115 protein-coding genes, 1 tRNA gene, 1 pseudogene and 1 riboswitch (2 of these 118 only partly in view) are annotated in these 112682 nt (G+C 53.4%); of the genes and pseudogenes, 63 read left to right on the top strand and 54 right to left on the bottom strand.

What is annotated here, in order from left to right; all coding sequences use genetic code 11:
* Window positions 1-232, top strand: the 3' portion of a protein-coding gene (locus tag AC2IBB_RS08355; RefSeq protein ID WP_486332422.1) for a hypothetical protein. 53 nt of this gene lie to the left of the window's left edge; only the last 232 of its 285 coding nucleotides appear in the window; the start codon falls outside the window, past its left edge; the stop codon is at window positions 230-232.
* Between the two features lie 218 nt (window positions 233-450).
* On the opposite strand, the gene AC2IBB_RS08350 is transcribed toward AC2IBB_RS08355, so the two are convergent.
* The 3 genes from AC2IBB_RS08350 to AC2IBB_RS08340 are packed head-to-tail and all read right to left on the bottom strand — an operon-like array spanning window position 451 to window position 2872.
* A complete protein-coding gene (locus tag AC2IBB_RS08350) occupies window positions 451-855 on the bottom strand; it encodes a GFA family protein (protein ID WP_486332421.1) in 405 nt (134 codons plus the stop codon).
* Between the two features lie 43 nt (window positions 856-898).
* On the bottom strand, window positions 899-1744 hold the full coding sequence (gene fghA, locus AC2IBB_RS08345) for an S-formylglutathione hydrolase (protein ID WP_486332420.1): 846 nt from the start codon (window positions 1742-1744) through the stop codon (window positions 899-901).
* An 18-nt stretch (window positions 1745-1762) separates the two neighbouring features.
* Window positions 1763-2872, bottom strand: coding sequence for an S-(hydroxymethyl)glutathione dehydrogenase/class III alcohol dehydrogenase (locus tag AC2IBB_RS08340; RefSeq protein WP_486332419.1), 1110 nt, complete (start codon window positions 2870-2872; stop codon window positions 1763-1765).
* A gap of 81 nt (window positions 2873-2953) precedes the next feature.
* Here AC2IBB_RS08340 and AC2IBB_RS08335 point away from each other — a divergent pair, with 81 nt between their 5' ends.
* On the top strand, window positions 2954-5824 hold the full coding sequence (locus tag AC2IBB_RS08335; RefSeq protein ID WP_486332418.1) for a LuxR C-terminal-related transcriptional regulator: 2871 nt from the start codon (window positions 2954-2956) through the stop codon (window positions 5822-5824).
* Between the two features lie 288 nt (window positions 5825-6112).
* Window positions 6113-6382, top strand: a complete 270-nt coding sequence (locus AC2IBB_RS08330; RefSeq protein WP_486332417.1) for a PEP-CTERM sorting domain-containing protein — start codon at window positions 6113-6115, stop codon at window positions 6380-6382.
* A gap of 9 nt (window positions 6383-6391) precedes the next feature.
* On the opposite strand, the gene AC2IBB_RS08325 is transcribed toward AC2IBB_RS08330, so the two are convergent.
* A complete protein-coding gene (locus AC2IBB_RS08325; protein ID WP_486332416.1) occupies window positions 6392-6973 on the bottom strand; it encodes an NADPH-dependent FMN reductase in 582 nt (193 codons plus the stop codon).
* Between the two features lie 79 nt (window positions 6974-7052).
* On the opposite strand from AC2IBB_RS08325, the gene soxR reads away from it, so the two are divergent.
* Window positions 7053-7514 (top strand): redox-sensitive transcriptional activator SoxR, encoded by a 462-nt coding sequence (gene soxR, locus AC2IBB_RS08320; RefSeq protein WP_486332415.1) that lies wholly within the window; start codon window positions 7053-7055, stop codon window positions 7512-7514.
* A gap of 45 nt (window positions 7515-7559) precedes the next feature.
* Here soxR and AC2IBB_RS08315 read toward each other — a convergent pair whose 3' ends face one another.
* Window positions 7560-8501 (bottom strand): DUF4253 domain-containing protein, encoded by a 942-nt coding sequence (locus AC2IBB_RS08315; RefSeq protein ID WP_486332414.1) that lies wholly within the window; start codon window positions 8499-8501, stop codon window positions 7560-7562.
* Between the two features lie 242 nt (window positions 8502-8743).
* Between AC2IBB_RS08315 and AC2IBB_RS08310 the strand changes: the two genes are divergently transcribed.
* Entirely contained in the window at window positions 8744-9883 is a 1140-nt protein-coding gene (locus tag AC2IBB_RS08310; RefSeq protein WP_486332413.1) for an acyltransferase family protein, read from the top strand.
* Between the two features lie 58 nt (window positions 9884-9941).
* Here the strand turns inward: AC2IBB_RS08310 and AC2IBB_RS08305 are convergent, their stop codons facing one another.
* Window positions 9942-10391 carry a Spy/CpxP family protein refolding chaperone gene (locus AC2IBB_RS08305; RefSeq protein WP_486332412.1) on the bottom strand — a complete coding sequence of 150 codons (450 nt, stop codon included), beginning with the start codon at window positions 10389-10391 and terminating at the stop codon, window positions 9942-9944.
* 235 nt (window positions 10392-10626) lie between these two features.
* Here AC2IBB_RS08305 and AC2IBB_RS08300 point away from each other — a divergent pair, with 235 nt between their 5' ends.
* Window positions 10627-11307, top strand: coding sequence for a response regulator transcription factor (locus tag AC2IBB_RS08300; protein WP_486332411.1), 681 nt, complete (start codon window positions 10627-10629; stop codon window positions 11305-11307).
* Window positions 11304-12605: a sensor histidine kinase gene (locus tag AC2IBB_RS08295; protein ID WP_486332410.1), complete on the top strand. Its 1302-nt coding sequence runs from the start codon at window positions 11304-11306 to the stop codon at window positions 12603-12605. The genes AC2IBB_RS08300 and AC2IBB_RS08295 overlap by 4 nt, the downstream gene beginning before the upstream one ends.
* Before the next feature lie 105 nt (window positions 12606-12710).
* On the opposite strand, the gene AC2IBB_RS08290 is transcribed toward AC2IBB_RS08295, so the two are convergent.
* From AC2IBB_RS08290 to AC2IBB_RS08270, 5 genes are all read right to left on the bottom strand, one after another.
* On the bottom strand, window positions 12711-13670 hold the full coding sequence (locus AC2IBB_RS08290; protein ID WP_486332409.1) for a PA2778 family cysteine peptidase: 960 nt from the start codon (window positions 13668-13670) through the stop codon (window positions 12711-12713).
* Window positions 13671-13726: 56 nt separating this feature from the next.
* On the bottom strand, window positions 13727-14137 hold the full coding sequence (locus tag AC2IBB_RS08285; RefSeq protein WP_486332408.1) for a PA2779 family protein: 411 nt from the start codon (window positions 14135-14137) through the stop codon (window positions 13727-13729).
* A gap of 224 nt (window positions 14138-14361) precedes the next feature.
* Window positions 14362-14871 (bottom strand): OmpA family protein, encoded by a 510-nt coding sequence (locus AC2IBB_RS08280; RefSeq protein WP_486332407.1) that lies wholly within the window; start codon window positions 14869-14871, stop codon window positions 14362-14364.
* Between the two features lie 18 nt (window positions 14872-14889).
* Window positions 14890-15378 carry a BON domain-containing protein gene (locus AC2IBB_RS08275; protein ID WP_486332406.1) on the bottom strand — a complete coding sequence of 163 codons (489 nt, stop codon included), beginning with the start codon at window positions 15376-15378 and terminating at the stop codon, window positions 14890-14892.
* A gap of 63 nt (window positions 15379-15441) precedes the next feature.
* Complete coding sequence (locus tag AC2IBB_RS08270) at window positions 15442-15741, bottom strand: EF-hand domain-containing protein (protein ID WP_486332405.1); 300 nt, start codon at window positions 15739-15741, stop codon at window positions 15442-15444.
* 331 nt (window positions 15742-16072) lie between these two features.
* Here AC2IBB_RS08270 and AC2IBB_RS08265 point away from each other — a divergent pair, with 331 nt between their 5' ends.
* From AC2IBB_RS08265 to AC2IBB_RS08230, 8 genes are all read left to right on the top strand, one after another.
* Complete coding sequence (locus AC2IBB_RS08265; RefSeq protein ID WP_486332404.1) at window positions 16073-17605, top strand: sensor histidine kinase; 1533 nt, start codon at window positions 16073-16075, stop codon at window positions 17603-17605.
* Window positions 17602-18120, top strand: coding sequence for a hypothetical protein (locus tag AC2IBB_RS08260; protein WP_486332403.1), 519 nt, complete (start codon window positions 17602-17604; stop codon window positions 18118-18120). Before AC2IBB_RS08265 ends, AC2IBB_RS08260 begins: the two co-directional genes overlap by 4 nt.
* Window positions 18117-19478, top strand: coding sequence for a sigma 54-interacting transcriptional regulator (locus tag AC2IBB_RS08255; protein WP_486332402.1), 1362 nt, complete (start codon window positions 18117-18119; stop codon window positions 19476-19478). Before AC2IBB_RS08260 ends, AC2IBB_RS08255 begins: the two co-directional genes overlap by 4 nt.
* A gap of 219 nt (window positions 19479-19697) precedes the next feature.
* Window positions 19698-20459, top strand: coding sequence for a methylamine utilization protein (locus AC2IBB_RS08250; protein ID WP_486332401.1), 762 nt, complete (start codon window positions 19698-19700; stop codon window positions 20457-20459).
* Complete coding sequence (locus AC2IBB_RS08245) at window positions 20452-22803, top strand: putative bifunctional diguanylate cyclase/phosphodiesterase (RefSeq protein ID WP_486332400.1); 2352 nt, start codon at window positions 20452-20454, stop codon at window positions 22801-22803. The genes AC2IBB_RS08250 and AC2IBB_RS08245 overlap by 8 nt, the downstream gene beginning before the upstream one ends.
* 77 nt (window positions 22804-22880) lie before the next feature.
* On the top strand, window positions 22881-23684 hold the full coding sequence (locus AC2IBB_RS08240; protein WP_486332399.1) for a DUF3034 family protein: 804 nt from the start codon (window positions 22881-22883) through the stop codon (window positions 23682-23684).
* Window positions 23685-23719: 35 nt separating this feature from the next.
* Window positions 23720-24190 carry a group I truncated hemoglobin gene (locus tag AC2IBB_RS08235; protein WP_486332398.1) on the top strand — a complete coding sequence of 157 codons (471 nt, stop codon included), beginning with the start codon at window positions 23720-23722 and terminating at the stop codon, window positions 24188-24190.
* Between the two features lie 76 nt (window positions 24191-24266).
* Entirely contained in the window at window positions 24267-24749 is a 483-nt protein-coding gene (locus AC2IBB_RS08230) for an FKBP-type peptidyl-prolyl cis-trans isomerase (RefSeq protein WP_486332397.1), read from the top strand.
* Between the two features lie 87 nt (window positions 24750-24836).
* On the opposite strand, the gene AC2IBB_RS08225 is transcribed toward AC2IBB_RS08230, so the two are convergent.
* From AC2IBB_RS08225 to AC2IBB_RS08215, 3 genes are all read right to left on the bottom strand, one after another.
* Entirely contained in the window at window positions 24837-25790 is a 954-nt protein-coding gene (locus tag AC2IBB_RS08225) for a hypothetical protein (protein WP_486332396.1), read from the bottom strand.
* Window positions 25791-25889: 99 nt separating this feature from the next.
* Window positions 25890-26231: a MaoP family protein gene (locus AC2IBB_RS08220; protein ID WP_486332395.1), complete on the bottom strand. Its 342-nt coding sequence runs from the start codon at window positions 26229-26231 to the stop codon at window positions 25890-25892.
* 322 nt (window positions 26232-26553) lie between these two features.
* Window positions 26554-27033 (bottom strand): SUF system Fe-S cluster assembly regulator, encoded by a 480-nt coding sequence (locus tag AC2IBB_RS08215; RefSeq protein WP_486332394.1) that lies wholly within the window; start codon window positions 27031-27033, stop codon window positions 26554-26556.
* Window positions 27034-27332: 299 nt separating this feature from the next.
* On the opposite strand from AC2IBB_RS08215, the gene sufB reads away from it, so the two are divergent.
* The 9 genes from sufB to AC2IBB_RS08170 all read left to right on the top strand — a co-directional run bounded on the left by sufB (window position 27333) and on the right by AC2IBB_RS08170 (window position 34856).
* On the top strand, window positions 27333-28781 hold the full coding sequence (gene sufB, locus AC2IBB_RS08210; protein ID WP_486332393.1) for a Fe-S cluster assembly protein SufB: 1449 nt from the start codon (window positions 27333-27335) through the stop codon (window positions 28779-28781).
* Between the two features lie 149 nt (window positions 28782-28930).
* Entirely contained in the window at window positions 28931-29689 is a 759-nt protein-coding gene (sufC, locus tag AC2IBB_RS08205) for a Fe-S cluster assembly ATPase SufC (protein WP_486332392.1), read from the top strand.
* A gap of 11 nt (window positions 29690-29700) precedes the next feature.
* Window positions 29701-31020 (top strand): Fe-S cluster assembly protein SufD, encoded by a 1320-nt coding sequence (gene sufD / locus AC2IBB_RS08200; protein ID WP_486332391.1) that lies wholly within the window; start codon window positions 29701-29703, stop codon window positions 31018-31020.
* Window positions 31017-32255, top strand: a complete 1239-nt coding sequence (locus AC2IBB_RS08195; RefSeq protein ID WP_486332390.1) for an aminotransferase class V-fold PLP-dependent enzyme — start codon at window positions 31017-31019, stop codon at window positions 32253-32255. The genes sufD and AC2IBB_RS08195 overlap by 4 nt, the downstream gene beginning before the upstream one ends.
* 13 nt (window positions 32256-32268) lie before the next feature.
* Window positions 32269-32634, top strand: a complete 366-nt coding sequence (locus AC2IBB_RS08190; RefSeq protein ID WP_127973050.1) for a HesB/IscA family protein — start codon at window positions 32269-32271, stop codon at window positions 32632-32634.
* A gap of 5 nt (window positions 32635-32639) precedes the next feature.
* The gene (sufT, locus tag AC2IBB_RS08185; protein ID WP_486332389.1) at window positions 32640-33176 is read left to right on the top strand and encodes a putative Fe-S cluster assembly protein SufT; all 537 of its coding nucleotides are present in this window, start codon (window positions 32640-32642) and stop codon (window positions 33174-33176) included.
* A 65-nt stretch (window positions 33177-33241) separates the two neighbouring features.
* Complete coding sequence (locus AC2IBB_RS08180; RefSeq protein WP_486332388.1) at window positions 33242-33703, top strand: SufE family protein; 462 nt, start codon at window positions 33242-33244, stop codon at window positions 33701-33703.
* A gap of 27 nt (window positions 33704-33730) precedes the next feature.
* Window positions 33731-34147, top strand: a complete 417-nt coding sequence (locus AC2IBB_RS08175) for a hypothetical protein (protein WP_486332387.1) — start codon at window positions 33731-33733, stop codon at window positions 34145-34147.
* Window positions 34148-34307: 160 nt separating this feature from the next.
* Window positions 34308-34856 carry a DinB family protein gene (locus tag AC2IBB_RS08170; RefSeq protein WP_486332386.1) on the top strand — a complete coding sequence of 183 codons (549 nt, stop codon included), beginning with the start codon at window positions 34308-34310 and terminating at the stop codon, window positions 34854-34856.
* A 3-nt stretch (window positions 34857-34859) separates the two neighbouring features.
* Here the strand turns inward: AC2IBB_RS08170 and AC2IBB_RS08165 are convergent, their stop codons facing one another.
* From AC2IBB_RS08165 to AC2IBB_RS08155, 3 genes are all read right to left on the bottom strand, one after another.
* Window positions 34860-35408, bottom strand: coding sequence for an NADPH-dependent FMN reductase (locus AC2IBB_RS08165; RefSeq protein ID WP_486332385.1), 549 nt, complete (start codon window positions 35406-35408; stop codon window positions 34860-34862).
* A 103-nt stretch (window positions 35409-35511) separates the two neighbouring features.
* Entirely contained in the window at window positions 35512-36054 is a 543-nt protein-coding gene (locus tag AC2IBB_RS08160) for a macro domain-containing protein (protein ID WP_486332384.1), read from the bottom strand.
* Between the two features lie 106 nt (window positions 36055-36160).
* A complete protein-coding gene (locus AC2IBB_RS08155) occupies window positions 36161-37216 on the bottom strand; it encodes a beta-galactosidase (RefSeq protein ID WP_486332383.1) in 1056 nt (351 codons plus the stop codon).
* Between the two features lie 165 nt (window positions 37217-37381).
* Here AC2IBB_RS08155 and AC2IBB_RS08150 point away from each other — a divergent pair, with 165 nt between their 5' ends.
* From AC2IBB_RS08150 to AC2IBB_RS08135, 4 genes are all read left to right on the top strand, one after another.
* Window positions 37382-38041, top strand: coding sequence for a hypothetical protein (locus AC2IBB_RS08150; protein WP_486332382.1), 660 nt, complete (start codon window positions 37382-37384; stop codon window positions 38039-38041).
* Between the two features lie 6 nt (window positions 38042-38047).
* Window positions 38048-38557 (top strand): thiol-disulfide oxidoreductase DCC family protein, encoded by a 510-nt coding sequence (locus AC2IBB_RS08145; RefSeq protein ID WP_486332381.1) that lies wholly within the window; start codon window positions 38048-38050, stop codon window positions 38555-38557.
* Window positions 38554-38946 (top strand): DoxX-like family protein, encoded by a 393-nt coding sequence (locus AC2IBB_RS08140; RefSeq protein ID WP_486332380.1) that lies wholly within the window; start codon window positions 38554-38556, stop codon window positions 38944-38946. Before AC2IBB_RS08145 ends, AC2IBB_RS08140 begins: the two co-directional genes overlap by 4 nt.
* A gap of 201 nt (window positions 38947-39147) precedes the next feature.
* Window positions 39148-40953 carry a thiamine pyrophosphate-binding protein gene (locus tag AC2IBB_RS08135; protein WP_486332379.1) on the top strand — a complete coding sequence of 602 codons (1806 nt, stop codon included), beginning with the start codon at window positions 39148-39150 and terminating at the stop codon, window positions 40951-40953.
* A 19-nt stretch (window positions 40954-40972) separates the two neighbouring features.
* Here the strand turns inward: AC2IBB_RS08135 and upp are convergent, their stop codons facing one another.
* The 4 genes from upp to AC2IBB_RS08115 form a co-directional block, all read right to left on the bottom strand.
* Window positions 40973-41629: a uracil phosphoribosyltransferase gene (gene upp, locus AC2IBB_RS08130; protein ID WP_486332378.1), complete on the bottom strand. Its 657-nt coding sequence runs from the start codon at window positions 41627-41629 to the stop codon at window positions 40973-40975.
* A gap of 48 nt (window positions 41630-41677) precedes the next feature.
* A complete protein-coding gene (locus tag AC2IBB_RS08125) occupies window positions 41678-42943 on the bottom strand; it encodes a DUF1688 family protein (protein WP_486332377.1) in 1266 nt (421 codons plus the stop codon).
* Complete coding sequence (locus AC2IBB_RS08120) at window positions 42943-44262, bottom strand: GTP cyclohydrolase II (RefSeq protein WP_486332376.1); 1320 nt, start codon at window positions 44260-44262, stop codon at window positions 42943-42945. Before AC2IBB_RS08120 ends, AC2IBB_RS08125 begins: the two co-directional genes overlap by 1 nt.
* A gap of 163 nt (window positions 44263-44425) precedes the next feature.
* A complete protein-coding gene (locus AC2IBB_RS08115; RefSeq protein WP_486332375.1) occupies window positions 44426-46678 on the bottom strand; it encodes a TonB-dependent siderophore receptor in 2253 nt (750 codons plus the stop codon).
* Between the two features lie 229 nt (window positions 46679-46907).
* Here AC2IBB_RS08115 and AC2IBB_RS08110 point away from each other — a divergent pair, with 229 nt between their 5' ends.
* The 6 genes from AC2IBB_RS08110 (at window position 46908) to AC2IBB_RS08085 (ending at window position 53553) form a co-directional block, all read left to right on the top strand.
* A complete protein-coding gene (locus AC2IBB_RS08110) occupies window positions 46908-47699 on the top strand; it encodes a siderophore ferric iron reductase (protein WP_486332374.1) in 792 nt (263 codons plus the stop codon).
* Window positions 47692-48459 carry an ABC transporter ATP-binding protein gene (locus tag AC2IBB_RS08105; protein ID WP_486332373.1) on the top strand — a complete coding sequence of 256 codons (768 nt, stop codon included), beginning with the start codon at window positions 47692-47694 and terminating at the stop codon, window positions 48457-48459. Before AC2IBB_RS08110 ends, AC2IBB_RS08105 begins: the two co-directional genes overlap by 8 nt.
* Window positions 48460-48513: 54 nt before the next feature.
* On the top strand, window positions 48514-49470 hold the full coding sequence (locus AC2IBB_RS08100) for an ABC transporter substrate-binding protein (protein ID WP_486332372.1): 957 nt from the start codon (window positions 48514-48516) through the stop codon (window positions 49468-49470).
* Window positions 49471-49508: 38 nt separating this feature from the next.
* Entirely contained in the window at window positions 49509-51476 is a 1968-nt protein-coding gene (fhuB, locus tag AC2IBB_RS08095) for a Fe(3+)-hydroxamate ABC transporter permease FhuB (protein WP_486332371.1), read from the top strand.
* A 74-nt stretch (window positions 51477-51550) separates the two neighbouring features.
* A complete protein-coding gene (locus AC2IBB_RS08090; protein WP_486332370.1) occupies window positions 51551-52645 on the top strand; it encodes a PfkB family carbohydrate kinase in 1095 nt (364 codons plus the stop codon).
* On the top strand, window positions 52642-53553 hold the full coding sequence (locus tag AC2IBB_RS08085) for a pseudouridine-5'-phosphate glycosidase (RefSeq protein WP_486332369.1): 912 nt from the start codon (window positions 52642-52644) through the stop codon (window positions 53551-53553). Before AC2IBB_RS08090 ends, AC2IBB_RS08085 begins: the two co-directional genes overlap by 4 nt.
* Before the next feature lie 278 nt (window positions 53554-53831).
* Here the strand turns inward: AC2IBB_RS08085 and AC2IBB_RS08080 are convergent, their stop codons facing one another.
* Together AC2IBB_RS08080 and AC2IBB_RS08075 are read right to left on the bottom strand one after the other, a co-directional pair.
* The gene (locus AC2IBB_RS08080; RefSeq protein WP_486332368.1) at window positions 53832-54371 is read right to left on the bottom strand and encodes a response regulator transcription factor; all 540 of its coding nucleotides are present in this window, start codon (window positions 54369-54371) and stop codon (window positions 53832-53834) included.
* The gene (locus AC2IBB_RS08075) at window positions 54368-55681 is read right to left on the bottom strand and encodes a sensor histidine kinase (RefSeq protein ID WP_486332367.1); all 1314 of its coding nucleotides are present in this window, start codon (window positions 55679-55681) and stop codon (window positions 54368-54370) included. The genes AC2IBB_RS08080 and AC2IBB_RS08075 overlap by 4 nt, the downstream gene beginning before the upstream one ends.
* A gap of 244 nt (window positions 55682-55925) precedes the next feature.
* Between AC2IBB_RS08075 and AC2IBB_RS08070 the strand changes: the two genes are divergently transcribed.
* Both AC2IBB_RS08070 and ribB read left to right on the top strand, forming a co-directional pair.
* Window positions 55926-56201 (top strand): DUF6127 family protein, encoded by a 276-nt coding sequence (locus AC2IBB_RS08070; protein ID WP_486332366.1) that lies wholly within the window; start codon window positions 55926-55928, stop codon window positions 56199-56201.
* A gap of 149 nt (window positions 56202-56350) precedes the next feature.
* Window positions 56351-56497: riboswitch (FMN riboswitch) on the top strand.
* A gap of 119 nt (window positions 56498-56616) precedes the next feature.
* Window positions 56617-57279 (top strand): 3,4-dihydroxy-2-butanone-4-phosphate synthase, encoded by a 663-nt coding sequence (ribB, locus tag AC2IBB_RS08065; protein WP_486332365.1) that lies wholly within the window; start codon window positions 56617-56619, stop codon window positions 57277-57279.
* A gap of 45 nt (window positions 57280-57324) precedes the next feature.
* Here the strand turns inward: ribB and AC2IBB_RS08060 are convergent, their stop codons facing one another.
* Both AC2IBB_RS08060 and AC2IBB_RS08055 read right to left on the bottom strand, forming a co-directional pair.
* Window positions 57325-57825 carry a YbaK/EbsC family protein gene (locus tag AC2IBB_RS08060; protein WP_486332364.1) on the bottom strand — a complete coding sequence of 167 codons (501 nt, stop codon included), beginning with the start codon at window positions 57823-57825 and terminating at the stop codon, window positions 57325-57327.
* Window positions 57812-58252 (bottom strand): GNAT family N-acetyltransferase, encoded by a 441-nt coding sequence (locus AC2IBB_RS08055; protein ID WP_486332363.1) that lies wholly within the window; start codon window positions 58250-58252, stop codon window positions 57812-57814. Before AC2IBB_RS08055 ends, AC2IBB_RS08060 begins: the two co-directional genes overlap by 14 nt.
* Before the next feature lie 433 nt (window positions 58253-58685).
* Here AC2IBB_RS08055 and AC2IBB_RS08050 point away from each other — a divergent pair, with 433 nt between their 5' ends.
* The 7 genes and pseudogenes from AC2IBB_RS08050 to AC2IBB_RS08020 all read left to right on the top strand — a co-directional run bounded on the left by AC2IBB_RS08050 (window position 58686) and on the right by AC2IBB_RS08020 (window position 66446).
* Window positions 58686-60173 (top strand): DUF6531 domain-containing protein, encoded by a 1488-nt coding sequence (locus AC2IBB_RS08050; protein ID WP_486332362.1) that lies wholly within the window; start codon window positions 58686-58688, stop codon window positions 60171-60173.
* Window positions 60170-60649, top strand: a pseudogene (locus AC2IBB_RS08045) (DUF6531 domain-containing protein); the annotation flags it as partial. The gene AC2IBB_RS08050 and the pseudogene AC2IBB_RS08045, both read left to right, overlap by 4 nt.
* 111 nt (window positions 60650-60760) lie before the next feature.
* A complete protein-coding gene (locus AC2IBB_RS08040) occupies window positions 60761-61627 on the top strand; it encodes a hypothetical protein (RefSeq protein WP_486334019.1) in 867 nt (288 codons plus the stop codon).
* 43 nt (window positions 61628-61670) lie between these two features.
* Window positions 61671-64505: a golvesin C-terminal-like domain-containing protein gene (locus tag AC2IBB_RS08035; protein WP_486332361.1), complete on the top strand. Its 2835-nt coding sequence runs from the start codon at window positions 61671-61673 to the stop codon at window positions 64503-64505.
* A gap of 12 nt (window positions 64506-64517) precedes the next feature.
* The gene (locus tag AC2IBB_RS08030) at window positions 64518-65402 is read left to right on the top strand and encodes an RHS repeat domain-containing protein (RefSeq protein ID WP_486332360.1); all 885 of its coding nucleotides are present in this window, start codon (window positions 64518-64520) and stop codon (window positions 65400-65402) included.
* A gap of 3 nt (window positions 65403-65405) precedes the next feature.
* The gene (locus AC2IBB_RS08025) at window positions 65406-65894 is read left to right on the top strand and encodes a hypothetical protein (protein ID WP_486332359.1); all 489 of its coding nucleotides are present in this window, start codon (window positions 65406-65408) and stop codon (window positions 65892-65894) included.
* A gap of 285 nt (window positions 65895-66179) precedes the next feature.
* A complete protein-coding gene (locus AC2IBB_RS08020) occupies window positions 66180-66446 on the top strand; it encodes a hypothetical protein (protein ID WP_486332358.1) in 267 nt (88 codons plus the stop codon).
* 10 nt (window positions 66447-66456) lie between these two features.
* Here AC2IBB_RS08020 and AC2IBB_RS08015 read toward each other — a convergent pair whose 3' ends face one another.
* Both AC2IBB_RS08015 and AC2IBB_RS08010 read right to left on the bottom strand, forming a co-directional pair.
* Window positions 66457-67044, bottom strand: coding sequence for an IS630 family transposase (locus tag AC2IBB_RS08015; RefSeq protein ID WP_486333933.1), 588 nt, complete (start codon window positions 67042-67044; stop codon window positions 66457-66459).
* Window positions 67045-67066: 22 nt separating this feature from the next.
* On the bottom strand, window positions 67067-67465 hold the full coding sequence (locus AC2IBB_RS08010; RefSeq protein WP_486328546.1) for a helix-turn-helix domain-containing protein: 399 nt from the start codon (window positions 67463-67465) through the stop codon (window positions 67067-67069).
* 192 nt (window positions 67466-67657) lie between these two features.
* On the opposite strand from AC2IBB_RS08010, the gene AC2IBB_RS08005 reads away from it, so the two are divergent.
* Together AC2IBB_RS08005 and AC2IBB_RS08000 are read left to right on the top strand one after the other, a co-directional pair.
* Window positions 67658-68041 (top strand): hypothetical protein, encoded by a 384-nt coding sequence (locus AC2IBB_RS08005; RefSeq protein ID WP_486332357.1) that lies wholly within the window; start codon window positions 67658-67660, stop codon window positions 68039-68041.
* A gap of 879 nt (window positions 68042-68920) precedes the next feature.
* Window positions 68921-69208, top strand: coding sequence for a hypothetical protein (locus AC2IBB_RS08000; protein ID WP_486332356.1), 288 nt, complete (start codon window positions 68921-68923; stop codon window positions 69206-69208).
* Between the two features lie 187 nt (window positions 69209-69395).
* Here the strand turns inward: AC2IBB_RS08000 and AC2IBB_RS07995 are convergent, their stop codons facing one another.
* The 4 genes from AC2IBB_RS07995 to norR all read right to left on the bottom strand — a co-directional run bounded on the left by AC2IBB_RS07995 (window position 69396) and on the right by norR (window position 73104).
* A complete protein-coding gene (locus AC2IBB_RS07995) occupies window positions 69396-69674 on the bottom strand; it encodes a hypothetical protein (protein ID WP_127973091.1) in 279 nt (92 codons plus the stop codon).
* Between the two features lie 350 nt (window positions 69675-70024).
* Complete coding sequence (locus AC2IBB_RS07990; protein WP_486332355.1) at window positions 70025-70786, bottom strand: substrate-binding periplasmic protein; 762 nt, start codon at window positions 70784-70786, stop codon at window positions 70025-70027.
* A gap of 85 nt (window positions 70787-70871) precedes the next feature.
* A complete protein-coding gene (locus AC2IBB_RS07985) occupies window positions 70872-71402 on the bottom strand; it encodes a hypothetical protein (protein ID WP_486332354.1) in 531 nt (176 codons plus the stop codon).
* Between the two features lie 106 nt (window positions 71403-71508).
* Window positions 71509-73104, bottom strand: coding sequence for a nitric oxide reductase transcriptional regulator NorR (gene norR / locus AC2IBB_RS07980; RefSeq protein WP_486332353.1), 1596 nt, complete (start codon window positions 73102-73104; stop codon window positions 71509-71511).
* Between the two features lie 173 nt (window positions 73105-73277).
* Here norR and AC2IBB_RS07975 point away from each other — a divergent pair, with 173 nt between their 5' ends.
* The 3 genes from AC2IBB_RS07975 to hmpA all read left to right on the top strand — a co-directional run bounded on the left by AC2IBB_RS07975 (window position 73278) and on the right by hmpA (window position 76104).
* Complete coding sequence (locus tag AC2IBB_RS07975) at window positions 73278-73532, top strand: hypothetical protein (protein WP_486332352.1); 255 nt, start codon at window positions 73278-73280, stop codon at window positions 73530-73532.
* A 10-nt stretch (window positions 73533-73542) separates the two neighbouring features.
* Window positions 73543-74730: an NnrS family protein gene (locus AC2IBB_RS07970; RefSeq protein WP_486332351.1), complete on the top strand. Its 1188-nt coding sequence runs from the start codon at window positions 73543-73545 to the stop codon at window positions 74728-74730.
* A gap of 168 nt (window positions 74731-74898) precedes the next feature.
* Window positions 74899-76104 (top strand): NO-inducible flavohemoprotein, encoded by a 1206-nt coding sequence (gene hmpA / locus AC2IBB_RS07965; RefSeq protein ID WP_486332350.1) that lies wholly within the window; start codon window positions 74899-74901, stop codon window positions 76102-76104.
* A gap of 31 nt (window positions 76105-76135) precedes the next feature.
* Here hmpA and AC2IBB_RS07960 read toward each other — a convergent pair whose 3' ends face one another.
* A complete protein-coding gene (locus AC2IBB_RS07960; protein ID WP_486332349.1) occupies window positions 76136-77365 on the bottom strand; it encodes a flagellar assembly protein FlgT in 1230 nt (409 codons plus the stop codon).
* 16 nt (window positions 77366-77381) lie between these two features.
* Window positions 77382-77963, bottom strand: a complete 582-nt coding sequence (locus AC2IBB_RS07955; RefSeq protein WP_486332348.1) for an LPP20 family lipoprotein — start codon at window positions 77961-77963, stop codon at window positions 77382-77384.
* A gap of 291 nt (window positions 77964-78254) precedes the next feature.
* Here AC2IBB_RS07955 and AC2IBB_RS07950 point away from each other — a divergent pair, with 291 nt between their 5' ends.
* On the top strand, window positions 78255-79523 hold the full coding sequence (locus AC2IBB_RS07950) for a multifunctional CCA addition/repair protein (protein ID WP_486332347.1): 1269 nt from the start codon (window positions 78255-78257) through the stop codon (window positions 79521-79523).
* A 156-nt stretch (window positions 79524-79679) separates the two neighbouring features.
* A complete protein-coding gene (locus tag AC2IBB_RS07945; RefSeq protein WP_486332346.1) occupies window positions 79680-80858 on the top strand; it encodes an acetyl-CoA C-acetyltransferase in 1179 nt (392 codons plus the stop codon).
* 249 nt (window positions 80859-81107) lie between these two features.
* On the opposite strand, the gene proX is transcribed toward AC2IBB_RS07945, so the two are convergent.
* From proX to proV, 3 genes are all read right to left on the bottom strand, one after another.
* Window positions 81108-82112, bottom strand: a complete 1005-nt coding sequence (gene proX, locus AC2IBB_RS07940; RefSeq protein ID WP_486332345.1) for a glycine betaine/L-proline ABC transporter substrate-binding protein ProX — start codon at window positions 82110-82112, stop codon at window positions 81108-81110.
* A gap of 103 nt (window positions 82113-82215) precedes the next feature.
* Window positions 82216-83325 carry a glycine betaine/L-proline ABC transporter permease ProW gene (proW, locus tag AC2IBB_RS07935; protein WP_486332344.1) on the bottom strand — a complete coding sequence of 370 codons (1110 nt, stop codon included), beginning with the start codon at window positions 83323-83325 and terminating at the stop codon, window positions 82216-82218.
* Between the two features lie 27 nt (window positions 83326-83352).
* Window positions 83353-84564, bottom strand: coding sequence for a glycine betaine/L-proline ABC transporter ATP-binding protein ProV (gene proV / locus AC2IBB_RS07930; RefSeq protein ID WP_486332343.1), 1212 nt, complete (start codon window positions 84562-84564; stop codon window positions 83353-83355).
* A 543-nt stretch (window positions 84565-85107) separates the two neighbouring features.
* Between proV and trmL the strand changes: the two genes are divergently transcribed.
* Window positions 85108-85572: a tRNA (uridine(34)/cytosine(34)/5-carboxymethylaminomethyluridine(34)-2'-O)-methyltransferase TrmL gene (gene trmL / locus AC2IBB_RS07925; protein ID WP_486332342.1), complete on the top strand. Its 465-nt coding sequence runs from the start codon at window positions 85108-85110 to the stop codon at window positions 85570-85572.
* A gap of 80 nt (window positions 85573-85652) precedes the next feature.
* Here trmL and AC2IBB_RS07920 read toward each other — a convergent pair whose 3' ends face one another.
* From AC2IBB_RS07920 to AC2IBB_RS07905, 4 genes are all read right to left on the bottom strand, one after another.
* On the bottom strand, window positions 85653-86072 hold the full coding sequence (locus AC2IBB_RS07920) for an organic hydroperoxide resistance protein (protein WP_486332341.1): 420 nt from the start codon (window positions 86070-86072) through the stop codon (window positions 85653-85655).
* A gap of 245 nt (window positions 86073-86317) precedes the next feature.
* Entirely contained in the window at window positions 86318-86797 is a 480-nt protein-coding gene (gene secB / locus AC2IBB_RS07915) for a protein-export chaperone SecB (RefSeq protein WP_216738604.1), read from the bottom strand.
* 130 nt (window positions 86798-86927) lie between these two features.
* On the bottom strand, window positions 86928-87221 hold the full coding sequence (gene grxC / locus AC2IBB_RS07910) for a glutaredoxin 3 (protein WP_486332340.1): 294 nt from the start codon (window positions 87219-87221) through the stop codon (window positions 86928-86930).
* Between the two features lie 43 nt (window positions 87222-87264).
* Window positions 87265-87681 carry a rhodanese-like domain-containing protein gene (locus tag AC2IBB_RS07905; protein WP_486332339.1) on the bottom strand — a complete coding sequence of 139 codons (417 nt, stop codon included), beginning with the start codon at window positions 87679-87681 and terminating at the stop codon, window positions 87265-87267.
* A 441-nt stretch (window positions 87682-88122) separates the two neighbouring features.
* Here AC2IBB_RS07905 and gpmI point away from each other — a divergent pair, with 441 nt between their 5' ends.
* The 4 genes from gpmI to AC2IBB_RS07885 all read left to right on the top strand — a co-directional run bounded on the left by gpmI (window position 88123) and on the right by AC2IBB_RS07885 (window position 93323).
* A complete protein-coding gene (gene gpmI / locus AC2IBB_RS07900; protein WP_486332338.1) occupies window positions 88123-89667 on the top strand; it encodes a 2,3-bisphosphoglycerate-independent phosphoglycerate mutase in 1545 nt (514 codons plus the stop codon).
* A gap of 239 nt (window positions 89668-89906) precedes the next feature.
* A complete protein-coding gene (locus AC2IBB_RS07895; protein ID WP_486332337.1) occupies window positions 89907-91025 on the top strand; it encodes a murein hydrolase activator EnvC family protein in 1119 nt (372 codons plus the stop codon).
* Between the two features lie 22 nt (window positions 91026-91047).
* Window positions 91048-92400 carry a S41 family peptidase gene (locus AC2IBB_RS07890; protein WP_486332336.1) on the top strand — a complete coding sequence of 451 codons (1353 nt, stop codon included), beginning with the start codon at window positions 91048-91050 and terminating at the stop codon, window positions 92398-92400.
* A gap of 14 nt (window positions 92401-92414) precedes the next feature.
* The gene (locus AC2IBB_RS07885; RefSeq protein ID WP_486332335.1) at window positions 92415-93323 is read left to right on the top strand and encodes a divergent polysaccharide deacetylase family protein; all 909 of its coding nucleotides are present in this window, start codon (window positions 92415-92417) and stop codon (window positions 93321-93323) included.
* A gap of 48 nt (window positions 93324-93371) precedes the next feature.
* On the opposite strand, the gene AC2IBB_RS07880 is transcribed toward AC2IBB_RS07885, so the two are convergent.
* The 6 genes from AC2IBB_RS07880 to AC2IBB_RS07855 form a co-directional block, all read right to left on the bottom strand.
* Window positions 93372-93863 (bottom strand): DUF2244 domain-containing protein, encoded by a 492-nt coding sequence (locus AC2IBB_RS07880; RefSeq protein ID WP_486332334.1) that lies wholly within the window; start codon window positions 93861-93863, stop codon window positions 93372-93374.
* 155 nt (window positions 93864-94018) lie between these two features.
* Window positions 94019-94792 carry an imidazole glycerol phosphate synthase subunit HisF gene (gene hisF, locus AC2IBB_RS07875; protein ID WP_486332333.1) on the bottom strand — a complete coding sequence of 258 codons (774 nt, stop codon included), beginning with the start codon at window positions 94790-94792 and terminating at the stop codon, window positions 94019-94021.
* Between the two features lie 62 nt (window positions 94793-94854).
* Window positions 94855-95589 carry a 1-(5-phosphoribosyl)-5-[(5-phosphoribosylamino)methylideneamino]imidazole-4-carboxamide isomerase gene (gene hisA / locus AC2IBB_RS07870; protein ID WP_431686611.1) on the bottom strand — a complete coding sequence of 245 codons (735 nt, stop codon included), beginning with the start codon at window positions 95587-95589 and terminating at the stop codon, window positions 94855-94857.
* A 55-nt stretch (window positions 95590-95644) separates the two neighbouring features.
* The gene (hisH, locus tag AC2IBB_RS07865) at window positions 95645-96289 is read right to left on the bottom strand and encodes an imidazole glycerol phosphate synthase subunit HisH (RefSeq protein ID WP_486332332.1); all 645 of its coding nucleotides are present in this window, start codon (window positions 96287-96289) and stop codon (window positions 95645-95647) included.
* Window positions 96290-96365: 76 nt separating this feature from the next.
* A complete protein-coding gene (gene hisB / locus AC2IBB_RS07860; protein ID WP_011395282.1) occupies window positions 96366-96959 on the bottom strand; it encodes an imidazoleglycerol-phosphate dehydratase HisB in 594 nt (197 codons plus the stop codon).
* A gap of 115 nt (window positions 96960-97074) precedes the next feature.
* Entirely contained in the window at window positions 97075-97539 is a 465-nt protein-coding gene (locus AC2IBB_RS07855; protein WP_127973115.1) for an SRPBCC family protein, read from the bottom strand.
* 271 nt (window positions 97540-97810) lie between these two features.
* On the opposite strand from AC2IBB_RS07855, the gene mutY reads away from it, so the two are divergent.
* The 3 genes from mutY (at window position 97811) to AC2IBB_RS07840 (ending at window position 99457) form a co-directional block, all read left to right on the top strand.
* Entirely contained in the window at window positions 97811-98980 is a 1170-nt protein-coding gene (mutY, locus tag AC2IBB_RS07850; RefSeq protein WP_486332331.1) for an A/G-specific adenine glycosylase, read from the top strand.
* A gap of 74 nt (window positions 98981-99054) precedes the next feature.
* Window positions 99055-99324 carry an oxidative damage protection protein gene (locus tag AC2IBB_RS07845; protein ID WP_011395279.1) on the top strand — a complete coding sequence of 90 codons (270 nt, stop codon included), beginning with the start codon at window positions 99055-99057 and terminating at the stop codon, window positions 99322-99324.
* Window positions 99325-99381: 57 nt separating this feature from the next.
* Window positions 99382-99457, top strand: a tRNA-Phe gene (locus tag AC2IBB_RS07840).
* Window positions 99458-100996: 1539 nt separating this feature from the next.
* On the opposite strand, the gene AC2IBB_RS07835 is transcribed toward AC2IBB_RS07840, so the two are convergent.
* Window positions 100997-102064, bottom strand: a complete 1068-nt coding sequence (locus AC2IBB_RS07835) for a hypothetical protein (RefSeq protein ID WP_486332330.1) — start codon at window positions 102062-102064, stop codon at window positions 100997-100999.
* Between the two features lie 1182 nt (window positions 102065-103246).
* Between AC2IBB_RS07835 and AC2IBB_RS07830 the strand changes: the two genes are divergently transcribed.
* A complete protein-coding gene (locus tag AC2IBB_RS07830) occupies window positions 103247-104221 on the top strand; it encodes a YiiX/YebB-like N1pC/P60 family cysteine hydrolase (RefSeq protein WP_486332329.1) in 975 nt (324 codons plus the stop codon).
* A 94-nt stretch (window positions 104222-104315) separates the two neighbouring features.
* Here AC2IBB_RS07830 and AC2IBB_RS07825 read toward each other — a convergent pair whose 3' ends face one another.
* Window positions 104316-104903 (bottom strand): IS630 family transposase, encoded by a 588-nt coding sequence (locus AC2IBB_RS07825; RefSeq protein WP_486333932.1) that lies wholly within the window; start codon window positions 104901-104903, stop codon window positions 104316-104318.
* A gap of 22 nt (window positions 104904-104925) precedes the next feature.
* Window positions 104926-105324 (bottom strand): helix-turn-helix domain-containing protein, encoded by a 399-nt coding sequence (locus AC2IBB_RS07820; protein ID WP_486328239.1) that lies wholly within the window; start codon window positions 105322-105324, stop codon window positions 104926-104928.
* Window positions 105325-105443: 119 nt separating this feature from the next.
* Between AC2IBB_RS07820 and AC2IBB_RS07815 the strand changes: the two genes are divergently transcribed.
* Window positions 105444-106070, top strand: coding sequence for a DUF4145 domain-containing protein (locus AC2IBB_RS07815; protein ID WP_486332328.1), 627 nt, complete (start codon window positions 105444-105446; stop codon window positions 106068-106070).
* A gap of 65 nt (window positions 106071-106135) precedes the next feature.
* Here AC2IBB_RS07815 and AC2IBB_RS07810 read toward each other — a convergent pair whose 3' ends face one another.
* The 4 genes from AC2IBB_RS07810 to AC2IBB_RS07795 form a co-directional block, all read right to left on the bottom strand.
* The gene (locus AC2IBB_RS07810; RefSeq protein WP_486332327.1) at window positions 106136-106507 is read right to left on the bottom strand and encodes a hypothetical protein; all 372 of its coding nucleotides are present in this window, start codon (window positions 106505-106507) and stop codon (window positions 106136-106138) included.
* Window positions 106508-106784: 277 nt separating this feature from the next.
* Complete coding sequence (locus tag AC2IBB_RS07805; protein WP_486332326.1) at window positions 106785-107804, bottom strand: hypothetical protein; 1020 nt, start codon at window positions 107802-107804, stop codon at window positions 106785-106787.
* Between the two features lie 60 nt (window positions 107805-107864).
* Window positions 107865-108446, bottom strand: coding sequence for an imm11 family protein (locus AC2IBB_RS07800; RefSeq protein WP_486332325.1), 582 nt, complete (start codon window positions 108444-108446; stop codon window positions 107865-107867).
* A gap of 17 nt (window positions 108447-108463) precedes the next feature.
* A complete protein-coding gene (locus AC2IBB_RS07795) occupies window positions 108464-108823 on the bottom strand; it encodes an AHH domain-containing protein (protein ID WP_486333931.1) in 360 nt (119 codons plus the stop codon).
* Window positions 108824-109520: 697 nt separating this feature from the next.
* Between AC2IBB_RS07795 and AC2IBB_RS07790 the strand changes: the two genes are divergently transcribed.
* Window positions 109521-110582, top strand: coding sequence for a TolB family protein (locus AC2IBB_RS07790; protein ID WP_486332324.1), 1062 nt, complete (start codon window positions 109521-109523; stop codon window positions 110580-110582).
* A gap of 74 nt (window positions 110583-110656) precedes the next feature.
* Here the strand turns inward: AC2IBB_RS07790 and tmpT are convergent, their stop codons facing one another.
* On the bottom strand, window positions 110657-111295 hold the full coding sequence (gene tmpT, locus AC2IBB_RS07785; RefSeq protein ID WP_486332323.1) for a thiopurine S-methyltransferase: 639 nt from the start codon (window positions 111293-111295) through the stop codon (window positions 110657-110659).
* Window positions 111296-111415: 120 nt separating this feature from the next.
* On the opposite strand from tmpT, the gene AC2IBB_RS07780 reads away from it, so the two are divergent.
* Complete coding sequence (locus tag AC2IBB_RS07780) at window positions 111416-111718, top strand: MerR family transcriptional regulator (RefSeq protein ID WP_486332322.1); 303 nt, start codon at window positions 111416-111418, stop codon at window positions 111716-111718.
* Between the two features lie 227 nt (window positions 111719-111945).
* Window positions 111946-112682 carry the 5' portion of a hypothetical protein gene (locus AC2IBB_RS07775; protein WP_486332321.1) on the top strand. It continues 127 nt past the right edge of the window, so 737 of the gene's 864 nt are visible here — the first part of the coding sequence; its start codon is at window positions 111946-111948; its stop codon lies off the right edge, out of view.

Below are 112682 nucleotides of genomic sequence, written 5' to 3'. Positions count from 1 at the left end.
TAAAGTAAAGAGCGAGCTGTTGGAAAACCGCCTGGAGCTGGCTGACATCTCCGCACTAATTCGCTACGAGGAAGATCAGTGGGACATACATAGTGATAGTGAAAATGATGTGAACGCATTCGCCACGCTAGCGCGGCTCTCAGAATCTATTATATTCAGCGGTTTTCGCTCGGAAGAAATAGAAGAGCTAACCTCATACCGTTACTCAATTTCAGACGTGGATTGCGACTAAATAAACAATCAGTCCAACTAACCATTTCCACTTAGCTATATTAAAAACAGTGTACGACGAAAATATATAGAATATAAAAGCGCCAACTTTATTTGATATATCGTCATTATTCTCCATATCGCTCACTTTTATAGCGAGATGCAGAATTGCCCTAGACTTTCATGCAATAGAAAGTCTAGGGCGGAATAGCAAGCCTTGCTTTTATCTGCCGGGTTGAATCAACCGGAAGCCACCCGCGCCCCTGGATACTGAGGCAAGCCATCGCCAATCACGCACCATTTCGCCTTGGACGCGGTGTAGATGTGATCTTTCGGTAGTTGGTCCGGTTCTTCGTCCAGGGTTCCCAGAGCGATGTCGATATAATCAGGATTGCTGAGAAACCGGAAAAATAAACTGGAGCCGCACTGGGGGCAGAAGCCCCGCTCCGCCTGATCCGACGACCGATATACCGCGATGCGGTCACCTCCCGCCGTCCAAGCGAAGTTTGTTTTGTTCACCACACCGTAGGTTCCCATCGCTGCGCCGTGAAACTTACGGCACTTGGAGCAGTGACAGTGGGATACGTTTTCTTCGAAGGTTTTCACTTCATATTGAATGGTCCCGCACAGACAACTTCCTTTCATATCCCACTTATCTCCGCATTGACTTAAAGTTTACGCTGCATTCTCAATCATTAGCGTCATTGAGCATCTTATGATGATGTTTCACATGGTCGCGAATGAATGACTTAATGAAAAAGTAGCTGTGATCATATCCAGCGCGATAGTTCAGAGTCAGAGGAATGCCTTTCTCCGCGCAGGCGGCCTTCAACAGCTCAGGGTTTAACTGTTCCGCCAGGAATTCGTCTTTGTCCCCCTGGTCCACCAGGACGGCGCTCACTTTCGCCCCGGATTCAATCAACGCGACGGAATCGTATGCTTTCCAGCCTTCCTGACTGGTTCCCAAATACCCCGCCAAGGCTTTCTGGCCCCAAGGGCAGGACATAGGCGCGCAAATCGGCGCCAATGCAGAGACTGAGCGAAACTTTTCCGGTTGCTTGAGGGCGATCGTCAGCGCGCCGTGCCCGCCCATGGAGTGCCCGAACACCCCCGTGCGCTTGGGGTCCATGGGCAGGTTATCCGCCACCAGCGAGTACAGTTCTTCCGTCACGTAGGAGTACATACGGTAGTTGGAACGCCAGGGCGTTTCTGTCGCGTCCACATAAAACCCTGCGCCGGAGCCGAAATCATAGCTGAGATCTTCGCCATCCAGTCCGACATTACGCGGGCTGGTGTCTGGCGCCACCACGATAAAACCGTATTCCGCGGCGGCGGACTCTACATCCGCCTTTTGTACGAAGTTCTGGTCTGTACAGGTCAACCCTGACAGCCAGAACAAGGTAGCGCACTTTCCTTCCTCCGCAGCGGCCGGCACGAAAACGGAAAAGGTCATCAAACACCCGCAGGCTTCAGAGTCGTGCTGATAGCGACGCCAGTATCCCCCGTGGCATTTATTTTCTTGAATCAAGTGCATAGGGTTCCTCCCGGTGCGTTAAAAAAGAATCACAGAGCGAATGCTTTTGCCTTCGTGCATGTAATCAAAGGCTTTATTGATGTCATCCAGGGTCAGGCTGTAAGTGACCATCGGGTCCACTTTGATCTCGCCGCTGAGATATTTATCCACGTACCCCGGCAACTGACTGCGCCCTTTCACGCCGCCAAACGCAGTGCCTTTCCAGGTACGGCCAGTAACCAGCTGGAAAGGCCGCGTGGAAATTTCCTGACCGGCGCCCGCCACCCCGATAATCACCGAGGTTCCCCACCCTTTATGACAGGACTCCAGCGCCGCGCGCATCAATTGCACGTTGCCGACGCATTCAAAGGAATAGTCCACGCCGCCGTCAGTCATTTCCACCAAGGCTTCCTGAATCGGCGCCGACAGCTCTTTCGGATTCACACAGTCCGTAGCGCCCAGGGCTTTCGCCATCTCAAACTTATCAGGGTTAACGTCAACGGCGATGATCCGCCCCGCATTGGCCATCGCAGCGCCTTGAATCACGCTCAACCCAATGCCGCCCAGACCAAATACCGCCACCGTCGAGCCAGGCTCTACTTTCGCCGTGTTCAACACCGCGCCTATGCCGGTAGTGACGCCACAGCCCAGCAAACAGACTTTCTCCAAAGGCGCGTTGGGATTGATTTTGGCCAGCGCGATTTCCGGCAGTACGGTGTACTCGGAAAAGGTGGAGGTGCCCATGTAGTGATAAAGCGGCTTGCCCTTATAAGAGAAGCGCGATGTGCCGTCCGGCATCAGACCTTTGCCCTGGGTGACGCGGATAGCCTGACAGAGATTGGTCTTGCCGGATGCGCAGAACTTACACTGACCGCACTCCGGAATATAAAGAGGAATAACGTGATCGCCCGGCTTAACGGAAGTCACGCCTTCGCCGACCTCCATCACCACACCGCCGCCTTCATGTCCAAGAATAGCGGGGAAAAGTCCTTCGGGATCATCTCCTGAGAGCGTATAAGCATCGGTGTGACAGACGCCGGTGGCGACAATCTTGACCAGCACTTCTCCGGCTTTTGGCCCCTGCACGTCCACTTCGACGATTTCGAGCGGCTGGCCTGCGGCGAATGCGACGGCTGCGCGTGATTTCATATATAAGCTCCCTGGTTTTAAAGGTTATGCGTTGTAATAGATTCCAGTGAGACACTATAGGCGCCGCCAGAAAGCATCGCAATGCCCGCGGTCGGCTTCGAAGCCCTCCACCAAAAGGCGTACTTATATGATTCAAAACGGGAATTGCTCGACACTTTTGACGACAGTCTATCGCTTCTCACTTGCGAGGCGCTGAGAGCCAAGACGATACTGGGCGCGACTCAGGACGTCGCGACAACCATTATGATCCTTACAAGCAAACTGCAACCGCCTCAACTGCCCGCGCGATTACTGCCTCGGGACGCCTTGCAACAACGACTTGGCGGCATATTGAAAAAACCAGTCACTCTGGTGTCGGCGCCGCCGGGCTTTGGCAAAACCACGGCGCTGGCGCAGTTTCTTCATCGCGAACAACTCCCCTACCTGTGGTACGCCCTGGACGAACAGGACAACGTCCCCGGCATGTTCTGGCGTTATGTGTGCGCAGGCTTCGAATCCGTCTTCCCTAAAATCGGGCCACGCAGCGCACGAATTCTGTCCGTGGACGAAGACGCCTTGAACGCCGTGCGCAGTTTGCTGGATGAGTTGACGCAACTGGGACGCACCTGGCGACGCCCGGAAAGCATGTTAATGGCGATTGACGACGTGCATTACCTCAACGATCCGGCCTTATTACAGCAACTGGATTACTTTCTCGACCACCTGCCGCCTTTTCTTCATGTCGCTCTAATCAGTAGGACAATACCTGCGCTGCATATCCCTCGTCGTCAGGTCCGTGACAGCGTTCTGCTGCTGAATGCGGAACATCTGCGGCTCTCTGAAACCGAAGCGCCGCAATTTCTGCAAACCCGCCTGGGGATAAGTCTCGATGCAGCAGAGATGAAAAAGCTGCATCGCCTTACGGAAGGCTGGATCGGCGCATTGCAACTGTACGGCCTGAACCTGCAATCGCAGCCCGCCAACCGGCTGTTGTCGCTAAGCGCGCCTCCAGAGAACGTGGCCGCTTATCTGGCGGAAGAATGTTTTCAGCAACAGGACGACTGGGTGCAGACAGGCTTGCTCAATCTGGCCCTGGTTCCCCGTTTTAACTTGCAGCTCGCTAACCAGCTTTGTCCCGGCCTTGACGCCGCCCTGTTGCTGGAAAATTTGCTGAAGCGACAACTGTTTTTGTCCGAAATCAGCGCTGACGGCGCTTGGTATCGTTTCCATGATTTACTCAGGGATTGGCTGCAATTACGCAATCAGGATCGCCTGTCCAGCGAACTGCAAACGCTGCATGGTCAGGCCGCACAATGGTATGCGGAGCAGGGATATTTTTTGGAGGCCATGGAGCAGTGGACTCTGGCGGGCGATTGGGAACAGACAGCACTATGCGCAGGTCGCGCATTGCCGGAAATCCTCCGTATGGGACATTATCCGCTGGTGGCGCGCCTGCTGGCGAAAATCCCACCTGAGCAACTGCATCGCTATCCTAAGCTGTTGGCGCAAAGAGCTTTTTTACAGTTAACCCGGATGCGCTTCGACGAGGTCGAGGCCGACCTGGATCTGGCGGAGCGCTACGTGGACGATATGCTGGAGCAATCCGAGAATCCACACTCACTGGCGCAGCTGAAACGCCAATATGGATTGCAAGAATCCGAGTCCGTCAGAGAACTGAAATGCATGATCATTCTCGGACGCAGCCACATTGCCCGAATGACGGACAAACCAGAACTCGCCACCGAACAGCTTGAACAAACCCGCGACTTTCTGCCGGAACAGGACTCACCCTTCACCGCCTGGTTATTTCAGGGCCTGGGCGCGGACGAGTACATCCGTGGTTCGCTGCATGCAGCGCAATACCTGCTGATGCGCGCACTGCGCAGCAGTCGTAGATATGAGGAAGGCTTCTGTCTGCTCGCCACCTTATCCTGGTTGATTCCAGTACTTCTGCAGCAAGGCAAGCTGCAATTCGCCAAAGAGCTGCTTGATGAACAGCAGTCCTGGCTGGAAAGCCGCCACATGCACTGTCTGCCAAACTGGGGCGCCCTGCACTATCTACGTCTGCTGATTCTGCTTGAGTTGGAACAGCCCGAGGCGGCCAATCAAGAGTTGGAGCGTCTGTGGGACGCTACCGATGACCGAGTTATGGCGGTTGATCGGGTCTATCATAAATGGGGCGAGTTCGCCCTGCGTCTGGCTCAGCAAAATTACCAGCAGGCGGAAAAGGCGCTGACTCAGTTGGACGCCTATTTCCAGCAACATTTCACTCAATGGAATTTTGTCGTCCCCAGCCCCGCCACGCTCAAAGTCCTTCTCGACGCCTTGTCAGGCAACCCCTTTCCCTTGGCGCAGTGGGCCGCGACCTATGATACCCAGGCGCCCATCGTCAATTTACAACGACAGACCATTGAGCTGATGATGTACGCTCGCATCAAAATTTATCAGCAGGCGGACGAACTGGACCTGCTACTGGCGCGTCTCACTCTTATCCAGAAAGCCGGCAATCTGTATTTTTCCATTAACCTGCTGGTGCTGTGCAGTCTCAACGAGCTGGCCCAGGCCCGGCCCGGCAGCGCCAGAGAGTTTCTCAGTCAGGCCGTAAACGCCGCCGCGCCGCTGGGCGTAAGACGCCCCTTCCGGGAGGAGATTACTTTTCTGCAACCGCTCTTGCTGGATATGGCGCGTCGTGGGCAGGCGACAACATTTATCTCGGAACTGTCCGTTTATTCTTCCCCTCAAACCCGCCCGCCACGCAGCCACCGCAACTCCCCGTTAATGGAGGAGCTCAGCCAGCGTGAAACCACCATTCTGAATCACCTGTCCGCAGGGCGCAGTAATGAGGAAATCGCAGTCGCGCTGAACATCGCCGCCTCCACAGTAAAGACGCACTTGCGCAACATCTACGCCAAACTGGGGGTGCGTCGCCGAACTCAGGCGCTGGCGATTGCAAGGGAGAAAGGGCTAGTGTGATAAGAGGGTTTATATACTGAAAAACGCTGAGACAAGGGCGGTTTCAGCAGCCTCTTATCAACTTCATCAATCATCAATCATCAATCATCAAGCCATACCAGGAGTGTTGCTGCACGCCAACGGAAGCAAGCTATCCACCCACGACTTCCTGAATATCCTGCGCTTTGAGTCTCATCCACCCCGCCCCCATACGACATGAATTGTCGCAGCAAAAGGTAATATTTCAGCTCTCTTTGAGAGAACTCCCGTCACCTAATATTCGTCCAACTCACTGAAGATAAAAGGCTTATGCAGTTCAAAGCAATTCTATTCATTGCAGCCTCAATATTTGGCTCAATGGCGGCGGCGTCGACACTGACAGCGCATGGCCATGTCGCCAATTCGGCTCCTGTCCCAGTTGAAGCCGAGGCCCAGTTGCGGAATACGGACCTGCCCGTGTATCACGCCAACGCACAGTCAACGCCGCAACATGAACTGGCCGCCCCAGAACCGGCTTATCTCGCGCTTCTGGGGCTGGGAGCGATGGCGCTTTTTTTGCGCCGTCGCTCATCCCTCTAACAAACGCCATCAGGCCACCTGCTTGCCATCGTATGGAGTCGCCTGACGCGCCCCTTGTAACGCCTGCGCCCACCAGACCAGTCGATCCAACAAAATGTCCATGGACTTCTCCGCACGCGCAGGGGCCAACAGTTCGCCATTCTCATCAAACTGCTCCCAGGCGCTGGCGAAACTGACGGTATCCCTTACAGTCACGGCGTGCAGCTCTGCAAACACCAGACGTAGTTGCTCCACCGCCCGCAGACCGCCGGAAATACCGCCGTAGGATACAAACGCCACCGGCTTGGCGCGCCACTCACTGCCCACGGAGTCAATGACGAACTTCAAAGGCGCGGGATAACCGTGGTTATACTCCGGCGTCACGATGATAAATGCGTCCGCCAACCCAACACGCCGACACAGCGCTTCGACCGCTGGAGGACGCTCGCGTTGATGGTAGGGAGGCAGCGCCAGTTCCGCCGGATCAATCATATCCAGATTCAATCCCTGACGGTTGAGGACACGTCCGCCAGCCCAACGCGCCACCTTATCGCAGAAGCGCCCTTCCCGAGTGCTGCCATAAATCAACGCCACGTTAATATCACTGCCCATAAATCATTACTCCAAAGAGGTTGTTATCAAGTCTGCGGCAGTGTAAAACCTCAACTTAACTTTAGGTCAAGAGGTTTTTATGGCGAAACTTAACGCCTGTAACGCTTACAAAGAACTGAGCGTCGGAGAGGTGGCGAAACGCAGCGGCGTCGCCGTGTCCACCCTGCATTTCTATGAAGCCAAAGGATTGCTGCAGAGTAGTCGCAACGCAGGCAATCAACGTCGTTACCCAAGAGGCGTCCTGCGGAGAGTGGCGATAATCAAAGTGGCGCAGCGTACTGGCGTGCCCCTATCCGCTATCAAAGACGCTTTGTCCACCCTGCCCGAAGGACGCGCCCCCAGCGCCGCGGATTGGCGGCGTCTGTCAGAGCAATGGAAACAAGTGCTGAATGACCGAATACGTAAGCTGACCCAGTTAAGAGACCAGCTTGATGAGTGTATTGGCTGCGGCTGTCTGTCGATGGAGGATTGCCCCCTGCGCAACCCCTGGGACGAGCTGGCGGCGCAGGGCCCTGGGCCGCGATTATTAGAGCAAGATTGACCCCGGCGGACGCCGGGGCGGTAAGATTATTGATACGCCTGAAGATCAGGGACGTTCGTGTAAAAACCAGCGACGGGTTTTCATGAGTGAACGGGCGTGATCACGCAGCAGAACCCCCGCCAACGCGGTGGTGCAAGGCGCCAGCGCTTCCTGTTCACAGGCCAGCTCAAAAGACTCAAAAATATCCTTCGGCCCTGACTTTGCGTTGAACTGCAACATGGTTCCATAGTGGGCCACCAGCTCTGCGCCATACTTTTCATGCCAATGCCGCAGCATGGCGATGCAAGCTTCAGAACCTACGTTTTCGGCGCCGTACCAATGCATGTACGCCAATGCTTCCCAAGGCCTGATAGTTGGCAGCAGCATCAACGCCTGCGCCTGCCCTTGCGGCTCATACCAATCGATATGGTCACAGTACTCCGGCTCCAGCACGTCTCCGGCGCCGGAATGCTGAATTTCCCATTCCAGCATCCAGCGTTCGAAGTCGAAGTATCCTTTGATCCGCTTACCGGCAATCAGCTTGTTGATTTCATCCAAGCCAGGGACCTTGCCAAAGCGCTCTTTGGTGTGACCGAGGCTGTATTCGAAATTTTCCTCCAGGTCTTCGGAGTACAGGTGATCATGACTCGCCAGAACCGCCTGTATATCAGCCGTCGCCGCACCGGCGCATATCGCTTCAGGCGACAGATCCCGGTCCGCCCCCGACGGCTCCCAGCCATAAGGACGACGCATAAACGCATCTTCATTGAGCACAGCTTCACGCCAACTGCCTGCATCATTCAACCAGCAGGCATGCAACACCGGCCACATGCCAGTCTGCTCGGAAATAGAACGAAACTCCGCCCATAAATCCATCGCCTCTCCGGCGGTAATCTCAACAGCGAAAGCCTTACGGGCGACGCCCTGCACGTCCATCATCACAACTTCGTGCTCGTCATAACCGATCCCCTGGAGAATCTCACATAACTGGTTTTCGGTTTCTAACATTGCGCAACCTTCCTTCACATCTAACAGTTTCAGTACGGGGCAGATTTATTTCTCTTACCTTGAGTTTAGTATCAGGAAAACTTTAAACCAAACCTCAGAGGATAAACCTATGTAAACGATTGTGTAATCGACACAACACCATCGTCAGGATTCAGCAAAGAGATATACTGTATTGAAAGCCATTCGCTGCATAGGAACATGTGGCGCCAGCCTGCTCAAAGCAGGCCAGACAGGAGACTCGAATGAAGGTGGCGGAAGGGGCCCGGTTCCAAGCGCTGGATGCGTTGCGCGGTATCGCCGCGCTGGCGGTCGTATTTTTTCACTTATACATTAATCTGTGGCGCGAACTTCACTGGTTGCCCGAGCCCATCCGCCTGGCGCTTAATTATGGCTATCTCGGCGTAGCGACATTTTTCGTATTGAGCGGCTTTGTTATCGCCCACACTGTGCGTTGCGAGGGCGCGGACTTTCGTTACATGGGGAAGTTTGCGCTACGCCGGGCTGTTCGCCTTGATCCGCCTTATTGGGCCTCCATCGCTATTACAATTGTCCTGGCGCTGCTGGTGCAAAGGGTATTTCAGGTGGCGCAGATATATCCTTCGGTGGAAAACGTCATCGCCCATATTTTCTACCTGCAATACTTTTTAGGGTATCCCCCGGTGATATCAGAGGTGTACTGGACACTTTGCATTGAAGTCCAGCTGTACCTGTTTTTGGTTCTGGTGTATGTATTGGCCAATAAGTTAAAGGCATGGCGCAATATCGATACAGTGCGATACAGCTTGCTGTTTATGTTCGCCGTTGGCGTGATATCCGTTCTACAGACCCATAAGACGTTACCCGGTCTATTGCAGGGCTTGTTTCTCCCCTACTGGCATTATTTCTTCCTCGGGGTATCGGCTTATTATGCGTTAAACGGCGTAGCTTGGATGAAGTACCTGTTTTTTGTATTCGTAGGCGTCGAGGTCATACTCCAAAGCATCTCCAGTGTGAACGGATATGTCATCGTCGGCCTCGCCAGCGTCGCGCTAATCTACCTGTTTGGCCTGGCGGGCTGGCTCACCACAGGGCTGGCGCAATGGCCTCTGCAATACTTGGGAAAAATATCTTACAGCCTCTACCTGATACACTCCGACATCGGCTGGAAAGCCGTCTCTTTCGGAAAGCGCCTATTGGAAGAGCAGGACATAACGCCGCTTTTATCCCTGCTTCTGTTTCTGTTTGGACTGGTCGTCAGCATCGTCGCGGCTCAGTGTCTTTACTGGATGGTTGAGCGCCCTTCCATACGGCTGGCGAAAAAGTTAAAACGCCTTTCCACCGAAAATACATCCCCCGAACCTGAGGCTACAGGAGGCGTTCCAGAGAAAGGCGCTCATTATTAAACCCCGCCATTTCAGACCATAAGAAGGACGTTGTTTGTCCGTCTGATTAATAGCATGCTTACCAACCCCTTCCTCCGTGAAATCCACGTTTGCCGTGTTTTTCTATAAACGCCACCAACGTGGCTTTCTGCTCAGGCGTCAGCGTGCTGTGCAATCTTGCAAGGGTCGGCAATATGCTGACGACAGCTTCGTTCATCTGTTGCTGGTGGGTCTCAAAAGCCGTGAGAATTTTCGCCTCATCCAACTGTTCGCTGTTGATTTGCGTGATTAACAACTCCCGCGAGCCCTCCCGCTCCACCTTCATTTTTTGCTTCGCCGTCTGGATCTGCACAAGCAATTCATCCAGGATCACTTGCTGATTGGGGTTAAGTTCTAATTCGTCGCTGACCCACTCCTTAGCGTATTCCCAACGCTTATCAGGATCGTGGCGACAGGCGATAGTCCCCAAAGACATTGCTGCGACCAAGATCCACAACAATGGCTTTCTGACATATTTATCCACTTTCATAGCGCGTTTCCTCGTGATGTTTAACATGATGATCAACGTGCTCAGTTTAAGTTTACGCTCAAGGGTATTCTTTTCACCGCCGTATCGACCTGTTTCACTTTGTAACGCACTATCCAATTGATAAAAAAGCATTTTTCCCAAAAGTATAAGAGAGATACGATACTTTGCCGCTACAGCGCCGCCGACAGTCGCACTATGATGTAACTCCGACTCCCAGTTTCTGTCGCGAACCTTTATGAACTTGCTGCTGATTGATGACGATAATGACTTGGCGCGACTGTTAAACCGCTACTTCCAGCGCTTCGGGTGGGAACTTCGACATGCCTCCGCGCCGTCAATCGCCTACGCGCAATTACAACAAAGCCAGCCAGACGCCATTATTCTCGATGTCATGTTGCCAGAGGAGGATGGATTTTCCGTGTGCCGCAGGCTTCGACATGACTACACAACGCCAATCATTATGTTGACAGCGCGCGGCGAGGTGACGGATCGCATTGTTGGGTTGGAACTGGGCGCAGACGACTACCTGCCGAAGCCCTTTGAGCCGAGAGAACTGGCTGCGCGCATTCAAAGCATCACCCGCCGTCACGCCTCTGTGGAAAAGCCATCGCCTCGGATGCAATTCCGTGATCTGGAGATAAACCCGACAACACAGGAAGTGCTCGTAGCCGGACGCCCGCTGACGCTGACCACTTCCGAGTTCCGTTTATTGCTTCTGTTCGCGTCCATCCCGGGCAAAGTATTTTCCCGGGATGAAATCATGAACAGCCTGAAAGGAACGGAAGTGGAGCTCTTCTCCCGCGCGATCGATATTACTGTGAGCCGCCTGCGACAAAAAATGAAAACCAAAAGCAAAAGGGAATTCATAAAAACGGTGTGGGGCGCAGGTTACCGTTTTGTCGGAGAAGCGCTGTGAGGTTGAAGCAATGGCGTCGCAGAACGCACTCATTGTCGGTCAGGCTGATGCTGATATTCCTGGCGACCGCTCTCGCCGTCTTCCTGCTTATCGTAGCGGCGTTCAAGAATATCTCTCAGGAGCGCGCCCACGTTTTCTGGAAAGATATTTTTGCAGATTACTTTTACTCTCTCGGCACCAATATTCAACCTCCCTACGACCCCACCAAAATTGCTGCGATAGAGAGCCTCACCCATACACGGATAGGCATCCGAAACTCTCTAGGCGCCTGGGAGTCCGCTCCCCCTCCGTTCGCAGACAGCCGCCTGGAGTTTCGCCAAACCGGCGATACCCGCATCCAGTTCACCCGCTGGCAGGGCTATTTCATTCTAAGAATGACGCGTCAGGACGCCATCATCTATTTTTACGCTCGCCCGTTTGAAGGTGAAGGCGACCTTACCGTTATCGCAGTGGCCTTACTGCTTTCCATATTACTGGTGATCTTCCTTTGCTTTCTGAGCATCAAACGTCTGCTCAGACCGATTGGCTGGCTGAACCAAGCTGCGCAAAAAGTGGCGGTCGGCGACTTCCAGCAGCATATCCCCACCATAAGGCAGGACGAACTGGGTCAATTGAGCGAGACCTTCACCGCCATGTCCGCCCAAATAGAGTCCATGCTAAACGCCAAACGGCAACTCTTGCTGGCTATCAGTCATGAACTTAAATCTCCCCTCACCCGTATGCGCGTCGCCGGCGAGATGATAGAGGATGAGGAACAGCGCAGTGATTTGGTGCGGGAGATACATCTTATGGACCGCCTGATTACAGAACTGCTGGAATGTGAAAAGCTTGAATCCGGCCACAGCGCGCTCCAACGGCATGATGTGGATGCGCAAAGGCTGTTGGGTGAGTTGATAAACGACCGCTTCCCGATGCAGCGTTCTCTGATCAAAATCGAACCCCACTCTGGGGGTTTGGCGTCACTGGACCCTGTTCGCTTCAAACTACTGGCGGCCAATCTGATTGATAACGCCATAAAGCATGGCGGGGGTGAAGGCATTGTCGCAAGTTGGCGACAGTATGCCGATTACGGCGTGCTGGTGGTTGAAGACAGCGGTCCCGGGGTTGATCCTGGGCAGCTAACAGCGCTGACGGAGCCCTTTTATCGAGGCGATCAATCCCGCGCGCATACCGGTGGGCTTGGGCTGGGGCTGTACCTGTGCCGGCAAATTGCTAAGGCTCACGGCGGCGAACTTCACATTGACAGCAAGAAGGGCAAGGGAACCCGGGTTTCTATCAGGTTCCCGCTAAGCAATTAATCAGGCAGACACTTCTATTTGCTTTGTCTCCCGCGACTGGCCGTCGCGCAGACGCATCCATGCGCCCGGGTATTAACCTGCCAATTTCATTGCCAAGTTAATAGATCACAGGCTGGGACAGCTCGGTATCTCACAGGCGACAACAGACTTGCGCCCCAGAATATCCGCGACCTCCTGCGGCGTAGTGGAAATAGTCGCGTCATCGGGGGCCAGCGTATTCGCACATTTCGCCGCATCCATCGCTACATCGCACCCTTGCTGGGCGAGAGCATAGGACAGATTATTCCAGCCTTCCGCCTTCTGCGGTTGTAGCGCTACTAATTGTCGAAAGGCTGTTTCCGCAACAGTGTAATCGCTGGCCGCATAAGCAAGATTCCCCAACCCCAGTTGCAAAATAGCGGAGTCTGGCCAACGCTTCACCGCCGCCGCATATGTGGCGCGGGCTTGCTGCGGGTGTCCGGTGTTCGCTAAATCCTGCGCCGCCTTGGCTACAGGAAAAGGCTCTCCGGTAGCGGGCAACTCTCCGGGTGGCAGGATAACGCGCGCCCAATAGCCGCCATTTTTCCAGGTGCGCTCAAAGGTACGCAGCAGTAGCGTCTCACGTTCGGTGACGCCCGAACGCAGAATGATTTCCGCGCTGGCGAAGTCATACCCAATCACCACAGCAAAATGCCAGACCGGGCTCCAGCTCAACCCAAGGTTCTGAAACACCAGGACAGGGTGTCCCGCAGCCACTTCGCGCAGGATATTCTCCATTTCAGGCTGCAATGGATACGCAAGCCGACCATAACTGCGGGCGGCGGCGATCATCTCTACCTGGAAGCTACCCTGCCGGTCCGGCACATAGACTAACCCAACCAGATCGTCGGGAAGGACCGGTTGTTCCGGCGTTGTCAGCACTGTCGCCAATGCCGCCGGGCCGCACTGATATTCAGATTGGGGGAAAAACGGAGTCGCGGTAAGTTCCGCCTGAGAAGGAATATCGCTGGGCGGCGTCGACATCAGCGCCGCCGACTGCGGCAGGGAACCGCAGCCAGAGAGCGCCGCGACAATGACCAGCGTCATTGCCGCGGTATAAGCTTGAACTTGCTTAAACAAAGCTTTGACGATAATGCGTCTGCTTAGCGCTTACCAATGGGTTTAATCACAGGGAAAATATTAGTTGTGCCCAACAGGTCCAGCACAATCAAAATAACGAAAATTACCAGGATTATGCCTATTGCTGAGCCGGCGCCGGCTGGCATTTCGTTGATCTGTTTGTTGAATTCCGCAATCTCGTCCGCAGTCATGTTCGCGACGCGCGCTTCAACGTCTTCCTGGCTTACGCCCAGACTTAGCAAAACTTCTTTCGCTTCATCCGAACCAGTAATGCTTAAAATCTGCTCACGATCATAGTTTTGCTGCTCAACCTGAATCTGAGTATCAGTTGAAACCATCGCCGCACGCACTGCAGCGCTTTGCAAGCTCAATACGAACATGCTCAGGCTCAGCAATACAGCGGTTACTTGCTTAATCAGGCGTTTGGTTTGCATAGTCGTTCCTCATTTCTTTTGGTAAGAGAGTCGTTAGAATTATTACTGCGACATCAGCGTCGCGTCGACGAAAGAAACAGAATTCTAAGCGCCGCAACGCAAAAGCGAAAGCGCAAACGCCCCGCTGCGAGGTATTTATTCACAACAGGGCGCTTACTTTTTCCGGCGCCGGACCTGCGGCGCCGGAGCTCACTTTTCGCAATCCTTCGCGATCCCAGAGCGGGTTACAGGCTCGCGCCCTGTGGCACGATTTCCACACGGCGGTTCATCTGACGGCCTTGCTCATCTGAGTTCTCAGCCAGCGGCTGTTCTTCGCCGTGAGGAACCACTACGAAATCAACCTGCCCGGAGACCAGATTGCGCAATGCCTGCACAGTGCTGTTGGCGCGATCGGCGGACAGCTTGCGGTTGTAGTCGGAAGAACCTGTGTCATCCGCATGGCCGTGCACTTCAACACGGTTGTAGGAGCCGTCCTGTATATAACTCGCCCACTGTTGCAGATCGCCCTGTTCACCGGGAGCAATTTTGGCGGAGTCGAATGCAAATTCAATATTAGCGCTGGGCATTGGCGCAGCTTCCACAACGGGCTCTGGAGCTGGCTCAACCACAGGCTCTGGCTGGGCCGGTTCGATAACAACCGGCTCTTCAACCACAGGCTCTGGCTGGCTGGACGCACACGCGGACAGACCAATCACAGCAGCCGCCAATAAACTGAATTTAGACAGGTTTTTCATGTTGTTTCCTCATTTCTACTATCTAATTACGGGGCAACCATTCCTTAGGCGGCTCCCTATCTTTGGGCGCCCGGTTAAATCACCAAGCGGTTTCTGTAATTCTCGTTGGCCGTTCTCTCCTCTCATTCCCAGATCAGTGGAGAGTTTCTCTTCGACTCCAGGCGAATCTAATGAGGGGGCGGCCTCCTGGCGTTCTTCACAAGTCAGCAAACGGTTATCCACGCGGGCTACTCCATCAACAGAGAGCGCCACTTGCTCCGCCAACACTTTCTCGATTTCAGTGTCGACATCTCCTTTCAGTACTGCCTTGTCGCGAATCACCGTCACCTGGATCGCGAACGCTCGCAATGCAGGGTTCAATAAATAGCGGGTCTGGATAACCCCTTCCTTCCAGCCTTCTGCGAAAGGACTGCGTTCGCGGTCATTAGCTCCGGCGGACATCGCCGCGACGGATAAAACCGCCATGACGAAAATCTGCAACCATCGCATAACCACTTTCGAACACATCTCGCTTCTCCCTTACAGCCAGCACGACCGCCCATCCCGGGCTCGTTACACTAGTCTTCAATGCTACGAACTGATCTCCGCCGCGTCCGCCTTGACGGACGCCGACTTGTTGTGAGCCGAAGACATGAAGTCCTCATATTCAACCAGGGAAATATCTCCGCTACGGTCCATATCGAACATTTCAAAAGCGTTGATCAGATCCTGCCGGTTACGCGCCTCAAACCTGCTGATAAGGGCGTCCGCATCCTTATCCATTTCCACGAAACCAGGGATAGTGATCTCGAACTGGTTATCGGCTGTGGCCGCCTGCGCTCCGCTAACTGCAGCGCATAGCGCCAGAAAAATGGTCAGCAGAGTTTTCATAGTGCGGCTCCTTTATCATTCAGGATCAAATGTCAGTGAGTTGAAGTCCGGCCTTAACACCGCCAGTCCGATTAACAATACAAGAACACTAACAATTTTCGCTCCATAAAAAACATACTTGTTAAAATTCAATAAGTTAAAAACATTTTCATTTATTAACCATTTTCCCGCTGGCGCTTAAACTGTTGCCTAACGGACACAGCCTGATTTACTAGGACCACAATAAATCCATAAATTTCAATTAGTTAATGTGTTGCCATTTTGCAACTATAGGAATAACGCAGAAAACTCGGTATCGTTGCGAAAACTTTCCGGATTGCAAAAACGACCAATGGGTTTTCCTTTTTACTCTATCTCTCTTACCCGGCAGTGGGCCCTGGGGATGCTGCTGGCGGTAGCGCCGCTGATCGTAGCGGTCGGCTACGCGATCTGGTCGATGGATAAGCACAACCGTCGCCAGAATGAATTAGTGGAATCCACTGCTGCGATTAACCGGCAAATGTCAGCTTTACAAGAACTGGTGAAAGAACTGGAACGTTCTGCTCGCCAGTTTGTTGTTTTACAGGACGCGCGTTTCGAGAAAATCTACGGAGAGAAGTACGCCAAGCTGCAGGAACAGGCGACGGCGCTTGAACGCAATATCGGCTCCGCCAAAATGAGCGATATGGTGAGTCAACTGCTGCGGGTGACTCACCGCAGCGCGCTTTCCATCACAGCGCCGGCCAAGCGGGAAACCGCCCCAGAGCAATTGGCGACAGCTAAAGGCGTAGAAGCAGAAGAAACCCTCAACGAAGTGGTCGGGCCAGAGTTCGAGGCCAACAGCCTGGGCCGACTGACCGCTATCTTCAACAGCGCGGCGGAGATTACATCCAATATCACCGCCCAGGCCAATGAGGCGCTAAACGCTTCCCTGGCGGAGCAGAAGGAAGGGTTTCGCACCACCCAATGGTGGCTCGCCATCTTGGGCTTATTGGCCTTGCCGGCCTCATTCGCAATCATGGTGATCTGGTCTTACGTCATCACACGCCCGCTTAATAATCTCTCACAGACCATTCGTCGCATCGGAGAAGGCGAACTGGAAGGCAACGCCAAAGTGGAAGGGCCGGAAGAGTTCCAGGTGCTGGGCAAACGACTGGAATGGCTGCGCGAAAACCTGGAGTTGATAGAGCAACAAAAAAGCGCCTTTCTACGTCATGTCACTCACGAACTGAAAACTCCTCTGGCGGCGATTTTCGAAGCCAGCGCACTATTGACGGAAGAAATTCCCGGCCCCCTGACCGGCGAACAAAGAAAGGTGGTGGAAATTCTGTTCGACAACGCCACCCGCCTGCAGGAAATGATTCAGCAACTACTGAACTTCAACAGTGTGCGCCTTGCCGCAGGCGGCCCTCGCCAGACATTGGCGTTGCCGGAGTTTCTGCACAAATCCATCGAACGTTATCGCTCCCTGGCCAACGCGAATCAGGTTTACGTAGAGGTTCCCAAGTCCCCTATCAACGTGGAAAGTGACCCGGTTTTATTGGAAATGATCTTCAATAACCTGCTCAGCAACGCCATCCACTTCTCGCCTCCGGGCAGCCGCATCGCCCTGGGCTGGGGAAAAACGGAATCGGAGGGAGAAAAACCAGCGGGTTGGTGGCTGGAAGTTCGCGATCAGGGACCTGGCATCTCCGATCATGACAAAGAAAAAATATTCACGCCGTTCTTCCAAGGCGACAATAAGCGCCAGGGAGCGACAAAGGGAAGCGGACTCGGACTGGCCATCGTCGCGGAATGCCTGCGTCATCTCGGCGGCGACGTACAAGTCATGGATGAGGAGCCAAACGGGGCCCGCTTTTATATCAGTTTCACGGATTACACATGACAGCTTTTAACTCTAGAAAAGTAATTTTTTCCCTCGGCGTCGTATTGGGCCTGCTAGTCCAGTCCGGTTGCAAAAACCTGGCGCTGGTGACCAATGCAGTAGGAGGAGATCCCAACTCTCCGCTGCTGCTGGAACGTATTCCCGAGCCGGATCTCGCCGACATACTCGAGCAGCGAGATAAATACTGCCAAAGAAGCAAGGAAGCGCGTACTCGGCGCCTGGAGCGAATGTCGTTAAAACATCGCGCGGAGGCGTTCGAAACCATCATGATCGCCAGCTGTGAGCCAGACTTCTATCCCGGCGTCATGCAAACCGCTCTGCAGTCCTTGCGCAAGCACCAGGACTGGGGGTCGGGAACACAGCGCTTCATTAACCTCATGCAGGACGTTTCCGACTCCCAGCAACGCATGCTGGCCTATAACCAGAAGCTGAAGCAAAAGCTCGAACAAACTATAGAAGCCATTGGCGCCATCGAAGAAGGCATTAACCAACGTACGGAAGAGTCTCCCAAATGAACGAACCCATCGCCAGCCACAACGATATTCTCGTCGTCGACGACGACTCTGGTTTATTGCAGCTGATGTCCATGCGCCTGAAAGCGCTGGGGTACGCCTCCAGACTGGTGGAAAGCGGCGAGGATGCATTACGGGAAATTCGCCGCAAGCAACCGATCCTGGTGATCTCCGATCTAAAAATGGACGGCATGGATGGCATACAGCTACTGGAGCATATTCAACGGGACTGGCCCGGCACCCCGGTGATAATGCTGACGGCGCATGGCTCTATTTCAGAGGCGGTGGTGGCCACCCAGAAAGGCGCCTTCGCTTTCCTCACCAAACCAGTGGACCGCGAAGAGCTTCGCACCACCATTGAAAAAGCCCTGGCCGGCCATTCCGCCAACGAAAGCGCCGCCAGCGTATTTCAGTCCATCGTTACGCGCAGCGCCAAGCTCTATCAGTTATTGGAACAGGCGAAAATGGTGGCGCAAAGCGACGTCAACGTCTTGATTCAAGGCGAAAGCGGCACCGGTAAAGAGGTATTGGCGCAGGCGATCCATGACGCCAGCCCGCGTCGAGATAAGCCTTTCATCCCCATTAACTGCGGCGCCATACCAGACGAACTAATGGAGTCTGAGCTGTTCGGCCATAAAAAAGGCTCTTTTACCGGGGCCGTTCGCGATCATGTGGGCCTGTTTGAAACGGCCGACGGCGGCACCGTCTTCCTTGACGAAATCGGCGATATGCCCATGCACCTGCAAGTCAAACTGTTACGGGTGCTGCAGGAACGCAAAATCAAACCTATCGGCTCCACCACCTATATCGATGTGGACATTCGCATCATTTCCGCCACGCATAAAGACCTGCTCAGCATGATCGACGAGCAGACTTTCCGCGAAGACCTCTACTATCGACTCAATGTGGTTAACCTGGTGCTGCCGCCTCTGCGCGAGCGGCGCGAAGACATCCCTCTGCTGCTGAATCATTTTCTGGAGCGCGTAGCGCAACGCTACGGCCAAAGCTGCAAACGCATCGCGCCAGACGCTCTGGACGCGCTGATTTCCTATTCCTGGCCAGGCAACATTCGGGAACTGATCAACCTGAGCGAAAAATGTCACGCCCTAAACGCCGGCGCCGTCATCTCCCGCCAATTGATCGAACAGGCCCTGCCGCGCTTCCAGCGAGAGCAGAACCAGGAAGTGACGCTGTCCGAAGCTAAGCGGATTTTTGAAAAAGAATACGTAGAAAAGTTATTGAGCATGACCAACGGCAATATCCCGGAAGCCGCCCGTATGGCGGATCGTAATCGCTCAGATTTTTATAAAATCGTGAAAAAGCACGGCATTGACCCCGAACTGTATAAGGTCAGTCAATAACTCTCGCCGCTCACAACAGCCTTCCTCTACTCCGTCAGCCAGGGGCGTCCATGGACGCTCCGCCATTCGTAAAACATTGAAACAGTTCGTAGCTGCGGGCTTCTTCGCCAAAACCCTTTGCTATACTGAAATTCATCAAGAGATTTAGGGTCTGTTGACGTTTCGGCGTCGTCACTGCTGCGCCTTGGGAACCGTCAATAAAGGCGAGAGGAACGAAGTTTGGTTATTCCAAATGAGCGACGTGTATACAGGGGCCAAGTCGACTCAGCCCAGGCAGCCACATTCTGCGGTCGCTCACGCCGAGCGTTGGCGCTGGCGTTCGCCCTTGCGTGCCCGGCGCTACAGGCGCAGTCGCTTCATTTCCTGGCCTTAAACCATAATGACGCCCCCGTGGCGGATGCGGTCATTAGCCTGCCTGCGGATCAGGCGCCCTCTTCGGCGACAGCTCGCGAGAGCTCCGCCGCGATCATGGATCAAGTAAACAAACAGTTTCGCCCGAGAATATTGGCGGTGGCGGCGGGAACGCCTGTTGCGTTTCCCAACAGTGATAACGTACGTCATCACGTCTATTCATTTTCTCCCGCCAAGGTCTTCGAGCTGAAGCTATACAGCGGCCAGCCGGAAGCGCCTTTGCTTTTTCAACACCCCGGCGTCGTGGTCCTGGGCTGCAACATCCATGACAGTATGCTTGGCTATATCTACATTACAGAGTCGCCCTACTTCGCCCAGACCGACGCCTCCGGCAAAGCGACGCTGAGCTTTCCGGACGCCGCACCTGAACCGCAAGACATTCTGGTCTGGAGCCCGGAGCTTTCCATCGATTCTCAAACTATATTACGACTGTCTTTGTCAGAGCTAACCACCAGCGCCCCAGAAGGCGACGCTTACGTCATCCGACTGAACATGCAGGGAAAAGGCGCGGAACGCGCCACGGGCAAGTCCGGTTTCGGTAGCAAACTCCGCAAGCAACAGCATGAATAGTCTGCGTAATCAGATACTTCTGCTCTCCGTCAGTCTGGTTTGCGTCGCGTCACTCACGATTCTCGGCGCCTACTGGATATCCATAGGGCATTACACCAGCGATCGCATCAATCAGGATTTCAGCAGCGCCGCCAAAGTCTTTGGGCAGCTTCTCGAATCCCGGGAGGTGCAGTTGACCACTACCGCTGAAGTGCTCACATCGGATTTTGGCTTCAAACAGGCGGTAGCCACACGGGACACCCAGACCATCCAAAGCGTACTCAACAACCACAGTGAACGCATTAGCGCCGACCTGATGTTGCTATTGGATCTGAGTGGCGCGTTGCAGGCCTCCACTCAGGATTCGCCATCCCCCATCGCCCAGTTCGCCCATCCAGATTTATTGCGGCAAGCGCTGACTCACAGTGGCGCGGCGGCTTTCGTCGCCTACCAGGGAGAGCTTTATCAGATGATCATCCTTCCGGTGTACGCGCCAGCGCCGATTGGGTTCGCCGCCATTGGCTTTCGTTTGGACAGCGAACTCGCGGAAGAGCTGCGGCAGATCACCAGCGTGCATATCTCTTTCGTCTGGCGCGATCAGGGCGCAGCCAAAGTTGTCTCCACCCTGTCCCGCGATAACCTCAATGAGGCGCTGCGCGCTCCGGAAACCATTCCTGACACGCTGCTGTCCCTGATCCAGCAAAAGCAAACCTTCAGCAGTAAACGCCGTCCGCTGTCGGGAATGGGCGACAACGCCATCGAAGCCGTATTGAGCGTGCCCCTGCACAACGCCTTCGCAGAGTTTGCAATACTGCGTGACCGCATCCTGTTGATATCCGTGTTGACGTTCCTGCTGTCCATCGCCGGCAGCATGGTGCTGTCACACAACCTGACCAAGCCGCTTGGCCGCATGGTGAAAATCGCCAGCGACCTGTCTCGCGGCCAATATCGCAATCTCACCCCCATTTCTATCGCCACCAGTGAAATCAAAACCCTGTTCCAGACCTTCATCAAGATGGGATCGGATATCGAAGAACGGGAATACAAAATTACCTATCAGGCCACTCACGACGGCCTCACCGGTTTGTTCAACCGCAACAAAGTGATCGCGGAAGTCGAAGACGCCCTCAGGCGGCACAACGCCCCTTTCCTGATTATCAGCCTGAACATCAATGGCTTTAAAAACATCAATGACACCTTTGGTCCCAAAGTCGGCGACGATTGTCTGCGGGCGGTGGGGCAAAGACTGGTCGAGTTCATTCCGAAGAACCCTGTCTGCGCGCGCCTGGGCGCGGATGAATTTTTATGCTTGGTGGATGTCTTTGGCAACGAAAGCGCACGCGCCATCTGCGACAAGTTGCTGGCCCATCTGGCTCGTCCGTTTAAGGTGGACGATTTACGTCTGACTCTGTCATTCAGCATCGGCGTGGCCCAATATCCCGAACATGCGGCGGCGGCCGAGGAACTGCTGCGTCGCGCCACCATCGCCCTGGACAAGGCCCGCAGCGAACGTTGCGCCTTGCGCTTCTATGAGTCTGGCGAAGATGAAGCCCATTTGCGCAGACTGCAGTTACTGCAGGATTTGAAGCTCGCCATCACGGAAAACGACGGCCAACTCTGCATGTACTACCAACCCAAGATGCACTTGGCTTCCGGCCGGGTGGATAAGTGCGAAGCCCTGATCCGCTGGAACCATCCGGAACAGGGTTTCATTCCTCCAGATATGTTTGTCGAGCTCGCGGAGCAAGCCGGACTCATCGCTTCGCTCACAGACTGGGTCACGCGCTCCGTCATCAATCAAGTGGCGGAGTGGCGCGACCAAAACATCGACTTGCAGGCGGCGATCAACCTTTCCGCCCAGGACCTGGAGCGGGACGAGTTATTGGATAACGTACTGAATCAACTGGAGGCATTAAAGCTGCCCACCCGCGCCATTTCCTTCGAGCTGACCGAAAGAGACATGATGAACGACGCCGACCACGCCATCGCTCTTATGCAGCGTTTTCGTCAGCGCGGATTCACCCTGTCCGTAGACGACTATGGCATTGGCTATTCTTCCCTTTCCAAACTGAAGCAAATGCCGGTGTCGGAGATCAAAATTGATAAAAGCTTCGTAATCCCCTTGGAACAATCCGCCAGCGATAAGATTATTGTTCGCTCCACCATCGAACTGGGGCACAGCTTTAACCTCAAAGTCGTTGCTGAAGGCGTGGAGACACAACGCAGCATGGACCTGTTGGCGGAAATGGGATGCGACTATATTCAAGGTTACTTTCTCTCCAAACCCATGCCTGCAAAGGAACTGGCTCCATGGTTACGACAACGCGCACAACAACTTCCCACTCAAGCCTTCGGCAAAGTCTAAGTTGTATTTTTCATCAATGGCTTTTCTCTCCTGACGCACGCGTTCAGATCTGCACGTTAATCATCACCGCAATTGCAATGCTTCCCATCGCCCACGCCGGAGAAGGTAAAATTCTGGCGGCCCCGGGCGTCACGCAGATCGAAGGCAGTGCAGGCGGCGGCCTGACGCCCTGGGCGGTGTTAGCGGGCTACGCCTCGCGGGATGAGATCGCAGGCAGCGTCTTCAGTTCCCGCGTCGGCGTTGATGACTACCGTCTGGATGTATGGGGCGGCGCGCTGAACTTCTATGATCGCGTCGAGGTCAGCGTGGCTCACCAAAAGTTCGACCTGAAACAGGCTGGCGCTGAGATACGCCAGGACATTTATGGCGCCAAAGTGCGCCTTTACGGCGACCTCATATACAGTGAATGGCCCCAGGTCAGCACAGGCGTTCAGTACAAGCGTCTGCAGGACACCGCAATCGCCAAAGCGGTTGGCGCTGCTGACGAGGAACAGGGAACGGACTTTTATCTAACCGCCAGCAAACTCCATCTTGGCGCTGTCGGTGGATACAACCTGCTATGGAGCCTCGGTGTGAGGGCCACCAAAGCCAATCAACTGGGCCTGCTAGGGTTTGGCGGCGACAAGCGCGACAGCTACAGCGCCCAAGTGGAAGCCGCCATCGCCGTCCTGCTCAACGCCCATCTCGCAGTCGGGGCGGAGTACCGCCAAAAGCCCGATAACCTGGGATTCGCTGAAGAGGAAGACTGGAGCGATGTTTTTATCGCGTATTTTCCCAACAAACACGTGAACATCACTCTGGCCTGGGTGGATTTAGGCGACATCGCCGGCCAGGAGAACCAGCGGGGCGCTTATTTGTCCCTGACCGGCTATCTATGGTGAGCCTCCCATTGACTCTCAGCGTGCGGAGAACACAGATGACGCAAGCCAACTCTCAAGCAAGTTCATTATTCCGCGATGCGACAAAAACCATCGCCATCGCACTCACTGCGGCGACGTTACACCTGACCGGCTGCGCAAGCGTCACTCAGGATGCCTCTTTATATCGCGCACTGGGCGGCGAACAAGGAATCGCTCGTCTGGTTGACCGTTTCATTGAGGAAGTCAGCTACTCAGAAGACATCGCACCGTTCTTCGCCGACACCGATCCTGATCGCTTCCGGGAAAAGCTGTCTGAACAACTCTGCAATATCAGCGGAGGCCCCTGTGAATACACTGGCGACAGCATGCGCAACAGCCATGCCGGCATGGCCATATCAGAGGCGGACTTCAATAAAACCGTAGACTTACTGATCAACGCTATGAACAAGGAGGGCGTTCCCTATGCCACGCAAAACCGTCTGCTCAAACGTCTTGCGCCAATGAGGGAGGACATTATTTATCTGTGACTGAGGCGTCGGCAAAATTGCTGTAACCGGCGCGTAATTGCGCTAAAATCCGGCCAGTTTTTTACGGAGACCGATTATGGCGATAAGCAAAGATAAAGTGGTCCAGTTCCACTACGTTCTGAAAGATCAAGAAGGCAAAGAGCTGGAAAACACCTACGAAGACGAAATGATCACCTACCTGCACGGCTATGACAACGTGCTGCAAGGCTTAGAGGAAGCGCTGGAAGGCAAAGACGCCGGCGACAAGTTCGAAATCACCCTGCCCCCGGAAAAAGCCTTCGGTCTGCGTCAGGAAGACAGCATCAAACGCATTTCCAAAAAATACCTGAAGCATGCCGGACGCTACCAGGTTGGCGACGCCATCCCGGTCAAGTCCGAGCAGGGCGTACAAGTGGTCACCGTCATGAAAATCGGCCACTCTATGGTCGACGTCGACATCAACCATCCTTACGCAGGCCAAACGCTGACTTTCGCTCTGGAAGTCGTCAGTCTGCGGGATGCGGAAAAAGAAGAAATCGATCATGGCCACGTACACGGCCCCGGCGGACACCACCACTAAACCGCCGTATCAGGCTTCCAGCGTCCCCGGCTCAACGTTTACACAGGAGCGACCTTAAAAGGGACGCTGGAAAATATCGTCGCGGTCTCAGCCGACGCTAAACGCCATGATCAGCCAAACAACCGTCAGCGGCGCCAGCAACAGCAATGGAGCCACTTTCGACGCATATCGCAGTTGCTCATCGAAAGACTGCCTCACGACTTCAATAATGCCCGGGTCCCATAAACGCGCCGGCTTGCCTTTGCTCTCATCTGGATGCGCAGTGATGCGAGTCTCGCTCAATACGCCGCTTTCCAGAAACGCCCTCGAAAGATTTTTTCCCTTACCCACAGACGCCGCCACAATATGGTATCTCTGGCGCAACCAGTCCACGGGCTCAGATTTCGCGCATACGCCAAGCGTACGCGGCAGATCCATTCCCGCTTGCACGCACAACCCTAAATTCAGCAGATACTGATATACGCTACGCGCCACTACCAGTGACCGAATTTGTGGAAAACGTGACGCTGCATTCCAGAAACGCGAGTCCGGCTCAACCCAATTACGCAGGAAAACCGACGCCAACCGCACGCCGACACCCAGTCCCGCCACCGCCGCCGAGGCGCAAACGCCAAGGCTAGTCAGCGTTGTCTGTGCGCCAAATGCGAAAAAATACAGCAGGTAGGCCAGCGTAAAACAGCACAACAGCCAGGAACCAGCCAGCCAAGCGGATAACTGGCGAGATGAGCGACCGATCAACACATAGTAATCACATAGACGGGCGAAAACTTCCGCGATACGCAGAGTAGCGAGGCCAAACTGAATAAACCGCACTTCCCACGGCAAGAACACCCCACTCTCGCGAATGAGTTCCAGCAAGGGTTTGTCCGCCTCCTGCCTGACGCTCTCCGCCAATTGACTCAATTTAGCCGCATAACAGCGCGGAGAAATATCAGCGGCGGAGTCGAAAACTCCGGGAAACTTCTCGCCGTTCAGCAAAGCCTGTCCCAGGTTTGCAAACAGCACAGCCCGGTTGGCGGGCAATAATTCTGAATATGACATTGAATGAATATAGAAAAGGAATCTGCATGGCAATGCAGTTGAGTATAGAGTCGGGAAAGAAAAAAGGCACTGTATAGCGCCTTTTTTCAAGAGTGAGCGTCAATCGGTTTCGACGTCGGTAAAGTCGCCGCCCTCTGACATGGTGAAAGCCATACCTGTGGTGTAAGAGACGCGTTTGGTGCTGATATGCTTGAGATACTTGATCCACACCTTCTCAATTTCAGTCCCAGGCGCCCTTTCACCTCTCAACACTGCCAGAAGTTGTTCTTCCGCCGGCGTTGCAGGCTTGCGATTGCCGTTTGTGAGCTCTTGCAATGCATACCCAGAGCGCTCAAGCATGTCCGCTTCCTTTTTTGAAAAGAAGCCAGACCTGTTGAATCCTCTGGGAAAGCGTTTCGTATCATAAAACACTTTACTGCTTGCAAAATCTTTTTGGTTCATAAATCAACCCCTTCCGCAAGAAGCATAAAACCAAAACCCGGATACGAAGCTAATCCACTTGTTTCCCGGCGATTACTGATAAGGATAGTCCATATTGTTGGGCGCGATTATCTGCAAACAATGCGCTGAGTACAACCAAAAATTGCGCTTATAGGAAAAAAGTCTTGATTTTTTATTTTCTTTCTGCAGCGAAACGCCGAAAAGCGCCTAAATATCTGGGCTGAGGGGAATTTTCAGAAATGGTTAATATTCAGAAACAAACTGCCAATAGAGCCAAATGCGCTAGTAATAAAACCAATGAATATATGAAAGGACTACAATCTTACGAAGCAAGTTCGCTCATCATGACAAGATCGACGCTCTCGTCTGTACGCACCTTGCTGACAACGTCAGCCTTGCTTAAGCGCCGGGACATATCTCGCAATGTCAGTCGCTCGAAGATCTCATTGACCGTCTGATTGATCACCGACCAGTTAGTATGAACTGTGCACGCATGCATAACGTCGCACACGCGCTCTTCGGCGCAACAATCGGTTAACGCCACGCCGCCCTCCACCGCTCGGAGAATGCGCGCAATACTGATATTATAGGCTGCGTCGGAAAGGCAGTAGCCGCCCTTCACACCGCGTTCGGAATGAACGACGCCGCCATCCACCAGCAACTTCATGATTTTACGGACGGTGGGAATGGGCAATTTGGTCTGATCGGCGACTTGATCCAATTTGACCAGCGCTTTACCGGGCTCTTCCAGAGAGGAGGCGATCAACAGCCCATAATCGGCAAGTCTAGCTAAGCGCAACATAATTGAAGTCCTGTATCAGCTTCATAAACGCATGGCTCTGGATTCGCCAAACGAACCCGCCGCGCAAGGAATACACGCCATTTCGATTCTAACCGCATTCCCGATTGATTACCAATTTAGTATTGATTTGAAATGGGCTTTTCAGTACCCTAGCAATCAAGTCAAGAATAAGAAAACTCTGATTTGTCAGCGCTCTTAGCCAAGGGGAAAAGGCTAAAAAATTCCAGGCGCGGATGACTCGGAGCTTTCTTTTATATGCGCGCTGTTAAAATACTCTTTTCGATCATCGAGGCCCTCTCATGAGCACGCCAGAAAACTCAGTTGACCAATATATCAAACGGGAATACCAGGCCGGCTTTATCACCGACATTGAAAGCGAAGCCCTGGAGCCGGGATTAAACGAAGACGTCATCCGCTTTATCTCCGCTAAAAAGAACGAGCCCGAGTTCATGCTCAACTGGCGTCTCAAGGCCTATCGCGAATGGTTGAACATGGTTGAGCCGCAATGGGCTCACGTGCACTACCCCAAAATCGATTTCAACGACATCATCTATTACTCCGCGCCCAAGTCACAGAAAGACGGCCCCAAGAGCCTGGATGAAGTTGACCCCGAGCTGTTGAGAACCTACGAAAAGCTGGGCATTCCCCTGCATGAGCGCGCCGCATTGGCTGGCGTTGCTGTAGATGCGGTGTTCGACAGCGTTTCCGTCGCCACGACCTTCAAAGAGAAACTGTCTGAAGCCGGCGTTATCTTCTGCTCCATTTCTGAAGCAGTCAGAAATCACCCCGAGCTGGTGGAGAAGTACCTCGGCAGCGTGGTCCCTGTCCGCGACAACTATTTCGCCGCCCTCAACTCCGCAGTCTTCAGCGACGGCTCATTTGTCTACATTCCCAAGGGCGTGCGCTGCCCAATGGAGCTGTCCACCTACTTCCGTATCAACGCGGCGAAAACAGGTCAGTTCGAACGCACGCTGATCATCGCCGACGAAGGCAGCTACGTCAGCTACCTGGAAGGCTGCACTGCTCCCATGCGTGACGAAAATCAGTTACACGCCGCGGTGGTTGAACTGGTGGCGCTGGAAGGCGCGGAAATCAAATACTCGACCGTACAGAACTGGTATCCCGGCGACGAAGAAGGCAAAGGCGGCATCTACAACTTCGTCACCAAACGCGGCCTGTGCGCCGGCGCGCACTCCAAGATTTCCTGGACCCAGGTGGAAACCGGCTCCGCCATCACCTGGAAGTATCCCAGCGTGGTTTTAAAAGGCGATCACAGCGTCGGCGAATTCTATTCCGTGGCGCTGACCAACAACCTGCAGCAGGCGGACACCGGCACCAAGATGATCCACATGGGTAAAAACACCCGCAGCACCATCATCTCCAAAGGCATTTCCGCCGGTCGCAGCGACAGCAGTTATCGCGGACTGGTAAGAATCGGCCCCAACGCCGACAATGCGCGCAACTATACTCAATGCGATTCGCTGCTCATTGGCGCCAAATGCGGCGCGCACACTTTCCCCTACATCGAAAGCAAGAACAACAGCGCCGTGGTTGAGCATGAAGCCACCACCTCCAAAGTGAGCGATGAGCAGTTATTCCTGTGCCGCCAGCGAGGCATCGACGCCGAACGCGCCGTATCCATGATCGTTAACGGCTTTTGCAAGGAAGTATTCAAAGAGCTGCCCATGGAGTTTGCGGTGGAAGCGGGCAAGCTGCTGGAAGTCAGTCTGGAAGGCTCCGTCGGCTGATACGGAGCATAAACGCCTGCGGCGGTTGCAGTGAGTACACAAGCAGTCGTTACGCAGGCAGCGAATATTTGATGAGTTAAATTCCGCGACCTAATAGACCAATTAAAGCGGCGGTCGCAGAGTTGTCTTTCTGATACATGGGATCAAACATGCTAAGTATTAAAGACCTTTACGCTCGGGTAGAAGACAAAGAGATTCTCAAGGGCCTGACGCTGGACGTGAAACCCGGCGAAGTCCACGCCATCATGGGCCCCAACGGCTCAGGCAAAAGCACCCTGACCCACGTACTGTCCGGGCGCGAAGGTTATGACGTCACTTCCGGCGAAATCAGCTATCACGGCCAGGATCTGCTGGAAATGGAGCCGGAGGAGCGCGCCCGCGAAGGTATTTTCCTGGCGTTCCAATATCCGGTGGAAATTCCCGGCGTCAGCAATATTCAATTCCTGCGCACAGCAATGAACAGCATTCGCAAACACCGTGGCGAAGAAGAGCTGGATGCAGCGACGTTTCTGAAACTGGCCCGCCAGAAAATCGGCATGGTCAATCTGGACCCTGAGTTTCTGAAGCGCGGCGTCAATGAAGGCTTTTCCGGCGGCGAGAAAAAGCGCAACGAAATTCTGCAAATGCTGATGCTGGAACCCAAACTGGCGCTGCTGGACGAAACAGACTCCGGCCTGGATATCGACGCCCTGCAAGTCGTAGCCAACGGCGTCAATGCGCTGCGCAGCCCTGATCGCGCCGTAGTTCTGGTGACCCACTATCAGCGTCTGCTGAACTACATCGTACCGGATTACGTCCATGTTCTGGCCAATGGCCGCATCGTCAAATCCGGCGGTCGTGAACTGGCTCTGGAACTGGAAGAGAAAGGGTACGGCTGGTTGAACCTGGACGACGACAAAGTAGCGTAGGCGAGGTATTCATGGCGACCCAAAGCAACCCCTACGCAGACTTCCACCGCCAATGCGTGGAAGCCTCGCAATCCTGGAGCGAACAACTGGGCGACAGCCTGCGCTGGCTTGACGACGTCCGCAGTGAAGGCCGCAGCCTTTTCGCCGGACTGGAGCTTCCAACCCGCAAAACGGAAGCCTGGCGCTACACGCCTATCGCTCCTATTGTTCAGGGCGATATTCTGCGTTTGCGAACGTCGGCGTCTGTTGACGCTCCGCAAGGCATTACTGGCGATTTCTATACTCTGACATTCCATAACGGTCAGCTGGCCTCATCCGATATCGACGATTCCGCTCTGGAAGTGATCCCCTTCTCATCAGCGGATGCAGCCGGTCAGGCGCTGATCAAAGAATATCTGGGCAAAACATTCGACGCCGCCAGGCATCCCTTTGCCGCACTGAATGCAGGCACTCTGCAGGACGGCGCGCTTATCCGCGTCAAGAAAGACAGCAAAGCGCTTAAGCCCCTGCAAATTGTTCACACAGCAGACGTTTCCGGCGACGCCGCATCCAGCTATAACCGCGTGATCGTGGTGGTGGAGTCCGGCTCCAAACTGGAAATGCTGGAAACTTACGTCGACACTCATGAACGCAAAGTTTTCCAAAACACTGTGACGGAAGTGTTTCTCGCCGCCAACAGCACGATGACGCACTACGCGCTGAACTGCGAAGGCGCTAACCAGATTCATACCGGATGCGTGTTCGTCGAACAGCAAGGCGGCAGCCTCTACGAGCAGCATGCCTTCGCCACCGGCGGCGCACTGAAACGTCGCGACATCAATGTGAAATTGCTGGGACAACTGGCCTCCTGCAAGCTGAATGGCGTTTATCTGGCGGGCGGTCGTGAGCATGTGGACTTCCACACGACAATCGAGCACGTGGCCCCGCATTGCGTCAGCGAAGAAACCTACAAAGGCATTATCAACGGCAAAGGCAAAGCGGTGTTCAACGGCCGCGTGCATATCCACCGTGACGCCCAGCAGTCTTCTGCGGCGATGAACAACAATAATCTGTTGTTGACCAATACCGCTGAGGTGAACACCAAGCCCGAGCTGGAAATTTACGCCGACGACGTCAAATGCGCGCACGGAGCCACCGTGGGCCAGTTGGACGACATGGCGCTGTTCTACTTTCAATCCCGCGGCATTCCCCGTAACGAAGCGCACCGCATGCTGAGTCGCGCCTTCGTAGAGTCCGTCATGGCGGAAATGGAGATCGAAACAGCTCACGCCTACGTACTTGATTTGGCGGAGCGTTTCTACAATGAAGGAACGCAGGAGGCGACAGTATGACCCAGGCGATTAAACGTCCCTTTGATGTTCTATCCGTCCGCGAGGACTTCCCTATCCTGCAACAGCAGGTGAACGGCAAACCTCTGGTATATATGGATAACGCAGCCACAGCGCAAAAGCCGCTGGCGGTTATCGAGGCGATGAACACATATTATCGGGAGTTTAACGCCAACGTGCATCGCGGGGCCCATAGCCTGAGCGATCGCGCGACAGGCGAGTTCGAAGCCGCCCGCGACAAAGTGCGCGCCTTCGTCAACGCGCCGTCTCGTGAAGATATCATCTGGGTGCGCGGCGTCACTGAAGCCATCAATCTGGTGGCGCAATCTTACGCCCGCAGCACCCTGCAGCCCGGCGACGAGATTATCGTCAGCCAGCTTGAACATCACGCCAATATCGTGCCCTGGCAGATCGTGGCGCAACAGACTGGCGCCCAGGTAAGAGTCATTCCGATTACGCCTGACGCCGAGCTGGACATGGCCGCCTATCAGGCCCTGCTGAACGAAAAAACCTGCATCGTTGCGGTGAATCATGCGTCCAACTCCATGGGCACGGTGAATCCCGTCAAAGAAATGATTCGTTTGGCGAAGAACGTCGGCGCGGTAACGTTGATAGACGGCGCACAAGGCGCGCCGCACCTTGAAATCGACGTGCAGGACCTGGACTGCGACTTCTATGCGATTTCCGCCCATAAAGCATTCGGCCCTACCGGCATCGGCGCGCTATACGGCCGCAAAGCTTTGCTGGAAGCCATGCCCCCATATCAAAGCGGCGGCGAAATGATCGAACGCGTGTCCTTCTCCGGCACCACGTTCAACGTACCTCCGTTTAAGTTTGAAGCCGGTACGCCAGCCATTGCTGAAGCCATCGGTTTCGCAGCGGCGCTGGATTATTTAAGCCAGTTCGATAAAGCGCAATTGAAAGCTCATGAAGACAGCCTGCTGCAACTTGCGGTGGAGCTGGCGCCGACCGTCCCCGGCTTACGCCCGGTGGGTGCGGCGAAAGACAAAGTTTCCGTTTTTTCCTTTTTGGTGGACGGCCTGCATCCCAGCGACCTGGGCACCTTGCTGGATCAACAAGGCATCGCCGTTCGCACCGGGCACCATTGCGCACAGCCGTTGATGGAATGCCTGGGCGTTCCGGGTACGACACGCGCCTCTTTTGCGTTCTACAACACCCGCGAAGAGGTTGAAAAACTGTTCGCCGCCCTACAGAAGATAACCAGACTGTTTATTTAGGAGATAGATAACTATGTCCGCGCAAACCTTTACGCCAGAAGTGGGATTGCGTATCACCGACGCTGCGGCGCAGCACATCCGCAAGCAGCTGAGGCAACATCCCGACGCTCAGGGCTTTCGCCTGGGCCTCAAAGCCAGCGGCTGCTCCGGTTTTAAATACATCGTGGATCTGGTTAAGGCCCCTTCCGACGATGATCGCAAGTTCGTGCTCGCTGACGACATTCCTGTTTATGTTGACGCCAAGAGCCTGCCTTATATCAATGGGGCGGAGATCGACTTCGTCAAAGAAGGCCTGAATTACGCCTTCAAGTTCAACAACCCCAACGTAGACTCATCCTGCGGCTGTGGGGAAAGCTTTTCCATAAAAGAGGACGCCTGATCGATATGGAAAGAGAGGTTGTACTCACCAAGCGGGACTGCGTCGCCCGCCTTGTTCCCGCCGGTACGGAAATCACCATTCCCGCGGACACCTTCGTCACGATTACCCAGGCGCTGGGCGGAGCCTTCACCGTTGTCGTCAACGGCAATCTGGCCCGTGTTGAGGGCAGAGACGCCGATGCGCTGGGCAAAAATGTCGCCGATTTCAATTTCGACGACGTCACTGAAGGCGAGGTTAATGAGCGGCATGTATGGGAAGCCCTGCGTGCGGTTTATGACCCGGAGATTCCCGTCAACATCGTTGACCTGGGCCTGGTCTATAATGTCGCCATCAGCAAACAGGACGGCAAGAATTGCGTCAATGTGGAAATGACCCTGACGGCGCCCGGCTGCGGTATGGGGCCTGTCATCGCCGATGACGTAAAACACAAGCTCACGCTGGTGCCCAATGTGGATGAAGCTCAAGTAGATCTGGTGTTCGATCCTCCCTGGAGCAACGACATGCTCAGCGAAGAGGCCAAACTAGAACTGGGCATGCTTTAAGCTAACCGCAGGCGCTGACTTTATCGCCTGCTGACGATGAATTAACGCAGACAGAACTGAAAACCATGACCGCTGTTGACCAAGCCGATATTTTCACCGCCAACCCACTGGGCAAAGACACCACCATCGCCGACATCAAAGACAGCTTTGAGTTTCTGGACGATTGGGAGGAGCGCTACGGCTACGTCATCGACCTGGGTAAGCAGGTTCCCTCGATGCCGGCGGAACACAAAGTAGAAGAGAACTTTGTACACGGCTGCCAGAGTCAGGTCTGGTTTATCCACCATCTTGATGCCGCAACCAACAGAATGTACGTCCTGGTCGCCAGCGACGCCATGATCGTACAAGGCCTCGCCGCCGTTGTAATGTGCGCTTTCAACGGCAAATCACCGCAAGAAATCGTCGGCTTTGATATGGATGCGCTGTTTACGGAACTTGACCTGATGCGTCATCTCAGCCCCACCCGCGGCAATGGCCTGCGCGCCATGGTGAAAAAGATTCAGAACGCCGCGCACAGCGTATTGTAGTCAGTTTCCCGCTAAGGCCAGTCACCTATGGAGCGAAGTCCAAACCACGCGATGAATCTGGTTAAATGGATTTTTGACAACGAGATAGAGGTCGCCCTGGCCAGCGATGTTGATAAGACGCGTTTGACGCAACAGGGCCTCAAACTCAACAAAACCTCCAAGCACAGCCGCGCTACGCCAAACGTTTACTATATCCCCTATCCTGCTTACGACGCCTTCAGCCCCACCACTTATGAGTTCACTCTCAATGAACGCCTCAGTGAAATCTGTTTGCGTTTGCATGAACTCGGCTTCGTATTCTGGGGGACTTTTAAAACGGAAAAGTCCCCCATTGATTATATGCGGGAACTGCAATGCCGCGGCGTGCTGACAACGCCCTTTCGCGCACTCAATGCAGGAGAACAAGAGACCGTAGTGATCGATGAGACGCAACGGAGCAAGTAACTCCGCACAGCTCACCAGCGCCCTCTCTACTTTATCCGCCACACTTTATCCGCCACTCCCTTATCCCAGCAAAGAGGCAAGGCTTCACTCAAGGCGCTTGCCTACGTCCCCATTCTGCTTAGACTACAAAAAACGACGATAAAAATGGGAGCAGCACTCCATGGGATTCAAACAACACTATCAACTTATGGCCGGATACAACCAACGCATGAACCATCAGGTTTATGCGGCGGCGGCAAAGCTGGACGAGAGCATCCTGACAAAAGATTCCGGTGCGTTTTTCGGCTCCATACTCGGCACCCTGAACCACATTATGGTGGCGGACCTGGTCTGGCTGGGGCGATATTCCTCGCTGTCGAACCGTTACCAGTCCTTGCAGGCGCTGTCGCAGTACGCCAAACCCACCGCGCTGAATGAAATTTTATATGCGGATTTCGCCTCGCTATCGGAGAAACGACGTCAACTGGACGCCCTGATCATTCGCTGGCTTACCGACGAAGCAGCGGAAGAAGATTACGCTCTCAATCTCCACTACAGCAGCATGACCGGCGGGAAAAGCGTGCGTAACTTTGGCGAATTGCTGGCGCACTTCTTCAATCACCAGACGCACCACCGAGGTCAGACCAGCACACTACTGTCACAGGCGGGACAGGATATCGGCGTCACTGATTTTGCGATTGATATCCCGAATCTCGCGCCTTCAGACTGAGGCTCAGTCCTCGGCTTCAGCCTGCGCCTCAATTCCGACGACAAACTGCTGCAGCCCCTTTTGTAAGGGGCCGGCAATCTCAGGGGATTGCATAATCCCCTCCACGTCCAGGTTTGAACTGAGCAGAGGCACGGAAACGCAGGCGCTGTCTACAATGCGGCCAGACATGGTGGCGACTACTTCGCGCAGAGCCGCCTGGGCGTGACTGGCCCGGGGCGAGGTATTGATGAGCATGACAGGCATATATACAAACTCCTCGCCACTCACCAGCCAATCAAGGGCGTTCTTCATAACGCCGCTGATTCCATGGGCGTATTCCGGACTGGCGATAATCAATCCTTGCGCTTGCGCCAATGCGGATTTCAACTCTCTTACAGCGGCAGGCAGTTCATTTTCCAGGTCGGGATTAAAGAGCGGCAGGTCTCCCAGCCCTTTATAGACTTTCACTGCGACGCTACCAGACGTCAGTCTGCTTAGCGCCTCTATCGCCGAGGTGTTGTAGGAGACCTTTCTGAGGCTGCCGGAGATGGCCAGAATGTTAAGAGGTTTCACAGTTCAATCGCGCCCGTACGCCAGTTCCAATCAAGCCGCAACGCATATTACGTCACGCCGATGAAGGACCCATTCTAACGACTCAACCGAGCATAACCAGCCCTCAGCCGGTTTTGTAGGACTGTTCCATTCTCCTGACGAAAAAATCCTCGTAGGTGCGCCGCCAGGTATCCAATCCGGCTTCCCAATGCAGGCAGATGATCAAACGTTCAAAGCTGTCCGCGTATTTCACTAAGACTTCCAGCCCTTCATGGGCGGCCATGGATTGCGGCGTTTTATTGGTTCCCGCACCGAGGGCGGGGAAAGCAATGGTTTTGACGCTATGTTCCAGCGCCAGTCGAACCACGCTCTCATAACAATTGGCCAACAAATGCAGATCAGAACCGCCCCACTGGTCGCCGCCCGTCCACTGCGGCGTCACCGTATGAATAATATGTTTGGCGGGCAGCTTAAACCCCGGTGTCATACAGGCGCCGCCCACCTTACATTCCCCGGCTTGGGAACAGGCCGCATCCAACGCCTCTTCTCCCGCCTGCTCAAATATCTGCGCGGACAAGCCCCGGCCTTTACTGAGGTATTTATGGGCGGGACAAACAATGGCGTCCACCTCCAACTCGGTGATGTCGCCGCATAGAAACTCAATCATTCCACTCACCCCGTACAATATTGTCTACATGCAACCCTGAAAACCCTTCTATAAACAAGTATTGCACAGATCGGGGGAATGTCTTTTCGTCGGGGCAAACCGATGATCAGGCTCCCGGCTCTCCCTGCACCGCCTCACTGCGGCTAAACCCCTCAATGGATTGGGTGACTTCCGGGTTACGGTTGCGGGTGATTTCGTAGTTCCAGACTTCGATGTAGCGGATGCCGAGTTTTTTGGCTTGTTCGAACATGCCGCCGTAGCCGCCGGCGCCGAAGCGGCGGCCCTGGTCGGAGCGGCCGATGGCTTGTGCGTATTTATATCCGCGGAAATCGCGGACTTCCTGCAGGAGGGCGTGCTGATAGTTTTCCCGTCCTGACAGCCACCAGACGGCGATGCCAACCCGGTCGCGGTAGTTCTTTTCGATCAGACGCATGATGCGTTCCGGGGTTTCCACCGTACCGATTTCATGGACCTCAAAAGCAATATGCTTCTGCGGGAACGCCCGGTAAAAAGAGTCTATGGCTTCCGCCGCTGCGCGCACCCACTTGTCCGGTGTGAACCCCTGACGCTGCAGGTCTTCGTAGCGGTTGCCGTTGAAGTGGCCTTCAATGCCGTTGGAGGTGGCTTGGGGCACATACACCAGCTGCAGCGTTTCATCGTTTCCGTACTTCTTCCCCAAGGCCTCCGCCAACAGCTTAAGTCTGGCTTGCAGAACCAAATCCCAATAAGGAGCGATGCGGACTTTGTCTCCACGAAAACGTATATCCATAGAGCCGGCGCCGTCATCAAACAGCCAGTCTGGGGCCCGGGGTCCCGCAAGTACGGCAAGCGACCACAACTTGCCATAACGACGGACGCCTTGCAGCTGCGCTTCGATAACAGAGAAATCATAGTGTCCCGGCTTGGGCTCAATGTCCGACCAGAACACTCTCACCAACCCGCCTTTCACAAAAGCCGGCCGCAACGACTCCGCCTCCTTGCCTATCACATGACTACTGAATATTCCCCGTGGGGGCATATTCTTTTCTTTGCCCTGGGCCGGTGATTTTACTGCGGCAGACGCCTCTTGCTGTGCAGCCCGCTTTTCCTCGGCCCAGGCTGAAGAGCCGGCGATACAGGCCAATGCCAGTAGTAGGGCGGTGAGTTTTCTAATCTGTTCCATGACAGCGCTCCTGTCTCCATCCGTTATGTCCGATTCTGCAACTGGCCACTCATAAAATAAAGCGCCGCAACAGGATCTTAATGGGATTTAATGCCGGACTTTGCCGTCTCACCATTGTGGGGCATACTGAGTACCTACCCCCTTTTGGCTACTCCAAGGAGTTTTATGGAGACCGCTTCCCCCAAAGCACTCATGCGTCGAGTCCTATCAACACTGCGCACCCTAGCGCTGGCCAGCTTAGCGCTATCTCCCGCCCTCTTCCCTTTGTCAGCCCATGCGGAGACCGTGGCGACGGGTAAAATGGGACAGTGTCAGGGAACCATTGAATACAACGCCAAGGCGCAAGCGCTGGGGTTTCGACTGGCTCACGGAGACTCTTTTTATTGCGGCGCCAGTCAAGAGGAGACTCTCGCACTGTTGAACTCTGCGCTAAAGGCGTTGCCTGAGGATGCGCAACTCGAATACCTCTCTATCGGCAGACTGATCGACTATGACTGGATTGGCGCCACCCTCGTCGCACAAGCGGCGCAGGATAAAAACTGGAACGCCGCACAAGCCCGTCCTGAAAGTCAGGCAGGTGGCGCGCCAAACACTTATGCTTACGTTAGCGCCTATCTCTCAGGCGAACCGCTGGCATCCGTTTGGAATGACGCCTTACGCTCCCGTAGTGTGGAAATCGCCGCCGCCAGTATTGAAAAGCTGCTCATCAGCGGCCCGGATGTTGAGCAAAACCCTGCCTGGGTTCCTTCGCAAAAAGGCTACCCTTTCGATGCGATGCTGCATTATCGGCTGCGCCCGCTGCACGCTCCCATTTCAACAGAGTAATCGGCTATGACTCAGCCCTCTATGCCTCACGCCACTATTCCTCCCTACATGACAAGCGACGACCAGGTCGTACTGTTCGATGGCGTCTGCAAGCTCTGCAACGCCTGGTCGTCGTTTCTAATTAAACACGACACGCACCGGCGCTTTAAACTGGCCTCCGTGCAATCACCAGAAGGTCAGGCGATCCTCGCCTGGTTCAATATGCCGCTGGACCGTTTCGACACCATGCTTTATGTGGAAGGCGGCCGCGCCTATGAAAAATCCGACGCCTTCCTGCGCATCATTGCGCAGTTTCCCGCGCCATGGCGTTACCTGAAAATCTTTCGCATCCTGCCGCGTTTTTTGCGGGACTGGGGCTATGACCTCGTCGCTCAGAACCGATATCGCCTGTTCGGTAAATATGAACACTGCCTGCTGCCAACGCCAGACCATAACAGCCGCTTTCTGAGCGGCCATGCTCCGGACGAAAATAAACTCGCGACAATGGAAAGCATGACAACAGGAACACCTTCATGAGGGATGTATTGCTCCGTATTCACTGGGTTGCGCGTCTCAGCGTGGCCGGTGTTTTTCTTTATCACGGCCTGGTCCCGAAGATTTTATGGCTCAGCCCGACTGAGCTGGCCATGATCGAAGCCCAGGGGCTGGGCCAGTATGCGCCGCAGATCGCCATGGCGGGCGGCGTGGCGGAAATCCTTCTGGGACTGCTTATCGCACTGCCATTGCGCAGCAACCTTCCGCTCTTGGCCGCCGGAGTCGCGCTTGTCGGTCTATTGCTGGATGTAGCGTGGTTTTCCCCGGGTTTATTGGCGGACGCCTTCAACCCAGTGACCGTCAATCTGGCCACTCTGGCCCTGGTCTGGGTCGCCTGGGTGAGTAAAGAGATACAAAAAAGTCCCGAATAAGCCGAATTTAATTTCCCCCTGCCCTGGTTTTCCGCCTGCTTTTGCTATGCTGTTAGGGATAAAAAGTGACTTGATGTCCGTGATTAGTCCCCTCCTCTGAAAGACACCGCACCTCAGCGCTCCGCGTCCGGTCGTCCGGCAGCGGCGCCCAGGTGGGGGTTCACGCCTGTTGTTTAACTTTTTCAACACAGGACAACGCCCATGGAATCCAAACCGCTTATTACTCAAACTGGTCAAGCTAATGCGATCAGTTGCGCAGAATTAATTGTTAAATATCTCAGTCTGTTAAAAGTTCCCTATGTGTTCGGCGTATCCGGCGGCAATATCGACCCACTGGGCAGCGCCCTCGCCCGCCACGAAGACAGCACTCATGTACGCTGGATATTGACGCGCTCCGAAGCCGGAGCGGGATTTATGGCGGATGGTTTCGCCAGAGAATGTGGCGTTATCGGCGTATGCAGCGCCACGTCAGGTCCAGGCTGCACCAATTTATTAACGCCTGTGAGCAACGCTTTTATAGACGGCGTCCCTATGCTGGTTATCACAGGCCAAAGCACCATCAGCACTTTTGGCCGCGGCGCCATGCAGGAAAGCAGCGCCTCCGGCGTCGACACCATCCTCATGTTCAAAGGCTGCACCCGCTACAACACGCTGGTCTCCCACCCCGAGCAGCTTGAGCACAACCTGCTGGCGGCGTTGAGCCACGCCACCGGCCCCACTCCTGGCCCCGTACATATCAGCATCCCGCTGGACATCTTCGAAACGCCGGTCCCATCCAGCCGCAACCCCATCTCCCTGCATACGTTTCTGGGACAGGAAATCACTCCAGACAAAGTCGTACTGCAACGCCTGAACACTATTTTGCGTGGCTATCAGCGCGGCGTCATCGTCATCGGCAGCGGGTGCGCCGGCGCTATGCGGGAAATTCTCTGTTATGCGGAGCGGCGCGCCTGGCCGATTGTCACCACGCCCATGGGACGAGGCCTGATGTCCGCCGACCATCCTCTGTACCGGGGCGTATTCGGCACCGCTGGGCATGAGTCCGCCCGCAAAACCCTGACCGCGGAGGAGGCGGACATTATTATGGTGGTATGCGCCAATCTGGATGAACACGCCACCTGCGGCTGGGACGGCAGCACCATTCTGTCCCGACGTCTGGTGCACATTAATAACAACCCAGAGCATCTGGCCAAGTCTCATATGGCGCAAATGAATCTGATGGGCAGCCCCCGCATCGTGTTCGACTACCTCAATCAGGAAAACCAGGCCGCCCCCGCCTCAGAAACGGGTGAAGACGCGCTCCCCGCACTGCGTAATGAGAACAACCTGCCCAAAAATATCAGCGTTCTCCATATCGAAGACTGTAATACGGACAACACGCCCATCAACCCGCGCCGCCTGTTCTGGCGCCTGAGTCAGTGCGCCCCCAAAGACGCACACCTCTATGCTGACGCAGGCAACGCTTTCTTCTGGGCCACCCACTACTGGCACCCTCGCTCAGCATCTGTGATCGATGTGAATAAAATGCCGATATCCATGGGCTTCGCCGCCATGGGATGGGCGATTGGCGCGGCTATCGGAGGCAAGTTCGCCAACCCGCATATCCCGGTGCTTTGCATTACCGGCGACGGCAGCTATCTAATGACGGCGCAGGAAATCACCGTCGCCAAACAACACGATCTTAACGTGGTGATTCTGGTGCTGAATAATGGCGTGCTGGGGACAGTCATGCATGGGCAACGCATGCGCGGCATGCAAAGCTTCGGCAACGAACTCCCACAGACTAATTTCGCACTGCTCGCTCAATCCCTGGGAGTGGAGGCCTACCGCATTAAAGACTTCGACGAGCTGGTGCGCCTGGACATCGCCTCCCTGTTCCAACGCAAGGGACCTGTGCTGCTGGATGTGATCGTGGACAAGGAGATTCCTCCGCCGATTGGACAGCGCGTTAAAAATCTGCAGGCGGCGCGCCCAGCCCCTCGGGCGCCGAAGCTGACCAACGCATGACCCGGTTGGCATGCCGCCTTCACTTCGTGCCGTATATCCGATCCCCAGCGTCGCCAACGCCGGGTCGGATATAAGCGTGGTCATCCAGATGGCTGTCGATCACTCCCGCATACACCGGCACGTCTGGATGCTCTTCACGAAACAGGCTCACGCCTTCCGGCGCGGCGAACAGACAGATAAAACGAATATCCTGCGCTCCCAGATCCTTGATTTTATGCACCGCCGCCGTCGCAGAGTGGCCGGTGGCGAGCATGGGGTCGACACAGATTACTGTCCGCTGATCCAGATCCGGCGGCATCTTGACGTAATACTCAATGGGCATTTTGGTCTGCGGATCGCGATAGAGGCCGATATGCCCCACCCGCGCCGACGGCGACAGTTGCAGCACGCCTTCAGTCATGCCGTTACCCGCCCGCATGATGGTGACAATGCAGAGCTTTTTGCCCTTTAACGTCGGCGACATTGTCGTTTCCAGAGGCGTTTCCACTTCCACCAGTTCCGTTTCCAGATCCCGCGTGGCTTCATAACCAATCAAAACGCCCAGCTCCTGCACCAGCATACGAAACTCTCGGGTAGAGGTATTTTTGTCCCGCAGACTGGTAAGTTTGTGCTGCACGAACGGGTGGTTAACCATGTACACACCGGGGTGTTTTTCCACTAATGAAGTCATTGACATAGCTGTCTCTCAACCCTTGCCGATATAGATTTACGAGTCATTCAGAAATCAAAACAAAGTACCGTCCGCGCGATAACGAATCGGCGGCGCGCCACTGTTCGAACGTGCGAACGCCAGTCTACGCCCGGCGCTCCAGGTTCCACCTTCCAGCACTTGCGACATCGTCAACGTCACGCCCAGGTCTTTCAGACGCGCATTCAACTTCGCGGCGAGCAGATCAACAATGGCGACGGTCATCGCCCGCAGCTCCACCACTTCCGGCGCGCCGGGTTCATATTCTGTCGCACTGAAAGCAGGATCTTTCGGCGCCAGCACGCCCATATCCATCAACAGGCCGCCGTTACGGTATTCCGCCAGCGCCGTGAGCGTATCGTCGTCAACCACTTCCATGCCAGCGATACGCCAGGCTTCAGTCAGTGAGTACATCATCCATTGAGAGAGTTTATGGAAGGGAATCAACCCCGCTCCCGGCTCACCCGCCCCCACTCCCGGATACGCCCAGGCATCGCCAAGCGCCCCCAACTTCGGGTCCCGCACAGGCCAGACTCCTGACAACCACTTAAGTAACTCACGGAAGGCGAAGTCCACCGATAAACCAGAGCCAGAGCCCGATCCCGCCGCGCCATAGGCCGCTTCCAGATACAACGCCAGCGCGCCCAACCGCCCCTCTCCGCCAAACACGCCAGGCGCGCGCGCCACCACATTTCCAAGCCGACGCAGCAACGCCGCTCGCTCCTGCAGGCCGATAAGAGGGTTGCGCTCACTCACCTGAAAACAGGCTGCTAAACGCGACGCCGTCAGAGCTTGCAACCCCTCCGCATCGATCCGGAAAGGCCTTCCCGATGAACACAGCGCCCCCTGTGCGTACAGCGTCAGACTGGCCACGCCCAATCCCTCGGAACGGCCCAGGGTCAAACCGGTTGCGCCTTCGTGGTAACGCCAGTTGGAGCCCGCGCCAGCGTCTAACAGCACGCTGACGAGAGTTAATTCCGTGGCGCGCATTTTCAGTTCGTTCAAGTCATGCGCGCTGTCAGCAATGGGAGACCAACGGTTCACCCCGCCAGCGGCAAAATGACGCCAACGACTATGAGGCGGTATTTTCAGGTCTGGATATGTCTCAAGAATGACGTCCATGACATAATCCGCCGCCGCATCCACCCGCTCTGCTCGATATTCATAAGCGATCAATTCCCCAGCGCAGGCCCGCGCGAATACTTCACCGCAGCGCGAGCGCACTGTTTCCACACGCCACAGATGCAATTGCGGATCCGTATAAACAGGCGTCGTCGTAAAACTCTCATGCAGATTCGACATCAATAGCCCTCCAGGTCCCTGCCGGATTTAGCGCTGAGCGCGTCTTTGGAAAGCGGAGCGCCCGGCGAGAAATAGCCCGCCGCCACTTTGGCGTCGATCTCCACCTTGGCGTCTTCGGGAATCAAATCGTCAGGAATCGTGATGCGATTGACGATCTCAATGCCCTGACTGGTCAGTGCTTCAAACTTCATGTTGCTCATAGAAGCCATGTGATCGATGCGCGTGACGCCCAACCAGTGCAGCGGGTCCGGCATCAACGGCTGAAACCGCATGTCTTCGACGCCGGCGATACACTCCGTACGCTCGAAATAAGCGTCCGCGCGGTCGCCGCCCACCTGCCGCTTGCGTGCGTTGTAGACCAGGAACTTGGTCACTTCACCCAGTGCTCGGCCCTCTTTGCGGTTGTACAGAATGATTCCCACACCGCCGCGCTGGGCGACGCGAATGCAGACTTCGATGCCATGGGTCAGGTAAGGGCGACAGGTGCAGATATCAGAGCCGAATACGTCGGAGCCGTTGCATTCGTCATGCACCCGGCAGGCGACCTCGCGCTCAGGATCGCTAATGGCTCCGGGATCGCCGAACAAATACAGGGTCACGCCGCCGATGGGGGGCAAAAAGACGGACAGGTCTGGACGGGTCACCAGTTCCGGAAACATACCGCCAGTGTGTTCGAACATGGTCTTGCGCAGCGTCGCTTCAGCCACGCCCAGACGTCGCGCCACACCGGGCAAATGCCAAACCGGCTCTATGGCGATCTTGGTGACATTGGCCTCGCCTGACGCCAGCAATATCCCGCCATCGACCGGAATCAGGCCTCGTTGCACCGCATATTGAATTTCAGGAATGGCGATGCGCGCTTTGGTGATGGCGATCGTGGGACGAATATCCACCCCCTGCTGCAGCGACGCTTTGAAATCCGACGCCACCCGATGCCCCCAGGGGTCCAGGGAGACAATCTTGTCCAGGTCGCTCCATTGCGGATGCGGCCCTAAATCGATCACCGGTTCCGTATTGGTCAAATCCGGCCGGTGCAGCGGCGATAATTCGCCCTTCGCCACCGCCAGGGCGCGATACAGACTGTATGAGCCGGCATGAGACCCGATCGTATTCTTCAAACCGGGATTGGACAGCGTTCCAATAACCGGCCCCCGCGTCTGAATATCCGCAACGCCCCAATTGACGGGATGTTTCACTCCGCTACGCGTATGCGACGTCAGCGCAATTGCGCGTACTTGCTGGTCTACCCCCATAGCCACACCCTCAGCTATCGACGACAGGTCGTCGAGGTTGTAAACCCAATATGTTGCAGATTTCATTCCAGTAATTGACCAAGCAGTCAACTAATGGGTGCGAGTATTAAAATCAATGATTTGAACAGTGACAACAGGGTTCCGGCGGCGGGGGAAACACAAAAAGGCGGAGGATTAAAGACGCCGCTGCGCATTCATTGTGCAGCGGCGCCCGGAGACTGTGCAGCGATCAGTAAGTCCAGTTAACCGTCAGCTTGGCGCTGCGCGGCGCGCCATAGTAACTCTGGGCCCAGTACAGACTGTTCAGATATTTCTCGTCCGTGATGTTGTCCAGATTCAAGGTGGCGCTCCAGTTATCCGTAAAATCGTACTTCGCCATCAGGTTGACCAGCACATAGTCGTCCTGTGTGGTGCGGACAGACTCACCGGCGTTCGGTCCCGTCGTCGCGACGCCTTGCTCTCTGTGTATATCGTCCTGCCAGCTCATGCTCGCGCCCACTTTCAGCCGTTCCAGACTGGGTATACGGTAGCTGGAGGACAACCGCAGCATACGTCGGGGCACATAAGTTTTTGCGTCCTCGCCATTTTTATCCTCGATGGAAACGTAGGTGTAGCCCCCCGCCACTTCCCAGCCGGGAGACACTTCTCCGGCGACTTCCAGTTCGTATCCTTTACTGGTGACGCCGTCCACGCCTTCATAATAATCGGTGCTGGTCCCGGGATAAGTTCCCGCCACTTCCGCTACGTTATCCTGCTTGGTCTTGAATACGGCGACAGAGGTATTGAGGCGATCATTGAGCAACTCGCTCTTCAAGCCGAACTCTATGTTGTCGCCCTTTACCGGGTCCAGACGGTCATGGTTTTCGTCGTCCTTGAACTGGGGATCGAAAATCTTCGTGTAGCTGGCGTACAGCGAATGGTTCTCATGAATATCAACCACAAAACCTGCGTAGGGGACAACTTCTCCACTCTGGGTTTGTTGCTTGCTCTCTCCGTATGTCACGCCGCGGCTGTCCAGGTCCGTCACGCGCAGCCCGGTGATCAGAGTCAGACGATCCACAGGCTTAAGGCGGGTGGCGGCGTAAAGGCTTCTGCGTTTGTCGGTGAATTCGCTGCCAGCTACGCCTGCGTTGTACTCCGGGTCGGAGTAATCGCCATCCCAGTCTTCGATGTCATCAATTTCCGTCCCAATTCCCGCGCCATATTTGGACTCGTCCCACACCTCGGATTTTGACCAGTTCACGCCGATTACCGCTTCGTGCTCCCTCCCTCCCAGTGTGAACGGCCCAGTCGCATAGATATCGGCGATCCACTGCTCGTTATCAAAGCCGTACAGGCTCGGATAGGCGTATAGATCCGACCCGGGCGTATCCGGGTTGGGCGTACCATAGACATAAAACAGCTTGGTGTCGGCTTTGACTTGTTGGCGGGTCACTACGCCTTTGATCAACCAGCCGTTGGCGAACTCATGGGCGAATTCAACAAACGAGCTATCGATCTGTCCATCCCAATACGCCCAATCCGTCGCCGTGCTGGTGGACGTATCATAATCCGTCGCCGAGCCGTCGGTTCGATACAACGGCAACGCGCCCCACATCGGGCTGTCGGAAAGAGTATCCTGACGGCTGTGTCCCAAAGTCAGCGTCGTACTGTCGTTGAGGTCCGCCTCCACGACGCCATAGAAAACAGACTTTTCCTGTTCGTAGCGATCCAGGTAAGACTCTTTATCCTGATAGGACACCACCAGCCTGCCGCGCACTCTTTCCGACGCCAGCAAAGCGCCGGAAACGTCTGCATCAATACGACGATTATCCCATGAGCCGTATGTGAGGCCCACGGAGGCCTGGGTATCCGCCGTAGGCCGCTTGCGAACGAAGTTAACCGTTGCGGAAGGCGTTCCCGTGCCGGTCATCAGCCCATTGGCGCCCCGCAGTACTTCAACGCGATCGTAAATAGCGGTATCAATATCGCCATACAGATTGCCATAGACGAAAGGAACGCCGATGCCGTCGAGTTGAAAATTGGTGATATCGAATCCCCGCGCCGTGAAATAGGTGCGGTCCGTTTCCACTCGCTCTACGGTGACGCCAGGACTGTATTCAAGCACATCGTTAATATCCGTCAGCGCGAAGTCCTGCAGCTGCGTACGAGTAATCACCGACACTGACTGCGGCGTCTCCCGCAGAGACATATTCATGCGCGAAGCAGTATTGCTCGACTTGGTTCGATAGGACCCGCTTCCTTCGCTTGGCGCAGCGTCACCTGCTTTAGCGTTTACCGTCACCGGCTGCAACAGTTGCACATCTTCCGCCGCCACGCTCCCGGACGCCAGAACGCCCAATGACAACGCCGCCACCCAGAATGCCAAACCATTGGCGGCATACGGCGGGGCATGACAGAAGCGGGATTGGGCGCTGAATGATTGGGACAAGTTTGGGAAAATTCGGGGCGCAAGTTTACCGGAATAGCGGTGCGTCGCCATACTGCGGGTTCCTCTCGTGGTGGCAAGTGAATGGAAATCTAGGTGGCGTCCGGGCCAATGCGGCAATGCATTATTTGATAATCTAAACGCAAATCATTATCATTTGATTTAAGTTTCGCGTCAACCTGATCAGTCGAGTCAACACAACGCGGAATGCATCCGGCCACCTAACCTGGAAAGGCATCGGCGCTGTCGGATAAGCCATCAATTCGGATACGCCAATAGCCTCGTGAACAACCCAATACAGTCGCAAAACAATCGGTCTGACGCCGCGCTCGCTCCGCTGGAGGCGCTGTTACGCGCCGCGACACTGGCGCATCCGGCGCTGGTGGGGGAAATCAGCGCCGACAACACCGGACTGATAAGCGCGCAAGTCGACAATCAAGACATTCTGAGGCGATTACATGAATACTGGCGCGCCGCCTGCCCTGAGGCAGGCCGTCCCTACTGGGCGGTGCGCAGTTGGACCATGCTGATATGGCAGCCGACCTTCATCGCGGTGGCGGCGGTGCATGGCGCTGGCGTCTCCGCCCCCTTGTCGGGGCTTGGACAGAAATACGCCCAGGGCATAGTGGCCGGCTTCCGCCTGCCTCCCGTTGCGCTGCGCCCTGCTCCCGTCAATCTTCTGATTGAGCGCAGCGGCGCAGCGCTGACGCAACTGTGCGAAGCCTTGCTGAATCAGCTGAACGCTATCGCCAAGGTTAAACCGCTGATCGCCATGCGCCTGGTCGCGGACAGCCTGCTATCGGCGCTCGCCCGGCTCAGCCTGCTCTCTCCCGCTCCCAGCAACGATAATATCCAGCAGTGGGCGCAGGCCTGGCTGAAAGCCATGGGCCTTATTGGATACAGCAGCCTGACTCCCCTCCCATTGCGTAACGGGAGACTGCAACTGACCCTGGATCGCAAAGCCTGTTGTCTGCACTACCTGCGGCAGGACGGCGAACTGTGCGCGTCATGCCCGAAACAAAAACCGGAGGTGCGCGCGCAGCGGCTGACGGAGGAGTGGAACGCCTATGCTTGAAGTTAAAGATATCCGCATGAGCCGGGATGGGCGTGAAATACTGTCCTTGCCCGAGCTTTCTCTGGAGCCGCGCCGCTTCACCGTCATCCTTGGACACAACGGCTCAGGGAAATCGACCCTGATCAATCTGCTGGCGCGACAACTCCAGCCAGACGCCGGTGTCATCAGGCTGCAAAGCCGCCCTTTGAATGACTACTCCCAGCGGGACCTGGCCAGAAACATCGCCTTTCTGCCACAAAACCTGCCCGAAGTCGCCGGCCTCAATGTGCGCGAACTGATACGCCTGGGCCGCTTTCCCTGGCGCGGGACCTTCGGGCGCTGGCGCAGAGAGGATGAAGTCATCATCGAGGCGGCGATGGCGCAGACCGACGTATCCCGTTACGCGGACCATCTTACGGACCAGCTGTCCGGCGGCGAGCGTCAACGGGCCTGGATCGCCATGCTGCTGGCCCAGCAGGCGCCGCTACTGATGCTGGACGAGCCAACTTCCGCCCTGGATCTGTCTCATCAATACGAAGTCATGGGATTGTTACGCCGTCTGAACCAGGAGCATGGGCGCGGCGTGATCGTCATTCTGCATGACGTCAATCTCGCCGCCCGTTTCGCCGATCGTATCATCGCACTGAAACAAGGCCGTCTGGCGTTCGACGGCGCGCCGCAGGAGCTATTGTCTCCTTCCCTGCTGGCGGAACTGTATGGCATCGGCATCGCGCTGGTCGACCACCCTCACCAAAATGGCAAAATCGCGGTGGTCGCATGACGCCAGCCGCTGTCTCTCGGTATTCCTGTTAACGCTTTGCAATGGGTTAAATTCATGCATTTATTCTTCCCCCTGATCTCCAACCTTGGCGTTGCATTCCAGCGCACAGGTTCTCTTCTCGCCGCAGCGTCGATCCTGACTTTCATCATCAGCGCCTCCGCGCAGGCGATTACGGTCACCGACAGCCGTGGCGAACATGAGTTCGCACAAACGCCGCAACGAGTCATCGCCCTTAACTGGTCCATGGCGGAAAATCTGGTGGAGCTAGGCGTGACGCCGACGGGCGTCGCCGATATCAAAGGCTATCAGGAGTGGGTGGTGCGGCCACAGTTGGCGGATATCATCATCGACGTGGGCACACGCTCCGAACCCAATATCGAGCGCATCGCGGCGCTAAAGCCCGACGTCATCCTTATATCCAGCATGCAGGAAAGCATGCTGGAAAAGCTGGAGCAAGTAGCGCCCGTGCTGTTTTTTGACTCTTTCCGGGCGGATCACGACAACTTCGAGGTCTCCAGACAAATATTCCTGCAACTGGCCCGCCTGTTCGACAAAGAAACGGCGGCGAAGCAAAAGCTGGACGCCATGGACGCCCGCTTTAACGAACTGCGAACGCAGCTGACCGAACACTATCACGGTTCCTTGCCTAAGGTAGCCGCCGTGCGCTTCACCACGCCTTCCGTCCTGCGCATCTTCGGCGATAACTCCATGGCGCAGGCCGCCATGACCAAGCTGGGCCTGCAGCCCGCCCTGCCGCAGCCAGCGACCCAATGGGGCATCACCCAGAAAAAGGTGACGGATTTAGGCCGCATCAAAGACGGCGTAGTGATCTATATCGAGCCCTTCGAACAGGCGGACGACCTGTTCTCCACCCCCTTGTGGCGCGCCATGCCGTTCGTGCGTGGCGAACGTTTCGCCGCCGCCCGCTCCACCTGGACTTACGGCGGACCGCTATCCGTACAATATCTGGCGGAATCCATTACTGACGCCTTACTTAGGTTGACGCCCTGATCAGTAAAACAGGTCAAATCGCTACAGGTTGAAGTCGTATGCGCCGCTATCTGACCACCCTGGCTCTGACGCCGGTTCTGCTGTTCGCCTATCTGCAGCTTAACGCGCCGCCGTCGCTCAGCGTGCAATGGACGCTAATCAGCGGCGGCGAAGCCGTAGAGTTCGAAGACTTCCAGTTCTTCTACGCCACCCTGCCCCGCGCAGTGCTGGCGTTGCTGGTCGGCGGCGCCATGGGGCTGGTCGGCAGTTTGCTGCAGCAAACCACACAGAATCGCCTGCTGTCTCCCATGACCCTGGGGGCAGCCTCAGGCGCCTGGCTTGCGCTGGTGTGCGCCAGCGTCTGGGCGCCCGCCTTAATGGCGGATTACGGCGCCTGGATCGCCATGGCGGGGGCCAGTCTCTCGGTTACGCTTGTGCTATTGATCGCCGGCCGTGGAGGTCTCGCCGGATTGCCTGTCGTACTGGCGGGCATGGCCGTCAATATCCTGCTCGGCGCCGCGGCTTCCGCAATCGTGCTGCTCAACGATCAATACGCTAAAAACCTGTTTATCTGGGGCGCGGGCGACTTGACGCAAACAGACTGGAACTGGGTTATCTGGCTCGCCCCCAAGCTCAGCATTGGACTACTGATACTGATATTTGCGCACCGGCCTTTGACGCTATTGAGATTGGGAGAAGCCGGCGCCAAAGGGCGCGGCATGGGTGTGTTCGCCACCCTGGCCTTATTGCTGCCCGCAGCGCTCTGGTTAGTGGCCAGCTCTATTACCGCTGTAGGCGTGATCAGCTTCATCGGCTTGCTCACGCCCAACCTCGCACGCGCACTCGGCGCCCGTCGCGCCGGCGACGAATTGAGTTACAGCGTGTTGCTGGGGGGCCTGTTACTGTTGGCAACCGACGCCATCGCCGTGCTGGCCAGCCAGTGGACGACAGACCTGGTTCCCAGCGGCGCAGCGGCGGCCCTGATCGGCGCGCCGGGTTTAATCTGGTTCACGCGCCGCAAGCTGAGCGCAGCGGACCACAGCTCTCTGCAACTGCCTTCCGGCGTCGTGCGATTATCCAAAGCCGCCTTGGTCCTGTTGGCGCTGGCGTTACCCACCATGGCGGTGATTGCGTTGCTGTGGTCGCCGGAAGGGGCGAACGCCGTTACCTGGCGCTTCGGCTGGCCCTCTGACTTGGTCTTCTCCCTGCGTTGGCCGCGCATCGTCACTGCCGCGGCGGCTGGCGGCGGTATGGCGCTGGCTGGCGTCATTCTTCAACGCCTGATTCGAAACCCTCTAGCAAGTCCCGACATACTGGGCATGTCCGCCGGGGCCTCATTGACCTTGGTGCTCTCCGTATTGCTGTTCGGCGGCTCCATTTATCAAGCGGGTCCGTTGATCGCGTTTGCAGGCAGTCTGGGCGTGCTTCTGATTCTGTTGCTATTGGGACGTCGTCATCATTACGCCCCCGGCGTCATGGTGCTGACCGGCATATCCCTGGCGGCGCTGATTGACGCTCTGGTGCGGTTCGCTCTCGCCAAAGGCAGCGACAGCGCCTATTCCATCCTCGGCTGGCTGGCCGGATCCACCTATCAGGCTACTGACGACAAGGCGTTGCTGTTGCTGTCCGGGGTCGTAGCTCTTACGGCGCTGTGCGTCCTCTGCTCCCGCTGGCTCACGTTAATTTCCGCTGGCGATCATATCGCTCTAGCCCGGGGACTGAACGTCAAACGCGCCCGTCTGGCGCTGTTGTTCCTGGCTTCGCTGGCCTGTGCGCTGGTGACGGCGGTCATGGGTCCGGTCGCCTTCGTCGGCCTGCTGGCGCCTCACATGGCCGCTATGCTCGGCGCCCGCAAAGCCGCTCAGCAATTACTTCTCGCCATACTATTGGGCGCACTGCTGATAGTGCTGTCCGACTGGTTGGGACGCACCCTGCTGTATCCAGCGCAAATGCCCGCCGGCGCTGTCGCTTCCCTTCTGGGCGGCGGCTATTTCATCTATTTACTCACTCGTCGACGCGCCGCATGAAGCGATTTCTCCTTGCCTGTTTGTGAAATACCAGTAAACTGACAAACAAATGTTAGTCATACGGACATTTGTTTGTGATAACCGAACGCGAACAGGAAATCCTGGATTTGATTCGCCAGGACCCACTTATCTCTCAACAGGCCCTGGCCGACCGTCTTGGCGTCAGCCGCTCCGCGGTGGCGGGCCATATTATGAACCTGTCCAATAAAGGCGCCATTCGCGGCAAAGGCTATATCCTGGCGGATAGCCCCTACGTGGTGGTGATCGGCGGCGCCAACATGGACATTCTCGGACAGCCCAGCGATCAGCTGCTCGCCAGGGACTCCAACCCCGGCCGCGTGAGTTGCTCACCCGGCGGCGTCGCGCGCAATATTGCGGAAAACCTGGCCCGTCTGGGCGTCGACGTGCGCCTGATTGCGCCTCTGGGCAAAGATGTTTACGGACAGACGCTGCTGGAGCAGGGGCTGCAGTGCGGCATAGATATGCGTCATTGTCTGCAACTGGATGACGCCGCCACTTCCACCTATCTGTCTGTACTCGACGAGTGCGGAGACATGTCTGTCGCCATCAACGATATGCAGATACTGGAACGCCTGAGCGTGGAATATCTGCGCAGTCATGCGGATATGATTCGTCGCGCCAGCCTGCTGATCGTGGACGCCAACCTGCCCGCCAACGTGCTGGAATATTTGCTCAGCCAGTTCCCCGATCTGCCGGTTTTCGCGGACCCGGTGTCCGGCCCGAAATCGGAAAAACTGCGCGGCCTGCTTGACGCTATCCACACCTTTAAACCCAATCTGGCGGAGGCGAAGCGCCTCTCCGGCGTAGACGCAAAGGACGAAGGGCAATTACCCCAACTGGCTTCCTGGTTTCATCAGAAAGGCATTAAGCGCATCTGCATCAGCCTTGGCGCACAGGGCGTATACGTTAGCGAAACCGGTCGCCACCAATTATATCCGCCGCCGCCGATCCAGCCGGTCAACGCCAACGGCGCCGGCGACGCGTTTCTCGCCGGGCTCGCCTATGGCTGGCTGGCGCAATGGCCCACGCCAAAATCCGTTAACTTCGCCATCGCCGCTTCGGCAGTGGCCATGTCGCACCAGGCCACCATCAATCCGAACATGTCCCTGGCGACCGTGAACCGTCTACTAGAGGAAACTTTTATATGAATGCTTATCTGGACGTCTCCCCCGAAGTACAAGCTGCGCTGGCGGCCGGCAAACCGGTCGTGGCGCTGGAGTCCACCATCATTTCCCATGGCATGCCCTGGCCGCAAAACGCGGAAACCGCTTTGCAAGTGGAGCAGATCGTACGCGATAACGGCGCCGTTCCCGCCACAATCGCGATTATCAAGGGCCGCCTGAAAGTTGGCTTGAGCAAAGAGGAAATCGAATATTTGGGCCAAGCCGGTTTGAGCGTGACCAAAGCCAGCCGTCGCGATATCCCCTTCATCATCGCCCGTGGCGGCGACGGCGCCACCACGGTCGCTTCCACCATGATTCTGGCGGCCATGGCCGGCGTCAAAGTATTCGCCACCGGCGGCATTGGCGGCGTGCATCGCGGAGCCCAGGAAACTTTCGACATTTCAGCAGATTTGCAGGAACTGGCTCACACAGACGTAGCCGTCATTTGCGCTGGCGCCAAATCCATTCTTGACCTGGGCCTGACCCGGGAATACCTGGAGACTCATGGTGTGCCGCTGGTGGGTTATCAGACCTCCACCCTGCCGGCGTTCTACACTCGCGACAGCGATTTCGATGTGGATTACCAACTGGATACGCCAGAGCAGATCGCCCAGGCGCTAAGAGCAAAATGGGAAATGGGATTACAAGGCGGCGTTGTCATCGCCAATCCAATTCCAGAAGCCTACGCCATGGATCGCGGCAAGATCGACGCCGCCGTCAGCGCAGCATTGGCGGAAATGGATGACAAGGGAGTGAGCGGCAAAGACTCCACGCCCTTCCTGCTGGCGAAAGTGGCGGAAATTACCGCTGGAGACAGCCTGAAAGCCAATATTCAGCTGGTGTTCAATAACGCGGCGCTGGCGGCGCGCATCGCCACTGCCTATTACGCTTAAGTTCTGTCTCTGCAGGGCGGTTGACGGCGTTCGCCAAACCGCCCTGTGCGCTCATTGTGCGCCAGCCGGCATAAGCCTTTCAGGGTGCGACAATTTGCCGTCTTCCCGGCGGCGCTCTTCCCCTACTAAACTTCCAATCACAGCAAGGTACAGAGCGTCCGGCGCAGTCTACCCCTGCGCAGTTCCGGTCGCATTTCCTTCCCGGGTTCACTGTACGTTCGGCTTCACAGCGGACGCATAGAGACCCGAAACTCTGCGGAAACCTTTTCGCCCGACGTTCAACGTCGGGCGGGTTTTTTTTGCAGTTTTCGCTGCAGAGTGCGGCGATGCATGTTCAACGCCCTCGCCGTCGCCGAAATATTTCCCTCATGTTCCTGCAACACTCTTTGAATATGCTCCCACTCCAAACGCCGGACGGACAGTGTCGCATCCGTTGTCGCCTCCTGCTCCTCAGGCGCCTCCTCCTTGGGCTCGCCAAAGGCGGCCAGCAGCTCTGTCGCGGTCACAGGCTTGCACAGATAATTCAAAGCGCCCCGCTTGATCGCCTCCACCGCAGTCGCAATGCTGGAGTAGCCTGTCAACATCACCACCTGCAACTGAGGCCGACGCTGCAGCATTTCGCTCAGCAACTGCAGCCCGCTGTCCCCCGCCAGATTCAAATCCAGCACTGCACGCGCCGGGTCCGCTTCCTCCAAGTGGCTTAGCGCCTCTTCCCCACAACTTGCGGTAAGGACTGACTCCCCGCGACGGCTCAGAGAGCGAGCGAGAGTTTGCAGATAAACCTGGTTATCATCGATTAATAGCAGCGGCGTATTCACCGTTCAGGGTTCCTTGTGAAAGAGTCGCATTTTCCCCGTCGCAGCGCGCCCTGAGGCATCGGCAACAGGATTTCAGTAATGGTTCCATCAGCGGCGTCGATCAGACTCAAGCTACCGCCAAGACGCTCAATGGTCGAGTGGGATAAAAACAGGCCCAACCCATTGCCGCCTTCCCGCATGGATACAAAGGATTTGCCCAACTTCTGACGCACCAACGCAGGCAAGCCAGGCCCTTTATCGTAAATACGCAGCAGCAGTTCTCCTTCGCACAGACGCGCGTCCAGCACTGGGTCCTCCGCACTGGCTTTAGCGGCGTTGTCGAGCAGGTTGAGAATTGCCATGTCCAGCATCTCTTCTGAGCGCACTTCCGCTTCGGGATTTTCGATTTTCGCCAAGCGCAAGGAGGCCGCTGGATGCAGTAAGGAAAACTCCTCCCGCAAACGTTGTACGAACCCTTCCAGCGTCTCGCTGCGCACCACGCCAGTGCGGATATCCTCTGCCTGCCGCATCATGGAAGACAGCGTCTGTTTGCACAACTCAATCTGGGTCGCCATGGCCCGCAGGTCTTCCTGCGCCTGATCATCGACTATGTCCTGCCGCAAATCATCCACCAATAACGCCATGGTTCCCAGCGGCGCGCCAAATTTATGGGCGGCGCCGGCGGCGAAAATAGCAGTGGCCACCAGACGTTCATCGCGCAGCATCTGTTCCCGTTGCGCTGCAATCTGCTCACGCTGGCGGCGTATCGCCATCGACAACGGAGCCACTACCACCAGCAGCAGCGCCACAGATAACAGAAAGGTCAGCCACATTCCCGCCAGATGAAGTCGCATAAAATTCTGCAGCCCGTCCGGTCGACTGCTGGTCAGCGCAACGAAGTCCTGAGTCAATGCAAAGTATATGCTGACGCAAACCGTCGCCAGGATAAGGCTCGACTGCCACCCCAACAGCGCCGCCCCCATGGCCACAGGCATCAACAACAATGAAATAAAGGGATTCGTATGCCCGCCGGTGTCATGCAGAAACCATCCCAGCAACAACGTGGATGCAAGCAATACCGCCAGATAACGACCCGTCGTCAGTTCCCTCACCCGCACGGAGGCCAGGCAGGTCAACGCCGTTATCGCCAGCTGCGCGGGCATCACCGCCCAAGGCAAACGCGGCGGCAGCTCCAGCCGCCAGTGGCCAGCGAACAACGCCAGCAAAGCCAGCAGGGAAATGGACTGCATGACAAGGTAATAAGCCAGATAACGCAGGCTATCCCGCTGTAACGGCGCGGACAGCCAACCGAAATATTGTGTTGTATTCATAACGATCAAACCCCGGAGTTGAGGGCATAATACCACTTGCGAAGCTATCCGCACCCTATGCGACATTTTGCCGCACTCCGCCGAAATTCACCTCCATCATTCGCTTCTGCGTTTTTTGGTCGTTTCGACCGATAAGCTACAACATAGCCCTCTCTAAGAAGGGCCCGCGAAGAACGCAAACGAAGAAGGAATTTCGATCATCAATGCAAGTCATCGATACGCCAATACACCTCAGGAGGAGAACATGGACACCTCAAAAGCCCAACTCATGGTGAGCCTCGCCCGGGACGAACTGGATGCGCTGCTGGACTGCGCCGCGGAGAAAGGAGCCCGACGGGCGCTGCTCGATCTAGGTCTGACAGGCGAAGACGCTTTTTCAGACATCCGTGAACTACGAGCGCTGCTACAGGCGCTGCGACACGCCAAGCAAACCGCCTGGCATACGTTGATACGACTTGGCACCACCGGTTTGATTCTGACCCTGATGGGAGGACTCGCGGTCAAATTCCAGCTGGTCTAACCGCCTCGGCTTGAGCCAAGTCTGTCCACAAACGCTACCGGCGCGGGCGACCCAGTCGTTCAGGCCGCCCGCCTCTAAGATTGAACATTGTGAACCCATCCTCGCTGGGGTATCCTGCCCCCGCTTTTATTAAAGAGCACAATCAATCAACTTATTCTCAGGGCAGGGTGAAATTCCCTACCGGCGGTATGTCCCCCGTGGACGAGCCCGCGAGCGCCTGCTGTAGTACAGCAGGGTCAGCAGATCCGGTGAGAGGCCGGAGCCGACGGTCACAGTCCGGATGGGAGAGAATAAGGCCAATGTCGCAGCAGGACCGCGGATTTCGCCACGGCCTGCCGCCGTTGTACGCCTGTTGGCCGGTGAAAACCGGTCGTATTCCCACAGCCCTGATTCTGGTAACTCAAATGGAGATCCCATGAATCAGCCACACACTTCTTTATTAACGCCGTTCGGCGACGCTATCACCCGGGTGGAAAAAGCTCTGGAAGCCATTCGCAATGGCCAGGGCGTCCTGCTGGTGGACGATGAAGACCGCGAAAACGAAGGCGATCTGATTTACGCAGCAGAAACGTTGACCGAGCAGCAAATGGCGCTGCTGATCCGCGAATGCAGCGGTATTGTTTGCCTATGCCTGACTGACGACGTTATCCGCCGCCTGCAGTTGCCGATGATGGTGTCGGAGAACTCCAGTAAAAACGGCACCGCGTTTACGGTCACCATTGAAGCGCGCGAAGGCGTCAGCACCGGCGTTTCCGCCGCGGACCGGGTCACCACCATCCGCACCGCTATTGCTGACGACGCCAAACCGGAAGATCTCGCCCGCCCGGGTCACGTTTTCCCCTTGCGCGCGCAACCCGGCGGCGTACTCTCCCGTCGAGGACATACAGAAGGCACGGTTGACCTGATGCGCCTGGCGGGCTTGAAGCCCACCGGCGTGCTCTGTGAACTGACCAATCCCGATGGCACGATGGCGCGGCTGCCGGAAATTGTCGCATTCGCGGAGAAGCACGCCATGCCAGTGCTCACTATTGAAGATTTGGTGACATATCGAACAGAGATCATGGGGCAAGCGGTTTAAAGCCCACAAGGTAAATCTGTTTCAGACGGAGCCTGACGGCTCCGTCTACTCGACTTCCCGCTTAGTCAGATACACCACCGGATTTTCACAACAACCCAGCACTTTGCGTACATCCTCAGCGCTTATCTCAACAGTCTTCTCAGGCGGCCCAGGTGAGAACACGAGCCTCTCACTGCCGAAAATACACTCATCCACCACCAGTGTGATATCAGCAGGATGTCCAAAAGGACAGGCGCACATAGGCTCACACCCGGTCATTTCCTTTAACTCCTCATCACTGCAAAAAGACGCTTTACCGCCTAGCGCATTCTTTAACTGCTTCCAATCCAGGCGTTGATGCTGCAGCGTCACCAACATACAAAAGCGCCCGTCTTTCAGTTTCATAAACAGACTTTTGCTTTCAGCGCCAGTGAAACCAAAACGCCTGGCCACCTCTTCCGCCTTCTCATAGGTGAACACAGGCTCGTGAGTCGCCTCGCGATAATTCACATTGGCCTTCTGCAACAAAGCCATCGTATCCCGATATAAATCGTCAAGCGTTCTCATTGTCTGATTGAGTCAATTCTTTGGTAAGGAAATGCTTGGCCTGATTGTGCTTGGGGTAGGACTCCAATGTAAATTGCAGCACATACCCTTTCTTCTCATAAAAAGGCAACGCCTGAAAGCTGAATGTATCCAGGACGGCATAACGACAACCACGCTTAATCGCCTCCGCCTCAGCACGGGCCAACAACTCCCCGCCAACTCCTTTACCCCGCAACGCCTCGGACACCCAGAGGTACTTAACTTTCAGCCAATTCCCAAGCGTCTCTCCAACCACCCCCGCCAACCTGACGCCCTGATCATCAGAATAAAAAACCGCCAGATCCTTCATATCCCGCATATCCATATAGTTCAAGTTATAAGCAACCAACCCATTATAGATGGTGTCGACATCCTCTTGCTTCGGCGCATCCGTTAATACGAAGTTCATATTTTTCCTTTTAAATAAAATAATGTCGTTACGACCTTTACTCTCAGTAATCGGCGATAAAAGTTCACCCACCAAGAGATAATACTTTTGGCATATGGAGAGACCATTAAATTTTCGTTATGATCCGAGACCACTTCGTTGCTCTACCTTTTTCAGGTCAAAAAAGGCCACTTTTTCTATTTAATAATATGCATGGAGGCAAATTCATACTTCATCTAAGAACCCCCTCAAACTTATATCATTGCGGCTTGCCAAGTTTACATAAGTTCAGTTAAAGCGCTTTTCCAATGAAACATAGAGCAAGGGATCTCAGCATGAAACTCTTTTTAAAGAATATCAGATACTAGTGCATGACTCGATTCGAGTATGCTCCAGATATCAGAACTATGACAAAGTCAAAAGCAGCTATCGAAATATACTTTTTAGGTAACAAATGAACACCTCTATAAAAATATTCTCTCTAGCTTTTTCTATAATCCTGGCGCTGGAAGCTGAAGCAGCTGAATGTGGCAAGTGGGTAGAGGGAGGAAAGTATTGTAACAGCTATAAAGATGACCCTACTTATGGTAAATGCCTGTCAGAGATGGATACAGATTGGACCGACGGCACCTTTATGGTATTGAGATCTTTTTCCTGGAATAACAAGCCTGCCTTCGAGATATTTAAATATTATTGGCAAGGCGGCTCGTGCAAACCTTGCAGTTTCTCTCAGTGGAAAGCCAACAAAGGAGCCTGCACACCACCCAGTCCAGAACCTAATGGCCCCCCAAGCTGTAAGGCAGGAAACCCTATAGATATAAGTACAGGCAATAAGTATCAAGAAGAGGTGGATTTAGAGTTTAGCCCTGAACTCAAATTCATCCGATCCTATAATAGTCTTGATCTACAATGGCGTTATACCTATTCAGCCAACCTAGTTGACTCCTGGAATAAAATTTATGTTTATGAAGACTCAGGGCGCAAAAGCGAATTTTTATACGATACAGAAAATAATATTTATAAACCTATCACCCACCTAGCTACTCAATTAATTAAAAATGCAGCCACTGACACTTGGCATTTTACAACAGAGAAGGGAAAAGAATACAAATTTGACAGATTGGGCGCATTGCAGGAAGTAACATTTCCAAATCGTAGAAAGATAACCATTACCCGAGATCCAACTCAAAGTTTCATCGCATCGGACCAATATGGAAATCAGATAAAAGTTGAGCTGAACTACGGAACCCACTTGGTCAGCGCCCAGTTAAACGACAGCTACTCAGTGAAATATACGTTCGATAACACACAGAAAAACAACATCATTACTGTGACCTACCCTGGTGGAGGAACTAAGACATATCACTATGAAGACTCTCGCTTTCCAAACGCTTTAACAGGTATATCTGATGAAAAGGGAGTTCGTTACGCCACCTGGAGCTATAACACAAATGGTAAAGCGATCTCGTCAGAGCATGCAGGGGGCGTTGAGAAGTCCACTTTAACGTTTAACGAAGACGGCTCAACCACTGTCACCAACTCCTTGGATAAACAAACGACCTACAACTTCGAAAGAATTCACGGTATACGCCAGATTGTTAGCGTAGAAGGCCAAGAAAGCGAACACTGTTTGGCAGCCAATACTGCTTATACCTATGACGGCAAGGGTAACATTGACACTGTTACTGACTGGAATGGGGCCATTACTGACTACGACTACAACGAACGCGGCCTGGAAATAAAACGCATCGAAGCAAAAGGAACCCCAGAAGAGCGAGTAACGTTCACCGAGTGGCATCCGACGTTGCGTCTTCCCACCAAGATCACTGAGCCGGATCGCATCACCAAATTCACCTACGACGATGACGGCAAACTGAAAAGCAGATCCATCCTGCCAGTTGATTCTAATAGCTCGAACATTCCAACAGAGAACAATATATGAAATATTTCATTTTATCCGTGCTCACTACCTCTTCACTGCTAGTCTCACACGCAAGTGCAAAGGAGTGCGGTGAGTGGAAATACGTTGGTCGTTTCTGTAATGGATATACAGAAGGACCTGGATCAACCTACAAAGACTGTGTATCAAGAATGGATTCTAACTGGAGCGATGGCACCTTTATGAGGCTTGTGCATTCTACGTACGCAGATAAACCTGCGTACGCTATATATACCTATGAATGGCAAGGGACCTGTAAGCCATGCAATTATCCAGAGTGGCGAGCCAACACGGGATCTTGTACTCCCCCTAGTAGCGAGCCTAACGGCCCTCCTAGCTGTAAAACAGGAAACCCTATTGATATTAGTACAGGAAATAAATACCAGGAAGAGCGGGATATATACTTTAGTCCTGAGCTTAATTTCACTCGGTACTATAACAGTTTCGACCTTAGATGGCGTCATAGCTATTCAGCAAAGTTAATTGACTCCTGGTCAAAAGTTTATGTTATTGAGGACTCAGGAAGAAAAAGCGAGTTCATATTCGATCAAGAAAAGTCTTCGTACACTCCCATAACTCATCTTTCGACAGTGCTATATAGGGATACAGTCAAAGATGAATGGAGATTTATAAACGAAGAAGGAAAAGAGTACAGCTTTGACAAGCTAGGCGCATTACAGGAAATCATTTACCCAAATAAGAAAAAGGTAACCATTACACGAGATCCTACTCAAAGCTTTATCGCAAAGGATGAGTATGGAAACCAGATAGAAGTAGTGCTTAGCGGCGGATATTACCTGTTAAGCGCAAAGCTCAACGAGAGTCTAAGCGTCAAATACATACTTGACTCTGAGAAGCCCAACAACATATTGAAAGTGACTAATTCTGATGGAAACGAGAAAGCTTACCATTATGAAGATGCTCGTTTCCCCTACTCTTTGACAGGCATCACCGACGAAAATGGCGTGCGTTATGCCACCTGGACATACAACGAGGACGGCAAGGCTGTTACATCTGAACATGCTGGCGGAGTTGAAAAGTCCACGGTTGTCTTCAATGAGGATAGCTCAGCTACTGTCACCACAGCCTTAGGCAAAAAAACGACCTATCACTTTGAGCGAATTCACGGCGTACGCAAGATTATTCGGGTAGAAGGTCAGGAAAGTGAGCATTGCTTAGCCTCCAACTCAGCCTATACCTACGACAACAGAGGCTTCGTGGATACGGTCACTGACTGGGAAGGCAACATCACCGATTACGACTACAACGAACGCGGCCTGGAAGTAAAACGCATTGAAGCCAAAGGCGCACCGGAAGAGCGAGTGACGCTCACCGAATGGCATCCAACGTTGCGCCTTCCCACCAAGATCACCGAGCCGGATCGCATCACCGAATTCACCTACGACGATGACGGCAAACTAAAGAGTAAATCCATCCAGCCTGTAGCCGCCAATTAAGCGCGCAGGGATGTTACGTTATTGATTAAGGGTTAATACACACATGATGTTAGCAAAGAAAACCGCTTTGGCGGCGGCTATCGCCGGCGTACTCATGAGCGCCAACAGCTGGGCCGATCGTTCCTGGAGTTACACCTACAACAGCCAAAATCTAATGGAGACCCAGGACGGTCCCCGCACGGACGTCAATGACGTCACCACTTACGGCTATCATGCCGACGGCAACCTGCACACCATCACTAATGCGCTGTCCCAGGTCACCACGTTGGAGAATTACAACGGCGCGGGTCTGGCGCAAAAGGTTATCGACGCCAACGGCGTCGTGACCCTGCTGGAATACAACTGGCGCGGCCAGCCGGTTAAGCGCACCGTAAAAAGCAGCCAGGGCGACGCCATCACCGTCTTCGTTTATGACAAGGTCGGGCTGCTGGAGCAGATCACTCTGGCGGATGGAACTTTCCTGCATTACGAATACGATCCCGCGCGTCGTCTGCGCAGCGTCACCAACCGCGCCGGCGACAAGATCGTCTATGAAGTCGACCCCATGGGCAACCGCACCAAGGTGGAGATCAAAGACGGCGCCGAGAACCTGTTCAACGTACAGCGTCAGGTCTTCGACGAGCTGGGACGTTTGATTCGAAGCATCACCGCCGCCAATCACGAGACCCGTTACGGTTACGATAAAAACTCCAACATGACGTCCGTCACCGACGCCAACAACCAACAGACCGTACAGGGCTTTGACGCACTGAACCGGTTGATCAAGGTGACCGACGCCAAACTGGGCGTCACCCAGTATGAGTACGACGCTCAGGACAATCTCATTGCGGTTACCGATCCGCGCAACCTGAAGACAACCTACAAGTACGATTACGCCGGCAACATGTACGAGCAGAACAGCCCAGACACCGGCCTGACCGTTTTCACCCATGATGACGCCGGCAATACACTGACCAGTACCGACGCCCGCGGCGTTGTGACTGAGTACACCTATGACGCCTTGAATCGGGTGACCCAGGTTCGCTACCCCGCGAATCCCGCCGAGAACATTTCCTACAGTTATGACGACACCGCCAATGGCGTCGGTCGCCTGACCCGCATCAGCGACCAGTCTGGAACCATCAGCTTCCATTACGACGACCGCGGCAACCTGGTGAAGGAAACCCGCGCGCTGGAGGCCCAGACCTACGTCACTCAGTACGCTTACGATCTGGCTGACAAGCTGACGGACATCACCTACCCCAGCGGTCGCATCGTGCGTTATCACTACAATGAAGAAGCTCAAATAGATCACGTCGCGACGCTGGCCAATAGCGGCGCAGCGGAAAAGGTCGTGGTGGAAAACGTCAGTTACCTGCCCTTCGGTCCCATGCAGAGCCTGACCTACGGCAACGGTATGACCCGCGCCATGAGCTACGATCAGGACTATCAGTTGACCGGTATCGACAGCAGCGTCATGCGTCGCAGCTATGGGTACGATCCGCTGGGCAATATCGCCAGCATCACGGATCAGATCGACAGCGCGCAAAGCCAGAGTTTCGGCTATGACGCCCTGTCGCGCCTGGAAACGGCGGACGGCGGATACGGCGATATGCGTTACGACTACGACGCGGTGGGCAACCGTACCGCGCGCACCCGCACGCAAAACGGCAAAACCCTGTCGGAGAGCTATGAATACGCCAGCGACAGCAACCGCCTGACCCGCGTCGACATCAATAACGATGGCGCCGTCAGTGAACGCACATTCGCCTACACCGACAACGGCAATATCCGCCAGGATCAGAACAGCGCTCGTAATCTGGAGCTGATCTACAACCAGCAGAACCGTTTAGAAGAAGTGAAGAAAGGAGGCGAGCAACTGGCCATGTACGTACACAACGCCCTCGGTCAGCGCGTCATCAAAGTCGCGACCGACCCCGCGGCCAACGTGCATTTCCACTACAGCCAAAGCGGTCAATTGCTGGCGGAGACCAAGCCGAGCGGCGAAGTCATTCGGGAAATGATTTACCTCAACGGCGTTCCTGTGGCCATGCTGGCGGAAGGCGGTGGCGGCGCAACAACCCCCGTGTCCGACATCATCGTCGACAACCATGACAGCGGCGTCACCACCGTCGGAACCTGGAGCGCATCCAGCTTCTCCAGCGTCCGCCATGGCGCAGACTATCAATACGCCCCTGCGGGCAGCGGCGGGAAATCCTTCACCTGGAAACTCCCCGTCAGCAAAGCTGGCGTCTACAAAGTCTACGCTTACTGGAACGGCGGCTCCTCCCGCGCCAGCAACGCCACTTACAGCCTGCAGACCAGCGCCGGCGCACAAAGTATCACCGCCAACCAGCAACAAGGCGGCGGCTGGGGCCTACTGGGCTCTTACTCACTGAATAGCGCCGCCGCCATCACCCTGAGCGACAACGCTAACGGTTTTGTGATTGCAGACGCCATCAAGCTGGAGTGGGTTGGCTCGACCGGAACACCTGACCCCGCCCCCCTCACGGTAGACAACAGCGACGCCGCGGCGACGCAAACCGGCGGCTGGAGTGTTTCCAGCTACTCCTCAGCACGTTATGGCGACAACTATCACTACGCTCCCGCCGGGACTGGAAGCAAGGTCTTCACCTGGAATCTCGCCATCGAGCGGACAGGCAATTACCGCGTATACGCCTACTGGAACGGCGGCTCTTCCCGCGCCAGCAACGTGAAGTACGACATTCAGACCCCATCAGGAACGCAAAGCGTGCAAGTGAACCAACAACAGGGCGGCGGCTCCTGGAGCCAGATCGGCGTATTCCCCCTGGACGCCAACGCGAAAGTATCCGTCTCTGACAACGCCAACGGCTACGTCATTGCAGACGCCATCAAAGTGGAATGGGCCGGCGAGTAAGGAGTAACAGACATGAAAAGCCTAAACCAATTAACAACGATTTTATTCAGCGCCCTATTCTCACTGGCCACCCTGCTCAGCGCACAAGCGCACGCAGAAGCCGACCTATACTTTATCCACTCGGATCACCTGGGCACGCCCCAGGCGATGACCGACAGCGCAAAAAATGTGGTTTGGAAAACCCAGCAGACTCCGTTTGGGGGGGCTGTGGAAGAAAGTGGCTCTGTTGTTCAACCCCTGCGCTTTCCTGGTCAATATTTAGACAAAGAAACAGCGTATTATTATAACTATTATAGGGATTATGACCCTAGTCTTGGCCGATACCTTCAAAGTGATCCAATTGGATTAATTGGAGGGTACAATACCTACAACTACGTTTATCAAAATCCTCAACGATTAACCGATCCAACGGGTGAAATTCCCGTATTAGTTTGGTGGATTGTTGGAGGTGCTCTCGCTTTGATTGACTTAGCGCCTAAATCGCCTAACCCCGAATACCCAGACGCAATAAGTTCGATTGATATTCTTCCCGGCCCCTTCAAAGCCGCGAAAATAGGTGACAACTTAATCTGCGCCGCAGATGATATTGCATTAAAAAGTTTAAATAAATTTGATGGAACTATTGATGACTTAGCAAAAAAATACGGCGATGCTGCAAATGATGCGAAGTCAACTCTTGACAGCCTGATAAAACCTCAAATCACAAGCGCAGAGGTTAAAGCTAGTGAATTAAATAAAATCAGTCAATATCTTAAAAAAGGTCCTGAAGCATTTAAAAAAGACCACCCAGCAAAAGATTATATTGACTATGTGAAGCAACACAACAAAAGCGTTAAAGAGTTCAATCAAAACAATCCTGGCTTAGCGAACATACCAGTCGTAAACCCTTGGAAGTAAGAAATGCCAATTGCTCTGAAAATAGCATCAAATAAATTCAAAGAGCAGTTTATTGTAGCAGGGCCTAATAGAAAGCTGACGGCTCTGTTACAAGAAAGCTTGAACTCCACCATGAACTTTATTTGTTGGCTTTATTTAGAAAACAATAGAAATGGCCGAATTATACACGAGATATTTCAAGAAGAGGATTTTTTAGAAATAGAAATAGCATCACCAAGCTCCTCTTTAGAAGGTATGAAAGTACATTTTTCTGAGGCTAAAAATCATTTATGTAACCCCAAAAAAGTAAGTCAAACTCATATTTATATAAACGATAAAATTATTACTAGAGCCAGCCATTTAGATGGTTTCATTTTCCAAGCAGAATTTGAGGCAAAATCATCAACATTCAGCATTGCATGTTTTTCCATCAATGACGAGCTAGAGGTTATAAACCACATCAATCCGATCAATCTTTGCGCTGGAGATAAAATAAAGCTTTTTTTTAAATGATAAGATAAATAACACTTATACTGGGTGGATTTTAGACACATCCTCGAATCAATGAGGCGGACTACAAGGCAGGCGCAAGGACGCAAGTATGTTCAGTACTTTAACTACACCCATAGCCGCACCGGCACTCTGTGGGAAGGACGTTACAAGTCAACCTTAGTTGATTCTGAGACATACCTGTTAACAGTTTATCGCTATATTGAGCTAAACCCTGTCAGAGCGGAGATGGTGGAGCATGCTTCTGAATATCCATGGTCAAGCTATCGGCACAATGCCCTTGGGAGAATGATTCAGTTGATCAGGCCGCATTCGATTTACCAGCAACTGGGTAAAACGGCGGAAGAACGCCAGAAGCATTACCGACTATTATTTCGTGGTCGGATGCCGGAACAAGATTTATCTGCGATCCGGGAAGCGACTAACAAGGCTTGGGTGTTGGGTAATGATCGTTTTAAGGCTGAGATAGAAGCTAAAACTGGAAGACGGGCAAAGCCATTGGAACGAGGAGGAGATAGGAAGTCTGAGAAGTTTCGAGTGATGAAAGATCAATGACTCTAAGTATCTAAATAAAATTAATCTTATACTCCTGCCCAAACTTTGACAGGACCTCGGTGACTGACTCCTTCAGTCTCTCGAACGTCTCATGCGAACCTAGCGGCAGCCAGTTGTACTTCACCTTTCGCCACAAGATCTCTATCAGGTTTAGCTCCGGTGAATATTTCGGCAAATAGATCGGCCAGATGCCTTTATCCGCCCAATCCAACCTATGTCGGCGAAACTCCGCAGAGCGATGCATGGAGGCGTTGTCCAGAAACACCACGGCAGGCTTAAGCGGATCTTTACTCCCCGCCAGCTTATTAAAAAGCGCTACGACTTTGGCGGAATCCACCCGCTCCTCTGTGGCATGGAATATCAGCTTCTGGCGGCGACTCATAAACCCCAGAACGTTCAGTCTCTTATTGTGTGGATAGGATTTCATTTGCGTCGGCTTCCCCACAGGGCTCCAGCCATAAGGTAAGTTGGAACGCTGACTGAAGCCTGATTCATCAAAGTAGTAAAGCTCGATTTCGCCCGCATCCTCCCAGGATTGAAGATCTTTCACAAAGCCCTGAAACTGGCGGAAGGCGTCTTCATCCCGAAGCGCGCGCAGCGAAAAGCGGAATCGCTTGAAGCTATACTTTGATTTTTTTTAAGTTCCGTTTAACGGTCTCCAGACTAGCGCTTTTTCCAGTTTCTTTCTCCAGACGTATCTGGACGTCTCGTAGTTGTTGGGGCTGCTCGTCAATCCACTTACAAACCCTTTCTTGTTCCTGCTCCGTGTAAATGGGCGGCCTTCCCGGGGAGGCGTCGCTAATGAGGCCACATATTCCCATGCTTTCCCACTGCTCAATCCAGATCGAAATGGTGTTGCGGTGGAAGTCGATAATGTCGGCAATTTTATCGATTTTATACCCCTTATTGCTGAGCAATATGGCGTGACAGCGAATACGGAAGCGGGAATTCGGGCTGTAACGGAATCCATCAGTTAGTGTTTTGATTTCGGCAGGCTTAAGATGATTGACGTACTTCACGGTGCAAAATATGATCAGTTCGGGTGGTCGTAAGTAGCCTATTTTATTAGAAAATTTTTATTTTGCTACTTAACCCTATTGATAAGACTACTCCGGTTGATACCGCCAGTAGTATTTAGGATATGTATGGATACCTATCGCTGTTGGTGTATTCAAAATCCCACAGAATGTGCTGAGTGTGGGTTGTGAAAAATGAAGCAAAGATATGCAGCTGAATTGATGTTTTTTTATGATAAAAGAGTTAACGGAAAGCCTTCTCATAAGAAATCTATTTGCGAAAGAAAAATACTTTTAATAGTCGCTGATAATGATGAAGAGGCATATAAGTCTGCGGTATTAAAAGGTGAGGATGAGGAATTCTCATTTTTAGATCCTCCATACGAAATAGAGTATAAATTCTTGGGGTTGTGTGAGCTCATATCCTTGGAAGATGAGGATAACGATGTTGTATGGTGGGGATTTGAAGAAAGGCTTAACCCTGTCGATAGGAAGACAAGTTTTATTCCCGATAAGAAAGACCTAAGGCTTTTCAAGCCAATTTCTAAGAAAGGTAAATTGAAATTATTGGATAGCTAAGGCAATTAGATTAAATTAACTCAATTTAGAAAGCCCTGCTAGTTAATCTGGCAGGGTTTTTTATCAATAGTATCAATAGGGTCAGGGTCATTGATGCCAGCATGCTTGAGAGTTAACCTGCCAGCCTTTCTTTCAGAAACGAGTTATTCTGATGACTCGTTCACCTCGCCTTTATCTATGATCCGTGAAGCGACTAACAAGGCTTGGATATTAGGTAATGATCGTTTTAAGGCTGAGATAGAAGCCAAAACTGGAAGACGGGCAAGGCCATTGGGACGAGGAGGAGATAGGAAGTCTGAGAAGTTTCGTGTGATGAAAGGTCAATGACTCTGACCCTATTGATACAGATTGAGCACCATGATTTAGGTGAAATATGGATATAGAAAGTGTAGTTTGGTTGGCTGCGCCAATTATTGTATTCTCTGTACTCGGTTTTCTTACACCCAGGTTAATTAACAGACAGAGATTCGGTTTTATTTTTATTGGAGTCCTTATTGGCTTTGCCGGGTTGTTAATAGGACCTCGATGCCTATGCATGGAATTAGAAGAGAAAGTATATGGCGCATTAATTTACTCTATTGGCTTCTCTCTAATAATTATATTTCTCTTATCTTGCTTATTCATTTTTAGGAAGAAATGAGGATAGGAATTCTGTGGAGTTTTGTGTAATGAAGAATCTATGACTTCGCCTCTATTGACACAATCATTCTGGAACGCATATATATTTATCCTTTAATGAAAAAATACAAACTATTACTCATTATCGTCCCAATGATATTTGTCGCCCTTCATTATAGCTATGAATGGAGGAGGCAAGCGTCCTTACTATCAGAGTTAAGAAGCTACACCTTATCTTCCGATGAGCTCTGGTTATGCAATTTGGACGGTTATGAAATTACAGATGAATGTTTCAAAGCTAGCAAGGAAAAACTGGCGCAAGCGCTACCTATAGAAACACCAAAATTCTCACCAGGAAAGGCGGGGGCTATTCATAGATATGCATTAAAGTTTTTCGAAGAGAATAAAACAAAGTGCTTCCTATTAATAGAATATAAAGATAGAGCTGATTCGACCTGGATATCAAAGGTAGATACAGATCCAAGCTGCAATAGTATTTTAATACAATATGGCGCAAAGATACCGACCATCAAAAACTGGTTTAATTAAATACCTACGGCGTTAGTAGTATCTTTTAGCTATCAAAGAGGCTGTCTATTCGAGAGCTAAGCTAGTAGCTTCAATAGGTTATTTAACTACATGGCCCCGCAATTGCCGGGGCCATTTTTTACAAGCTGCTAAAAACGTTAGAGAAGTGAGCGGGAGTTATTTTCGACTAAAAGACGCGCAGCCTTCCTCAAACAACCCCACTCTCCCCCTCAAAGCTCATCTCCACGAAGTTGCGTACGGTGACGCCTTCTGGAAGTTCCGGCACTCTAAGAGTGTCCAGGTCCCAGACTTTTTCTCCGTCGATGGTGACTTTCAGGCTGCTGCCGCACCAGGCGTAAATGGTGTAGGTGTCGTCTTTGATCCGCACTTCGAATTGGCCTGCCGTTTCGCTGTCGGCGGTGAATAAGGCGGTTTTTCCCGGTGGGACTTCCACTTCAAGAGCCCAGGGCTCTATCCATATGGTCATTGGTTGGCCTGTGGGATTCAGGATTCGCTTTTCGTCTGTGTATATCATCGGGCGCTGTCAGGATTTCGTCTGAAAACGAGCCGCAATAATACATCATTTTTTCGATTTTGGGACTCCAGATACATTACGGCCTGATTTTTTGTTATTTATCATAATGTTAAACAAACAGAACCGGCTCAGCCAAGCGCTATTTGGAGCGACTGTAAACGCTAATTCAGCCTCTTTTCACCATGAAACGTCAAAAAGCTCTCTTTTGAAAATCAAATGCCCAGTTGCATTTTACGTTAGATGATTGAGTATTGATCAGCCAGTGGCGCGCTATCTTAATCGTTAGAAAAGAGCGTTCTGGCTCACGGCGTCCCCAGCCATTTCTGCGTAATGCTCTGCATGCGTCCGTCCCGCTTCATTTCGTCCAGAGCGTCCTGCCAGATTTGAATCACGCTATCTGGAACGTCTTTTGAAAAAGCGATGTATTTGGGCTGCTCTTGGATGACATAAACGACTTTCATCAGACCAGGATCTATACCCTGCAACCTCGCCGCATAGACGCCAACCACATCGACCGTCACCCAAAGATCCAGGTAGCCACGCACCAAATTACCCGGATTGAATTGTTCGCTCCCAGAGCTGCTGATCAAGTTGGTGAAACCCTGGCGCTGCAATAATTTCTCTGCAGAGTACCCCTGCACTGTGCCGATACGAGGCACTGCGCGCGCATCATCCATGCTACTAATTCGGATATCGGAGTTTTTAGGGGCGAAAAACACCAGATTGGAGATCGCCACCGGCCCTACCCATTTATACAGCGGCTCTCGTTGCTCGGTTCGGGTCACGGTGAATAGCGCCGCGTTGGATTTACTGGCCAAGTAATGCAAACCCCGTTTCCAGGGCGTGGATTGGATCGGATAGGATTGCCCTGTCGTCCGCATGATTTCTTGTACGGTTTCGACCGCCATGCCTTTAGCGACGCCATTTTCCGTGTAACAAAAGGGAGGGTATTCGGAAATATAAACGTCTAACGCAGTGGTTGCGCTCCCAGACGTCTCAGCGCCAGCTGGCAGAGCGCGACAAAGTAACAGCATAAAGACACAGAACCAGCGTGAGACTTGCATGACTTCCCGCCGCAAATTTCAAGGGGTGGCTATAAGTCTAGCTCTTGCCAACCCTCTGTAAAGCCTCACGCCTGAGCGAAGCGCCTTAGACCAGGCTCTCCACCCGCTGCAGGAACGCTCTCGCCTCCGGCTCAGGTCCATCGCCCAGATTGGCGTGAGAGTCGCCACGCCATTCACACATCACGGTGCGCGTCCCTCCTTCCGTACTCACGCCCAGCTCCAGAGTGAAGTAGCGGAAAGACGGAGTTTCATTCTCCAGATTCACCTCCGGTCCCGTCGTCAACACAATCGCCACCAGCATCGCCTCAGCGACGGCTTTGGCCTCCGGCATTTTCATCAGAATCGTAGGATAGTCCTTCACTCGCAACGTAGCGAATTCTATTTCACCGGGATCAAAATCCGCTTTTCCCTCCTGATCGCAGTTTTCACATACTTTAGACCAGAGAAAATCCACAAGGTGCGTCCGCTCCTCTGTAGGAATCAACCCGAACAATTGCAACGGATCACTTTCGCAAAATTTACGCATGGCGATATGCGCAAACGTATAGTGATGCGGTCTGGGATCGCTCAATAACCCCGTTTCTTTTTGACTCTTATCTTGTTTGTTCCAGAACATAAATGACAACTCCCACTTTCTATTCGCCGGACTCCGGCTCAATCACAATGGCCAACCCTACAGGCAGTATGGCCGATAACGCCAACAATGGCTTTCCGCCGCGCTCCTACTTGCGCACCACAGCATGCCGTCTTTCCACATGCACGCCCAATCGTTTGGCCAGTCTGATGAGATTGGCGCGATCCAAAGACAGCGCCCTGGCCGCGGCGGCCCAATTCCCCTGCTCCTCGATAAGAGTGCGATGAATGAGTTCGCGCTGAAACCGCTCTGTCTCATCCTTCAGATTTACAGGTCCTTGAGAGGGCGTCGCTTCCACTGAAAAGTCCTGCCTGCGCTGTATCGCAACGGGAGGAGCCGTAGGGGAAACAGAAAGGTCGCAGTGCTCCGGCAGAATCGTGACAATCCGCTTGCCTGCTTGCTCGCTTCTGGCCCGCAGAGCCGCCCGACTGATGGTATGTTCCAGCTCACGCACGTTCCCCGGCCAGGGATAAGCCAGCAACGCCTCGTTCACCGCCGGGGCCAGTCGAATCTGCTCCATACCCAGCTTGCGTCGCGTCGCAGCGATAAAATAGCCCGCCAGCAACAAGACGTCCTGGTCGCGCTCGCGCAAGGGCGGAACCTGAATGGGGTAGACGCTCAGACGGTGATATAGATCCGCGCGAAACGTTTCCGCCTTCACCTCCCGCGCCAAGTCCCGATTAGTGGCGGCGATCACCCGCACATTTACTTTTTCCGGCTTGTCCCGCCCCACTTTTTGCACTTCTCCGCTTTGCAGCGCTCGCAGCAGTTTGCTTTGCACCGCCAGTGACAACTCGCCAATCTCATCGAGAAACAGAGTGCCCCCATCCGCCAGCATGAATTTGCCCATACGATCACTGTTGGCGCCAGTGAAGGCGCCCCGCACATGACCAAATAACTCGCTTTCCGCCAAGGCGTCCGGCACGGCGGCGCAGTTAACATACACCAGAGGCTCATTGCAGCGGGACGACTGCATGTGCAAAGTGCGGGCGACCAGCTCCTTCCCCACCCCGGTTTCACCTGTCACCAGTACGTTGAAGTCCGAAGAGGCCACCAGACGAATTTCCCGTTTCAGCTGGGCCATGGCGGCGCTTTCGCCGATCAGTTCGCCGCCGTCCCGGCTTAATGCCTCCTGCGTCAACGCCAGCGCCACTTCGTGAGCGTGGCTGGCTTTATATTCCAGCAGGTTCAACAGTTCGGCGGAACGCAAGGTAGCGGCGGCCAGAGCGTTGAGTATGGACAGTGTTTTTGGAGGGATATCATCGAATACGCCAGCGCTCAGACTGTCGAGCGTCAGCAATCCGATCAAGCGATTATCCGAATACAGTGGAAATCCCATGCAGGCATGCACCGGCAGGTCGCCTTCCGTCGCCAGCAGCAAGCCGTCATAGGGGTCTGGCAATTGGCAATCAGACGCAAAACGCACCGGTTGCCGCGACTGCGTCAATCGCTCAAAGCGCGGGTGTTCGTCCGCTTTGAAGCGTCGCCCCAGAATATCTGGAGACAGCCCCTGCGCCGCTAAAGGAACCAGCACGTCCTCACGCAAGGCTAACAAGGCCACCGCATCACAGGAAATCGCTCTGCGCACCGCGCTCAACAGACGGTCAAAGCGATCTTCATTGGTCAGGCTATTGGCGAGATCCACAGCGATCTCCACTAATACGGAGAGAGGCGCATTGGTCATATCAAACAAACCCTTTCATGTCTTTTAGACACATATAGTATGAGTCATATTAACCCTCTCGCTACATAAATCCAGCGCTTTCCCCTTTATTTTCAGGCTATTTCATCCTGGCAAAGCAATTGCAAACACAGATTCAACACTTCCGGTTAATACGCATCTTGAGGAGGAATGCTATGAACCAGACCAACACGACTTTCGAGGGCCTCGCCTTTGCCGCCAAACTGATGAGAATCGGCGACAGAACCCTGCTAATTTCCATTCTGGTCATGATCGTCACCGCGCTGATCTGCTATCCCTACGCCCACAATTTCAGCCTCGGTCAGCAAATCGCCGCCCACATCACCATGGTGGTGTCAGCCGGGGCCTTAAAACTGGGCTATGTTTTACGACTGATCGGCAATCGCCGCATCGCATTGAATGGAGGCTGATTAGAATCTCATGACTCAGATCACAAGCGAGCGCCCCCCGCACCCGAGCATACCTTTGCTGGGGCTGGCGTTCCGACCGTTTTTCCTGTTTGGCTCACTGTTCTCTATTGTCGCCATCGCCTACTGGATTCTGCTGCTGAATGGCTCAGCGCCCTGGCTCACCGCCATGTCGCCGGTTGTCTGGCACGGCCATGAAATGCTGTTCGGGTTCGGCGGAGCGATCGTCATTGGTTTTCTGCTGACGGCGGTGCAGACCTGGACGGGCTTGCCCAGCGTGAAGAATAAAACGCTGGCGATATTGGTTCTGCTTTGGCTGACAGCCCGCGTCGCCTTCTTTCTGGGCGGCGACGCGCTTCGCTTAGCGGTTGTCGCAGAGATACTGTGGTGGTCTCTGTCGGCGCTGGCTTTCATTAATTTGCTGGTCCGTTCAGGCAATCACCGCAACCTGATCATCGTCCCGATTCTGGCTCTATTGGCGACACTGGACATTGCCTCGGCGACCACCGCCGATATCAACTTGGCCATTCACCTTCTCAATACCGGCGCGTTACTGATAGCCGTGCTGATTTCCATCCTGGGCGGCCGGGTGATTCCGTTTTTTACTCAACGCGGACTGGGGCTTGAATCCATCGCCGCCCCCAACTGGCTGGAAAAAACGGTGGCGTTGCTGGCGCCCCTCTGCGCTCTGGCTTTTTTCAGCACGTATTTCCTTTCTGCCATGACGCCGGTTACGGCACTTCTGCTTTTGGCGGCGGGGACGCTCCAGTTGCTGCGAATCGCGCACTGGCGCAGCTTGAAAACGTTCGGCGCGCCGCTGTTATGGTCACTGCACTTGTCATATCTGGCCCTGGCTCTCGGACAGCTATGCATGGGGTTTAGTCAGCTATCGCAAGGCGCTTATTTTGCAGACGCCCTGCATCTGGTGACCGTCGGCGCTATCGGCGGCATGATCCTCGCGATGATGTCCCGCGTGTCTCTGGGACATACTGGGCGTCCTTTACAACCGCCAACGCTGATGGGCTGGGCTTTCGCCCTGATCCTCGCAGCCGCCGTCGTACGCGCCGGTCTGCCTTTGGTCATGGAGGCGCCCATCGCCTGGCGTATCTCCGCTGCGCTTTGGGCATTGGCGTATCTGGTTTTCGTCATTCATTACGCCAGCATCCTCAATGCGCCGCGGGCGGATGGCAAACCCGGGTGAGCGCCGCAGGCCTCGCTATATTCACCAGAGACTCACAGGCCCATTTCATTATCACAGCAGCGCTACCGAGAGCGTCGGCAGCGCCTTTATTTGCGTCGCAGCAAACGTCATAACCCGTGTCGCAACCTGAATAGACAACGTCATAAAACCATTCAAGAAGGAGTTACAGTGTTAGATTCCAACACTATCGCAACCATCAAAACCACCATCCCAGTATTGGAAACCGGGGGCGTGGCGATCACTGAGCATTTTTATCGCAGGATGTTCAGCCACAATCCTGAGCTGCTGAATATCTTCAACAGCAGCCACCAGCAATCCGGCGGGCAACCTGTCGCCCTGTTCAACGCCATCGCCGCCTACGCCAAGCACATTGAAACGCCCGAAGCGCTGCAAAGCGCCGTCGAGCGTATTGCGCACAAACACACCAGTTTCAATATCCAGCCAGCGCAATATGACATCGTCGGCCACCACCTGCTGGAAACGCTGCAGGAGCTGCTCGGCGACGCATTTACCCCGGAAATCAGAGACGCCTGGACCAAGGCCTACCAGTTTCTCGCCAGTATATTCATTGCGAAAGAGGGCGAGCTGTATGAAGAGCGAGCCGCCGCCCCGGGGGGCTGGAAAGGAACCCGTACCTTCGTCGTGCAGACAAAACGCAAAGAGTCGGAGCTGGTGACCAGCTTTATACTAGCGCCCAAGGACGGAGGAAAAGTCATCGACTTTCAACCCGGTCAGTACATCGGCGTCAAGGTCAAACCGACGCCTGACGGCTACGAGCAGATTCGCCAGTATTCCCTGTCCGCAGCGCCGAACGGAGTCACTTATCGCATTTCCGTAAAACGAGAGTCGGGCGACAAGCCTGGCCTGGTGTCCAATTATCTGCATGATCATATTCAGGAGGGAGACGCGCTTGAGTTGATGGCGCCCGCAGGCGACTTCGTTTTACACGAGGAGCGCAACCGGCCCACTGTCCTGATTTCCGCCGGCGTCGGCCTGACGCCCATGATGTCTATGCTGGAACGCCTCAGCGCCGCAGACAATGAAGCGCCGATTTACTACCTGCACGCCTGCGAAAATGGAATGCAGCACAGCTTTAAACAGCGTGTGAACGAACTGCTGAGCCAGAGGAAAAACCTGTCCGCGCAGATCTGGTATCGTCAGCCTGAGGTCGAAGACCAGACTAACCGGGATGACTACGCTCAAGGCCTGATGGATATTCCCGGCATTGCGGAACGTCTCCCGTTGGCGGAAGGCCGCTTTTATCTGTGCGGCCCAACCCCGTTCATGGCGATGGCGAAACAGCAATTACTATCATGCGGCGTAGACGCAGAACGCATCCACTACGAGGTATTTGGACCACACAGCGATCTGTAAACCCGCATATGCCTGTGCGCCTGACTATGACTCACCAGCGGATCAACACATCATCCATCTGAATGTTCAGACGTGTGGGGTCGATATTCAGGCGTCCGATGGAGAACTCAGGCTGCACCTGATCCACCTGCAACGCCAGCTTGACGTCACGCAGCTCGGTTCCCTGGAACCGGGTTGCGTCGAACAACTGTCGCGAGCGATAAATCTGGAAGGTGTCCCCAGGGCGGATTCCCGCGTTGGCGCCCGCTTCAAACATAACCTGACGCCCCTCCACCCGCGCAATGCGCGTCATAAACGGCTGGCAGGACACATTTTCTTCGATGTCTCCCGCCATGCTCATCAGCGCCCGCTTCACCGTCCTGCCGTACTCCATCTGATTGAAGCCAGCGGACAGCAGGCCATACTGCTCATCCGCCCTTGCCTCCCAGTTCGCCCCCGTGCGATAGCGCTTCTGAAACAGAATGGCGCCGCTGAACCCGTCATGGATAAACATCTCCACATCGAATACCCGGTATGTATCCTTCAGCCCGACGAAGCGCAGCGTATTGTTGAGAACGGAACGCTTCAACCCTTCCGGGTCGCGCATGGAGACATCTCTGACCACACCGGACACCACAAACTGCACGCCCAAATCCCGCGACGCCGCCACCGCCTTGGTCAAGGTGCGTTGTTCAGTCTCATGAGTCGGCGCGTTGGCGAGTTCGTCATAAAGATGCAACTGGCTGGCTTCATGCACCGCCAATCGGGGGGAGGATTGTAATAACTGATTAAGGTAGCTGGGAATATCCCGCTCCACGCCATACAGACCGCCGACAGACGCCTGCCTCACGTCCTGCAATGAAAACGACAGCAGCGCCAGTTTGCGCCGATATGAGTTCACCGAAGCGCCATCACACAGCGGTTGCTCATACATGTCCGCATCGATGGTCAACACCAGCGTTTCATTTTCGACTTCCTCGCTCACCGGAACCACTCGCCTGGCCTTGGCGCGACTGCTGACGCTCACGCTGGACCGGGTCAAGCGACCCAGTTCCATCTGATCAGTGCTGGACACCTCCGCTCCGAACATCAGCGCCGCCTGCCGCAAAGCGTCTTCCTGCGCCGCCTTGCGCGCCTGTTGATAGTCGCCGCCGTAGATGAATGCGCGCCCGGTCACCCTCACCCATTCCGCATGGGCGACACTCGCCCCCAAGATCAGCGCCAGACCCAGCGCGCCAAGCAAGACATGTAAAGACCACCGGTGATTAAACAACCCTCTCATAACAGGCTCCTGGCATTCACTTTTTCACATCGCCATCCAGAAAATACAGGCCGGTGCCGACGCTGCTACCCGCCGCCCCCGCAGGAGAGTCCATACTGGCGCGCAAAGCCGGGTCGCTGTGCGGCAACGGCATGCGACATTCTTCGGTATAGCGGAAGTAGTTGACGTTGGTCAGACAGCGGCGAAATCTTGCCTCCAACACCACTTCCAGTACGGTCTCAAATCCACCTCCCTGCAGCTCCGACACGCTCATCACCCTGGCCCCGCGAATCACGCTGTCCACCATGGTTTTAAAGCCATCGTTCTGCATCACCAGCGCCTCCACTGTAGAAGAGCCATAGATCACCGTTCCATAAATGCGCTCCGCCAGAGCGCGGTAGGCGTCCAACTTCGATGCGCGCATCGCCAGCAGGCGGTGGCGCTGGGACGTAACATGACGGGGATCTTCATAAGTAGCGTACCCCGACACCCTCACCACGATAGGATCTTTGCCGATATTGTCGTCGATGGGCTCGCTTCGTTTCTGACCATACAGGCCACACGCCGACAACAGGCCGGCGAGCGCCGCCAATACGACTGCTTGAATCTGCTTACTCACGCTAGAGGCCCTCAGTACCAATACTATTGCTGCGACGACGCCCGGTTGCGCCCGCGTTGTATAGAGACCTATAGAAAAGTTCGTGCCAAAACCGCATGGAGCCAGAGTGAAAACACAGAATCTGACTATTAATCAATATGTTAATCAGGCTTAAACTGCTTTCTTCCGAGCCTAAATAAGACCGCTCCCACCCCCATAGCGGAACGATCTTGCCTCACCGGCGCAAGCGCCTTGTGACCCCTGGTTATTCCAAGTAACCTACCCTTTCAACCCTTATTTATTCGAGACTGTATGCAACGATATTTAGTGGGCGGAGCCGTGCGCGACGCCTTGCTCGGTCTGCCCGTCAAAGACCGTGACTGGGTCATGGTCGGCGCGACCCCTGAACAGATGCTGGAACAGGGATATCAGCAGGTCGGCGCAGACTTTCCCGTATTCCTGCACCCGGACAGCAAAGAAGAGCACGCCCTCGCCCGCACCGAACGTAAAAGCGGCAAAGGCTATACCGGATTTATCTGCGATTTTTCCCCGGACATTTCTCTGGAAGACGACCTGCTGCGTCGAGACCTGACCATCAACGCCATGGCGATGGACGACGACGGCAATCTGGTAGACCCACTTAATGGCCAACAGGATCTGGAAGCCCGGATTCTACGCCATGTTTCTCCGGCCTTTACCGAAGACCCCCTGCGCGTGTTGCGAGTCGCCCGTTTCGCCTCTCGCTACGCCGACCTGGGATTCACTGTAGCGCCGGAAACCTTACAGCTCATGCAGGACATTCAGGCTTCAGGAGAACTGAAAGCGCTGACGGCGGAACGCGTGTGGCAGGAAACCGTACGCGCCCTGGGACAGAAACAACCCCGCGTTTACTTTCAGGTGCTGAGAGACGCCCACGCGTTGCAGGATATTTTCCCCGAATTAGACGCGCTGTTCGGCGTGCCGCAAACGCCGCAATACCATCCGGAAGTGGACACCGGTCTGCACAGCCTGATGGCGCTGGAGCAAGCCTGTCTGTTGAGCAAGCATGAAGAAGTGCGTTTCGCCGCTCTGATTCATGACCTGGGTAAAGGCGTCACGCCACAGAAAGAGTGGCCCAAACATCATAACCATGAAGCGGCCGGGGTCGACTTGGTGAAAGCGCTGACCGAGCGGGTCAAAGCGCCCAAGCTGTTCAAAGAACTGGCGCTGATGGCCTGCCAGTACCACACCCATTGCCACCGCGCCCTGGAGTTGCGCGCCAACACCTTGGTGAAGCTGCTGCAATCCTGCGACGCCTGGCGCCGCCCGGACCGTTTCGAACTATTTTTGCTCGCCTGCGAAGCCGACGCCCGCGGCCGTACGGGATGGGAGCAAAAACCTTATCCTCAGGCGGATTTTCTGCGCGGCGCCCTGGAGGCCTGTCAGCAAATCAAACCGCAGGATCTGGTAGCCCAGGGATATACCGGCGCCGGCCTGGGAGAAGAAATTCAACGTCGCCGCATCAGTGCGGTTAAACGCTTCAAACAGGACTCCGCGTCCGGGGCTCAGGAAGAGGATGACAAAGACGGCGGCTTGACCTGACTCAAGCCGATGGCCGAACGCCAGCGTCTTCGACCAAAGCGTTATTATAAAAAACAACATCAATAAGTATGCTCATCCTCCAGGCCCGGAAACGTCAATACCTTGAGGATGACAAAGCATCAGTTCACACACTGACGGATTGAAAGGAGATTTCATATGAAGAAGGTCGTCATTGTCGCCGCCACCCGCACTCCAGTGGGCGCATTCGGCGGAGCCCTGTCCACACTCAGCGCCGACAAACTGGGATCGGCGGTCATACAAAAACTGTTGGAGCAAACCGGAGTCGATCCCGCCAAGATCGATGAAGTCCTGCTGGGCCAGGTGCTTACCGCAGGCTGCGGCCAAAACCCCGCGCGCCAGGCTTCCATCAATGCAGGACTGCCCAACGCCACCCCCGCCATGACCATTAATAAAGTCTGCGGCTCCGGTTTGAAAGCCATACATTTGGCGGCCCAATCCATCATGCTGGGCGACGCCGACATCGTGATCGCCGGCGGCCAGGAGAATATGAGTCAGGCGCCCCATGTGCTGCCAAAATCCCGCGACGGCCAACGCATGGGTAACTGGACCTTAGAAGACTCCATGATCAAAGACGGTTTATGGGACGCGTTCAACGACTACCACATGGGCGTCACCGCAGAAAACATCGTCGAGAAATACGGCATCAGCCGCGAAGAGCAAGACGCCTTCGCCGCACAGTCGCAACAGAAAGCGGAAGCCGCGCAGAAAACGGAGCGGTTCAAAGAAGAGATCTGCGCCATCAGCGTCCCTCAACGCAAAGGCGGCCCCATTGTCGTGGATAAAGACGAGAATCCACGTCATGGAACAACAGCCGAGTCACTGGGTAAATTAAGAGGCGCCTTCAAGAAAGACGGAACCGTCACAGCGGGCAACGCCTCATCCCTGAACGACGGCGCAGCCGCCGTGATGCTGTGTAGTGAAGAAAAAGCCAAAGAGCTTGGCCTGACGCCTATCGCCAGCATCGCCGCCTACGCCAATGCCGGCGTTGACCCCAGCATCATGGGCGTCGGCCCGGTCACCGCCACCCGCCGCTGCCTGAACAAAGCTGGCTGGAGCGTGGAAGACCTGGATCTGGTTGAAGCCAACGAAGCCTTCGCCGCCCAGGCCATTGCAGTGAATCGCGATATGGAATGGGACACCGCCAAGGTGAACGTCAACGGCGGAGCCATCGCCCTGGGTCACCCTATCGGCGCCTCCGGCTGCCGTATTCTGGTCACACTGCTGCACGAAATGATCAAGCGTGACGCCAAAAAAGGCTTGGCCACACTGTGTATCGGCGGCGGCATGGGCGTGGCGCTCGCGTTAGAAAGATAATCGTCTGATCCCGCACTCGCTATAGACCTCCTCTTTCCTTAGGGGAGGTTTTCACCTCAAGCCTTCACGGTAAAAACATCCGATATAGATACCGCTACATAGGGTTAAGCGGCAGGCGTACTCGCCGCCTTAATTGCGGAATTAAAGGAAGATAGAAGAGATGAGAGGAAAGGCAAATTAAAGTCTGTGGTCGAGAAGCCCGCATGAGCGCGCAACTCCTCGATCTGACCACAGACGCCGTTTCAGAACTTACTTAGCAGCAGCGCGAGCTTGCTCCAACCAGCCGTCAAATTTCTTCTGATTGGCCTTGATCCAACCGTCCGCATGACGCTCGATTTCCGCAGCACTGTCCTCGCCATCGCGCATACGCAGGTTTTGCGCGCTGATATCGTTGGCGCTGATTTTCATGATGGAAAACAGCTTGGCCGCAGCAGGGTTGTTCTTGGCGAACTCCAGGTTAGCGACGATGCGCTGATTGTTCGCCTGGAAGCCGTAGTTGCTGCCGTCTGGCAGGCTGGTGTCGATGTCCTTACGTTCGCCTGGCAGAGAAGAGAACGGCACTTGCAACCAGACTACGTCTTTACCGGGAACCATTACGCCGCTGACCCAGTAAGGCGTCCAAGTGTAATACAGCACAGATTGCCCCTGTTTGTGACGGGCGATGGTGTCTGCAATGATGGCGGAGTAGCTGCCCTGATTGTGAGCGACAGTTTTACGCAAACCGTATGCGTCCAGGTGATGTTCAATGACTTTCTCACAGCCCCAGCCTGGGTTACAGCCAGCCAGATCCGCTTTGCCGTCGCCGTCCGCATCAAACAGCTTGGCCAGCTTCGCATCCTGTAATTGCTTGATGTTCTTGATGCCATGCTTGTCCGCCGTGGCTTTGTCGATCAGGTAGCCCTGCAGCGCGCCGGAGGAATAGACCCCTTCGCGATACAGCTTCTCATCGCCGCCGGCTTTGGTGTAAAAGTCTACATGCAGCGGGTCCCAATGGTCCGCCATAAACGTGCCGTCGCCATTGGCCAGCGCAACGTGGCCCGTCGCGTATTCCACTTCTTTAATGGACTTGACGTCGTAGCCCAGCTTTTCCAGGGCCTTCATAACCAGCAAGGTCTGAAAGGTCTCCTCCGCAATGGAGCTTTTCAGAGGCTGCACCTCTATTCCTTTGCCCGGCATGCTCTCCGCATGCGCCGTGAATGAAGCCGCGCCCATAACCAGCGCAGCGAAACAGCTCTTTATACTTTTCAAGCTCATCAATTTCTCCTGTTTGTTATCAGTAATTTCGATGACTTATCTTTTCGAGGGATGAATCAAGGCGATGCGTGTTTACCCGCACCGCCTGACATAGGGTTGTCTGTCAGGAAGCCTCTGCGGTTTTCCCCATCCAGCGGCGCACCAGCCCAACCGGACCGGCGTCATACCAGTGGCGAGTCGGGCGACTGCGCGCATCCTTACCCAGGGCCTGGGTCATTCGATCCAGCATAATGGCGAGCAGCACAATACCAACGCCGCCGACCGTCGCCAGCCCCATATCGAGACGGCCAATTCCGCGTAATACCATTTGCCCCAGCCCGCCGACCGCGATCATGGACGCAATAACCACCATGGACAGCGCCAGCATCAGCGTCTGATTCACTCCCGCCATGATAGTCGGAGTCGCCAATGGCAGCTGCACTTTGAATAAAAGTTGACGTGGACTGGCCCCAAAGGAACGGGCCGCCTCCACCAGGTCTTCCGGCACCTGACGGATGCCAAGGCTGGTCAGACGGATCAGCGGCGGCAGCGCAAAAATAATCGTCACCGCCACTCCCGGCACATTGCCGATACCAAACAGCATAACAATGGGAACCAAGTATACGAATGCAGGCGTCGTCTGCATGGCGTCGAGCAAAGGTCTTACCGCAGAGGCGGCGCGATCGCTACGCGCCAGCCAGATGCCCGTGGGCAAACCTATAAGCAGACAGAAAAGAACGGAAGTGAGTACTAACGCCAGCGTCACCATCGCCTCGTTCCAGGCGCCGATCAGCCCCACCAGAGTCAAGCTGATGAGAGAGCCAACCGCCAATTTACGGCCGGACAACTGCCACGCCAACAGAGCGAAAAACAGAATTACGATTGTCGCAGGAATGGCCTGCAACCCAGCCTCAATAGAGCTGAGTGTAATGTCGATAGGCCAGCGCACGGCCTGAAATAGCGGACGGAAATGATTCACCACCCAATCCAGCCCTTGCTCGACCCAACTGTCGAGAGGAATCATTGCATCCTGAAAAGGATCGAGAATATTAAATGGAGTCTCTTGTTGCGGCGCATCCGCCGGCGTATCCAGCCATCCCGCCGCAGTATCTGCAGCGGGCTCGTTCTCCGCCGCGTTATCGTCCGCCGAAGCGCCCCATGGATTGGCGGAAGGTTCCGGCGCATCTTCCGCCGGAGTGGACCAGGGATTGGAAGCTTGATTATCGTCAGCCATGAATACCTCTAAATAACTATTTCCGGCTTATGCCCGGCTGTGACCGTTTGCGTTGCTACGATCCAACGCTTCGAGCAGAGTGGCTTTATTGATGACGCCTGCATAACGGCCATCCGTATCCACCACCGGGATAGCGCAGGGCGCTTGGGCGACGGAACTAATCAGGTCGCCCAGCGACACATCCGACGTCACCGGCTCCACCTCGGACAAATAGGCGCTGGTGATTTTCTGCGCCTCCGCCTGGCTGCTGGCGCGCAATGAATCCACTGACACGACGCCATGAAATTTGCGGTCCGGGCCAACTACGTAACCAAAATCCCGATCATGTTCTTTCAAGCGCTGCAGCGCGGAGCGCACGCCCATCCCTTCTCTTTCGATCAAAGTGACCTGCGTCTTACGGGCAATGTCGCCAGCGCTCAAAACGGACGTGACATCCACGCCACGGAAGAAGGACTTCACATAGTCGTCAGCAGGGTTGTTGAGAATTTCCTCCGGCGTGCCCACCTGCACCACGCGACCGCCTTCCATAATGGCGATGCGGTCGCCAATACGCATGGCTTCATCAAGGTCATGAGAGATAAAGATAATGGTGCGCTTGTCGTTTTCCTGCAGTTGCAGCAACTGGTCCTGCATCTCTGTACGGATCAGCGGGTCCAGGGCTGAAAAAGCTTCATCCATCAGCAGAATATGAGGGTCGTTAGCAAGCGCCCGGGCCAATCCGACCCGCTGCTGCATGCCTCCGGAAAGTTCATCCGGGTAGCTGTTGGCGTAGGCATTCAAGCCGACTTTTTCCAGCGCGATCATGGCCCTGGACTCCCTCTCATTCAGAGGAACGCCGGATAACTCCAACCCAAAAGCGGTATTTTGCACGACATTGAGGTGAGGCATGAGCGCGAAGGATTGAAACACCATGCTCATTTTAGTGCGGCGAACGTTAAGCAACGCCTCGTCATTCATGGCGATAATGTCTTCATCATCGACCAGAATGTTTCCCGACGAAGGCTCAATCAATCGATTAAGCAAACGCACCAGCGTTGATTTACCGGAGCCGGACAGCCCCATCACAACAAATATTTCGCCTTCCCTGACTTCGAAGTTGGCGTTGCAGACGCCTACCGTCTGCCCGGTTCGGGAAAATATCTCCGATTTATCCACGCCCTGGTTAAGGAGTTTCAACGCAGCGTCCGGTTCTGCGCCGAAAATTTTATACAAATTCTTAACTACTAACTTATTTTTCATCAGTGGCTTCTGTTGCTTGTCTATGCCGCCGCGCCACCTGAAACGTCTTCAGCGACAAGGGATTGGCGGCATCTACAGAAACGCCTCCAATGAGGGGTCGGCTACGCATTATTGTTAGACCTAATTAAAAAACAGCTTTTAATTCTAACTAATATTTAAGCATTTAACCAATCCGCGCCAATTCGCCACGTTTGGGTGGCAGAAACAAAAGTCCAACAAACTGCATAAAATACAGACTACTGCGAGATAAATCTCAGTAGTTTTTGCGATAGAAATGATCAGATATACCTCAGACGCGTAAAGAAACCTTACATAACGCAGAGAAAGTAGTTATACAACTAAAATTATTAATACAAACTACTTAAAGCGAGGTGAGAGGAACTAGCAGGAGAATACGCAGATTTGAGCCTCAAATGATTGCAGAAAGGCTCAGTAAGAGAAAAAATAGACGCCTTTCGGCGCGCCCAGCCCGCCACAATGAGATAAACGCATTACTCAAACGCCCGGACGCCACCGGAGCGCCTAATCAAAAAGAGCCTGAACGTGCTGAATATTGTTTTATTCCAACCGGAAATTCCGCCTAACACCGGCAACATCATAAGACTCTGCGCCAATTGCGGATTCGCCCTGCATCTTATCGAGCCCCTTGGATTCACCTGGGACGATAAGAGGTTGCAACGCGCCGGTCTGGACTACCACGAATACGCGCCCGTAAAACGGCATGGAGATTTCCAACAGTTTTTGGACAGCACGCAGCCCAATAAGGTGTACGCCTTGTCCACCCGCGGCAAGTCCTACTATCACGAAGTGTCCTTCTCCGCTGGAGACGCTTTGGTGTTCGGTCCGGAGACGCGCGGCCTACCTCAACAAATGCTGGACGATCTGGGTCCAGAGTCCTGTTTGCGAGTTCCCATGCGCCAAGGCAGCCGCAGCCTCAATCTGTCCAACACTGTCGCTCTGGTTTCCTATGAAGCCTGGCGCCAGTTAGGGTTCGAGGGCGGACTTTAAATATGGCGAAGCCTCCCTGAAGGAGGCTTTATCCTGGACGCCGCACCGAAGCTGAGAAACCAGCCAGCGCCCAATCCGGCTCAATTCGCGACATGCAGACGCACGTCCACGTTACCTCTGGTCGCATTGGAATAGGGGCACACTTGATGAGCCTTGTCGACCAGCCCTTTCGCCGCTTCCAGCTCCAAGCCGGGCAGTTCAATAAACAGATCTATATCCAGACCAAATCCACCTGGAATCTGACCAATTCCCACTTCAGCGCGGACATTCACGTCAGCGGGAAGCGCAGCTTTTTGCTGACTCGCGACAAACTTCAAGGCGCCGATAAAGCAAGCAGAATAACCGGCTGCGAATAGCTGCTCCGGGTTAGTGGCCGCGCCGCCGGCGCCGCCCAACTCTTTTGGCGTGGTCAATTTCACATCCAGTACGCCATCGGAGGATTTCGCATGGCCATCGCGGCCGCCAGTAGAAGTCACTGCTGCTTTATAAAGTACGTTCATTGGGTTTTCCTTTTCATGCTCTGATATTTCTTGGTTAACCGGATCATCCGGGAACGAAGACAATATTATCGAAACAATATTTATCGCGATAAGTTTAATTTCCTATCAAAGCCATAGAAGTTCGCTATCCCTGTAGTACTGCCTTGTCCTGAATAGAGTTGACGCCTATTTCAGGACTAGATACGCCCCAAATAAAAGACAAAAAAAAGCCGGATAACCGGCTTCTTATAAAGGAAACGCTTAGCTTAGTGCTTGGCTTCTTCCGCTGGGGCGGCTTGTTGCGCCTGCTGACGCTTCACCGCTTCCGCATAGATAGCGTCAAAGTTGACGGGTTGCAGCATCAATGCAGGGAAGCTGCCTTTAACCGCCAACATGTCGATAGTTTCGCGAGCATATGGGAACAGGATGTTCGGACAGAAAGCGCCCAGCGTTTGCGCCAGCTGCTGCGGGCTCAGACCATCAATCATGAATACTCCGGCTTGCTGCACTTCGATAACAAACGCAGTCTTATCAGCCAGTTTGGAGGTGATGGTCAGGGTCAGAACGACTTCCCACTGGTTGTCGCTGACTTTCTTGTTTTCTGTGTTCAGGTCCATATTGACCTGAGGCTTCCACTCGGACTGGAATACCGCCGGAGAGTTTGGCGATTCAAAAGAAAGGTCTTTCAGATAAATACGTTGCAGCGCGAATACTGGCTGCTTGGGAGCTTCTGCATTCTCAGACATGACTCTACCTTGATCTCTTTATATTGGTTTGCGGCTCGCAGCAGCGAACCCCCCTTGGTTAACTTGCATCGGCGTGCGTCCGCAAACGCAATAGCCTTGGAGCCGACACGCGTCGTTATTTTTCAATTATTCAGGAAGGGGAGACTGATTCGTCTGACGCTCCCGACTGCAGAAGCGCATCCAGCTTGCCGGCGCGCTCCAGGCCGTAGAGTTCGTCACAGCCCCCCACATGTTCCTCACCGATCCAAATCTGCGGCACCGTGCGGCGTCCGCTTTTCTGCATCATTTCCTGCCTCAGGGCGGCATTGAAATCAACTTTAATTTCTTCGAAAAACGCCCCTTTAGCCTCCAGGAGACGCTTAGCCCGGATACAATACGGGCAGAATTCCGTGGTGTAAATGGTCACGGGCTTGAACTGGGCCATAAAGGATACCGCTTAAAACGTCACTTCTATTACATATGGGCTTTTATTTTTTTGACAATGGCAAATTCGCATTACGCCATTCGACTATGCCGCCTGACAGACGCTGAACGCCTTTAACACCAGCCGCCGCGAGCGCTCTGACCGCCATGCCGGAATGCTGCCCCATCTTGTCGGCGATGACGATCGTCTTGCCCTGATGTTTTTGCAGCTCGTTGGCGCGTTCTTTCAGGCTGGTGACGGGTATATGAACAGAGCCTTTGATCACGCCTTCCGCCAGATCTTTCTTCTCACGCACATCCACGATGACGGCCTCATCATTATTCATCAGCCTGACCACCTGTTGCGGAGACAGCGATTTACCGCCACGCAGACGCTCAGTAACAAGCAGAGCGATGGCCAGACCGATGAATAGTGAGCTTAAAATCCAGTGATCGAGAGCAAATAAAAGATACTTCTCCATAACTCCGCCTTTTCTTTAATAATCTTCTAAGGAAACGTCGCCGCCCTGCTTCGCTTCCATGTCACAACCCCACACCGCGCCCGGCGATGCCGATGGGCTCAAATTCGTACGCAATCGGCGCCTGTCTCCGCCTGAAAAGCCCCGGCATTATACACAGCCGCCATAGGTTTCAGAAGACAAAGCCCCCGCCGCTTCAACGATTCCAAAAGACAACCCAAAAATAAGTAAAAACTATCAGATAACAACAAGTTTTATATTTTAACTATTCACGCCACTCGCAGTATGCTGAACCTAACGAAAACTCAAACTTGGCGCATCAGCTGAAGCCAGGCGCCGCCTGGGCGGACAACGGATTCAGCCGTTTCTCCGATTGACGGCTTCCAAGACATGAGCGCTAATTACAAGTAGAATACTCGTAAAATTACTAATGGCGGACAGAAAATGACTGCAAAACGCAAACCTACAGCTTTACTCATTTTAGACGGTTGGGGATATCGCGAAGGCAAAGATTCGAACGCTATCGCCAACGCCGACACCCCCTTCTGGGACCAGATATCCAGCCAAAACCCGCACGTTCTTATACACACTTCCGGCATGGCGGTGGGCCTTCCTGACGGCCAGATGGGCAACTCTGAAGTCGGCCACATGAACCTGGGCGCCGGCCGTATTGTTTATCAGAACTTCACCCGCATCACCAAAGACATCGAAGATGGCGTGTTCGCTCAGAACCCCGTGATCAGTTCCGCTATCGATAAAGCGGTCAGCAAAGGCAAAGCGGTCCATTTGCTCGGGCTACTTTCTCCCGGCGGCGTGCACAGTCATGAAGATCACATTTTAGCGGCCTGCAAAGTCGCCAAAGAACGCGGCGCGGACAACGTCTTCGTTCACGCATTTCTGGACGGACGCGATACGCCGCCCCGCAGCGCGCAGCCTTCGCTGGAGCGCACAGACAAACTGCTGAGAGAGCTGGGCTGCGGCCGGGTCGCCTCTATCATCGGACGCTACTACGCCATGGACCGCGACAACCGCTGGGATCGAGTGCAAGCCGCCTACGACCTGCTGACCCTTGGCGAAGCGCCCTTTCACGCGGAAGATCCCGTGCAGGCATTAACCGCCGCCTATGAGCGGGGCGAAGACGACGAATTTGTGAAAGCGACCCTTATAAAAGGAAGCAGCGATAACGACGCGGCCATTGAAGACGGCGACGCTGTCATCTTCATGAACTTCCGCGCCGACCGCGCCCGTGAGCTGACACGCTGCTTCGTTGAACAGGACTTCGATGGTTTCCAACGCAGCAAACGACCCAAGCTGGCTGACTTCGTCATGCTCACTGAGTACGCCGCCACCATTCAAACCGCTTGCGCCTACCCCGCCACCGAGCTGACCAACAGCATTGGCGAGTACATGGCGACTCTGCATAAAACCCAGCTACGCATTGCGGAAACGGAAAAATACGCCCATGTCACCTTCTTCTTCAGCGGCGGCAAAGAGGCGCTGTTCGAAGGCGAAGAGCGTATCTTGATTCCGTCTCCTGACGTGGCGACCTACGACCTGAAACCGGAAATGAGCGCTCCGGAAGTCACCGACAAACTGGTGGAAGCGATTAAATCCGGCAAGTTCGATTTGATCGTTTGCAACTACGCCAACGGCGATATGGTCGGCCACTCCGGGGTCTACGACGCAGCGATGAAAGCGGCGGAGTGCATCGACCAGTGTCTCAAACGCATCGCTGACGCTTTGCAGGAAGTCGGCGGCCAATGCCTGATCACCGCAGACCATGGCAACGCGGAACAAATGGTGGATGACAACGGCCAACCCCACACGCAGCACACTACAGGACCGGTGCCGCTGATCTACATCGGGCCGAAAGATATTTCTCTGCAAAAAGACGGCAGACTGTGCGATATCGCGCCCTCCCTGCTTGACCTGATGGAGCTGGAAAAGCCGCAGGAAATGACTGGGAAATCCTTGATCATCCCAAATTGATTCTCTAATTCACCAGAAAGGGAGAACAGCAAACCTGCTCTTCCTCTCTTTTTCTTTAACCCCCAACCTCTCCCGCCTTGCCACCGGGTTTTGCGCCACAGCCCGAAACTCCTCTATACTTGCCGGGGCCAAATCCCGGAGCCTCCCCTTACAGAGGCGTACATAACTATTAATAAAAGATTTTTCATACCGATCGCATGCAGCTTAGCCGTATCGTCCTCTACGTTATCGCAGTTCTGATGCTTGCGCCCGCAGCCGCCGAGAACGTCAGGGCGGACACCGGCTGGCAGGATCAGGGCGACCATGAAAAGAAGCTGAAGGAACTCAAGCGCGATATCAGCAAATTAAAAGACTGGATTCATGACGCCCAGGGCGAGCAAACCGATCTTGAAAAAGAGCTTCGCGCCACCGAGGAAAAAATCCAGGATAAAGTCCGGGAAATCAACAAACTCCAAACCTCTATCAACGACACTGAAAAGCAGGTCGATGAGCTGGAGGACAAGGAGAAAGAGCATCTGGCCTCCCTTTCCCAACAGAAAGGACTGCTCGCCAGACAGATTCAAGCCGCTTATGGCATGGGCCGCGAGCAAGGCGTCAAATTGCTGCTCAACGCGGAAGACCCCACCACCCTGCAAAGAATGCTAGCCTATTACGATTACCTGAATGTGGCCCGTGGCGAGCATATCGAAAAATATCGCCAGACTATCGACGAACTGAAGCAGACCCGCGCGGAAATTCTCAAGCGCAACCAAGCACTGCTGGAATCCCGCAACGCGCTGGCCCTCAGCAAAGAAACGCTTGAGTCCAAACGCAAAGAGCGGGAGACGACGCTGGCCAAGCTCAACTCCAGCCTTAATTACAAGCAGAACGAACTGACCCGCATGCAGAAAAACCAGACGCAACTGGAAACGCTGGTTAAAGAAGTGGAAAAGGCCATATCTAACTTAGAGTTAACCCAAGACTCTGTGCCTTTCTCCAAACTCCGTGCTAAATTACCCAAACCTACGAAGGGCGCTTTGCAGCAGCTTCACGGACAATCCGGCGGTGGTTTCAGGCCGTCCGGGGTATTTTTCCAAACCCCACTGAACACCCCAGTTTCCGCCGTGCATCACGGACGCGTCGTGTTTGCGGATTGGCTGCGGGGCTTCGGCCTGTTGATGATCATCGATCATGGCGATGGCTATATGAGCCTGTACGGCTACAATCAAGCTTTACTCAAGGACACCGGCGATTGGGTTCGCAGCGGCGAGACCATCGCCAGCGCCGGCAGCAGCGGAGGCCAGGCCGAAACCGGGCTATACTTTGAAATAAGGCATAACGGCAAGCCTGACGACCCTACTCGATGGCTCAAGAAATAAAGGTGAATGCAGGGAATTTAATATGTTGTCAAAATTTACTCGAAATGCGCTGTCCGGAATTATTCTCTCTCTCGCCTTAGCCCCGTACGGCTGGGCGGACGAGCCCCTGCAGGAAACAGAGAACCCGGCCGACGACGTCAGCGTGACGAACGCCAGCGCCGCAGAACGCGGCAGCCTGCCTTTGGATGATCTGCGCAAATTCGCAGAAGTGTTTGATCGCATCAAGCGCGCTTACGTGGAAGACGTCGACGACACCACCCTGCTGAACAACGCCATTCGCGGCATGCTGTCCGGGCTCGACCCTCACTCCGCCTACTTGGAGCCCAGCGCGTTTGAAGACCTGCAGGAATCCACTTCCGGCGAGTTCGGCGGCCTCGGCATTGAAGTCGGACTGGAAGATGGCTTCATCAAAGTCATCACGCCTATTGACGATACGCCCGCCCAGAAAGCTGGCATCGGCGCCGGCGACCTGATTATCAAGCTCGACAACAAAACCGTTAAAGGCATGACGTTGGAAGACGCCGTCAATATGATGCGCGGCAAGCCCGGCACTCCGATCAAACTGACCTTGGTGAAAAAAGGCGAAAACAGCCCGGTAGAGCTGGAAGTACTGCGTGACGTCATTCGCGTCGCCAGCGTGAAAACCATGAACCTGGATAAAGGTTACGGCTACATCCGCATCACTCAGTTCCAGGCGCAAACCGGCTCTGATTTCACTAAAGCCATCAACAAATTGAAAGACGCCTCGCCACAAGGTTTGAAAGGCGTGATTCTGGATCTGCGCAACAATCCCGGCGGCGTTCTACAGGCGGCGGTGGATGTGGCGGATTCACTGCTGGACGAAGGCCTGATTGTTTATACTGACGGCCGCATCAAAAGCTCCAAACTGCGCTTTACCGCCACGCCTGGCGATGAAATCGCAGGCGCGCCTATGGTGGTGCTGATCAATGGCGGTTCCGCGTCCGCATCGGAAATCGTCGCGGGCGCCTTACAGGATCATCACCGCGCCATCATCCTGGGTACGGAAAGCTTCGGAAAAGGCAGCGTGCAAACCGTCCTTCCACTGGACGAAGAATATGGCCTCAAGCTGACCACCGCGCGCTACTACACGCCAAGCGGACGTTCGATCCAGGCGCTTGGCATCGTTCCAGACATTCAGGTGCAACGCGCCCAGATTACCGAAGAGGAAACTCAGCCATTCTTCAAAGAAGCTGACCTCTCCGGCCATTTAACCAACGAGAACGGCGAAGGCGACGGCAAGTCCTCCAAACGGGACAGCAGTGTGCAGGAAATCATTGCAAAAGACTTCCAATTACGCGAAGCGCTCAACCTGCTGAAAGGCCTCTCCATCATGAAGGCGTCCGCGAAAGGCTGAACTGTTTGAGGTCTTTGCCAACCAACCTACTCCGCGCCGGCGTCAGGGCCGGCCTTCTTTTGTTCTTGGCGCACACAGCGGCGAAAGCGGAGGAATCCCCTGTCGCCGAGCCCGCGCAGGCGGCAGTGACGCACGCGATCATTAACTCGCCTGGCGCCGGGGAAGGTCATCCGCCCACCATCGCCATCATCATTGATGATATGGGCAACTATCAGACCATGGGCGAACGCGCTATACGCATCCCCGCTCCACTGACATTGTCATTCTTGCCTTTTCGTCCTTATACAAAAAACCATGCCAGACTGGCTTACGCCGCTGGCAAAGAGATCATGCTGCATATTCCGATGGAGAACGTAAAACGGATTCCCCTCGGCGCCAGCGGTCTGACCAGCGACATGAGCAAGCAGGACATGGTGGTGACATTCCGCCAAGCGATTAAGGCGATCCCTTACGTCAGCGGCGTCAATAATCACATGGGCAGCGCACTGACGCAGAACCGCTCAGCCATGAATCTGGTAATGGGAGAACTGCAGGATTATCCGCTTTACTTCGTCGACAGCCGCACCACCCCCTCTTCCGTCGCCCACGCTGTTGCAGCCAGCCACGCTATCCCTACACTGAACCGCGATGTATTTCTGGATCACGTCATCACCACCAAAGCGATCGACTTTCAGTTCAAACGCCTGCTGGATATCGCCCGCAAGAAAGGCACCGCCATCGCCATCGGCCATCCTCACAAGGAAACCATTGAATACTTGGAAAAAGTACTGCCGTCGTTAGGAGAGCAAGGCGTCGCCATCGCCACCATTAAAGGCTTGTGGGCGATTCGCAATAACGCTCAGGACATGTTCCAAACCACGCCTCCAACTATTCTGGCGGAGCGACGTAACGGCAACGACGGCGAAAAGAAAAGCGTCAATTAAACCCGCTTGTCTGTTGATGAATCCCGCTTAGGGCCAGGCATCTATAGTTCAGTGATACAAATGATGATAGTGCGCCACCAGTGAGCGCAAGGTGGAGATCAAGACTTTCCTGTCTCCTTCCGCCAGCCAGGCGCCTACTTCCACCTCTTCTCCCTTACACGCAATCAACACGCAAATGTGACCATTACGGCCGCCTTCCACCAGCATGATGCGCGTATACCAACGAGGAAACGTCCAGCTGTGTTCAGGCTGCGCCATACCTTTTTCGATGCAGACTTCCAGAGGCGTGATAAGGATGACTTCCTGCGAAGCGCAGCGTTTGCTGACCAGCCGCAACATGCCAGCCAGAAGCGCCAGCTCCAGGCCACAGAACGCTAATATAGGAAGCGCGCCGAAGACTGAGAATGCGATGGAGATGGTCAAAGCGACGCCGCCGACAGCAAAGAGAAAGACGCGGTTGCCTTTCCAGCCGGCGGAGTTATTCGGTTGCAGTATCAGCCGGGCGCAAGCGGCATTTTCTCCGGGGACGACGTCGAGCATATACAAACCTGTTCAGGAAATGCCGAAGCAGGGCCTGTTCACACACCAACTTCAACAAGCCAGGAGCTGTTCCTAAAAAAGTATATACCCGCTCTTCAAAGCGCGACACTTTACCTTTGCGGTTCAGTGGTCGCGCGCGAGTACGACAGCGAGAATCAGATGCGCACTTCAACGCCCTGCTTGGCCATAAACGCTTTGGCCTCAGGGATGCTGTATTCACCGAAGTGGAAAATGCTGGCGGCCAACACGGCGTCGGCGCCGCCGTCTTTAACCCCATCGACCAGATGCTGCAGGTTACCTACGCCGCCAGAGGCAATGACAGGCACAGTCACGGCATCGCTCACCGCTCGGGTCAGCGCCAGATCAAAACCGTTTTTGGCGCCGTCGCGGTCCATGCTCGTCAGCAGGATTTCTCCCGCGCCGAACTCCACCATTTTTCTGGCCCAGACAATAGCGTCCAATCCAGTTGGCTTGCGCCCGCCGTGGGTGAATATCTCCCAGCGCTCAGCTTCGCCGGGCGCAGAGACTTTCTTGGCGTCGATCGCCACGACAATACACTGGCTGCCAAACCTGGCGGCCGCTTCACCGACAAATTCAGGAGTGAAAACGGCGGCAGTATTAATGCTGACTTTATCCGCGCCGGCATTCAGCATGGTGCGGATATCCTCCAGCTTGCGAATGCCGCCGCCGACAGTCAGGGGAATAAACACTTGGCTGGCCATGCGCTCCACGGTATGAACAGTGGTGTCGCGGCCTTCATGACTGGCGGTGATGTCCAGAAAAGTGATTTCATCCGCGCCCTGCTCGTCGTAGCGCTTCGCCACTTCCACTGGGTCGCCTGCGTCGCGGATGTCCACAAACTGAACGCCTTTGACCACTCTTCCTTTATCTACGTCCAAGCAAGGAATAATGCGTTTCGCCAAGCCCATGTTGTTACCTATGCATTTGTCTGATACTGGTGTTCGTGAGTTGTTTGGCCTTTCGATACCGATCAGGCGATGGAGTCGCAGTACGTTTGCGCTTCGCGCAGATCAAGCGCGCCTTCATAAATGGCCCGCCCCGTGATCGCGCCAATAACGCCGCTGTCCGCCACTGTCGCCAGACGACGAATGTCGTCCATGTTGGTGACGCCGCCAGATGCGATAACCGGCAAGCCGGACTCCCGCGCCAGCGCCGCAGTGGCTTCCACATTTACGCCCTGCATCATGCCGTCGCGGGCGATGTCCGTGTAAACGATGGAGGAAACGCCCGCGTCGCGGAACTGTTTCGCCAGATCCACAGCGCTGACTGAGCTGACTTCCGCCCAACCTTCCGTCGCGACCATGCCGTCTTTGGCGTCAATGCCGACGATGACGGCGCCTGGGAAAGCGCGACAGGCTTCTTCGACGAAAGCTGGCTCTTTCACCGCTTTGGTGCCGATGATGACGTACTTCACGCCCGCATCCAGATACTGTTCGATGATGTCCAATTCGCGAATGCCGCCACCGATCTGAATGGGCAGATCCGGGTACGCTTTGGCGATGGCGGAGACAATTTCACCGTTCACCGGCTTGCCGGCGAAGGCGCCGTTCAGGTCCACCAGATGCAGTCTGCGAGCGCCTGCGTCGACCCATTGCGCGGCCATGGCCACGGGATCATCGGAGAATACGGTGGAGTCGTCCATGCGGCCCTGCTTCAGGCGCACGCACTTACCATCTTTCAAGTCTATCGCGGGGATTATAAGCATTGTGGTTCTCAGTCGTTCGGATGTCTGGCTGTAGGGAATGTTGCAGCCGCCACGATCAAGGACGGCCGTTCCAACGGGTGAAGTTTTTCAGTAACTGCAGCCCGGCATGCTGGCTTTTTTCCGGGTGGAATTGCGCGGCGAAGATATTGTCGCGCGCGATGGCGGCGGCGAAATCCACGCCATAACGGCAGGTTCCCGCCACGACTTCCGGGTGGTCGCCCGCCGCATAATAGGAGTGCACAAAATAGAAACGATCATTGTCGGCGATGCCGTCCCACATGGGGTGGTCTACGGTCTGTTTGACTTCGTTCCAGCCCATATGCGGCACTTTCAGACGCTCGCCATTTTCAGTCAAATCGTAGCCGAAAAATTTCACGTCGCCGGGAAAGACTTTAAGGCAGTCGACGCCGCTGTTTTCCTCACTGCGTTGCAGCAACACCTGCATGCCCACGCATACGCCCAGCATAGGGCGACCGGAGGCGACTGCGTCGAGGATAATTTTGTCGAAGCCAAGGCGCACGATTTCGCCCATGCAGTCACGCATTGCGCCCACGCCGGGCACCAGTACGCGATCCGCCTCAGCGATGATCTTCGGGTCGGCGGTCACCAACACCTTCGCATCCGGCGCCACATGCTGCAACGCCTTCGACACCGAGTGCAGGTTACCCATTCCATAATCAATGACCGCGATCGTATTCATGCTTGGTATGACCGTTCCTGTTTTATTCGCTAAACGTAAAAAAGGCCGCTTTCATAGACGGCCCCTGGTTACGGAGTTACAGCGCGCCCTTGGTGGACGGCATAATGCCTGCCATGCGAGGGTCCAGCTCCAGCGCCATGCGCAGCGCGCGACCGAAAGCTTTAAACACTGTTTCAATCTGGTGGTGAGAATTGCGTCCACGCAGGTTATCGATATGCAGGGTTACCTGAGCGTGATTCACAAAGCCCTGGAAGAATTCGTAGAACAGATCGACATCGAACTGACCAATCATGGAGCGGGTGAACTCGACGTGCATTTCCAGGCCGGGGCGGCCGGAGAAGTCGATCACTACGCGGGACAGGGCTTCGTCCAGAGGCACATAGGAGTGGCCATAACGACGGATGCCTTTTTTATCGCCAAGGGCTTTGGCGACGGCTTGTCCTAAAGTGATGCCGATGTCTTCCACGGTGTGGTGAGCGTCGATATGCAGATCGCCTTTGGCGACGATATCCATATCAATCAGGCCATGTCTGGCGACCTGATCCAGCATATGGTCGAGAAACGGCACGCCGGTTTCGAAACGGGCCTGACCGCTGCCGTCGAGGTTAATCTTGCAGGTGATTTGGGTTTCCAGCGTATTGCGGGTGACTTCCGCCTTGCGCTCCGCCATGCGTTACTCCAGCCAATGCAGAAAACGCGCATTATAGCGTGTAATCTCCGCTTAGCCTACAGCGCCGGGGACCGTCGCAGATAATCCGTCCGGTCCCAGCGCATACGCGCAGGTATCAGGAGGCGAATTCTTTTTGCAGGTTGTCCATATAGACGTCGACAAGGGAGTTGAACTCGTGTTTAACCACGGGGCTGATGGCCAGTTTCAGCAGGCTTGGCAGAGGCAAAGTCAGTGAGCCTTTGGTCTGGAATCGCGCTTCCACGCGACCGCCTTTGTCCACCACGGTCCAGGAACCCTGCACTTCGCTGTTCCCTTCTCCTTTTATAGGCGCCCAGGTGATGCTACCGCGTTCTTTATCTGCACTGTACTGGCAGGCGTAAACAGTCTGGATAGCATGCTTGTCGACGCCGATCTTTTTCATTTCCCAGCGATAGGCGTTATCGCCCAGGTCCACCAATTGCTCCACTTTCGGAAAGTGGGATACGGAAGCCGGCACGTCGGCCAGCAAATCGAACACCCTGTCGTAACTGGCGGATGTTTCGAAGGTTCGGCTGATTTCAATTGTGATGTTTACAGACACAAGCTATCTCCTTAAGACTGCACACTTTATTATCGGCGGGTTTTCATTGGTGTGGTTTATCAGGCGTAATCCTGTACACTCCGCGAAGTACTGTTCTATATATACGGATACGTCTTTATATATATGGACACGTCTTTTATATACGGACGCGCTATCTAAGCGGCCGCTGCAACAGCGGACGGGACGCGCTATCCGCCGGAGTACGCCCGACAAATCGATCCTTCAGGGCCCATAGTTTGCTACGCTAATTGCCACAAGTCTATCTACTTACATGAACAATCCGTCGAATCTCCAAAAAAAACAGCCTGTTACTCTATCCCATGATTCCGCTGGCGAGCAGGACGCCGCCACGGCGACAAACAGCTTCGCCGCGCGCCTGCTGACATGGTTCGACCAACATGGCCGACATGACCTGCCCTGGCAAGATCCACGCACGCCTTATCACGTCTGGATATCGGAGATCATGCTGCAGCAAACCCAGGTCAGCACAGTGATTCCCTACTTCATCAAATTCATGGAGAGCTTTCCCACTGTCGCGGCGTTAGCAGAGGCGGATCAGGATACGGTGCTGTCTCACTGGGCCGGTCTGGGGTATTACGCCCGGGCGCGCAACTTACATAAAGCAGCCAAGACTATAGTGGAAAAATTCAACGGAGAGTTTCCCAACACGCTGGAAACAATTCAGGAATTACCAGGCATCGGGCGCTCCACCGCCGGCGCGATTCTGTCCATGGGCTTCGGCATCCGCGCGCCGATTCTGGACGGCAACGTCAAACGCGTGCTCTGTCGTCATGACGCCGTAGAAGGCTGGCCGGGGAAACGGGAAATTGAAACCCGCCTGTGGGAGTTAGCGGACGCTTACACACCTGTCGAGCGAGTCACCGATTACACTCAGGCGATCATGGATCTCGGCGCCACCCTTTGCACCCGCAGCAAACCTGCCTGTGGTCGATGCCCCATGGAGGACACTTGCCAAGGGTTGGCGCAGGACATGACGGACCAGTTGCCAACGCCCAAAGCCGGCAAGAAGATCCCCACTCATGAACGCTTTGTCCTGGTGCTGCAAAATGAGGACGGACATATCCTGCTGGAACGCAGACCGCCGACAGGCATTTGGGGCGGACTCTGGTCGCTGCCGGAAAGTGATAAGAACATGGATCTGCCGGACGCCCTGCAAAGTTGGAAAGAGCAGAAGCACCTACAGTTAAAGCAATATGAGCTGGCTTCTCCGTTCCGCCACACCTTTTCTCACTATCATTTGATACTGAAGCCCATCATCGCTTCTACAGCCGATCTTGAGCGGCGGGAGGACGCTGCGTCCATCGTCGGCGAATCCGACAGCCAGTGGTTCGATCCGGAGCAGGAATTACCCGGCCTGCCCGCTCCTATAGAGAAGTGGCTCAGCCAGAAGTCGCTGGACAGGCAAAAGCGCCTGCTCTGACAGCTTTGTTATAATCGAACCTAATCACACTCAGATAATTGAAACTACACGAAACCCAATAAAGGATAAGTAACATGGCGCGAATGGTATTCTGCAAAAAGTATCAGCAAGAACTCGAAGGCCTCGCCCTGCCCCCCATGCCGGGCGCCCGCGGCAAGGAACTGTTCGAGACTGTTTCCAAGAAAGCATGGCAGGAGTGGCTGCAACACCAGACCATGCTCATCAACGAAAAGCGTTTAAACCTGATGGACCCGGACGCCCGCACCTACCTCACCGAGCAGATGGAGAAGTTCCTCAACAACGAAAATTTCGACGCTGCGGAAGGCTTTGTTCCTAAAGACTAAAAAATTAAAAAAATATGCTTGACCTTTTTTCTCCCAGAGGTTTAAATACGCGCCGTCGCCCAGATAGCTCAGTCGGTAGAGCAGGGGATTGAAAATCCCCGTGTCGGTGGTTCGATTCCGCCTCTGGGCACCACCATTCTAAAAGCCTGCATTTATATGCGGGCTTTTTTCGTTTCTAGCCCAAGAAAATCCACGCCAGTAAAGAGCTTAGCAATTCACACCCCCGGCAAGCTCAATACACTCCCTGCCCTTTCAAAACCCCAAAAAAGTAAAAGAAACCAGCCCTTCTTCTTTTATCGTCATGAGTGGATGTGTCAACAAAGTGTCAACGCAAATTCACCGTCGACATTCAAAAGCGCCCAATCACCCCCATGTCTCATTTGTTACGCACAATTACCTATCCCCCTCTATTTAGGCTGTATAACAACCTAATAGACGCACTCATTCAGCCAACCGAAAGATTGCCTAACCATCACCAGAGACTGGCAAGATGTGCCCCTAATGAGCAATTCGTAAAGGGACTTCATCCTCAAGTACATGCGATGCACGTCTTCTCGCAGGAAATAGTATTCGGTGATCGACGGCTGTGTTTCCATCGCGTTTTTTTCGCGCCCTGCAGAAATGATGATGGCTGACATTTCAAGGCTAGACCACTGTCCGTGACGCCCTCTCTCCCTCCGAATCAACGACGTTATCGCGAGCGTCCCGGAGTACGCAGTCGTTGCAGGTCAGCGAAGCCACTCCTGACTCTCCCACTACGCAGGTATGGGATCAGCGACAATTAGGATGACTGGTTAGTTGCGACCATATTCAGCCCATCTTACGATAGGGCCTCGTCCCATTTTGAAAGACATGTATATGCTCCGGAAACACTCAAGGTCTTTGACATTAGTGTTTTCCCATGCTTCCTTAATGAAGTCGAGCGAAGACGAATCGAATAGCGGATACATAACCGGAACAACAAGGTAACCTGGTCCATATTTCTGCGTGCTTGGAAGGTACGACCGCTTCTCAAGCTTTTTGCACAAGACGTCAATAAACCGTTGAGCAAAATGGGCGTCCGGATTCACGTACAGTTCATTGCCAATTGGTGTGTGAATCTCGCTGGGAGTTACGCAGGAGTAAACGTCTTTTGCGAAAGCATCACTCCAAAATGCGTCGGTCACTTCAACCCATCGAGTGGTGCGCCCTGATCGAATAATTGCATCTGGCGGGTCCGGTTCAGCCACAATTTCGAACTTGGCCCGATATCTGGTGTTCAGCCAATCAATAAAGGCTCTGACTTGAGCCCGTTCATGCGACCTTTTAATGCTTGCACGTGGGTTCATGAGTGGTAAGGCGCATGTGCGCTGTTTAATTTCGAGACTTAGAGGATACTTTCTACAGGTCACTGATTCCAGCGTGGGAATCTCTAAAATTCGAATGATCCCAATGAACCACACAGGATGAACAAGTAAATAGCTGCTTTACCCATATCTCGGTCGCTGGCGATTATTGTTCATGCCATACCCAAGCGCTAACCTCTGGTTCTCATAAAATCCCTAGCAAGTTAGCGCTGTCGTAGCATGCTGAAATTACGATACCTTTCTCTTTGCCTCATCAAAAAGAGTCCCCTCTAATGCCCGGAATGTAATAGGTTCGTGAAAAAGCGTAATTAACATATTGAAAGCAGCTACACAAATTCCTCCATGATTTCAAAGGACAACTGGGTCGATGGTTTTTCAGGCTCCAAATAAGTTGCAATCTCTTCCTCAAATAATTTTTTGCAATCTTTTAGATGCTCGTCTGTATATATCAGGGTGACAATTTCAAAATTTTTAAAAAAACTTCGATGTTTTTTCATTTCCTTCTCGAAGTTGTCAAGAGCCATTTTATTTATATCCTTTTGTGACAGAGTATTCGTTTTTCTAAGGTAACCATGTGTAGACCATGGGGATAATTCAAAACCAACCTTACTAAGGGTATATGGATTTATGATTAAAAAATCGAGCCGATATTCGTGCTTATTCTCTAGTCCTCTGTATCTGAACTCAGGGATCAACAAGGGTACATTCATTGGCTTGTTAGAGTTCTTAACGTACATCGCATAGTGTTCCGCTAGTTCATACTCATACTTAGAGCCAGAGTTTCTAACGATAGTGTCTGTAAAAAAGAGTAAATACTGCTCTATGTCACCAAACTTAAAGACTTTATTTTTTCCTGGTATAACTAGTCCTGTCTCCATTACATGGCCAATTGTCCAATATCCTTGTGGAAAGGATCTTATTTCGCTCTTATCATTTTCCCATTGTCCTTGCACGAATCTTGGTGTAACAAGAAGTCCATAGTTTGCGTTATTTTGGCCAATCCAAATTTCTGACTGAGATGGGTTGGGGCGATTCTTAGACAACTCTTCAAAGTGATTTAGGTAGGATCTTTCTAAAAATAGCATGAGATATTCTTTAAATGATTCATGCTGCTTTATGTTTTCAAGTATCCATTCATGAGGAGGGGAGTAGGATGAGTTGATTCTGGCCTTAAGCCCTCTGAGCCATTTATTTTTAAACTCCTCTGGAGTATTTATAACTTCAGTTTTTAAATCGAAAAATTCGTCATTTTTGCTACCTATCTTAGCATTTAATGAAGCCTCTGTTTTCACGCCTGTATCTTTAATTACTTGTGGTAATAAATCTCTTAATCTAGTCTTAATACGCTCAATAATTCTATTTCTAGCGGACTTATCAGGATTTCGTTTTGCCATATTCATTCCTTAAATGTAGATGGCTGCGAATTCTTCTAACGCCTTGGTTTAGAGTGGAAGCAGTATTTTTAGGCGTGTGCCGCCTATATTTTCATAGCCCCAGCTTGCTCAGCTATAGTCTCTAAGACTCCAAGGCGCTGAAGGGAAGACAGGTAGTACTTCCTTACATCATTACATCATTACCCTCTGAGACTTGTAGTTTACGAGAATAATATTGAAGCTCTTCGAGCGGATAAACGACGTTAGGAATTGCCGGGAGGTGATTTATTAGCTGAGAGCTGAGGCTGTTGATGGATGAACTAAAGTGGTTATCTTCCCCAGACTCTACAAACTGCTTTAACTTATCTCTAATTTCGTTAAATGTATGTCTCATGCGAAATACCTAGTATCTATATATTTTACATGGCCACTGGGAAGTTTAAGACTCGATAGAAATATTCTAAAACTCATCGCTTCCTGTGGATTAAGCCCCGGTCATTAAAAAGCACCCGCGTATGGAGCCGCTCCTTAGAGGCTTATTATCAGAATAGTTTAATTGTTTGACTATTGCACCATTGCAATTATCAGAACGCTATCCTCGTAAAGACGAGCCACTTGACTTGGCAGGGTGAATATTTTTTGATGTGCTGGATTTTGATCCAGATGTGTTGAGTTAACTTCGTGACAGTATTTTAAATATAATTAAATCAATGGCTTACTTATGATTATGTCGTGCAAAAATGTTCGGCGTGGGATTTTGCTTTGCCTGGATAGTGTCCTTTGCAGAAAGGGTGTCCACGGGATGCTGGTTGCGGCTTACTCATCCAGCTAGGCTTTCGCATACTTCAAAACATAGCAGGGAGCTTCAACTTAGGAAAGTCGTTAGCTCTCACAAGCTCACCAATGTCGGGCCTTTCCTCGGCTATCCAGTTTCATGACGAAAAGCTTTTCTCGAAACCCGCAGGCGTGGGGAGGAGTGAAAAATTAACAAATTCTTTCCCTGGCGAAAACACTTAGTTACCTCTTTTATTGAAACCTAGAGAATTGGGTCTATAGGTTACTTATTAATTATATTGACTTTACTTTTTAGTCAAATTTGTTCTTTCTTACTCCCTGAAAAATAGAAAAAGCATGCGACAATTAAACTTGCCAGGATAATTTTTCATGGCAAGACTTATGAAATCTTATAAGGAGTATAGTGTTATGATTGTTCTGGATATGGAAAAATTACATATAGGTGATGTTTTTCTTACATGTCAAAGCACCCTTGTAAGCAAAGCCGTTCGCTTTTTTTCAAAGGGGGAGTACTCGCACGCAATGCTATATGTTGGTGATGGAAGTTGTATACACTCTGATGCAAATGGAGTCCACGCGGAGAACGTTCAAAGACTCATATTTCAGGATGAAAGTAATATAAAAGTAATTAGGCCAAAAAATCGAATTGTTGCTGAGAAAGCAGCACTGTATGCACGAAGCAAGATAGGTGTAGGATATACTGTTAAAGAAGCTATAAGGGCTAAGATAGATCCAAAAAGAATCAAATCGGATAATAAGCAGTTCTGCTCGAGGCTTGTCGCTGAAGCATTTGACTATGCTGGGTACAAGATAGTTGATAACAGCTCTTATTGTACGCCTGAAGATATAAATTTGTCCTTGTCTTTTTACGAAGTTGAGTCCCCGCTGAGAGAAGCCTCTGAAGGTGAGGTAAACTTCACTAAAACATTTAGCCCTCTATCGTATCAGACTAACGCGATTAATAAAATTTTGTCAGATGCAAGACGTATAACGAAAGTCGACATTCAATCGTTTAACGATCTTGATGAGGTCATTTGCAAGCATCCTGAATACTCAGACTTCGTAGTAAAGTCTTTTAAGGAATCAGGGTTTCTTACTATATGGGAGTTTGATGTTAAAAAAAATCCATGGAGGTATCATGGCGATCTATTTCTTGCGCTAGAGTTACATCGAGAGAAGTTAATGGCGCTGGCAATCAAAGAGGTGGATAGCGCAAAAAATAGATTAGAGCGCTATAGTTTCAATTATGAAAGCTATCAGATTATGAGCATGCGAGGGATGAATTCTTATATAAAGATTAACATTGATTTATATAGAACTTTAATTAATGTGACAAATGATTGTATAAATGCTGGAGAATTCGTGATTAAGAATCTGAAATAGACATGAGGTAATTAAGAGAAATGCCTCCTATATTCTATAATTTAAACGGATAAAAACCATGTCTGGAAAAAATATTAGCATTGAACATAAGTATCTAAATAAAATTAATCTTATACTCCTGCCCAAACTTTGACAGGACATCGGTGACTGACTCTTTCAGTCTCTCGAACGTCTCATGCGAACCTAGCGGCAGCCAGTTGTACTTCACCTTTCGCCACAAGATCTCTATCAGGTTTAGCTCTGGTGAATATTTCGGCAAATAGATCGGCCAGATGCCTTTATCCGCCCAATCCAACCTATGTCGGCGAAACTCCGCAGAGCGATGCATGGAGGCGTTGTCCAGAAGCACCACGGCAGGCTTAAGCGGATCTTTACTCCCCGCCAGCTTATTAAAAAGCGCTACGACTTTGGCGGAATCCACCCGCTCCTCTGTGGCATGGAATATCAGCTTCTGGCGGCGACTCATAAACCCCAGAACGTTCAGTCTCTTATTGTGTGGATAGGATTTCATTTGCGTCGGCTTCCCCACAGGGCTCCAGCCATAAGGTAAGTTGGAACGCTGACTGAAGCCTGATTCATCAAAGTAGTAAAGCTCGATTTCGCCCGCATCCTCCCAGGATTGAAGATCTTTCACAAAGCCCAGAAATTGTCGGAAGGCGTCTTCATCCCGAAGCGCGCGCAGCGAAAAGCGGAATCGCTTGAAGCTATACTTTGATTTTTTTTAAGTTCCGTTTAACGGTCTCCAGACTAGCGCTTTTTCCAGTTTCTTTCTCCAGACGTATCTGGACGTCTCGTAGTTGTTGGGGCTGCTCGTCAATCCACTTACAAACCCTTTCTTGTTCCTGCTCCGTGTAAATGGGCGGCCTTCCCGGGGAGGCGTCGCTAATGAGGCCACATATTCCCATGCTTTCCCACTGCTCAATCCAGATCGAAATGGTGTTGCGGTGGAAGTCGATAATGTCGGCAATTTTATCGATTTTATACCCCTTATTGCTGAGCAATATGGCGTGACAGCGAATACGGAAACGGGAGCTCGGGCTGTAGCGAAATCCATCGGTAAGAGTCTTTATTTCAGCGGGCTTAAGATGATTGACGTACTTCACGGTGCAAAATATGATCAGTTCGGGTGGTCGTAAGTAGCCTATTTTATTAGAAAATTTTTATTTTGCTACTTAGTAGTTGCGTTGATAGTACTATTAGGGCTCCTTGTGTGGTTTGTAATGTGAGTACAAACCACAGGGTTTTATCTGGGGTGGATCTATATGGGCACGAAGATGACGGAGACTATTCTATTGATTGGACCGAAAAATATCTAATAATACAGTGCCAAGGTTGTGAAAATGTGATGTTTAGAAAAACACACTCCAACTCTGAAGATCTAGAGTGCTTCTACGACTCTTATGGGGTGCAAAGTGCTCGTCATACTGAGTACGCACACCACTTTCCAAACCCTGAAAAAGGGCGAGATATATTGGGTGATTTGCACCTTGTTCCTGATGAACTACAACGAATATATGTGGAAACAATAACGGCGATAAATAATGATTCACCTGTTTTAGCTGGAGTTGGAATAAGAGCAATCATAGAGGCGGTTTGTAATTATCAGAAGGCCGTAGGGAGTAATCTAAATAAAAAAATTTCAAATCTTGTTATGCAAAATAAACTCACTACGGAGGGAGGGGATATCCTACATAGCTTGCGAATCATGGGGAATAAAGCTGCACATGAGGTAATGCCCCATACTAATGTTCAGTTAGGGATCGCCTTAGACGTGGTTGAACATTTATTGAAAGATGTTTACATACTTCCTTACCACGCCCGTCACAATCTTAAAAGTAAAAAAACATAAATCTTTTATTTGTGTACTGATAGGCACGTCTGACCATAAATAAAATTAATACAGGAAGGATATATTTATAGTACAAGCGAATTTATCTTGTTTTTCAAAATATTGGCCTTCTTGGCCTGGCTGCTATGGCTCCCGCTGCTTGATGGCGTCCCACTTCCTCCTCCTTCGTGGGTGTGGCTCGCCGTCGTGGCCGCCAACTCCTGAACCACTCCGATTAGATCCGCAATCACCTGCAACACATCTACGCCACCGCCTCCCATAGCGATGGCCGGCGCTTGGATTGTCACGGCGGCGCTGGCTTTTAGCTCTATGACTTGCGCCTGGATCTTCCTCGTCGCGCTGGCGATGTCCGTATGGCTACCTTGAACGTTTATGGTTTTATTGTTGCTGGTTTGTGTGTCATTGCCGCTGATCGTCGCGGAGCGCGAGCCGCCCACGGTTGCGCTGTCGTCGCCTTGGATCGACGCGTGTCGGTCCCGTGCGACGACCTGGCTAAGGTCGGCGGCGGTGGTCAGGTTCAGGTTATCCGCCGCCGATAGGTTGGCGCATACCGCTCCGGATTGCGACTATATGAGAATGGTCTGCATTGACCGCTTGGAAAGTGGGGAGTCTGCGAAGGGATTAGTTTGCTCAGCTTAGCTACTGGGAACAGAGGGACTGAAAACACCCGAGCGTTAGCTCAAAGGTGTTTTCAGTATTGATTCGGTAGCTGATTTAACTCTTTTTACCTTGGCTAGAGTGTTTAGCCTCCATTTCCGCAGCCTGCTCCATTAATTTGAGCATTTCCTCTTCGGTCGTGGCTGCGCTCATTTTATTGAGGAGTTTATCTTGCTCGGATTTAGGAACTTGCGAGTCTGAGTAACTAAGCCTGCGTAGCTCAGCCAGGTTCTTGCAATATTCCTCCCACTCCGCGTCTTGCTCTGGTGTCGTCCACTTCAACGGACTGAGAGTTTTAGAGATTTTTGCGCTGGAGTGAGTGGACTTAATTTGCTCCAACTCATTAAGTGCGGAAGGCGATAGCTCGATCTTAACGCTGGATATGATGTTTTCTACAAGCTCGTAGAGCGGTTTGGGCGACACCATTGCGTCTTTCTTCGAGAGCTCTCCCGGCTCATATTGCAAAAGATGAAAATATATAAAGACGCAGACTTCATGATCAACCGGGAAAGCATATATAACCTTTCGGTCATCGCCACTGGTCACAGGCGTCACTTCAAATGTCACGGCATGTATTGGATGGCGACTATCTGGTTTCCAGTTAACCGGCGCATCAAATTTACTGCGTCCATTCGAAACCAAGTGGCCATATTCAGTAGTTAAAGCATCCATTATGAACTGCTGAAAATGGTCAGGCCTTAATAGCGAAAAGTCTTTGCTTGACGGGGTAATTCTCTGAACCGAGACTGTGGCGTCCACTTGGGCGGCATAGCCGGTAAACGCCTGTCCTCGAAAAGCCCAGCAACGCCGCAGAGGAACTATATATCTTAGTTCTTTATAGCAGGCTTCCTCACCAATCTTTCTACGGCCAGTTTCGTATAGGTTACTGTCAAATAAGTTATATTCGCTAGAAGGAGAAATATATTCTTCATAGAAGCCATCAGGAAGATGGCGGTTCATTAAAAAGCTGACTTTAGTTCCTGACAAAGAAATCTGAATAGCTCCAGCCTTTGAAAAATCTGGTCCTATTGGGGTACAAGGACGCTTTTTTCGGAGCTTAAGTGTAAGCAAACTCATGGCTTATGACCTTTCTGGGATGAGCCTCACTACTAAAAAAACCGCTCAGGCTTGAGGCTACTACAAATTAACGTCCGCTTGCCAAGGACGCCGCAAATCCGAATAGAACAAAAGCCCTTTTAAGCCCGCCTTTTCAATCGCATCCTTCACTTCCTGCGTACAGTATGCAACATAAAAGCGGTCAAACTTCGCTCTAAATATTGATACATTTTGTAGTTTTCCCTCGTGGAAGCCAATGCTCATTACATCACCGTATTCGTCCTGCTCACACTGAGTTTCGTCAAGCGCTTCAAGATCTTCAGCCAGACGTAGTGTGTTAAACATAAAGCCCTTACTTCCGTCGTAAACAACGGGCAAAAATTCGCCATCCTGGTCAATGATGTCCTTTAAAACATCGTATGCTTTTTCTGACAAAAACAGACGTCCCTGATGCTCTGATATATCAGGGATTAGCAGCCCCTTCTTGTCACTACCGAAATATATGCCAATTGGATTTTTCCAGATGTCTTTATAGGATCTAGGAGATCTATTCGCGTCGAAGCGGGTATCTTTGCTATCGCCAAACTCGCTAATAATTTGCTTATAGTCAAAACCGACATACTGGTATTTTTTCTGATCAGCATAAATTGCATATAGAGTCATCGTTTATCCCTTCAGACTTAAATATTGACGGTTCCTGGCGGCAAATGCCCCCGCTCAAGCCGAAGCCTGATCATTTTCAAAACTTTGATCAGGTCGTTGATACTATTGATATCAGTAAAGTTAATCAGCCCACCGAGCCAATTGTAGTATGCATGAGTGTGGACCCGGCTATGGGGTATAGCGTTTCTAAGATGTAGGGGCATTTGTGAGCGATATTTGCTACGCCTTGGCAGCCAGCACCCATTATGCGGATCGTCTATCCGCATCATACACCAAGCCATGACAGCTCGCATTGGCGCTGCTTGTGGGTGGCCTCCAGAAATTATCGCGTGGGCGTCACACAGCTCGGAGGGCCGTGGATCTCCGGCCTCGGTCATCAGATCACTAAGACGCTTGGAAATGTGTTTTTCGGCTATAAAGTCATCATAAGACATGCCCTGCACAGCAGCTCAATATCTATCCACACCTTCTTGAACCTGTGCGGCGACCACTACCGTATTTAGATCGACGACAGAGGGGTATCTACTTTGGCGAACTTATCAACCGCTCGATCTACAATGTCTTTTTCATAGAACTTCTTAGGGTTCTCTGGCTTAGCCATTATTACGTATCCATTGTGTATGAGAGGGATAGCGATGTTAGCACTCAAGAAATGCACAGCCCCATCAGCCATAAACCCTAAATCAGTCGCCATCACATATGTACCAGGGCCTGCTTGATTTGACTGAGCACAACCTCCCCCTCTACAGGGTTACCCCTAGATGGATCTCCAGTCCTTTTGAGAAATAATGCGTTTAGAGATAACGATGGTCTCGTTAGAGTGTTTGGAAGGCGCAGATAGTCATGCCCGCGATGTTCTCGCCTTATTTTTCGCTGACGCTCGTGTAGTTGGCTTGATCTCTAACCTCTGCAATACCGCGATGATGGTAGTCGCTAAAGATTTAACAGCGCCGTTCAGAACAGCCAAGTCTCAAACAGTTAAGCGGAGTGTCTTGTAAGCGAGGCGATCTGATTTTTTGTATTTGCGACGGTGGGTGCTGATGGCTGAGCGGTGGCTGAATATTGGAAGGATATGTGGATATGTCAGATAACCCTATAGTTAACAAAACCCGATCCTTATACAGGATTTTTGTACTCTGCAGCCTGGCGTTTTTGAATGCCGCTTGCGGCGGCGGTGGAGGCTCATCAAACGGCGGAAGCTCTTCCAGCGATGGCGACGATTCGTCAGGGGGCACGACGGGGCTTGAAGGCACGCTCATTTTTGAGAAAGTAGTCAATAAAATTCATCAGTACAATCTGGCGACTAACGAAGCAAAGGAAGTGTTGGAGCTGGATGGCGTAATAGGCGTTGATGAGTCACAAAACCTGATATTTGTGGAAGATGATTTCCAAGTTGAGGGAGACGGAGTCAATTTTCGGGTAACCACTCATACCATGGATCGTAATGGCAATGTCATTTCATCATTCGTCAAGCCAGGTAGTTTTACGCTCGACGTTGATCCCAAAGTCTCTCCAGATGGCAGCGTTATCGCGATGTATTACGAACCGGAAAACCTGGGTATACCTGCGCTGGTTTTAGTGAACAGAAATGGCGACACGCTCCGCTATTATGAGGATCAACATTCCCATATCAGAGCCTTTGACTGGTCACCTAGCGGCGTATTGTATATTGCCGAGGACGACTCGATTTATAAGGTTGATTTCCAGGTTGGGCCAGGAAAGCAGTTGGTGAGAAAGTTTAACGATAGCCATGTCTGGGACACCCTATCGATCAGTCCCAATGGAATGCAGGTGGCTTTCAGTATGAGCCAAACATCAATGACGCGGGGCAGCGGTTATTTCGATTTATATGTCATGAATGTTGATGGAACCAATCTTCGGGTTATGGTGAATAACGAAGAAGATGACATCCACGGCGCTGCATGGTCTCCAGATGGCAGCCGCTTGGCGATCACAAGGGGAATTTACATCCGCGATAACATTAGCCCCTGTCGCGGCGCGCTGTACATCATCAAAGCAACAGCGGCTAATCTGACTTTGGATGAGAACAGCCCTGACGTAATCTCCCTGGTCGATACGCTTGGTGATAGATTCTGTTCAAATCCCGCGTCCGTGCCGATATGGGCGGATTGGTGATTCTTGGAGGTGCTTTTGCCAATAGGGCTGACGTTTGAACGAGTCAGCCCTGAGTCTATCTCGGATGTCGAAGCTTACCTGCTTTCCAGCAACCAAACCGTCTCGGTCACTTCAGTCAACTCTCTCAAGCCGCCTTCCACCCCAACCGTTGCAAGCGTAGTTAACGCATAGTTTTCGGCGTAGTGGTGTTTGACCTCTTGGACGCTAATTGAAAATGGAGGGCCTTCCATTTGGTTTTGATCGTACTGATAGCAGAGCATGAGTTGGGGGGCGTTATTGGTGAGCGCCATAAGGTGTTTGGCGTAGCGATCCCGCATCGGTTTTGGTAGCGCCACCAGGGCGGCGCGATCGTAGATGGCGTCAACATGCCCCAGTGCTTCAGCGGTTAGTTCGAAAAAGTCGCCGACGATGATATCCAGGTTCTCTACGCTGTAGCGTTTGCCATCGGCGATTTCTGATATTGCAGGCGTCAGGCCCAGTTCCTCGAAGAGCTGCTCGATGGCCATTTCGCTCAGCTCACATCCGACCACAGGATGGCCCTTTGAGAGCAGCCAGGCAATATCCAGGGTTTTGCCGCATAGCGGCACAAAAACACGACTACCCTCGTCTAAATCAAGCCTGTCAAAGTGAGCGACCAACAGTGGATTAGCTTCACCTTGGTGGAAGGGAGTATTGTTTTCCGCCCATCTCTCATGCCAGAAATTTGCATCCATATTGATTCCTCTTATAGTCGATAAATGGGCGTCGCACCGACATTAAAGAAGATTGCGCGTTGCTCCGCCATATGTGTGGAGATAGCATACAAGCTCAAGTCGACTTGAGGTCAAGCATAAATGCCTGACAGAAAAACCATGGACATCGGAGAAGTCATCAAGCTATCCGGTCTGCCCGCTTCCACCTTGCGTTTTTACGAGGAGAAGCAGCTTATCCAGCCTATAGGCAGAAAAGGCCTGCGCAGGGTTTACGACGCAGGTATTCTGCAAAGACTTGCGCTGATTTCCTTGGGGCGTAACGCCGGTTTTTCTCTGGCAGCAGCTTTCCATCATGCGCGACGGCCTGCGTCACGCAGCCGAGTGCCCTGCGCCCAGCCATCTGGAATGCCCCACTTTTCTGCGTATTTTGAATGTGGTGGATAAGGAGCAGTATAAGAAAAGAAAATCGTCGAAAATGGATCGCAGCACTCCTATGCGAGGTAAATAAATTTCGAACTATGGCTTTAGCATTGCTCACCATTTTGCCCTGGCTTTCAGATATACAAATTATTCAGGCGTCGCCTATGCAATGTGCATGATAGAGAAAGCAACAATCAGCCTTTATACTTCTAATTTACCCTCAACTCTGAAACGAATTTAAGCTGTATAAAATGGATTTAATCTTCATCCCTTTTTTATTTTTTGCGGCGTACGTCAGCTATAGAAACCGCAACCCTCACACTCGCACCATGATCGGCGCACTACTAGGATTATGGCTTTTTATTGTCTCTCCTTATATCCACTTTTACTCAGAAACATCTGCAAGCAGCCTTATACTAAAATATATCCTTCTATTCATCCCTCTTTTTATTATTGTCGTAATCGGATTTACTCGCTTCGCCACCAACGCAATATTTGTGCATAGCTCAATTAGCGTCATTCTTTTCATCGCCGGCTACTTGCTTTCCGCAGGGTTCGACAGGGAATTGAAAAGCGCAATTGCCCTGCACACGGGGTATTTTGATAGCCAGCCGCCATTCTTTACTGACAGCAAGTTAGACCAAAAAGCGAGTGTTTACCATGACGCAACATCAGGCATAAAACTGTCCATCCCTGTCGAATGGCGGGAGAATCATATGGAGTCAACAAACTCTCTTTATTTCACATTTTCGCGGGACGAAAAAATTCTGGCGGAGATAAGAGTGACCTGTATGCACTCCGGTGAGATAACTCTCCCTGAAATTGTTTTCAATTACTCAAGGTCGGACTATAACCGGCTCGCTGAAAGCGCACAGTGTTATAAGCAAGAAGATTTCAGAGCTTGTTTACTCAAAGAGAAGAAATCCCAAGACTGGGAAAAGCGCTGGCGCTGGATAGCCGCAAGCCAGCTGAGAGAGCAGTTTGTCGC

Source organism: Hahella sp. NS-SX17 (genome assembly GCF_057367735.1).
This window is presented reverse-complemented; position numbering and strand designations above follow the sequence as displayed.

What these genes read in the sequence shown, in the direction of transcription:
- AC2IBB_RS08350 (WP_486332421.1), bottom strand. Translation starts at nt 855, where the DNA reads ATGAAAGGAAGTTGTCTGTGCGGGACCATTCAATATGAAGTGAAAACC.
- fghA (WP_486332420.1), bottom strand. Translation starts at nt 1,744, where the DNA reads ATGCACTTGATTCAAGAAAATAAATGCCACGGGGGATACTGGCGTCGC.
- AC2IBB_RS08340 (WP_486332419.1), bottom strand. Translation starts at nt 2,872, where the DNA reads ATGAAATCACGCGCAGCCGTCGCATTCGCCGCAGGCCAGCCGCTCGAA.
- AC2IBB_RS08335 (WP_486332418.1), top strand. Translation starts at nt 2,954, where the DNA reads ATGCCCGCGGTCGGCTTCGAAGCCCTCCACCAAAAGGCGTACTTATAT.
- AC2IBB_RS08330 (WP_486332417.1), top strand. Translation starts at nt 6,113, where the DNA reads ATGCAGTTCAAAGCAATTCTATTCATTGCAGCCTCAATATTTGGCTCA.
- AC2IBB_RS08325 (WP_486332416.1), bottom strand. Translation starts at nt 6,973, where the DNA reads ATGGGCAGTGATATTAACGTGGCGTTGATTTATGGCAGCACTCGGGAA.
- soxR (WP_486332415.1), top strand. Translation starts at nt 7,053, where the DNA reads ATGGCGAAACTTAACGCCTGTAACGCTTACAAAGAACTGAGCGTCGGA.
- AC2IBB_RS08315 (WP_486332414.1), bottom strand. Translation starts at nt 8,501, where the DNA reads ATGTTAGAAACCGAAAACCAGTTATGTGAGATTCTCCAGGGGATCGGT.
- AC2IBB_RS08310 (WP_486332413.1), top strand. Translation starts at nt 8,744, where the DNA reads ATGAAGGTGGCGGAAGGGGCCCGGTTCCAAGCGCTGGATGCGTTGCGC.
- AC2IBB_RS08305 (WP_486332412.1), bottom strand. Translation starts at nt 10,391, where the DNA reads ATGAAAGTGGATAAATATGTCAGAAAGCCATTGTTGTGGATCTTGGTC.
- AC2IBB_RS08300 (WP_486332411.1), top strand. Translation starts at nt 10,627, where the DNA reads ATGAACTTGCTGCTGATTGATGACGATAATGACTTGGCGCGACTGTTA.
- AC2IBB_RS08290 (WP_486332409.1), bottom strand. Translation starts at nt 13,670, where the DNA reads ATGACGCTGGTCATTGTCGCGGCGCTCTCTGGCTGCGGTTCCCTGCCG.
- AC2IBB_RS08285 (WP_486332408.1), bottom strand. Translation starts at nt 14,137, where the DNA reads ATGCAAACCAAACGCCTGATTAAGCAAGTAACCGCTGTATTGCTGAGC.
- AC2IBB_RS08280 (WP_486332407.1), bottom strand. Translation starts at nt 14,871, where the DNA reads ATGAAAAACCTGTCTAAATTCAGTTTATTGGCGGCTGCTGTGATTGGT.
- AC2IBB_RS08275 (WP_486332406.1), bottom strand. Translation starts at nt 15,378, where the DNA reads ATGTGTTCGAAAGTGGTTATGCGATGGTTGCAGATTTTCGTCATGGCG.
- AC2IBB_RS08270 (WP_486332405.1), bottom strand. Translation starts at nt 15,741, where the DNA reads ATGAAAACTCTGCTGACCATTTTTCTGGCGCTATGCGCTGCAGTTAGC.
- AC2IBB_RS08265 (WP_486332404.1), top strand. Translation starts at nt 16,073, where the DNA reads ATGGGTTTTCCTTTTTACTCTATCTCTCTTACCCGGCAGTGGGCCCTG.
- AC2IBB_RS08260 (WP_486332403.1), top strand. Translation starts at nt 17,602, where the DNA reads ATGACAGCTTTTAACTCTAGAAAAGTAATTTTTTCCCTCGGCGTCGTA.
- AC2IBB_RS08255 (WP_486332402.1), top strand. Translation starts at nt 18,117, where the DNA reads ATGAACGAACCCATCGCCAGCCACAACGATATTCTCGTCGTCGACGAC.
- AC2IBB_RS08245 (WP_486332400.1), top strand. Translation starts at nt 20,452, where the DNA reads ATGAATAGTCTGCGTAATCAGATACTTCTGCTCTCCGTCAGTCTGGTT.
- AC2IBB_RS08240 (WP_486332399.1), top strand. Translation starts at nt 22,881, where the DNA reads ATGCTTCCCATCGCCCACGCCGGAGAAGGTAAAATTCTGGCGGCCCCG.
- AC2IBB_RS08235 (WP_486332398.1), top strand. Translation starts at nt 23,720, where the DNA reads ATGACGCAAGCCAACTCTCAAGCAAGTTCATTATTCCGCGATGCGACA.
- AC2IBB_RS08230 (WP_486332397.1), top strand. Translation starts at nt 24,267, where the DNA reads ATGGCGATAAGCAAAGATAAAGTGGTCCAGTTCCACTACGTTCTGAAA.
- AC2IBB_RS08225 (WP_486332396.1), bottom strand. Translation starts at nt 25,790, where the DNA reads ATGTCATATTCAGAATTATTGCCCGCCAACCGGGCTGTGCTGTTTGCA.
- AC2IBB_RS08220 (WP_486332395.1), bottom strand. Translation starts at nt 26,231, where the DNA reads ATGAACCAAAAAGATTTTGCAAGCAGTAAAGTGTTTTATGATACGAAA.
- AC2IBB_RS08215 (WP_486332394.1), bottom strand. Translation starts at nt 27,033, where the DNA reads ATGTTGCGCTTAGCTAGACTTGCCGATTATGGGCTGTTGATCGCCTCC.
- sufB (WP_486332393.1), top strand. Translation starts at nt 27,333, where the DNA reads ATGAGCACGCCAGAAAACTCAGTTGACCAATATATCAAACGGGAATAC.
- sufC (WP_486332392.1), top strand. Translation starts at nt 28,931, where the DNA reads ATGCTAAGTATTAAAGACCTTTACGCTCGGGTAGAAGACAAAGAGATT.
- sufD (WP_486332391.1), top strand. Translation starts at nt 29,701, where the DNA reads ATGGCGACCCAAAGCAACCCCTACGCAGACTTCCACCGCCAATGCGTG.
- AC2IBB_RS08195 (WP_486332390.1), top strand. Translation starts at nt 31,017, where the DNA reads ATGACCCAGGCGATTAAACGTCCCTTTGATGTTCTATCCGTCCGCGAG.
- AC2IBB_RS08190 (WP_127973050.1), top strand. Translation starts at nt 32,269, where the DNA reads ATGTCCGCGCAAACCTTTACGCCAGAAGTGGGATTGCGTATCACCGAC.
- sufT (WP_486332389.1), top strand. Translation starts at nt 32,640, where the DNA reads ATGGAAAGAGAGGTTGTACTCACCAAGCGGGACTGCGTCGCCCGCCTT.
- AC2IBB_RS08180 (WP_486332388.1), top strand. Translation starts at nt 33,242, where the DNA reads ATGACCGCTGTTGACCAAGCCGATATTTTCACCGCCAACCCACTGGGC.
- AC2IBB_RS08175 (WP_486332387.1), top strand. Translation starts at nt 33,731, where the DNA reads ATGGAGCGAAGTCCAAACCACGCGATGAATCTGGTTAAATGGATTTTT.
- AC2IBB_RS08170 (WP_486332386.1), top strand. Translation starts at nt 34,308, where the DNA reads ATGGGATTCAAACAACACTATCAACTTATGGCCGGATACAACCAACGC.
- AC2IBB_RS08160 (WP_486332384.1), bottom strand. Translation starts at nt 36,054, where the DNA reads ATGATTGAGTTTCTATGCGGCGACATCACCGAGTTGGAGGTGGACGCC.
- AC2IBB_RS08155 (WP_486332383.1), bottom strand. Translation starts at nt 37,216, where the DNA reads ATGGAACAGATTAGAAAACTCACCGCCCTACTACTGGCATTGGCCTGT.
- AC2IBB_RS08150 (WP_486332382.1), top strand. Translation starts at nt 37,382, where the DNA reads ATGGAGACCGCTTCCCCCAAAGCACTCATGCGTCGAGTCCTATCAACA.
- AC2IBB_RS08145 (WP_486332381.1), top strand. Translation starts at nt 38,048, where the DNA reads ATGACTCAGCCCTCTATGCCTCACGCCACTATTCCTCCCTACATGACA.
- AC2IBB_RS08140 (WP_486332380.1), top strand. Translation starts at nt 38,554, where the DNA reads ATGAGGGATGTATTGCTCCGTATTCACTGGGTTGCGCGTCTCAGCGTG.
- AC2IBB_RS08135 (WP_486332379.1), top strand. Translation starts at nt 39,148, where the DNA reads ATGGAATCCAAACCGCTTATTACTCAAACTGGTCAAGCTAATGCGATC.
- upp (WP_486332378.1), bottom strand. Translation starts at nt 41,629, where the DNA reads ATGTCAATGACTTCATTAGTGGAAAAACACCCCGGTGTGTACATGGTT.
- AC2IBB_RS08125 (WP_486332377.1), bottom strand. Translation starts at nt 42,943, where the DNA reads ATGTCGAATCTGCATGAGAGTTTTACGACGACGCCTGTTTATACGGAT.
- AC2IBB_RS08120 (WP_486332376.1), bottom strand. Translation starts at nt 44,262, where the DNA reads ATGAAATCTGCAACATATTGGGTTTACAACCTCGACGACCTGTCGTCG.
- AC2IBB_RS08115 (WP_486332375.1), bottom strand. Translation starts at nt 46,678, where the DNA reads ATGGCGACGCACCGCTATTCCGGTAAACTTGCGCCCCGAATTTTCCCA.
- AC2IBB_RS08105 (WP_486332373.1), top strand. Translation starts at nt 47,692, where the DNA reads ATGCTTGAAGTTAAAGATATCCGCATGAGCCGGGATGGGCGTGAAATA.
- AC2IBB_RS08100 (WP_486332372.1), top strand. Translation starts at nt 48,514, where the DNA reads ATGCATTTATTCTTCCCCCTGATCTCCAACCTTGGCGTTGCATTCCAG.
- fhuB (WP_486332371.1), top strand. Translation starts at nt 49,509, where the DNA reads ATGCGCCGCTATCTGACCACCCTGGCTCTGACGCCGGTTCTGCTGTTC.
- AC2IBB_RS08085 (WP_486332369.1), top strand. Translation starts at nt 52,642, where the DNA reads ATGAATGCTTATCTGGACGTCTCCCCCGAAGTACAAGCTGCGCTGGCG.
- AC2IBB_RS08075 (WP_486332367.1), bottom strand. Translation starts at nt 55,681, where the DNA reads ATGAATACAACACAATATTTCGGTTGGCTGTCCGCGCCGTTACAGCGG.
- AC2IBB_RS08070 (WP_486332366.1), top strand. Translation starts at nt 55,926, where the DNA reads ATGGACACCTCAAAAGCCCAACTCATGGTGAGCCTCGCCCGGGACGAA.
- ribB (WP_486332365.1), top strand. Translation starts at nt 56,617, where the DNA reads ATGAATCAGCCACACACTTCTTTATTAACGCCGTTCGGCGACGCTATC.
- AC2IBB_RS08060 (WP_486332364.1), bottom strand. Translation starts at nt 57,825, where the DNA reads ATGAGAACGCTTGACGATTTATATCGGGATACGATGGCTTTGTTGCAG.
- AC2IBB_RS08055 (WP_486332363.1), bottom strand. Translation starts at nt 58,252, where the DNA reads ATGAACTTCGTATTAACGGATGCGCCGAAGCAAGAGGATGTCGACACC.
- AC2IBB_RS08050 (WP_486332362.1), top strand. Translation starts at nt 58,686, where the DNA reads ATGAACACCTCTATAAAAATATTCTCTCTAGCTTTTTCTATAATCCTG.
- AC2IBB_RS08035 (WP_486332361.1), top strand. Translation starts at nt 61,671, where the DNA reads ATGATGTTAGCAAAGAAAACCGCTTTGGCGGCGGCTATCGCCGGCGTA.
- AC2IBB_RS08030 (WP_486332360.1), top strand. Translation starts at nt 64,518, where the DNA reads ATGAAAAGCCTAAACCAATTAACAACGATTTTATTCAGCGCCCTATTC.
- AC2IBB_RS08025 (WP_486332359.1), top strand. Translation starts at nt 65,406, where the DNA reads ATGCCAATTGCTCTGAAAATAGCATCAAATAAATTCAAAGAGCAGTTT.
- AC2IBB_RS08020 (WP_486332358.1), top strand. Translation starts at nt 66,180, where the DNA reads ATGATTCAGTTGATCAGGCCGCATTCGATTTACCAGCAACTGGGTAAA.
- AC2IBB_RS08005 (WP_486332357.1), top strand. Translation starts at nt 67,658, where the DNA reads ATGAAGCAAAGATATGCAGCTGAATTGATGTTTTTTTATGATAAAAGA.
- AC2IBB_RS07995 (WP_127973091.1), bottom strand. Translation starts at nt 69,674, where the DNA reads ATGACCATATGGATAGAGCCCTGGGCTCTTGAAGTGGAAGTCCCACCG.
- AC2IBB_RS07990 (WP_486332355.1), bottom strand. Translation starts at nt 70,786, where the DNA reads ATGCAAGTCTCACGCTGGTTCTGTGTCTTTATGCTGTTACTTTGTCGC.
- AC2IBB_RS07985 (WP_486332354.1), bottom strand. Translation starts at nt 71,402, where the DNA reads ATGTTCTGGAACAAACAAGATAAGAGTCAAAAAGAAACGGGGTTATTG.
- norR (WP_486332353.1), bottom strand. Translation starts at nt 73,104, where the DNA reads ATGACCAATGCGCCTCTCTCCGTATTAGTGGAGATCGCTGTGGATCTC.
- AC2IBB_RS07975 (WP_486332352.1), top strand. Translation starts at nt 73,278, where the DNA reads ATGAACCAGACCAACACGACTTTCGAGGGCCTCGCCTTTGCCGCCAAA.
- AC2IBB_RS07970 (WP_486332351.1), top strand. Translation starts at nt 73,543, where the DNA reads ATGACTCAGATCACAAGCGAGCGCCCCCCGCACCCGAGCATACCTTTG.
- AC2IBB_RS07960 (WP_486332349.1), bottom strand. Translation starts at nt 77,365, where the DNA reads ATGAGAGGGTTGTTTAATCACCGGTGGTCTTTACATGTCTTGCTTGGC.
- AC2IBB_RS07950 (WP_486332347.1), top strand. Translation starts at nt 78,255, where the DNA reads ATGCAACGATATTTAGTGGGCGGAGCCGTGCGCGACGCCTTGCTCGGT.
- AC2IBB_RS07945 (WP_486332346.1), top strand. Translation starts at nt 79,680, where the DNA reads ATGAAGAAGGTCGTCATTGTCGCCGCCACCCGCACTCCAGTGGGCGCA.
- proX (WP_486332345.1), bottom strand. Translation starts at nt 82,112, where the DNA reads ATGAGCTTGAAAAGTATAAAGAGCTGTTTCGCTGCGCTGGTTATGGGC.
- proW (WP_486332344.1), bottom strand. Translation starts at nt 83,325, where the DNA reads ATGGCTGACGATAATCAAGCTTCCAATCCCTGGTCCACTCCGGCGGAA.
- proV (WP_486332343.1), bottom strand. Translation starts at nt 84,564, where the DNA reads ATGAAAAATAAGTTAGTAGTTAAGAATTTGTATAAAATTTTCGGCGCA.
- AC2IBB_RS07920 (WP_486332341.1), bottom strand. Translation starts at nt 86,072, where the DNA reads ATGAACGTACTTTATAAAGCAGCAGTGACTTCTACTGGCGGCCGCGAT.
- secB (WP_216738604.1), bottom strand. Translation starts at nt 86,797, where the DNA reads ATGTCTGAGAATGCAGAAGCTCCCAAGCAGCCAGTATTCGCGCTGCAA.
- grxC (WP_486332340.1), bottom strand. Translation starts at nt 87,221, where the DNA reads ATGGCCCAGTTCAAGCCCGTGACCATTTACACCACGGAATTCTGCCCG.
- AC2IBB_RS07905 (WP_486332339.1), bottom strand. Translation starts at nt 87,681, where the DNA reads ATGGAGAAGTATCTTTTATTTGCTCTCGATCACTGGATTTTAAGCTCA.
- gpmI (WP_486332338.1), top strand. Translation starts at nt 88,123, where the DNA reads ATGACTGCAAAACGCAAACCTACAGCTTTACTCATTTTAGACGGTTGG.
- AC2IBB_RS07895 (WP_486332337.1), top strand. Translation starts at nt 89,907, where the DNA reads ATGCTTGCGCCCGCAGCCGCCGAGAACGTCAGGGCGGACACCGGCTGG.
- AC2IBB_RS07890 (WP_486332336.1), top strand. Translation starts at nt 91,048, where the DNA reads ATGTTGTCAAAATTTACTCGAAATGCGCTGTCCGGAATTATTCTCTCT.
- AC2IBB_RS07880 (WP_486332334.1), bottom strand. Translation starts at nt 93,863, where the DNA reads ATGCTCGACGTCGTCCCCGGAGAAAATGCCGCTTGCGCCCGGCTGATA.
- hisF (WP_486332333.1), bottom strand. Translation starts at nt 94,792, where the DNA reads ATGGGCTTGGCGAAACGCATTATTCCTTGCTTGGACGTAGATAAAGGA.
- hisA (WP_431686611.1), bottom strand. Translation starts at nt 95,589, where the DNA reads ATGCTTATAATCCCCGCGATAGACTTGAAAGATGGTAAGTGCGTGCGC.
- hisH (WP_486332332.1), bottom strand. Translation starts at nt 96,289, where the DNA reads ATGAATACGATCGCGGTCATTGATTATGGAATGGGTAACCTGCACTCG.
- hisB (WP_011395282.1), bottom strand. Translation starts at nt 96,959, where the DNA reads ATGGCGGAGCGCAAGGCGGAAGTCACCCGCAATACGCTGGAAACCCAA.
- mutY (WP_486332331.1), top strand. Translation starts at nt 97,811, where the DNA reads ATGAACAATCCGTCGAATCTCCAAAAAAAACAGCCTGTTACTCTATCC.
- AC2IBB_RS07845 (WP_011395279.1), top strand. Translation starts at nt 99,055, where the DNA reads ATGGCGCGAATGGTATTCTGCAAAAAGTATCAGCAAGAACTCGAAGGC.
- AC2IBB_RS07835 (WP_486332330.1), bottom strand. Translation starts at nt 102,064, where the DNA reads ATGGCAAAACGAAATCCTGATAAGTCCGCTAGAAATAGAATTATTGAG.
- AC2IBB_RS07830 (WP_486332329.1), top strand. Translation starts at nt 103,247, where the DNA reads ATGATTGTTCTGGATATGGAAAAATTACATATAGGTGATGTTTTTCTT.
- AC2IBB_RS07805 (WP_486332326.1), bottom strand. Translation starts at nt 107,804, where the DNA reads ATGAGTTTGCTTACACTTAAGCTCCGAAAAAAGCGTCCTTGTACCCCA.
- AC2IBB_RS07800 (WP_486332325.1), bottom strand. Translation starts at nt 108,446, where the DNA reads ATGACTCTATATGCAATTTATGCTGATCAGAAAAAATACCAGTATGTC.
- AC2IBB_RS07795 (WP_486333931.1), bottom strand. Translation starts at nt 108,823, where the DNA reads ATGACCGAGGCCGGAGATCCACGGCCCTCCGAGCTGTGTGACGCCCAC.
- tmpT (WP_486332323.1), bottom strand. Translation starts at nt 111,295, where the DNA reads ATGGATGCAAATTTCTGGCATGAGAGATGGGCGGAAAACAATACTCCC.
- AC2IBB_RS07780 (WP_486332322.1), top strand. Translation starts at nt 111,416, where the DNA reads ATGCCTGACAGAAAAACCATGGACATCGGAGAAGTCATCAAGCTATCC.